The 80,969-nt window shown below is 70.6% G+C and carries 66 protein-coding genes, 1 tRNA gene, 2 pseudogenes and 1 riboswitch; of the genes and pseudogenes, 38 read left to right on the top strand and 31 right to left on the bottom strand.

From position 1 onward, the window contains the following. Positions 1-591, top strand: a pseudogene (locus AB0I49_RS17020) (RNA helicase); the annotation flags it as partial. Positions 592-777: 186 nt separating this feature from the next. Beyond that, a tRNA-Lys gene (locus tag AB0I49_RS17015) sits at positions 778-850 on the top strand. Positions 851-996: 146 nt separating this feature from the next. On the opposite strand, the pseudogene AB0I49_RS17010 reads toward AB0I49_RS17015, so the two are convergent. Together AB0I49_RS17010 and AB0I49_RS17005 are read right to left on the bottom strand one after the other, a co-directional pair. Continuing rightward, positions 997-2,496, bottom strand: a pseudogene (locus AB0I49_RS17010) (tyrosine-type recombinase/integrase); the annotation flags it as partial. After that, a complete protein-coding gene (locus tag AB0I49_RS17005; protein WP_363227745.1) occupies positions 2,493-3,173 on the bottom strand; it encodes a helix-turn-helix transcriptional regulator in 681 nt (226 codons plus the stop codon). The pseudogene AB0I49_RS17010 and the gene AB0I49_RS17005, both read right to left, overlap by 4 nt. A 132-nt stretch (positions 3,174-3,305) precedes the next feature. On the opposite strand from AB0I49_RS17005, the gene AB0I49_RS17000 reads away from it, so the two are divergent. From AB0I49_RS17000 to AB0I49_RS16980, 5 genes are all read left to right on the top strand, one after another. Then, the gene (locus AB0I49_RS17000) at positions 3,306-3,500 is read left to right on the top strand and encodes a hypothetical protein (RefSeq protein WP_363227744.1); all 195 of its coding nucleotides are present in this window, start codon (positions 3,306-3,308) and stop codon (positions 3,498-3,500) included. A gap of 235 nt (positions 3,501-3,735) precedes the next feature. Continuing rightward, a complete protein-coding gene (locus AB0I49_RS16995; RefSeq protein ID WP_363227743.1) occupies positions 3,736-4,998 on the top strand; it encodes a DUF3631 domain-containing protein in 1,263 nt (420 codons plus the stop codon). Between the two features lie 183 nt (positions 4,999-5,181). Further along, positions 5,182-6,006 carry a DUF2637 domain-containing protein gene (locus AB0I49_RS16990; protein WP_363227742.1) on the top strand — a complete coding sequence of 275 codons (825 nt, stop codon included), beginning with the start codon at positions 5,182-5,184 and terminating at the stop codon, positions 6,004-6,006. A gap of 522 nt (positions 6,007-6,528) precedes the next feature. Continuing rightward, entirely contained in the window at positions 6,529-6,726 is a 198-nt protein-coding gene (locus AB0I49_RS16985; RefSeq protein ID WP_363227741.1) for a hypothetical protein, read from the top strand. Continuing rightward, positions 6,723-8,438, top strand: coding sequence for a mobilization protein (locus AB0I49_RS16980; RefSeq protein WP_363227740.1), 1,716 nt, complete (start codon positions 6,723-6,725; stop codon positions 8,436-8,438). The genes AB0I49_RS16985 and AB0I49_RS16980 overlap by 4 nt, the downstream gene beginning before the upstream one ends. 162 nt (positions 8,439-8,600) lie before the next feature. On the opposite strand, the gene AB0I49_RS16975 is transcribed toward AB0I49_RS16980, so the two are convergent. Both AB0I49_RS16975 and AB0I49_RS16970 read right to left on the bottom strand, forming a co-directional pair. Continuing rightward, on the bottom strand, positions 8,601-8,792 hold the full coding sequence (locus AB0I49_RS16975; RefSeq protein ID WP_363227891.1) for a DUF397 domain-containing protein: 192 nt from the start codon (positions 8,790-8,792) through the stop codon (positions 8,601-8,603). 45 nt (positions 8,793-8,837) lie between these two features. Continuing rightward, complete coding sequence (locus AB0I49_RS16970; RefSeq protein ID WP_363227739.1) at positions 8,838-9,686, bottom strand: helix-turn-helix transcriptional regulator; 849 nt, start codon at positions 9,684-9,686, stop codon at positions 8,838-8,840. A 205-nt stretch (positions 9,687-9,891) separates the two neighbouring features. Here AB0I49_RS16970 and AB0I49_RS16965 point away from each other — a divergent pair, with 205 nt between their 5' ends. The 11 genes from AB0I49_RS16965 to AB0I49_RS16915 all read left to right on the top strand — a co-directional run bounded on the left by AB0I49_RS16965 (position 9,892) and on the right by AB0I49_RS16915 (position 18,323). Next, positions 9,892-10,335 (top strand): ATP-binding protein, encoded by a 444-nt coding sequence (locus tag AB0I49_RS16965; protein ID WP_363227738.1) that lies wholly within the window; start codon positions 9,892-9,894, stop codon positions 10,333-10,335. After that, entirely contained in the window at positions 10,335-10,718 is a 384-nt protein-coding gene (locus AB0I49_RS16960) for a hypothetical protein (protein ID WP_363227737.1), read from the top strand. The genes AB0I49_RS16965 and AB0I49_RS16960 overlap by 1 nt, the downstream gene beginning before the upstream one ends. Positions 10,719-11,345: 627 nt before the next feature. Further along, a complete protein-coding gene (locus AB0I49_RS16955) occupies positions 11,346-12,035 on the top strand; it encodes a hypothetical protein (protein ID WP_363227736.1) in 690 nt (229 codons plus the stop codon). Then, positions 12,032-12,640: a hypothetical protein gene (locus tag AB0I49_RS16950; RefSeq protein ID WP_363227735.1), complete on the top strand. Its 609-nt coding sequence runs from the start codon at positions 12,032-12,034 to the stop codon at positions 12,638-12,640. The genes AB0I49_RS16955 and AB0I49_RS16950 overlap by 4 nt, the downstream gene beginning before the upstream one ends. A 353-nt stretch (positions 12,641-12,993) precedes the next feature. Next, on the top strand, positions 12,994-13,146 hold the full coding sequence (locus tag AB0I49_RS16945) for a hypothetical protein (RefSeq protein ID WP_363227734.1): 153 nt from the start codon (positions 12,994-12,996) through the stop codon (positions 13,144-13,146). Positions 13,147-13,499: 353 nt separating this feature from the next. Beyond that, positions 13,500-14,138, top strand: a complete 639-nt coding sequence (locus AB0I49_RS16940; RefSeq protein ID WP_363227733.1) for a hypothetical protein — start codon at positions 13,500-13,502, stop codon at positions 14,136-14,138. A gap of 12 nt (positions 14,139-14,150) precedes the next feature. Next, entirely contained in the window at positions 14,151-15,107 is a 957-nt protein-coding gene (locus AB0I49_RS16935) for a hypothetical protein (protein WP_363227732.1), read from the top strand. Between the two features lie 17 nt (positions 15,108-15,124). After that, positions 15,125-15,379, top strand: a complete 255-nt coding sequence (locus AB0I49_RS16930; protein WP_363227731.1) for a helix-turn-helix domain-containing protein — start codon at positions 15,125-15,127, stop codon at positions 15,377-15,379. Continuing rightward, complete coding sequence (locus AB0I49_RS16925; RefSeq protein WP_363227730.1) at positions 15,376-16,317, top strand: endonuclease/exonuclease/phosphatase family protein; 942 nt, start codon at positions 15,376-15,378, stop codon at positions 16,315-16,317. The genes AB0I49_RS16930 and AB0I49_RS16925 overlap by 4 nt, the downstream gene beginning before the upstream one ends. Positions 16,318-16,597: 280 nt before the next feature. After that, complete coding sequence (locus AB0I49_RS16920; protein WP_363227729.1) at positions 16,598-17,077, top strand: helix-turn-helix transcriptional regulator; 480 nt, start codon at positions 16,598-16,600, stop codon at positions 17,075-17,077. Between the two features lie 331 nt (positions 17,078-17,408). Beyond that, positions 17,409-18,323 (top strand): rRNA adenine N-6-methyltransferase family protein, encoded by a 915-nt coding sequence (locus AB0I49_RS16915; RefSeq protein WP_363227728.1) that lies wholly within the window; start codon positions 17,409-17,411, stop codon positions 18,321-18,323. Positions 18,324-18,385: 62 nt separating this feature from the next. Here AB0I49_RS16915 and AB0I49_RS16910 read toward each other — a convergent pair whose 3' ends face one another. From AB0I49_RS16910 to AB0I49_RS16890, 5 genes are all read right to left on the bottom strand, one after another. Beyond that, entirely contained in the window at positions 18,386-18,544 is a 159-nt protein-coding gene (locus tag AB0I49_RS16910) for a hypothetical protein (protein WP_363227727.1), read from the bottom strand. Between the two features lie 69 nt (positions 18,545-18,613). Next, positions 18,614-18,823: an NUDIX domain-containing protein gene (locus tag AB0I49_RS16905; protein ID WP_363227726.1), complete on the bottom strand. Its 210-nt coding sequence runs from the start codon at positions 18,821-18,823 to the stop codon at positions 18,614-18,616. 88 nt (positions 18,824-18,911) lie between these two features. Continuing rightward, positions 18,912-19,268, bottom strand: coding sequence for a hypothetical protein (locus tag AB0I49_RS16900; RefSeq protein WP_363227725.1), 357 nt, complete (start codon positions 19,266-19,268; stop codon positions 18,912-18,914). Positions 19,269-19,318: 50 nt separating this feature from the next. Beyond that, the gene (locus AB0I49_RS16895; RefSeq protein WP_363227724.1) at positions 19,319-20,641 is read right to left on the bottom strand and encodes a UDP-glucose/GDP-mannose dehydrogenase family protein; all 1,323 of its coding nucleotides are present in this window, start codon (positions 20,639-20,641) and stop codon (positions 19,319-19,321) included. Positions 20,642-20,767: 126 nt separating this feature from the next. Next, positions 20,768-22,006 (bottom strand): hypothetical protein, encoded by a 1,239-nt coding sequence (locus AB0I49_RS16890; RefSeq protein ID WP_363227723.1) that lies wholly within the window; start codon positions 22,004-22,006, stop codon positions 20,768-20,770. A gap of 240 nt (positions 22,007-22,246) precedes the next feature. On the opposite strand from AB0I49_RS16890, the gene AB0I49_RS16885 reads away from it, so the two are divergent. After that, complete coding sequence (locus AB0I49_RS16885; RefSeq protein WP_363227722.1) at positions 22,247-23,668, top strand: transcriptional regulator; 1,422 nt, start codon at positions 22,247-22,249, stop codon at positions 23,666-23,668. 138 nt (positions 23,669-23,806) lie between these two features. Here AB0I49_RS16885 and AB0I49_RS16880 read toward each other — a convergent pair whose 3' ends face one another. From AB0I49_RS16880 to AB0I49_RS16845, 8 genes are all read right to left on the bottom strand, one after another. After that, entirely contained in the window at positions 23,807-24,955 is a 1,149-nt protein-coding gene (locus AB0I49_RS16880; protein ID WP_363227721.1) for a cytochrome P450, read from the bottom strand. A 164-nt stretch (positions 24,956-25,119) separates the two neighbouring features. Next, positions 25,120-25,911: an SDR family NAD(P)-dependent oxidoreductase gene (locus AB0I49_RS16875; protein WP_363227720.1), complete on the bottom strand. Its 792-nt coding sequence runs from the start codon at positions 25,909-25,911 to the stop codon at positions 25,120-25,122. 63 nt (positions 25,912-25,974) lie between these two features. Further along, on the bottom strand, positions 25,975-26,409 hold the full coding sequence (locus AB0I49_RS16870; RefSeq protein ID WP_363227719.1) for an ester cyclase: 435 nt from the start codon (positions 26,407-26,409) through the stop codon (positions 25,975-25,977). A gap of 16 nt (positions 26,410-26,425) precedes the next feature. Further along, positions 26,426-27,247, bottom strand: coding sequence for an alpha/beta hydrolase (locus tag AB0I49_RS16865; RefSeq protein WP_363227718.1), 822 nt, complete (start codon positions 27,245-27,247; stop codon positions 26,426-26,428). A gap of 46 nt (positions 27,248-27,293) precedes the next feature. Beyond that, positions 27,294-27,497, bottom strand: coding sequence for a DUF5988 family protein (locus AB0I49_RS16860; RefSeq protein WP_363227717.1), 204 nt, complete (start codon positions 27,495-27,497; stop codon positions 27,294-27,296). Positions 27,498-27,500: 3 nt separating this feature from the next. After that, positions 27,501-33,878, bottom strand: coding sequence for a type I polyketide synthase (locus AB0I49_RS16855; RefSeq protein WP_363227716.1), 6,378 nt, complete (start codon positions 33,876-33,878; stop codon positions 27,501-27,503). 464 nt (positions 33,879-34,342) lie between these two features. Further along, positions 34,343-36,199, bottom strand: coding sequence for an FG-GAP-like repeat-containing protein (locus AB0I49_RS16850; protein WP_363227715.1), 1,857 nt, complete (start codon positions 36,197-36,199; stop codon positions 34,343-34,345). 67 nt (positions 36,200-36,266) lie between these two features. Next, positions 36,267-36,992 (bottom strand): hypothetical protein, encoded by a 726-nt coding sequence (locus tag AB0I49_RS16845; RefSeq protein WP_363227714.1) that lies wholly within the window; start codon positions 36,990-36,992, stop codon positions 36,267-36,269. Positions 36,993-37,365: 373 nt separating this feature from the next. On the opposite strand from AB0I49_RS16845, the gene AB0I49_RS16840 reads away from it, so the two are divergent. Both AB0I49_RS16840 and AB0I49_RS16835 read left to right on the top strand, forming a co-directional pair. Further along, on the top strand, positions 37,366-38,466 hold the full coding sequence (locus AB0I49_RS16840; RefSeq protein ID WP_363227713.1) for a hypothetical protein: 1,101 nt from the start codon (positions 37,366-37,368) through the stop codon (positions 38,464-38,466). 43 nt (positions 38,467-38,509) lie between these two features. Beyond that, a complete protein-coding gene (locus tag AB0I49_RS16835; protein ID WP_363227712.1) occupies positions 38,510-39,007 on the top strand; it encodes a hypothetical protein in 498 nt (165 codons plus the stop codon). A gap of 55 nt (positions 39,008-39,062) precedes the next feature. Here the strand turns inward: AB0I49_RS16835 and AB0I49_RS16830 are convergent, their stop codons facing one another. Then, positions 39,063-40,595 carry an RICIN domain-containing protein gene (locus tag AB0I49_RS16830; RefSeq protein WP_363227711.1) on the bottom strand — a complete coding sequence of 511 codons (1,533 nt, stop codon included), beginning with the start codon at positions 40,593-40,595 and terminating at the stop codon, positions 39,063-39,065. Positions 40,596-40,842: 247 nt separating this feature from the next. On the opposite strand from AB0I49_RS16830, the gene AB0I49_RS16825 reads away from it, so the two are divergent. Further along, positions 40,843-41,874, top strand: a complete 1,032-nt coding sequence (locus tag AB0I49_RS16825; RefSeq protein WP_363227710.1) for a saccharopine dehydrogenase — start codon at positions 40,843-40,845, stop codon at positions 41,872-41,874. On the opposite strand, the gene asnB is transcribed toward AB0I49_RS16825, so the two are convergent. Beyond that, positions 41,806-43,374, bottom strand: a complete 1,569-nt coding sequence (gene asnB, locus AB0I49_RS16820; RefSeq protein WP_363227709.1) for an asparagine synthase (glutamine-hydrolyzing) — start codon at positions 43,372-43,374, stop codon at positions 41,806-41,808. The genes AB0I49_RS16825 and asnB overlap by 69 nt on opposite strands. Before the next feature lie 366 nt (positions 43,375-43,740). Here asnB and AB0I49_RS16815 point away from each other — a divergent pair, with 366 nt between their 5' ends. The 7 genes from AB0I49_RS16815 (at position 43,741) to AB0I49_RS16785 (ending at position 52,297) form a co-directional block, all read left to right on the top strand. Further along, positions 43,741-44,085, top strand: coding sequence for a hypothetical protein (locus AB0I49_RS16815; RefSeq protein ID WP_363227708.1), 345 nt, complete (start codon positions 43,741-43,743; stop codon positions 44,083-44,085). 432 nt (positions 44,086-44,517) lie between these two features. Beyond that, entirely contained in the window at positions 44,518-45,306 is a 789-nt protein-coding gene (locus AB0I49_RS16810; RefSeq protein WP_363227707.1) for a DUF6227 family protein, read from the top strand. A 181-nt stretch (positions 45,307-45,487) separates the two neighbouring features. Next, on the top strand, positions 45,488-45,691 hold the full coding sequence (locus tag AB0I49_RS16805; RefSeq protein WP_030888878.1) for a cold-shock protein: 204 nt from the start codon (positions 45,488-45,490) through the stop codon (positions 45,689-45,691). Positions 45,692-45,972: 281 nt separating this feature from the next. Beyond that, on the top strand, positions 45,973-47,655 hold the full coding sequence (locus tag AB0I49_RS16800) for a DEAD/DEAH box helicase (protein WP_363227706.1): 1,683 nt from the start codon (positions 45,973-45,975) through the stop codon (positions 47,653-47,655). Positions 47,656-48,104: 449 nt separating this feature from the next. Beyond that, on the top strand, positions 48,105-49,463 hold the full coding sequence (locus AB0I49_RS16795) for a PP2C family protein-serine/threonine phosphatase (RefSeq protein WP_363227705.1): 1,359 nt from the start codon (positions 48,105-48,107) through the stop codon (positions 49,461-49,463). A 275-nt stretch (positions 49,464-49,738) separates the two neighbouring features. Next, positions 49,739-49,888, top strand: a riboswitch (cyclic di-AMP (ydaO/yuaA leader). Between the two features lie 11 nt (positions 49,889-49,899). Further along, the gene (locus AB0I49_RS16790; protein WP_363227704.1) at positions 49,900-51,252 is read left to right on the top strand and encodes a peptidoglycan DD-metalloendopeptidase family protein; all 1,353 of its coding nucleotides are present in this window, start codon (positions 49,900-49,902) and stop codon (positions 51,250-51,252) included. Positions 51,253-51,352: 100 nt separating this feature from the next. Beyond that, positions 51,353-52,297: an aldo/keto reductase gene (locus AB0I49_RS16785; protein ID WP_363227703.1), complete on the top strand. Its 945-nt coding sequence runs from the start codon at positions 51,353-51,355 to the stop codon at positions 52,295-52,297. A 65-nt stretch (positions 52,298-52,362) separates the two neighbouring features. Here AB0I49_RS16785 and AB0I49_RS16780 read toward each other — a convergent pair whose 3' ends face one another. Further along, positions 52,363-52,662 carry a hypothetical protein gene (locus tag AB0I49_RS16780; protein ID WP_030888862.1) on the bottom strand — a complete coding sequence of 100 codons (300 nt, stop codon included), beginning with the start codon at positions 52,660-52,662 and terminating at the stop codon, positions 52,363-52,365. 187 nt (positions 52,663-52,849) lie between these two features. Between AB0I49_RS16780 and AB0I49_RS16775 the strand changes: the two genes are divergently transcribed. After that, a complete protein-coding gene (locus AB0I49_RS16775; protein ID WP_363227702.1) occupies positions 52,850-53,857 on the top strand; it encodes a hypothetical protein in 1,008 nt (335 codons plus the stop codon). A 102-nt stretch (positions 53,858-53,959) separates the two neighbouring features. Here AB0I49_RS16775 and AB0I49_RS16770 read toward each other — a convergent pair whose 3' ends face one another. Continuing rightward, on the bottom strand, positions 53,960-54,133 hold the full coding sequence (locus AB0I49_RS16770; protein ID WP_363227701.1) for a hypothetical protein: 174 nt from the start codon (positions 54,131-54,133) through the stop codon (positions 53,960-53,962). 127 nt (positions 54,134-54,260) lie between these two features. Next, positions 54,261-54,986 carry a hypothetical protein gene (locus AB0I49_RS16765; RefSeq protein ID WP_363227700.1) on the bottom strand — a complete coding sequence of 242 codons (726 nt, stop codon included), beginning with the start codon at positions 54,984-54,986 and terminating at the stop codon, positions 54,261-54,263. 283 nt (positions 54,987-55,269) lie between these two features. On the opposite strand from AB0I49_RS16765, the gene AB0I49_RS16760 reads away from it, so the two are divergent. From AB0I49_RS16760 to dcm, 4 genes are all read left to right on the top strand, one after another. Beyond that, complete coding sequence (locus AB0I49_RS16760) at positions 55,270-55,962, top strand: hypothetical protein (RefSeq protein WP_363227699.1); 693 nt, start codon at positions 55,270-55,272, stop codon at positions 55,960-55,962. A gap of 37 nt (positions 55,963-55,999) precedes the next feature. Next, positions 56,000-57,418, top strand: coding sequence for a transcriptional regulator (locus AB0I49_RS16755; RefSeq protein ID WP_363227698.1), 1,419 nt, complete (start codon positions 56,000-56,002; stop codon positions 57,416-57,418). After that, entirely contained in the window at positions 57,415-59,247 is a 1,833-nt protein-coding gene (locus tag AB0I49_RS16750; protein ID WP_363227697.1) for a DEAD/DEAH box helicase, read from the top strand. Before AB0I49_RS16755 ends, AB0I49_RS16750 begins: the two co-directional genes overlap by 4 nt. Before the next feature lie 336 nt (positions 59,248-59,583). Further along, positions 59,584-60,771 (top strand): DNA (cytosine-5-)-methyltransferase, encoded by a 1,188-nt coding sequence (gene dcm / locus AB0I49_RS16745; RefSeq protein WP_363227696.1) that lies wholly within the window; start codon positions 59,584-59,586, stop codon positions 60,769-60,771. Here dcm and AB0I49_RS16740 read toward each other — a convergent pair. The 6 genes from AB0I49_RS16740 to AB0I49_RS16715 all read right to left on the bottom strand — a co-directional run bounded on the left by AB0I49_RS16740 (position 60,688) and on the right by AB0I49_RS16715 (position 67,714). After that, positions 60,688-61,164 (bottom strand): very short patch repair endonuclease, encoded by a 477-nt coding sequence (locus tag AB0I49_RS16740; protein ID WP_363227695.1) that lies wholly within the window; start codon positions 61,162-61,164, stop codon positions 60,688-60,690. The genes dcm and AB0I49_RS16740 overlap by 84 nt on opposite strands. A 60-nt stretch (positions 61,165-61,224) precedes the next feature. After that, positions 61,225-62,196, bottom strand: a complete 972-nt coding sequence (locus tag AB0I49_RS16735; protein ID WP_363227694.1) for a NaeI family type II restriction endonuclease — start codon at positions 62,194-62,196, stop codon at positions 61,225-61,227. A 60-nt stretch (positions 62,197-62,256) separates the two neighbouring features. Then, complete coding sequence (locus tag AB0I49_RS16730; RefSeq protein WP_363227890.1) at positions 62,257-63,567, bottom strand: PrsW family intramembrane metalloprotease; 1,311 nt, start codon at positions 63,565-63,567, stop codon at positions 62,257-62,259. 319 nt (positions 63,568-63,886) lie between these two features. Next, positions 63,887-64,705, bottom strand: a complete 819-nt coding sequence (gene trmB, locus AB0I49_RS16725; protein ID WP_363227693.1) for a tRNA (guanosine(46)-N7)-methyltransferase TrmB — start codon at positions 64,703-64,705, stop codon at positions 63,887-63,889. Between the two features lie 86 nt (positions 64,706-64,791). Next, positions 64,792-66,006, bottom strand: coding sequence for an L-2-hydroxyglutarate oxidase (gene lhgO, locus AB0I49_RS16720; RefSeq protein ID WP_363227889.1), 1,215 nt, complete (start codon positions 66,004-66,006; stop codon positions 64,792-64,794). Between the two features lie 262 nt (positions 66,007-66,268). Continuing rightward, the gene (locus tag AB0I49_RS16715; RefSeq protein WP_363227692.1) at positions 66,269-67,714 is read right to left on the bottom strand and encodes an MFS transporter; all 1,446 of its coding nucleotides are present in this window, start codon (positions 67,712-67,714) and stop codon (positions 66,269-66,271) included. Between the two features lie 994 nt (positions 67,715-68,708). On the opposite strand from AB0I49_RS16715, the gene AB0I49_RS16710 reads away from it, so the two are divergent. After that, positions 68,709-70,823 (top strand): asparagine synthase-related protein, encoded by a 2,115-nt coding sequence (locus AB0I49_RS16710; RefSeq protein ID WP_363227691.1) that lies wholly within the window; start codon positions 68,709-68,711, stop codon positions 70,821-70,823. Between the two features lie 192 nt (positions 70,824-71,015). Here AB0I49_RS16710 and AB0I49_RS16705 read toward each other — a convergent pair whose 3' ends face one another. Together AB0I49_RS16705 and AB0I49_RS16700 are read right to left on the bottom strand one after the other, a co-directional pair. Then, positions 71,016-73,415: a sigma-70 family RNA polymerase sigma factor gene (locus AB0I49_RS16705; RefSeq protein ID WP_363227690.1), complete on the bottom strand. Its 2,400-nt coding sequence runs from the start codon at positions 73,413-73,415 to the stop codon at positions 71,016-71,018. Positions 73,416-73,654: 239 nt separating this feature from the next. Beyond that, positions 73,655-74,422 (bottom strand): helix-turn-helix domain-containing protein, encoded by a 768-nt coding sequence (locus tag AB0I49_RS16700; protein WP_363227689.1) that lies wholly within the window; start codon positions 74,420-74,422, stop codon positions 73,655-73,657. 427 nt (positions 74,423-74,849) lie between these two features. On the opposite strand from AB0I49_RS16700, the gene AB0I49_RS16695 reads away from it, so the two are divergent. Both AB0I49_RS16695 and AB0I49_RS16690 read left to right on the top strand, forming a co-directional pair. Beyond that, positions 74,850-76,193: an NAD(P)/FAD-dependent oxidoreductase gene (locus AB0I49_RS16695; RefSeq protein ID WP_363227688.1), complete on the top strand. Its 1,344-nt coding sequence runs from the start codon at positions 74,850-74,852 to the stop codon at positions 76,191-76,193. A 247-nt stretch (positions 76,194-76,440) separates the two neighbouring features. Then, positions 76,441-78,390: a SpoIIE family protein phosphatase gene (locus AB0I49_RS16690; protein WP_363227687.1), complete on the top strand. Its 1,950-nt coding sequence runs from the start codon at positions 76,441-76,443 to the stop codon at positions 78,388-78,390. 93 nt (positions 78,391-78,483) lie between these two features. Here AB0I49_RS16690 and AB0I49_RS16685 read toward each other — a convergent pair whose 3' ends face one another. Continuing rightward, positions 78,484-79,782, bottom strand: coding sequence for an MFS transporter (locus tag AB0I49_RS16685; protein ID WP_363227685.1), 1,299 nt, complete (start codon positions 79,780-79,782; stop codon positions 78,484-78,486). A gap of 140 nt (positions 79,783-79,922) precedes the next feature. Between AB0I49_RS16685 and AB0I49_RS16680 the strand changes: the two genes are divergently transcribed. Further along, a complete protein-coding gene (locus AB0I49_RS16680; RefSeq protein WP_363227684.1) occupies positions 79,923-80,471 on the top strand; it encodes a MarR family transcriptional regulator in 549 nt (182 codons plus the stop codon). Positions 80,472-80,969 lie beyond the last annotated feature (498 nt).

Genomic DNA, 80,969 nt, shown 5'->3' with positions numbered 1-80,969 from the left:
AACCGTGACGACCGTCCGTCCTCGGGTGGTTTCCGTCGGGATGACCGGCGTGACGACCGGCGTGATGACCGTGGCGGCCGTTCGTACGAGCGTCGCGACGACCGCTCGGGCGGCGGTTTCAATCGTGGTGGGGACCGGGACCGTCCGGCTCGTTCGTTCAACCGTGACGACCGTCCGTCCTCGGGTGGTTTCCGTCGGGATGACCGGCGTGACGACCGGCGTGATGACCGTGGCGGCCGTTCGTACGAGCGTCGTGACGACCGTTCCGGCGGCGGTTTCAACCGTGGCGGCGACCGGGACCGTCCGGGCCGTTCGTTCAACCGCGACGACCGTCCGGCCTCCGGTGGCTACCGCCGTGACGACCGCCCGTCCGGCGGCTTCCGGCGCGACGACCGTCCGTCCGGCGGCTTCCGCTCCGGCGGCGACCGTCCGTACAACCGCGACCGCCGCGACGAGCGCCCCTCCTCGGGCGGCGGCTTCCGCTCCGGCGGCGACCGCCCCCAGGGCCGCACCTCCGGCCACCGCGGCGCCACCAGCACCGGCTCCTTCGGCCGCCGCGACGACAAGCCGCGCTGGAAGCGCAACGGCTGACACAACTGCCGCAGCTGACTGACCGCAGGGCCCGTACCGCACGCAAGTGCCGTACGGGCCCTGCGCGTTGACCGACCACGAGCCGCCCCGGGCACGCTCCCGAACGGCACGCCGCCGGACTTCGGCGACGGATCGCGGGGACACGGCTCGGGACTCCGCGCACCGCCGGGCTATGCTGCGGGGTGCGGGCCATTAGCTCAATTGGCAGAGCAGTGGACTTTTAATCCATTGGTTCAGGGTTCGAGCCCCTGATGGCCCACTCTCATCGGTCGAGGAGACCTCCTCCGACCTGCGAGGCAGCGCCTCCATCGGCTCAGGCCGGTCGGGGCGCTGTTTCGTTTTCGGCTCGTGCGTGAGCGATGCGTGAGCGGGAGCGCCGGAGTCCTGGCCATTGGGCGTTTTCCGGCGGCTCCTCGGAATGAGCCGCGCCGCCTTCTCGGCTATCTCGCGATCGAGTTCGGGCAGCAGGCTCGTGTACGTATCCGAGGTCAGGGCGATGGTGGAATGGCGCAGGACCTCCTTCACCGTGTGGATGTCCCCGCCGCCTCCGTGGGTCAGGGTGGCCGCGATGTGGCGTAGATCACGGAGTGTGATCGGTGGCAGGTCCGTGACCGCCAGGATGCGGCGGAACGTCTCGGAGACGGTCGCCGGGTGCAGGGGCGAGCCGTCCTCCTGGGTGAAGACCTTGCCCGAGTCCTGCCACGCGGAGCCCCACGCCAGGCGCTCCGCGTCCTGCCGGGCCTTGTGGGCCCGCAGGACGGCCAGGTTCAGGCTGTCGAGCGCGATCGTGCCGGCGCTGCCGTCGGTCTTGGGCTCGGACTCGTACGGGGCCCAGCCGTCCACCACGATCTCCTTGGCGGGAGTGATCAGCCCCGCCTCCAGGTCGATGTCCGTCCACTCCTGCCCGACGCCCTCACCGCGCCTGAGGCCGCGTGTCCCCACGAGGTGGAAGAACGGGTAGAGGCGGTCGCCCTCGGCGGCGTCCAGGAAGACGCCGAACTGGGCCGGTGTCCACACCATGACGGGGCTCGGCAGCTTGCCCGTCTCGCGCCACCGGCGGACGCGCTCCTCCGTCCACAGGAGGGGCTTCGGTCGCTTGCCGGATTCGAGTTCGACGTGGGCCGCCGGGTTGAACGTGATGAGTTGCTGGGCGATGGCGGAGTTGAGCGCGGCGCGCAGGGTCCGGCGGATGGCCTGCCGGGTGGCAGGGCCGTTCACCCTCCGGAACGGCTTCATCTCGGCAAGCTTCTGCTGCTCCTCGGCCAGACGCGCTCGCTCGGCGCCTACGGGCCGCCCCGGCTTGCCCGGCTTGCAGCGCGCGATCTGCTCACTGCGGGCCTGGTTGTCGGCCTCGATCACCTCGTTCTGGAGGGCGATGGCGTCGAACATCTGCACCAGGTGGCCGACGTGGAGACGGTCGAGACGGATGTGCCCGATGTGCGGCTTGAGGTGGACACGGATGTGCGAGGCGTAGCCGTTGAGCGTCGTCTTGCGCCGCTTCTTGGAGGCGAACCACGAGTCGAGCCACTCCCCGACGGTGACGGTGCCGCGCAGCGCCAGCCCCGCCCTCAGCCGGCGGCGGGTCTCCTCCGGCTCGGGCAGCGGGGCCTTCTCGTCGGCGACCTCCTCCAGCATGGCGGTCAGGCGCTCGGCGCTGTCCGGGTCGTCCTGGTCGACGAGGCTGAGGAGCGCGCGTATGCGGTCGAGGTCGGCCTGGGCGGCCTTGAGGCTTTCGTAGCCGGCACGGCTGAAGGAGCGGCGGGTGCCGTCCTCGCGGGGTGGCAGCTCCTGGCGTACGGAGTAGGTGCCGTGCTTGCGTCCGGCGAGCTTGGGGCACTTCTTGCCGAGCGGTTTGCCGGTGTGGGGGTCGCGGCAGTAGCAGCGGCGGTGGGTGGAGCCCTTCAAAGGCGGTCCTCCGGTGTGGTGGTGGTGTCGTCCTCGGGTGGGTCGACGTCGGCCAGTGCGGGTGGGAGGTCGGGCGGGGTGGCTCCGTCGTCGCGGAGGTCCCGGCGGAGGTAGCGGAGGTGGTACTTGGCGGAGATGGCCTGGTCTGCGCACTTGGTGCGCCTGCGCTCGGCTTCTTCCCGCTGGGCGGGGCCTGTCGCCGCTTCGGCCGTGAACCGGGCCCGGTCAGCTTCTTCGAGTGCGGCCAGGGCGGTGCTTACGAGGCCGGCGTGGGTCTCGAAGTCGGGCACCAGGCCCGCGTCGTACCCGGCCACTTCCTGCTCGCCGGTGAAGCGCCGCAGGGCGTCCCAGGTGGGCACGAGGTCCTGGAACGGCAGCTCCTGGGTCGTCTCGACGTAGCCGACCGGGAAGATGAGGCTGGCCGGGTACGTCTCCAGGGCGGCGGCCAGGACCATGACGTCCACCAGCGGGAGGCTGGCGCGGCGTCCGGACTCCATGTTGGCGATCACGTTGCGCGGGATGGGATGCCCGAGCCGCTCGCACCGGTCGGCCAGATCTTGCGCGCTCCACCCCTTCTCCTTCCTCCTGCGCCGGACTTCGCCGGCCACGTTGGCCTTGACCCGGTCCACCCACTCGGGGAAGCCGTCCTCTTCATCATCGAGATCGCGTTGTGTCACATGGACACATTAGCTTGAGGATCCTGGTTGGTACCGCCTGGAGCCGGACTTGATCGCCACGTTCGCCGAGGGCTGTACCGAAAGGGATGCCGCATGCACGAAGACGACGCCACAGCCGGACGTGCGAAGGGGATGAGCCGGGAAGACTTGCTCGCGCTTCCAGTGGCCATTGACCTGGACACGAGTAATCGTGCGTTGGGGCTCGGGCGGAGCAAGGGGTACGAGCTGGCGAAGCGGGGCGCGTACCCGTGCAAGGTCCTGCGGCTCGGCAACGCCTACCGGGTCGTCACCGCAGATCTGCTGGACCTGCTCGGGCTGGCGGCGTGAGGCGGCGGCAACATAGCAGATGGTTCTGCGCTGAGCTGACACAGAATCGCTGGACTGTGGGCGGGTGTGGACGTACGGTCCGTGTTCCCTCGCGATGGCTCGAAGCCCGCGAGAGGGGGGCGGGCCCCGGCGGCGCAACGCCGGAGGCCCCAGCAACCCCGAACGGCCCGTCAAAAACCGACCCGGCGACGGCATGGGCGCGCAAGCCCGCCACCGCCAGACGAGGAGCCGCCGCATGGAACATGCCGGAGCCCAGCCCTATTCCGCCCCCGACGAGCCGCCGTCCTGGCCGCCGGTCGCCGTGCCTGGCCAGCCCTCCGGTCAGCCGGCCGAGACCGGGCCCGCAGAGTCCGCGCCGCTCGCAGAAGATCCCGATCCGGCTGCCTCGGTGTCCGAGGGCGAGCAGGCGCTGGCGGAGCTGCGGGAGCAGATTCGCCGGTACGTCGTGCTGCCCGGCGAGGAAGCCTTCACGGCCGTCACCCTGTGGGTCGCGGCGACCCATCTGCAGACCGCGTGGCAGCACGCTCCGCGGCTGGCCGTGGTGGGTCCGGCCAAGCGGTGCGGCAAGTCGCGGCTGCTGGACGTGATCACCGAGAGTGTCCACGAGCCGCTGATCACGGTCAACGCCTCGGCCGCCGCGGTGTTCCGGTCGATCACCGACACCCCGCCCACCCTGCTGGTCGATGAGGCCGACACTCTCTTCGGCTCCGTGAAGGTCGCGGAGAAGAACGAGGAGATGCGCGGCCTCCTCAACGCGGGGCACCAGCGCAATCGCCCCACCCTGCGGGTGTCCGGCCCCAACCACGAGGTCGCGAAGTTCCCCACCTTCGCCATGGCGGCCCTCGCCGGCATCGGCGACCTGCCGGACACGATCATGGACCGGTCCATCGTCATCCGGATGCGCCGCCGCAGGCCAGGCGAGAAGGTGGCGGAGTTCCGCACCTTCCGCGACACCCCGGCCCTCCACGCCCTGCGCGACCGCCTCGCCGCCTGGCTGGCCCCGCTCCACGCCGACGCGATGGAGCTGACCCCGGCCATGCCGGTCCAGGACCGCGCGGCCGACACCTGGCAGCCGCTGGTGGCCGTCGCCGACCTCGCCGGCGGCCGGTGGCCCGACCTCGCCCGTACCGCCTGCCGGGTCATGGCCACGTACGAGGCCGAGCAGGACCAGGACAGCAGCAGCCTGGGCATCCGCCTCCTGGCCGACATCCGCCGCGCCTTCACCACCGAAGGCAACCCGTCGGCGCTCCGCACCAGCCGCCTCCTCGACATCCTCAACCAGGACGACGAGACGCCCTGGCCGGAGCACACCGCCAACGGCCTCACCCCTCGCGGCCTGCAGATCCTGCTCAAGGAGTACGGAATCAGCTCGGCCACCCGCCGCTTCCACGGCAACGTCCAGGCCAAGGGCTTCACCCGCCAGCAGTTCGCCGACTCCTGGGCGCGCTACTGCCCCGAGCCCGAGCATCCCGAGCCGGATTCCGCAACCGGAACCTGACCCGGCACGACCCGTCGCGACTCGTCCCCGCGCAGGTCAGCGCAGGGACGAGTCGAGGACCGGTGACGAGTCGACCCGACATCACCGCCCCACACGTACCTGGTCTGACCAGGCATGCGACGAGTCGCGACGGGTCTCCCCGGACCACGGCCACAACAGCCCCTGCATTCTGGAGCACCACGCTTGCCTTCGCCGCACACCGCCCCCGCCACACCCTCCGCTTCCCCGGCGATGCTGGCTGCCGCGATCCGCACGGGTGTGGCGCTGCTGGCCGTGGCGGCCTTCGCGCTCTCCTACGACGCCCTGCGTCAGATGGCCGCCGCCAGCCACATCCACCCGGTGCTCACCTACGCCTTCCCGCTCGTCATCGACGGGTTCATCGCCATCGGGATCGGCGCCCTGCTCGTCCTGCGGACCGCGCCCCTGTCCGCCCGCCTCTACGTCTCGGCGCTGGTCGGCATCGCCACCGCCACCAGCATCTGGGCCAACGTCCTGCACGCCATCCGCCTCAACGAGCAGGCCCGCCACACCGGACTCGCCCTCGACGACATCACCGTCGGCGTCATCTCCGCCATCGCCCCGCTCGCCCTGGCAGGAGCCGTCCACTTCTACCTGCTCGTCGCCCGGCGCCCGATCAACCCCGACCGCCACAACGACGAGGGCCACGGCAGCAGCAACGGCCACACACCAGCTCGGGGGAGCGAGGCCGACGCCACAACACCGCCGCCTTCTACGAACGCCAGCGTCGTGGCCGAACCGGCCGCCAAGCACGTGGCGGACACCGCGAACCGGCACGGAAGGCCCGGAGGCAGTCAGCCGAGCCTTTCCCTGGAGCAGGCCATCGACATCGGCCGCACGGCCCCTCTCGGCCGGGCCGGGCGCGTATCGCGCCGCAACATTGAGAAGGCGATCCGGGACAAGGGCTTCGGCATCTCCCGCAGCCGCCTGGACGAAGCCAAGAACCTTCTGCAGGCCGAACTCGACGAAGCCTCCGCAAGTACCGGCTGAACCCGCAGCCCCTGCCGCCCTGCCCGCCTCTCATCACGAGAGAGGCGGGCCCTCACCCCACCAGCGCTCACAGGAGTACACATGCACGACCCCGAGGACCGACCCGAACTCACCTCGTCGCAGGAGTCGACCGCCACCCCAGCCCCAGGCGGAGCAAGTTGGGGCGGAAGCATAGCTTCCGCCGACCCCGCCCCAGGGGTGGCGGGAGAGGACCGGAGCCAGGGGGCACCGGTCCGGAAGGCATCGGCCGAGGGCGGACCGAAGCCTGACGGGGAAGCCAGCCGTACGCGTAAGACGAGTCGCCCGAAAGCCGCCCGCCGCGCTCGTCAGCGTCCTCGTCAAACCCGCGCGAAGAAGCGCCTGCACCAGCTCAGCGCGCGTTTCAACGACGACGAGTTTCCCCTCGTCCAAGCCGGCGCCGCACAGTGCGGTCTGTCCATCGCCGGGTTCCTCGCGCGGTCCGCGCTGAACGCCGCCCGCGACCTTGAGCGCACCGCAGCCCAGGTCGCCGATGAGCGTGAGGTGATCACCGAACTCTTCGCCGCCCGCCGACAGCTCGGCTGGGCCGGCAGCAATCTCAACCAGGCGGTCAAGGTCCTCAACTCCGGCGGCGACGTACCCCAGATCACCGACGCCATCACGGCCGTACGACGTGCCGCCGACCGTGTCCAGCAGGCCGCCGCCCACCTCCTCGGCCAGCGGACGACACCTCGCCCGTGATCCCCAAGATCAACACGCCGGGCACCCGCACCATCGGCCTGCTCGCCTACCTCTACGGCCCCGGCAAACACGAAGAGCACACCGACCCCCACCTCGTCGCCTCATTCGACACCCTCTCCCCCGACCCCGGACGCGACACCGCCGCCACCCTCAAAGACCTCCAACTCCTCCTCGACCAGCCCGTCCAGGCCCTCGCCCGGCACCAGCGGCCCCGGCGGTACGTCTGGCACTGCTCCGTACGCGCCGCCCCCGGCGACCGCACCCTCACCGACGACGAATGGGCCAACGTCGCCCGCCGCCTGGTCGCCGCCACCGGCATCGACCCCGGCAGCGGCGAGGCGGGCTGCCGCTGGGCCGCCGTCCGCCACGCCGACGACCACATCCACATCATCGCCACCCTGGTCCGCGAAGACGGCGGGCGCCCGGACGACTACCGCTCCGGCAAACGCGCCCAGGCCGAATGCCGCCTCATCGAGTCCGACCTGGGCCTGACCCGCCTCAACGCCGGCGACGGCACCGCCGCCCGACGCCCCACCACAGCCGAACGGCACAAAGCAGGCCGTACGAACCGCGAACGCACCGCGCGCGAGGAACTGCGGGAAACCGTCCGCCGCGCGGTGGCCGGAGCCGAGACCGAGACGGAGTTCTTCGACCGCCTCACCAGATCCGGCCTGCTCATCCGCCGACGCGCCGCCCCCTCGGGCGACCTCCTCGGATACACCGTCGCGCTGCCGGAGGACCGCAACAAGTACGGTGACCCCGTCTTCTACTCCGGGTCGAAGCTCGCTCCGGACCTCTCCCTGCCCCGCATTCGCAAACGCTTCACCCCCAACCCCGAGCAGAAGCAGCAACCGGGTGCCGACCGCGAGGGCCAAACGCGTCTGCGGCCGGCGCACAGCCCGTCCTCGGCGCGGCGAGCCGCGACCGACGCGGCCTGGGCAGCGGTGCTCGTCATCGACCAGGGTGAGGACGGGCTCGTAGCCGGGCAGCTCGCCGCGGCGAGCGAGGTCCTCGACGCGCTGGCCACCACCTCCGCCGCCCACACCCGCCAGGAACTGCGCGAGGCCGCCGCCACCTTCGAGCGAGCCTCCCGCTCCCACCTCCGCGCCGAGCACCACCACACCCGCGCCCTGCGCCGGGCCGCCCGCGACCTCGTCCACGGCGGTCCCGCACTCGGGCGCGGAGAGGACGGCGCGACGACGGCGATGGCGATCGACATGCTGTTCTTTCTGGCTCTCGCCGCCGCCAACTGGCATGCCCGACGCCACCACGCCCAGCAGTCCGCCGCCGCCCGCCAAGCCGCCGACCACCTCTGCGCCGCCTACCAGAACGCGGCCGGCCCCGCGCTGGGTGCTCTCTACCAACGGGGCCGCCGACTCGCACGCCCTCTGCGCGAGCGGCAGGCCGCCGCCGTGAGGGGAGCGGTGCCGCACCTGGCGGAGCGGGTGCTGGCCGAACCCGGCTGGTACGCACTCGCCGCCACCCTCACCGACGCTCAACAAGCCGGACACCAACCCACCGCACTACTCACCGAGGCCACCCGGCGACGGGAGTTGGACAGCGCGGAGTCGGTCAGCGACGTACTGGTCTGGCGAATACGCCGCCTCGCCGACCTCCCCGCCACCACGAGCCCGGCCACCGGCACCCCGCTGTCCTCCACGGCACGGAGGGCAGCCAAGGCCCCGAATCAGCAGGAAGGCCGCACCCGCTGACTGCCAGAAATCACAGCAGAAGCGGCTGGCGTACTGGGGGAGAACAGAGGCACTTGCCGCTGCCGAGAGCTTCTGCCCGAAGACGTGTGGAGTCCCGGCCCAGAGGGCCGGGACTCCACACGTTGTTCGCAGCAGTACATCGCGCAGGTCGGGTACTGGTGACTAACAGGCCCTGGAGGTCGGGAACTCGTCGGCTATCACTGCGTCCAGGAAGTGGGCCCAGGCACCGCGCTGGCAGAACAGAAGCCCGCCGTTCGGTGTCTTGCTGTCGCGCACGACGCGGCCCCCGTCAGCAGTGCGCGCTACCTCCACGCAATTTCCCTGCTGAGTCGAGTAGGACGACTTCCGAAACACGCTGACTATCTCAGGGTTCACGATTCCTCTTCCATGCGTTGCGGTCTACCTCTCAAGGTAATGGCGAATCCGGTCGGCGCTCTCGTTGGGGGACAGCGCCACCGAACGCAATCGATCAAAGACGTTGACGTAGATGGCCAGGTCTGCGGGTGCCTCCACAACACTCGTGTTCGCCGGCGTGCCTACCGTGACGGCTTCCACGTTGGCTTCGATTCCGAACGAGAAGGCCGCGAAGGAACCCGACATGCCTGCCACCACGCTGGCGTCATGAGGCAAGATCTGGAGCGTCACGTTCTGCCGTTGACCTGCGTTGAGCAGGTGCCTCAACTGAGCGTCGTGCGCCCTGGGAGTACAGGTCAGTGCTGTCAGAGCAGGCTCCCAGATGATCGCCGTGAAGTGTGTACCGCCTTCGTCGATTGTTCGCTGGCGTTCTTGTCGGACCTTCACCAACTCAGATACCCGCTCGGGGAGAATGGCAGTGGGGCCAGAAACGGTCACCGCTTCCGCGTACTCCCGGGTTTGAAGTAGGCCCGGAACCAGGCACGGCTCCCACGAGCGGATGTAGGTCGCATCGTTCTCCAGCGCGATGTGGTCGGCATAGTCAGCAGGCACCGACTCTTGATCGATCCACCATCCACGCTCGTTGCTCCGACGAGCCCACTCCTCCAACCTGGCCCGCTCAACGGGATCTGTTACCCCATAGCGGTCCAGCAGTGTGCGAACTTCGAGCGCCGATGCCGAGACCTGACCGCTCTCCACGCGGCTGACCTTGGTGACCGATTTCAAGATCGCCTCGGCAGCAGCGCTTTGGTCCAGGCCAGCTGCTTCCCGATGACGCTTCAAGGCGCCTCCGAGTCTCCGACTGCGAACCGTCGGCTTCCCGCCTGCGGGCATGAGCCCCTCCTCTCAAGGAATTTCTCTAGTTTGCCGCCCTGGAGCGAACCAGAGCCAGTGGAATCGCCAACGGTCGCAAACTTGCGCGCGAGGGACTTGCGGCAGTGAGTGTGCTCACTCTACCGTGATTTGCGTAGCGCACCGCAGGCGAATCCTGGCGGTGGGTGATCGTGATGCATCGTCATGCGCTCCAAGGGGATGAAACATGTCCGCACGCGCCAGACCAGCAGCAGAACCGCCAACACTCGTGCCGTCGCTCGATGTTGCGTACAGGTTTGTCCGGCATCGAAGTAGCGCTGGTCGGGCCCGTGAAGTTCTTCGCCAACAGCTCCAGGAGTGGGGCGTCGTAGGCGAAGTAGTCGAGTCCGCCCAGTTGTTGTTGTCCGAACTGGTCGCGAACGCCGTCGAAGCGGAGCCGGTCGAAGTCCGCGAGGTCGGTATTCGGCTCGCCCTGTCGTCGGGGTGCTTGCGGGTGGAGGCGGTGGACACCAACGAGGAGCAACCGGTGTCGCGCCAGGCGGAGGAGGACGACGAATGTGGGCGTGGCTTGGCGGTCGTGGCTGCGTTGGCCGACGCGTGGGGCGTCACGCCGCGCGAGGTCGGAAAGGCCGTCTGGGCGGAACTTGCGATCCCGGAGGTGGCAGCGTGATGACCGCGCGCGTCCAGCCGTTCCGTCGGCCCTGGGGCGGTCGCGTCATTCGCGTGCAGGCGGTGGCCTACCTCCCCAACGGCCGTGCCGTGCCGCTAGGCAGTGCTGTGGTGGACTCGCCCCGGCTGGCGATGCGGTGCGTTCTCAACCGGGTGACGGACGTGGCGGAGCAGGTTCACGACGCCTGGGTGCGGCGGAGCTGGTCGCAGCTGGGTGAAGCACCGGAGTACGAGCGCGCGCTCGCCCAGCTGGCGGCCGGGTGCATGTACGTCTTTGAGGCGCCGGACGACGACGGCGCGCAGTACGTCGTCAGTGCCGCGCCGGCCTTCCGCTCTTGGTCTTCGCAGCAGGTCGAGCGCCCGTGTTCGGGAGCCTCGTGGTGAGCGGGGGGTGCGTCGCGCGGTCGCTGACGAGCAGGGGGTTGTGGTGTGAGCGGATCACGTACGGGGCGAAGGACCCGAACGGCATCGCCTCGATAGCGACATGCGTGCCCACCAGCGCAACCCAGGCTGTCCGTTGTATTCGTGCTGATGTGCGGGCATTGAGTGCCAGCTTCTCGCCGCGTGAGCGTCGTCGCGCGTTGCGATGGGCGGATGACGGCGGGTGCCTGGCCGCCATTGCCTCGCTCCAGAGGGGGGAGCCGTGCGGCTTCGCGCTCCGCGAGGCCGGGAGACGGGTGGAGTGGGCGGCCGTGCCCGTCGTCTTCCTCCGGCTCGTCAGCGCTGACGGCTCCTCTCGCTGCCTCAGCAGGAGAGACCGGCTGCCGGGGTTCGGGCCGTCGCTGCCGCTGGTGGCCAGGGCGTATTAGACGGGCGGGGCCGCCGTGGCGTCTCCGGCCGCTCCGCCCTCCAGCTCCCCGGCCGCGGCGATCCCGCAGGCCGGGGGCGCGGCCCGGTCCTGCCCGTCATGCGGTCAGGGCAGGACCGGGCCGTCGAGCGAGATCAGCCAGCACAGCGCCGCGCCGCGCGGTGTCCGACCGATGCACGTAGGGGAAAAGGGAGAGGGTTCGGGTGTCTTATCCGTTGGCGGTGCTCTACACCTGCCGTGACGGGCAGCAGGAGCGGTCCGCCCTCGCGCAGTTCGAGCGCGCTACGCGCAGTTGTCTGCAACTCGCGCCGTACAAGACCTACGCGGACAAACGCGTTCCCGACCAGCCGCTGGAGCGGCGTCGGTGGTGGTTCGCCGTCGAGGAGCTGCTGCGTGCAGGCATCGTGGGTCACCTGGTCGTTCCGGCGATGGAGGAGATCTCGTACTCCTGCACCGAGCAGCGCAGTGTCTACCGGTGGGTGGTCGCGGCCGGGGCCACGATCCACCGCCTGGGACCGGCGAAGCCCGTCTTCAGCGACGAGGACCTCAGCAGCTCCAGCACCGCCCTGGACATCCTGGTCGATCTGGAGACGGCGTGGGAAGTGACTGCCGGCCGCTACACGGATGACCAGGAGCTCGATGAACTGAGCGGCGCGCTTCGCTGTCACCTCCAGCGGCTCCTTCCGGGCGCCGACCGGCGTTGGAGGGCGATGAACAAGGCCGGCCCCGGATCGACCTATCACCGGGTGCGTCAGACGGTGCGCGCCGGTCAGCGGGCCCTGACGGTAAAGGATGCAACGGATCGGCGGGCCGGTGTCCTGCGGCTGGCGCTGGCCACCCACGACCTGTTGCCGCCGGAGCGGACCAGGGGGTGGCAGGACCCGTGGACATGACCTGGTTACCTTTCCCTCTCGCCGTCGCCATGCCCGCCATCGCGCTCCTGGCCACCGGCCGGCAGGGGGCTGCGGGCCCGGGGCGGGCCGGAGCGGCGAAACGCTTCCGCTCCAAGGGCCCGGCCCCGGAACCGAGCGCGCCGGTGCAGACGTCTTCGACGGCCCCGATCGGCGGGCCGGGTTCCGGCATCACGGTGACGTGGACGAAGCGCCCGCAGGGGCCGTCGACCGCAGTGGATGTGGTGTGGCTGTGCCGGGAAAGCGTGCCGAGGAGCGGGCCGTCCGTCAGGGTCCGGGCAGGTTCGCACGGGGTGACTCCGCAGGTCGGTACGGCGGTGCGGTGGCTGGCCGCCGCCGTGCAAGTCCACGCGAGCACGCTGCCGCCGCGGCGGGTCGCGGCCTTGGTCGAGTGGGTCAGTGACCCCCTCGTCCAGAAGGTGATGGTCGAGGCCCTGGCCGCCTTCGGCCTATCGGTGTGCGTTGCCATGGAATCCGAGGACAGCGACGGCCAGCAGGGCGTCGCGTGGCTGATCGAGCCCGTCGCCCGGCCGTTCACATTCGTGGCCGACGTGGAGTTCAAGTGGCCGACGGCCGCGGCTTCATGAGCGCGGTCCTGGCGCTCAGCGTCGCCGCCCGATGGTGGCTGCCGACGGGCATGCCACCGCAGCCCGGCCTGACCCGCCCGGTCGCCCGGACCAGCGCAACGACCGGCTCCTCGCAGGATTCCATGCGTCCTTCCGCTCTCGGATCGCAGCCCGCGTTACGGGCCCGCAGTCGCGCACAGCCCCCGCACTGCCCGCCGCATCCCGCACCGCCGGTGCGCAGCAAGAAGCCTCAGGCGCGCATCGCCTCCCGCCCATGGCGGCTCGGAGACGGTCGGTCGCGTGGCCCGCCTGCGGCACTCCCTGAGCTGGACCCGAACACGTAACCGCGCCACTGATGAAGAGGGAAAACGCACGTGGGCAAGAAGAAGGACACCATGGCCGCCGCCAAGAACAAGATCAAGCAGGACCTCAAGAGCAACAAGGAAGCCCGGCGCACGCAAGGGTCTCTGGCCGACCGGGAGGTGCGCCTGCACACCCCCAAGGGCCCCAACGGCAGGGCCAGCTGACTTCCGCACCCCGCACCACCGGACCCACGGCCCCGCCAGGTGCCGACGGCATCGCTCGCAAGAGCAGTGCGGTCGGCCGGTGTGGCGGGATGCCGTGATGGTGACCGGCAGCAGCAGCGCCACCCCGTCGGCTCGATAGCCGGACGCTGCTCTGCCCGCATCGGGCGTGCTGCCCCTCCGGCCGCCCGATGCACCCCGGGCCGGCACTGGTCCCGCCGGCCCGGGCCCCACCCGCCCCGGGAATGCCAGCCCCCGACTCCCTCTATTTGGAGTGCTCCGTGTCCCTTCAATCCATCCCAGGCATACCGGGCCGGGCCCGGCCCCCTTGCGGCGGTCAGCGCGCGGCGCGGAACATGCCGGGTTACCAGATGCGCCCGGCGGGCCGTACGGACCACCAGGACATCGCCGATCTCGTCCACAGCCGCGCGCGGTGGCTGAACACTCGCAGCCTGTCCTCCACCGCGGCCGCGGATCCGGCCGTCCTCGACCTGCTCGGTGGCATCGACACCGGCACCCCCATGACCTGGGTTCTGTGCCGGTCTGGCCAGGTGGTGGGTTGCGCCGCACTGATCAAGGCGACCTCCGGCTGGGGCTGGCCCGCCCGCTGCCGCCGTCAGCCGGCCCTCACCCTCACCGGCCTGATCACCGCCCCGCAACACCGTGCTGACCGGCCCGGGCGGCTGATGACCTCCTGGTTCACCGACTACGCCGCCCGCCAGGACGGGGTGCAGTGGCTACGCGGCTGCGTGACCGGCCCACGGTTGATGCGGGAATTCCGCGACGGGCACGGCTGGGACGTGGTCGAGAACGGCTACCCGAGCGGCCCGTACTCCTACCTCATGCAACGCCGCGCCACCTTGATCGACAGCCTGACCAGGCAGATCAACGGCGCGCCCGACAGCGCCGACGGGACCCGGCCCGGCTGCGCCGAGCCGGGCGAGGAGAAACGTCTCCGCGCCCGGAGGCAAGCGCCCCACCCCTTCGATGAGTAAGAGGTCTTCCGCATGACGCGCTACATCACGATGACGCGCTCCATCACGCTGCTGGACTGGAATGTGGAAGGAGGAATCCACTGGGAGGAAGCGGCCAGCTGGATGGCCGCGCAGAGGCCCGACGTCGTCTTCCGCCAGGAACTTCGGATCCGCTACGCCCAGGCCGAGGCGCGGCGCCTGGGCATGATGTGCCATCTCGGCATCTCCCGGGCGAACATGGACCGCGACAACCCCAAGGAGAACGCCGTCTTCCTCCGGGGCGACGGCCCGCTGGACTTCTTCGCGGAACACCCGCAGTCGTGGGCGCCCTGGTACGCGCCCGCGCACGTCACCGTTAAGACGCGTGACCGGGACGGCACGCTCAGCCCCCGCAAGATGGCCCTGGTCTCCGGACACGCCTGTCACTGGTCCCCTCTCCACCGGCTCGTCGAGGCCCAGTGGTGCTCGACCCTGGCCCAGTACGGCCAACTGGCCATCCAGTGGTGGGACTGGAACAGCTACCGCGAAGGCGAGCGGGACAGCGCGAGCTGGGAGGGCTACGAGGACCACGCCTATGTCGCCAACCGCACCTATCTCCAAGGCGGCCAGCGCATCACCGACGACCGACCCGACCGCGAGCTGCGCGCCGCCGGCTACGTCGAGATCGCCCGCTTCGCCGCCGAACACCGTGGCCAGCCGGAGGCTTTGCGGCCCGCTTCCGGCTACCGCGAACGCCCCGGCCGGCCCGCCGGGCGCCGGTACTGCGTCGACCGCGGCTACCTCACCGCCGAACTCGCCCCCGCGATCGTCAGCGCGGAGGTCTGCGACACCCCGCGGTTGCGGCAGATCTCCGACCACCTCCCGCATCTGGCCCGGCTCGACTACGACACCGTCCGCGACATCCTGCACCGCTCCTCCCCGGCCTACCAGCCACCCACCGAGGAAGCCCCCCTCACTCCGGTGCTGGACCAGCCGCCCGCCTCCGCCTGACCGCAGGAGCACACTCCGTGCCAGAAGAAACGGGCCCCTTGGGGCTGCCGCGCATCCCGCCCCGCAAATGGCTCGTCGGCGAGCGGGCGGAGGAGTTCGCCACCGCGGTAGCCCGTGCCTACAAGCACCGGGGCGCCAGCATCCGCGACATCGCCGAAGAATCCGGCCGCTCGTACGGCGCGATCCACCGGCTCCTGTCGCAGCAGAAGGTCACCCTCCGACCGAGTGGAGGCGGGAACCACTCCTCCACCCAGAAGAAAGGACACAAATGAAGCGCCCCCTCACAGTGCTGTGCTGGAACTTCGAAAGGAACGGCGGCAGCGACCCGGACAAGCGGCTGAAGGCACACGAGCTGCTGGTCTCCTTGAACCCGCACATGGTGCTGCGCCAGGAAATGCCCGGCGCGGACACCAAGGGCAACGAGATCATGTACGAGCTGGAGGACGTGCTGCGCCTGCGCGGCTGGCTCGGCCCGCGTTCGTGCACCGCAGTCTTCGCCGACCCGGCCGTCTTCCAACCGGTCCGCGAGTGGCCGGACACCGGCCCCATGTGGGTCCTGCCGCCCACCGCCCTCACCTTCCGGTTCCTGCCCGCCGGGTACGAGGCGCTGCCCCTCAACGCCCTCTCCTACCACCTCAACTACGCTTCACCGACGCTCCGACGCATCGAGGCCGAGTGGCTGACCACCTGGGCCGACAAATGGTGGGCCCTCCCCGACGGCCGGATGGTTCAACTGCCGGTCATCGCCGGAGGCGACAACAACAGCTATCCGGCCGCACGCCTCGAAGAAGACCTCACGCTCCCCGTCCCCAAGGAGATCAAGGACAAGCCGCACCGCGCCCACCGCTCATACGTCGCTCAGTACGGCACCCGACTCATGCACACCCGCCCCGACGAAGTACTGCGCACAGCCGGCATGGAAGACGTCGCCCGCCACTGGGCCACCACGCGACTTGGCGATGCCTCCGCACTGGCCCGCACCGTCGATGGCTGCGACACGCACGGACCGGACGCCCGCATCGACCGGATCTACACCGCCGAAACCCTGTTGCCCGCAGTACGCGGCGTGGATGTCATCGAAGTGCCGCACGACAAGTCGGACCACCACATCGTCCGCCTCACCCTGGACCCCGACACGCTCTCGGACATCCTCAACAGCCAGATCCGTACGACGATGCCCCACACCGCCCAGGACACGACAGCGGCATGACCAGCACCATTCCGGATGCGTCGCCGCCCAAGTACCTCGGGGAGCAGGCGCCCGGTCGACTGATCCAGGAACCGCATTGCGGGGCACCCAAGCCTGGTTGACGTACGGCAGCGGGGGCGGCCCGCGCGCTCTCGACGGCGCGCGGGCGTCCGACCGGCGAAGGGACCAGGCCCGTCCGAAGTGGCGGGCCGGTCACTCGGCCGGAACTCCGCTGCAGGACCACAGCCTCCAGGAGCAGCACGATCGGCCCTGCAAACCGGACCCCACGAAGGAGCGCCCCTTGACGAGCAGCCGCCCCACGCCCCCCGGGACATCCCTGACGCCCCATGAGAAGAAGGTCCTTGAGCTTGTCGCCGAGGGCCTCGAAAACCGCCAGATAGCCCAGGAGACCAAGGTAGGGCCATCGACCGTCAAGGGGCACCTGCGCGCCATCCGGACGAAGCTCGGCGTCCGCAGCCGGGCGGCGATGGTGGCCCGCGGATACCGAACCGGTCAGCTTCCTCTCCCCAAGGAGGAAGAACTCCCCTCGGCCATGACCGAACTGGATCTTCGGCTGCTGCGACTGCTGTGCGAGGGCAGAAGCATCATGAACATCGCCGACCTCCAGACGATTTCCCAGCGCACAGCCCAGAGCAACATCACCCAGTTACTGTTCAAGGTTGGCGCGCCGAACATGGCTAAGGCTGTGACCCTCGGATACCAGTGGAGAGTCCTGGCGACCCGCCGCCAGGACAGGTGTCGGTCAGAGGAAGCCATCTAGCAGGCCGGTTGTCTGGGCCCTTGGCTCGGAGGAATTGGGCGAGGGCGAATACGCCACTAGCCGACGCATATCCCAGATGTAGCGCAGGTCCCCTCTCAGCCGAGAGGGGACCTGCGATGTCGAGCGGGGACGTGGCGATCAAGCCGGGCAGGCCAGCACACTGGCACGGTCACCAGCCGGAGCGGCAAGGAGGCACAAGGTGGACCGTGGGGAGCAGAACGGGCAGGTCGGCGGCCCCTCGTCGAGTCCGGGAGACCCCGGTAACCCCGACGCCGAACCGAATCCTGAAGAGCCCGATGACGACGAGGAGTAGCTGACGGGAGCCGCGGCGATGGACGCGGGCGACCTGCGAGCCCGGTGCGCGGACGAGATCGAGGCCCGGAACGGTGCCGCGTTCGGGCAGCCGTGGCTGCGTACCGCTTTCCTCACCGTCCCCCGCGAAGAGTTCGTGCCGGACCGGGTGTGGTGGGCACACCCCCGTACGGACGGGCTGTATCACGTCATCGACCGCGCGGAACGTCCCCGGGCCTGGCTCAAGGCCGCGTACGTGCCGCTCGCCGCGCTGATCACGCAGATAGCCGACGGCCGGGTACGGGCCGAGGACGGCCCCACCGACTGCTGCGCGTTCACCAGTTCCCTCTCCTGCCCGGCCGTGGTGGTCGACATGCTGCACCACTTCGCTCCCCAGCCCGGCGACCGCGTCTTGGAGATCGGTACGGGCAGCGGCTACAACACCGCCCTCCTCACCCACCGGGCCGGCGAGGTCGTCAGCGTGGAGATCGACCGCGGCCTCGCGGAGCGGGCCGCGGCCACGCTGCGCCGGCTCGGCCACGCTCCGCTGGTGGTGTGCGCCGACGGGGAGCAGGGGTATGCGGCGGGGGCCCCGTACGACCGCGTCCTGTCCACCGTCGCGGTCCGCGCGATCCCCCCGGCGTGGCCGCGGCAGGTCCGGGCGGGCGGCGTCATCGTGACCCCGCTGGCTACCCCGTTCGCCTGCGACGTGCTGTGCCGGCTGGTGTGCGACGGCCAGGGCGGAGCGACCGGCATCCTCATCAAGTCCATCGTGTTCATGAAGACCCGCGGACAGCGGACGGAGATCCCGTTCGCGGAACTCGGCTGGTCTCCGGCTGCGGCGTCCGTCGACCTGCGGCGGACGTGGGCCGACTACACAGTCACCATCAGCGCTTTGGGAGAACAACGTGTACGCGTACGCCCCGAGGGGGCAGAGGCGAGTACGGGGAGGTGAGCGTACGCACCATCAGGGTGCCGATGGCCCGCGGGCAACGGCCGGGCTGGTTGCTTTCGGCTTCACCCTGTCGGTGATCCTGCGACGCCCCCAGCAGCGTCGTCTTCGGCGTCGGCCTGCTGGGCGGCGTCGAGGTGGATCGCTTCGACGCACCACGGTGGGACGTGCAGGCGCGGCAGTATCCGGGGGTGGAAGTGGGCGAGCATGATGCCTTCGGTCACCGGGGTGCGGGCGGCGTCGCCGTTCCAGGTGGCGGTGAAGACTTCGATGTCGGCGCGGCCGTTGCCTTGTTACAGCGTGGCTAGGGGGTGCAGGTCGGGGAGGGTGAGGCCGGCTTCTTCGTGGAGTTCGCGGGTGATGGCTTCGTACGGGGTCTCTCCGGGCTCCAGTTGGCCGCCGAGGAAGCTCCAGTGGCCGGGCCAGCAGATGCCGTCGATGTCGTCGCGCAGGTGCAACAGGTACGCGCCGTCGCTGTTGCGGATCGCTGCCGCCACACCCATGGGCCCTCCTTGGCTCGCCGATGTGCACGGTACGCGCCGTGGGCGGGGCGGCCAGGGAATCGGCTGCCCCGCCCCAGGTGTCGCGGGGTTACGCGGTGGCGGTGGCGTGTTCGCGTCCGCGTCGGGTGCGGCGGTGCAGGACTTCTTCCAGGGTGGTGCGCCAGCCGTCGGGGTCGATGTAGACCATGGCGAGGAGCGCGGCGAGGACGGCGCCGCCGAGGTCGTTCATCACGCCCGCCCAGGAGTGCTCCGGGCAGTCACAGGTGGTGAGTCCTTTGAGGCCGTGGAGCTGGTGCATGGCCTCGCCGCCTTCTTCGCCGACCTTGCCGACCTGGAGGGCTTTCAGTTCCTCGGCGGGCAGGTGGCTGCCTGCCGTCCGGCACACGGCCGCCAGGTGTTCGACGGTGTCGAGGTCGAGGGCGTCCAGGAGCTTGTACGTGGTCATGGTGCTCTCCTCCTGCGGGAAGGCGGACGGCTCCAGTGCCCGGCCGCCGGTCAGTGGGGGGTGTGCGCCGCGGGGCGGCCGAGCTGGTGCACGCGCCATCCGGCGGCGGTCCAGCGGTGGGGGTCGAGGGTGGTGCGCAGGTCGATGATCAGGGGCTGGGTGGGCAGGTCGTGCAGGGCGGTGGGGTCGGCGTCGCGGTAGTGGGGCCATTCGGTGGCCAGGACGACGGCGTCGGCTCCTTTGAGGGAGGCGGGGAGGTCGTCGGTGTACTCCAGCTCGGGGTGGCGGGCCAGGGCGGTGGGGACGGCGTGCGGGTCGTGGACGGTGATGCGGGCGCCGTGGTCCTGGAGGAGGCGGGCGACGGCGAGGGCGGGGGATTCGCGGACGTCGTTGGTGCCGGGCTTGAAGGCGGCGCCCCAGACGGTGATGGGGCGTCCGGCCAGGGGGCCGTCGAGGGCGCGGGTGATCAGGTCGAGGGCGGCGGCGGGCCGGTGTTCGTTGATGATCTCGGCGGCGCGCAGGAGGGCGGCGGCGTCGTCGGCGCCGAGCTGGCGGGCGGCGGCGGTGAAGGCGCGGATGTCCTTGGGCAGGCAGCCGCCGCCGTAGCCGATGCCGGGGCTCATGCCGCCGGTGCCGATGCGCGGGTCCATGCCGATGGTGGCGGCGACGGTAGCCACGTCCGCGCCGGAGGCGGCGCACATGTCGGCGACGGCGTTGATGAAGGAGATCTTCAGGCCGAGGAAGGTGTTGGCGGCCCCTTTGATCATTTCGGCGGTGGGCGGGTCGCACACCACCAGCGGGGCGTCGAGGGGCGCGTACAGGTCGCGGACGATGGTCTCGGCGCGGCGGGAGGGGACGCCGGCGACGATCCGGTCCGGGCGCAAGGTGTCGGCGACCGCGTGGCCCTCGCGCAGGAACTCCGGGTTCCATACGACCTCGACGTCGCGGCCGGCGGGGGCGTGCCGGGCCAGCAGGTCGGCGAGTTTGGCGGTGGTGCCGGGGGTGACGGTGGACTTGCCGATGATGAAGGTCGGCCGGGTCAGGTGCGGGGCGAGGGCGCGGGCGGCGCCGAAGACCTGGCCCATGTCGTAGCCGCGGCCGTCCGCGTCGAGGGGCGTGCCGACGGCGAGGAAGTGCACATCGGCGTTCTCAGCGGCCTCGGCGAGGTTGGTGGTGAAGCGCAGTCGCCCGGAGGCGGTGTGCCGGGCGAGCAGGTCGGGCAGCTCCGCCTCGTAGATGGGGCTCTCGCCGCGGTTGAGGGTGTCGATCTTCGCCTGGTCGGTGTCCACGCCGATCACCTCGTGGCCGATCTCTGCCATGCCCGCGGCGTGCGGGATGCCCAGGTGGCCGCAGCCGATGACGGATACGCGCATGGTTCGGTGTGCTCCTTCGGTCCGCCCGCTCGTCTTGGTGAAGGGCGGGCCGGTCAACGGGCTCGCACGCTAGCGCCGTTGACCGGCCTGGCGGACATTGGGCAGGTCGCGCCGTTGACGCTGGGGTCAGGCCGCGGCCTTCTCCAGCAGGTGCCGGGCGAGGGCGGGCAGCGCCTCATCGGCCGGGGCGTTGCAGACCAGGTCGCCGTCCTGCGGCCCCTCCAGCGGGTAGGGGTGGAAGACGTTGCCGGTGCGGAAGCCTTCGGGGTCGCAGTGGATGACCTGCATGCCGCGTGCCCGGGCGCGGGCGGCGACCTGGCGACGGTCGGCGTGCAGTCCGACCACCAGCAGCGCGCGGGCCCCCGGGGCCCATTCCACGTCGGGGATGGTCTGGTCGTAGCGGCGTACGAAGCACTCGCGCAGCCCGGCGCGGGCCGCCAGCACATCGAAGTTGTTGGTGATGACGGGCCCGGTCAGATACCCGGTGTCGTGCAGTTCCCTGAGCGCGAGCAGTGCGGGAGTGGGCTGGGCCTGGAAGCAGGCGCGGTACATCTCCACACACTCCTCGGCCTTCTCCTCCGGCGCGGCGAGGAACTCCGTCAGCAGCGGGTCGTCCTGGGGGCGCAGCACGAAGCCGTGGGCGCCGGGGGCGTCGTCCTCGCGGGTGGTGACCCGGTAGATCTCGTGCAGCCGGTGCAGCGCGGGAATGCCGGCCTCCCAGCTCGTGCCGCAGCCGATCTCGACCTGGAACGGCAGGAAATCGGCGAGCGTCGCGAGGTCCGGGATGCGCCGGAAGGCGCCCGGCGATGCCTTGCGGCGGATGCCGCCGGCCAGCACCTGCCAGGGGCGGCGGCGGCTCGCTGGGGGCGGGACGTAGTTGGACGAGGCGATCTGCACGTCCAGGCAGGCGTATCCGCGCGGCAGCGTGCGGCGGGCGCGGATGTCCTCGGGGTGCGGGGCGGAGCGCAGGGCCGGAGTGACGCGCAGGTCGCCGCGTGCCCACCCGCCGCCGTTCTCGGGCTTCCAGCCGCCCGCGCGCAGGGCGGCGCGGACCGTCTCCCAGTGCGCGCCGATCTCCTCGGCCGGGGCGGCGGCGTGGTGGTACAGGTAGAACTGGCGCAACGCCAGGGCCGGGGCGCCGGTGGTGGCGGCGAGCCCGTACCGGTAGCGGTAGTGCACCATGCGGCGCCGCGCGTCGCCGGGCCGCCAGCCGGACTGCGCGGCCGTGGCCTGCTCCTGGGTCCGCCGCCAGATGCCCTCCTCGATGTCCCGGGGCCGGTCGGCGCTGCGCGTGCCGAAGAAGGTATTCCAATCGCGTTCCTGCTGCGGGGTGAGCTGGTCGACCACGATGAAGGGAAGTTCCATGGGGACCTCTCGCTGTGAGCCGTACTCCAGTCCCCGGGCCGCGGCTCGGGGTACCACCACGGCACCACGACCACCTGGGCACGCGAAGCCGGTGGAGCGTGGCGGAGGTCGGCGGACACCGCGGCGTCGTCCCGGCGCGCGGTCCGGCGAAAGACCGGCGAATGCCCCGGTGTTGTTCCTGCCGGATGCCGCACGCCGTACGCTCGGAAGGTTCGTCGGCACTTTGGCGGAAGGGCCCCGATGGGACAGACCGGCGGCCGGTTGCCCAACACCCTCTTGAGCCACTTCATGGACCGCGCCCAGCTCTCCAACGCCCAGCTCGCGCAGGCGGTCACCGCGGGGGCGCGGGCCGCAGGGCACCGGCACATCAACCCGGACGAGAGCCGGGTACGGCGCTGGCGCGCAGGAGAATGCCCGCGACCGCCCGTGCCGCAGCTCATCGCCCAGGCCCTCGGGGCCCGGCTGGCACTGCCGCTCACCCCGGCGGACGTGGGCCTGCCCGGGCCGCAACAGATGCCCGGCCACGGCGTTGATCTGCCGTGGCAGCACGCCGCCACCATCGCCGCCATCGCTGCCCTGACCCGGAGTGACCTGATGCTGCCGCACACCCGCACCAGCCACGACGCCGCACAGATCCACAGCGCCGACGCCCTCCTGGAACCGCTGCGCCGCTGGCCCTCCGCGAAACCCGCCACCCTGCCCCACACCGCGGCACGTCCCGGCATGCTGGGCACCGCTCAGGTCGAATCGATCGAGGCGCTGACCGCCGCCTTCCGCGACGCCGACAACCGCCATGGCGGCGTCCTCTCCCGCCGCGCCGTCGTGGCACAGATGAGCGAGATCAACGACCTGCTCGCCACCGCCTCCTACACCGAAGCCACCGGCCGCCGCCTCTTTCGCGCCGTCGCCGACCTGGGCAGCGTCGCCGGATGGATGTCCTTCGACGCCGGAGCCCACGTCAGCGCCCAGCGCCTCTTCGTCACCGCCGTACACGCCGCCAGCGAAGGCGGTGACCGCCAGCTCGGCGCGCACATCCTCCAGTGCATGGCCCGCCAGATGTCCCACCTCGGACACGTCGAAGACGCCCTCGAACTCGTCGCCCTCGCCCAGTACGGAGCCCGCCGCCACGCCGGCCCCGGCACCCGCGCCATCCTCGCCGCCCTCCACTCCCGCTTCAGCGCCATGCGCGGCGACCTGGAGGAAAGCCAACGGGCCGCCGGGGAAGCCGAAGACGCCTTCACCCGCATCCGCCCCGACGACGAACCCCCGCACACCGCCTTCTTCGACGAAGCGGAACTCTGCGCCACCCTCGGCGTCGCCCACCAGATCGCCGCCAAACACGCCTCCGGCCCCCACCGCACCCAACGTGCCGACCAGTCCCTCACCCTGCTGAACAACGCCCTGCGCCTGCGCCCCGCAGGCCGCGTCCGCTCCCGCGCCTTCGACCACATCGGCCTCGCCCGCACCCACCTGGCCGTCGGCGAACTGGCCGGAGCCTGCCAGGAGGCCACCACCGCACTCACCATCGCCGAGGGCCTGCACAGCACCCGCATCGCCGACCGCCTCAGCGAACTCCACGAAGAAACCGAACCCCACGCCGCCAGCGGCGACATCTGCGCCCTGCGCGAGCGCCTGGAAGACGCGGTCCCCACCACACGCTGAACGGAGACGCTCCCGTCTGCTCGCCCACCTCGGCTGCGTGGAGGCCGAACAGGCAGCCACCGACCTTCGATCCCCGGCACCCCCTGCTGCCCCTGCACCGTGGCCCCACCGGTGACGGGGCGGGGGTATGGCGGCGGGCTAGCGTGCGCTGCCCCAGGCGCACGGCAGATAGGTGATGTCCTGGATGATTCCGCGTGATTCGCGGATGGGTGGTGCGGTGGCGCGTATGTCGGGTATGCGGGTGAGCATTTCCGTGAGGAGGACGGTGAGTTCAAGGCGGGCGAGGTGGGCGCCGATGCAGTAGTGGGGGCCGGGGGCGCCGAAGCCGATGTGGGGGTTGGGGTCTCGCCGGATGTCGAATGCCTCGGGGTTGTCGAAGACGGTTCCGTCCATGTTGGCGGAGGCGAGGAAGAGGATGACTTTGTCGCCCGGCTGGAAGGCGTGGCGGCGCAGCCGTACGGGGCGGATGACATTGCGCCGGACCCAGGCGCCGGGGGAGGTGTGGCGGACGCATTCTTCGATGGCGGAGGGCAAATGGGTCTGGAGGCTGTCGAGGAGGATCCGGCGTTGTTCGGGGTGTTCGGTGAGCAGGATGAGGGCTTGGGAGAAGGTGTTGCGCACTGTTTCGTTGCCGCCGCCCACCAAGGTGAGGAAGAAGGAGGCCACTTCGTTCTCGTTGAGGGTTTTCTCTCCGGGAAGTCCTGCGACGAGTGCGGAGATGAGGTCTTCTGCGGGGTGGGTGCGGCGGGCGTGTACCAGCTCGGCGATGAGGCTGCGGAAGGTGGAGAGGGCCTCGACCAGTTCGCGGGGGTCGAGCCGGCTGTCGATGTCGTTTGAGCGTTGGAGCGTATCGACGGCTTGGAGGGCGTCCGCGCGGGCCGACTCGGGGATGCCGGTCATGGAGCAGATGATCTCCAGCGGAAGGGGCGCGGCCGCGTGCTGGACGAAATCGCAGGGGCCGCGGTCCAACAGATCGTCCATGACGCGCCCGGCGATCGTCCTCATTTCGGCTTCGAGCCTGTCGATGGATTTCCGGGTGAAGGCCCGCGCCACGATCTTGCGGAGGCGGGCGTGCCGCGGGTTGTCCATGTTCATGAGGGACGCGTCGTCCTGGTGCCGCATGTGAGGGGGCGCGGAGTCCAGGGTGAGGACGGTGGGTTCGGAACTGAAGGCTTCGGTGTTCTGGCCGGCCGCTACGACGTCGTCGTAGCGGGTGAGGGCGTAGAAGCCGTCGTCTAACTGCCAGGTGCCCGATGCGGGGCGGCGCAGGAGGGCCGGGGCGTCCATGGTGCGCAACCGTGCGAAGACCGGGTTGCGGTCGCATGGCTGGCGTTCCCAGAAGCTGGGAGACAGCGGGTTGTCCGCTTCGCGGGCAGGTCGGTATTCCTCCGGGGCGGGGGGAGAGGCCGTGGGCTGATGGCCGTGGGGTGCTGTTGTGTGCTGGTGGTGTGTCACCGGTGCACCTTCCCTCCCGCGTGCATTTCGCGGGTGACGCGGTCGTAGTCGATCCGGCGGAACAGGGCGTGTGCGAGGTCGGGGGCCTGCGCGGCGAGCGTCGCGCTGAGCCGTACCGGGAAGGGGGAGACGATGGTTTCTCCGCGGTTGTGCTCGATGGCGCGGGCGGTTGCACGGGCGATTTCTTCGGGACTGTTCGACCCTCCGGTCCAGCGCGGCAGTTTCACCTCCGGCTTGACGGAGTGGGGTTCGCGGATGTAGCCGGGAAGGATGGAGGAGACGCCGATTCCGTGGGGCCGGAGTTCCTGGCGCAGGGCTCGGCTGTAGCCGCGGAGGCCGAATTTGGCGCAGTTGTACATGGAGACGCGCTGGGTCGCGTATTTCCCCGCCACGGAGAGGATGAATGCCAGGTGTCCGTGTTTTCGGGCCGTCATCCCTTCAGCAGCCAGGCGGGCCAGGTGTACGGGGGAGCGGAGGTTGATGTCGAGGAGGTAGTCGATTTCTTCCGGGGTGAACTCGGATATCAGGCCGAAGGCCAGCATGGCGGCGTTGGCGATGACGATGTCGACCTCGCCTGCCGCTTTCATGAGGCGGCGTACTTCTTTGGGGCTGGACAGGTCGGCGGCGACGGCGCGGGCGTCGAGTTTTCCGGCGAGCGGGTCGAGGATGTCCTGGCGGCGCCCGGTGAGCACCAGGTCGGCGCCCTGGTCGGCCAGCTCCTGGGCCAGGGCCTGGCCCAGGAGTCCGGTGGCGCCGGTCAGGAGAACGGTGGAGCCGTGGATGCGCATGCTTACTCCGTGGATCGCTGGGGCCGCGTGCCGGGATCCCTCCGCGACACGCGGCCGGTCCGGTCAGGGAAGCTCTACTCCGACCTGCCGAAGCAGCGACAGCATGTCGTAGTACTCGGAGAACTTCACGACTTTGCCGTCGTCGCCGTACTCGTAGGTGCTCGCACCGTGCAGGATGACGCCGCTTCCTCGCTGCCCCTTGTCGACCAGCGGGAAGGGAGCGAAATGATCCGTCAGTGTCCCTGTCATCCACCAGTGGTGCACGCACGCACGGTCCGTCGCGACGATGCTGTCGTTTCCGAACGTCAGGTCGGAGAATGCCGCGAACCAGACCTTGGCGTACTCGTAGAATTCATCGGCGCTGTCTGCTTCCATTCCGGTGGCCCAGTCCTTGTACTCCAGCTGGTCATCCATGAGCGAGGCCGGGAAGTCATTTCCGGCGTTGAGTGCTTTGACGATCTGGTTGACTTGCTCGATGTGGTCTTGCGCTGTTGTCATGTGTCCTTTCCTTTCTTCACGGGAGGGTGTGCAGAAATTTCCGCAGCGCGCGGAGGTAGTCGGCGGAGCGGCTGTGATGGATGGAGTGGTCGGCTCCGGAGACCTGCGTGAGGCGACCGTGTTCGGGCAGATACCGACGGGTGCGCACCCAGGCGAGTGGATCGATGCCGGTACGGACGGCGGGGTCGGCACGCAGGATGAGAAGGGGCACGGTCACTCGAGCGAGCAGGGGGAGCAGGTCGCCGGCGGTGGCGCTGTCGGTCATGACGCTGTGCAGGATGTCGGGAGTGGTGTGGCGTAGACCGTCCAGGGTCGTGCGAGTGGTGGCGGACGTGCGATGCGGGGACATGCCGTGCACGATGGCGGCCCGGCGGCTGTCGGGGAGGCGCATCAACTCTTCTCCCGCGGCGGTGAGCTCACGGAGGATCGGCGAGGCGAACGAGGCCGGCAGCTCTTCGAGGACCAGACCGGACAGGGCGCTCGCGTCCGGGTTGTGGCTCCCTCCCGTGGCCAGGGCAAGCGCGACTGCGGCGCCCCAGGAGTGCCCGATGAGGACCGGACGGGTCAGGTGCAGCTCCCGGAGGAGTGCCGCGAGGTCGTCGGCCGCCCGGTGGAGGCCGTAGTGGCCGCGGGGCGGGTGGGGGCTGGTCCCGTGCCCCCGCTGGTCCAAGGCGAAGACCTCTGCGTGCCGGGCCAGTTCAGGGCCGACGCGGTGCCAGGTGGCGGCAGAGTCGAGGACTCCGTGCAGCAGGACCAGCGGGGGGCGGCCTGTGCCCGGCCCGGACCAGTGCCGGCAGTGGAATCGTCCGGCGGGCAGGTCGACGTACAGGCTCCTCACGGGGCGCTCCCTGGGAAGGACGGTGCGGGCGGTACGGGGCGGCGGCCTATTCGGCGATCATCGTGCGATAGCTCCACCTGTAGACCGGCTGCTCGGAGGCGTGGGTGGCGGCCTCGTCGAGTTCGTAGTGCTCGTAGCCGTTGCGCCAGCGGATGGTCAGCCGTTCCAGGTCCTGCCGGTCGGGCGGTCGCGGGTGCCGGACCAGTTCGGGAGGACCGTCGACGAGTCGGTAGCGGGCCGTGCGGGTCATGGTTCACCTGCTCAGATGGTCGTTGAGGTTGGTCAGGATGTTCTCCACGAGGGCCTCCACGGTGGGCGAGGTCCAGATGACGATGCGCGGGATGGCGGCCTGCAGCGTCCGCTCCAGCCGTACGCGCAGTTCCAGGGCCATCAGCGAGTCCAGACCGAGCGCGGAGAGTGTTGTGGCGGGGCCGATGGCGGCGGGGTCGCGGCGCAGGAGGGTGCCCAGCTCCTCGGTGATGTGAGCGCCCAGAACCTCGTGCCGATCGGTGCTCTCGTCAGCGGTCCGCAGAGCCCGTAGCACGGAAGCGTCCCCGCTCGCGCCTGCGCCGCTGTCGCCCGTCAGTTCGGCGAAGAAGGAGTTCCCCGACAGGGCGCTGAAGGAGGCCAGCCAGTCGGTGAAGGAAGTCGGCGCGTAGCCGGTACGACGCCGGGCGTGCGCCAGGAGGTATTCGAAGGCGGCGATGCCCTCGGTGGGAGGAATAGAGGCGTAGCCGCGCCCTTCCAGCGCTGCCCCGCGACCGTATTCGCTCCAGATGCCCCAGTTGATGCCCTTGGTTTCGACGTGTCCCTGTGCGGTGCGCCAGGTGAGGAATTCATCCAGCCAGGAGCTGGCGGCCGCGTAGGAGCCTTGTCCGGGCACGCCGAAGAGGGAGGCGATGGAGGAGAAGCCCACCCACCAGTCGGGGGTGTGCTGCCGTGTCGCCTGGTGCAGGTGCCAGGCTCCCAGGGCCTTGGGTCGCCATACTCGGTGCAGCAGTCGGGGGTCGAACCGGTCGACGGTGATGTCCTCGACGACGGCGGCTCCGTGCAGCACTCCTCGCAGCACGTACCCGCTGTCGGTGGCCGCGGCCACCAGGCGCTCGGCCACTCCTTCCTCGGCGATGTCACCGGTGACCACGGTGACGCGGGTGCCCGCCGCGCGGAGCGGATCGAGGACCTGGCGGGCGTAGGGACTGGGTTCGCGGCGGGAGTTGAGGACGATGTGGCCCGCGCCGCGTTCCGCGAGGCGCTCGGAGATCAGCAGCCCGAGTCCGCCCAGCCCGCCGGTGATGATGTAGCTGCCGTCCGGGCGGGCGAGGGGCGTCTCCTCGGGCGGCAGCACGGCCGTGGCCGTACCGTCCTCCGGCCAGGTGAGCACGGCCTTGCCGATGTGCTCGGCGTTCGCCAGCGTGCGGAAGGCGGTCTCCGCGTCGTCGACGGGGAAGGCGGTGCACGGCAGTACGGGCAGACGTCCGGCGGTGATCTCGTCGAGGACCTCGGTGGCCAGGCGGTGGACCAGGTCGAGGTTGACATGGCAGAGCAGGGCCAGGTCCACGCTGTGGAAGGTGATGTTGCGGCGGAAGGGGTACAGGCCCAGGCGGGTGTCGTTGTAGATGTCCTTCTTTCCCACCTCCACGAAGCGGCCCTGCGGGGCCAGCAGATCCACGCTCGCCTGCTGGGCCGGTCCGGCCAGGGAGTTGAGCACCACGTCCACCCCGTGCCGGCCGGTGGTCTGGCGTACCTGGTCGGCGAAGTCCAGCGAACGGGAGTCGAAGACCGTCTCGACGCCCAGCGAGCGCAGGTGGTCACGCTTGGCAGGGGTGCCGGCGGTGGCCAGGACGCGGGCTCCGCGTGCGCGGGCGATGTGCACGGCGGCCAGGCCCACCCCGCCGGTCGCCGCGTGGATGAGGACGCTCTCGCCCTCGCGCAGGCCGGCCAGGTGCACCAGCCCGTACCAGGCCGTGATGTACACGGTCGGCAGCGCCGCCGCGGTGGCGGTGTCCATGTCGTCGGGCAGGGCGAAGGCCCAGTCCTGCGGAACGGTGACGAACGAGGCGTGCGCGCCCCCGAAGCCCAGCATGGGCGCCACCACCCGCTCGCCCACCCGGTGCCGGTGCACGTCGCTGCCGACCGCGGTGATCACACCGGCGCACTCCATGCCGGTCAGCTTCATGGTGGGCTCCCGGCCCGGCATCACGGGTTCGCCCAGGGCCGGGTCCTCGGTCGGGTAGATGCCCATCGCGATGAGGGTGTCGATGAAGTTCAGGCTGCTGGCCAGGACCTGGATCTGTATCTCGTCCTCACCCGGCTCCCGCCGGGGGCGCGAGACCATCTCGAAACTCGCCAGATCGCCGGGGCGGCGGATGTCGAGCGCGAAGCCGTCGCGGCCGAAGCGCACGGAGCGCGTCTGCCGCTCGTCTTCCGTCAGGGGCGCTTTGCACAACCGGGCTCCATAGCGGCGGCCGTCGCGCCAGGCCACCTCGTCCTCGCTGCGCGGGCCGGTCAGCACCTCCGCGGCCAGTTGGCCGGGGGTGGTGTGTGCGTCGATGTCTACGCTGGTCGGCGCGAATTCGGGGTGCTCGTATCCCAGGACCCGTACCAGCCCTTGCAGCCCCGAGTGATGCAGGTCCACCACATCCGCGTCGAGGACCTGCTGGGCACCGGCGGAGAGGGACCACAGCCGCGGCGGATCGTCCACCTCCGCGTCGGCCAGGGCCTTGCACAGCATCGCCAGGCGGCGCACGCGCGCTTCGGACTGCTCAAGGGTGAGCGTGTCGACCTCGGTGCGGGCCGCGCCCGGCAGGACTACCACGCCCCGCCACTGCGGTTGTTGGGCCAGTGTCCGGGTGAACAGCGCGGTCTGGTCTTCGGCGGTCAGGTCCAGGCCGCAGGCCACGGTGTCGCACTCCGCGCCGTGCTGGCGCAGGTGGTCGGCCAGCCCGGCGGCCCGCGGGTCGTGTCCGTCCTCGGCGACCAGCAGCCAGCGACCGGACGCCTCCAGCGGCTCCTGGGGAAGGGGGGTGTCCGGCCACCGTGCTTTCAGCAGGCGGCTGTTGAACATCTCCTGGTTGCCACGTGCGTCGGATCGCGCGAAGCGCACGCCGGCGGCGTCGGCCAGCACCGTGCCGTCCGCGGCGAGCCACTGGACGGAGCCGGCACACCCGTCGGCGTCGGCTTCTTCCAGCCGCGCCAGGCAGTACCGGCCCGACCCCGTGGCGTCATGGACGCGGACCTCGCCGATGGCAGTGGGCAGGGCCAGCCCCCCACCTTGCTCTCCGGAGGCTGCCCAGGCGGCGGCCAGGGTCTGCAGGCACGCGTCGAAGACCACCGGGTGCCAGTGCATCCGGGACGACGCGGGACGCGCCTCGTCCGGCAGCGTGATCTCGGAGAGGGCCGAGGTGCTCCCGGCGTCCAGGTGGAGGGAGCGCAACGCGGCGAACGCCGGGCCGTGCTCGACGCCGTGCCCGCGCAGGGTGGCGTAGAACTCCTCCACCTCCAGCGGCGTGAGGTGGCTCTCCCGGAGCCCGGGAAGGTCCACCGGCGCGGGGCGTGCGACCGTCTCCGTGTCCTGCCCGGTGCGGCGCAGAGCGGCCGTCGCGTGCGTGGTCCGCATACCGCTGCTGTCTCGTGTCACGAGGTTCCAGCGGGCGTGGTCGGGCGAGCGGGGCGAGGCCGTGGCGGTCACCGGCGCGTCGTCGGCGACCGGCAGCACCGCGCGGAGCCGCACATCGGTGACGCGGACCTGTGCGGGCTCGGCCTCGTACAGGGCGCAGGCGGCGGCCAGGGCGCTCTCGCAGTAGCCGGTGGCCGGGAACACCGGTACGTCCTCCACCCGGTGGTCGGTCAGCCAGGGCAGTCGCTCGGTGCTCAGTTGGGTCTGCCACCACCGCAGCCCTTCTCCGTCCGGATCGGCCAGGTGGGCTCCCAGCAGCGGATGCTCCCCCGCGGAGTCATGGGCGCCCGCGACGCGGGTGGGCGCCAGCAGGTAGTGCTCGCGCTCCCAGGTGGTGGGGGGCGCCTCGACGAGCTGCCCCTTCCCGTAGCAGCGGCTCCAGTCCACCGGGTGGCCGGCGCAGTGCACGCGGCCCAGCTGAGCGGCGAAGACGCGGCGTTCGTCCTCGTCACGCCGCAGAGTCGGCAGGACCACCGCCTCCGCCGCGGCGGAGGACAGGTTCTGCTGCACCGTGGTGAGGACCACCGGGTGCGGCGATACTTCGATGAACAGCCGGTGACCGTCCTCGACGGCGGCCGTGACGGCGGCGGAGAACCGCACCGGGTGGCGCAGATTGTCCACCCAGTAGGCGGCGTCGAAGGCGGGTACGGCCCGCGGGTCCTCGCGCACGGTGCTGTAGAAACCCACCGCCGGAGCGGCGGGCGACAGTTCGGACAGTTCCGTGCGGATGGGCTCCAGTACCGGATCCATCTGCGGTGAGTGCGAGGCCACGTCCACCGCTACCCGGGCGGCGGCCACCCCCGACTTCTCCCAGCCCCGCACCAGTTCCTCGACCTGGTCCCGGTCTCCCGCGATCACGGTGGAGTCGGGGGAGGCGTGCACCGCGATGTTCACGCCGTCGGCGCCGGCCGCCGCGAGCGCCGCGGCCGTCTCGTCCTGGCCGAGCTGGACCGAGGCCATCGCCCCTCCGCCGGCTGTCCGCGCCATCAGCCGCGAACGGCGGCACACGATCGCCACACCGTCCTGGAGGGGGAGGGCCCCGGCCACCACCGCTGCGGCGATCTCCCCCATGGAGTGCCCGATCACCGCCGCCGGCTCCACTCCGTGCGCCCGCCACATCGCCGCGAGCGACACCTGCATGGCGAACAGCACCGGCTGTACCCGGGCGAGGCCCTCGACCACCTGCCGGTCGGCGAGCGCCTCGCGCAGCGACAGCCCGGTCTCCGCCGCGATCAGCGGCTCCAACTCCTCGACGGAGGCGGTGAACGCCGCGTCCGACCCCAGCAGGGAATGACCCATCCGGGCCCACTGCGACCCCTGCCCGGAGAAGACCCACACCGGCCCCGGCCCGGCTTCCGCGGCCGCCTGCCCGGCCACGACGTTCTCCGCCTCCTCGCCCTCCGCGTGCGCCCGCAGAGCGGTCGCGAGCTCCTGGGGCTTCGCGGCGACCGCGGCCAGCCGGAGCCTGCCGGGCGTACGCCGAAGCGCCAGGGTGTGGGCCACGTCCAGCGGCGGCGCCGAGCGGCCGCCGTCCTCCAGCCAGTCCGCGACCCGCCCGGCCGAGGCCGCCAGCGCCGTATCCGACGCAGCCGAGAGTACGAACACCTCCGGCCGGTCCGCCCGGTCCTCTCCCGACAGCGACTCATCCGTGCTTCCCGCAGCAGGCGGGACCGGGGCGGGCGGCCCTTCCACGATCACCTGGGCGTTCGTGCCGCCCACCCCGTAGCTGGACACCGCCGCCAGGCGCGGCCCGGAGGTCACCGGCCAGTCGGTCACCTCCTGCGGCACGAACAACCGCGTCCCCTCGGGCGACATCTGCGGATTCCACGAGCCGAAGTGCAGCGAGGGCGGCACCTGGTCGTGCCGGACCGCCAGGATCGCCTTGAGCAGGCCGGCGACTCCCGCCGCGGGCTCGGTATGCCCGATGTTGCTCTTGATCGACCCCAGGGCACACCGGTCGCGCCCCTGCCCGTACACCGCGGCGGTCGACCCGAACTCGACAGGGTCCCCCACCGGCGTGCCGGGCCCGTGCGCCTCGACCATTCCCACCTCGGCCGCGTCCACCCCCGCCACCTCAAGCGCCTGCCGGAACACCTGCTCCTGCGCCGGCTGGGACGGCGCCGTCAGCCGGGTCGAGCGACCGTCCTGGTTGACCGCCGAGCCGCGCAGCACCGCCAGCACCCGGTCACCGTCACGCTGGGCGTCCGCCAGCCGCTTCAGGATCACCACCCCGCACCCCTCGCCCCGCACGAAACCGTCCGCGTCGGCGTCGAAGGACCGGCACCGGCCGCGCGGCGACAGCATCTCGATACGGGCTTCCGCCACCGTGGACTCCGGGGAGAGCAGCAGGTGGACGCCGCCGACCACCGCGAGGTCCGACTCCCCCCGGTGCAGGCTCTGGCAGGCCAGGTGCGCCGCCACGAGGCTCGACGAGCACGAGGTGTCCACCGCGAGGCTCGGGCCTTGCAGATTCCACAGATACGACACCCGGCCCACCAACGTGCCGTGCATGTTGGTCAGCCCGTAATACGCGTTCAGTTCCTGCGGCTGCGGATGGATGCGCAGCAGGTAGTCGTCGCCGTAGATACCGGCGAACACCCCCGTGCGTGAACCGCTCAAACTCGCCAGCGGAATGCCCGCGTGTTCGAACGCCTCCCAGGTCACCTCAAGGAACAGCCGGTGCTGCGGATCGACCCAGGCCGCCTCGTTCGGACTGATCCCGAACGAGGCCGGATCGAAGGCGCCGACGTCGGACTCCAGGAAGCAGCCCCGCCGCACGCGCTCGAACGTCTCCGGTTCGAGATCGGCGAGATCGCTCACCGACCAGCGGTCCTCCGGCACCTCCCCGACGGTGTCCGTTCCCTCGCACAACATGTTCCACAGGGCCGCCGGCGAGTCGGCCCGCCCCGGGAAACGGCACCCCGCACCGATCACCGCGACCGGTTCCTGGGACATGCTGACGGGCGAGTGTGCAGTGGACGGTGGAACCATGGCGATGACTCCTCGCGCTCGGGGAACCACTCGCAAGCGGCTCCTTGGAAGGTCTCCTTCCAGAAAGCGCCACCGAGCCGAAGCGGGAAAGGGAGCCATCGTCACCGAAGCGTGAACGCGTTGAACGCTTGTGGGATTGTGAATCGCGATCTTTTGGTGATCTTCCGCGACCTATGGCCACGGGCCAACAGCCACAAGCGGCTACCCGGCTGGGGGGCGGCGCTCGCCGTCGGCGCGGGTGGAGCCGTCGGCACTCAGTACGCCGTCGCCCGGCTGGCCCCGGAGGTGACGACCGCCGCCACCGGCCGCGTGGAAGCCGCCATCGCCGCCACGGCACCGGGCTCCCCCCCCGGCCTCATCGAAGTACGAGACGCCAGCCACCGTTATCCAGGCCGCGACCGCCCCCACTCGACGGTGTCAGCCGAGGGTCAGCGGGTCCTGAAGCGGCGGAAGAGGTTTCGGGCCACGTGCACGCCTGGGCCGCCGAATCCGACGATGTCGACGCGTCCGTCGCCGGTGATGTCGGTGAGGAAGCGGGGGTGGTGGTCGACTCGCCAGGCGCCCGCTTCGTCGTTGTATCCGAAGCCCCGGCACACGAGCTGGGCCTGCTCGAACCGGCCGTCGCCGAGGCTGTGCGACACCCAGACGCCCTCGTCGCCGAAGCCGATGATGTCCGGGTTGCCGTCGCCGGTGACGTCGGCGAGGAGCCGGAGGTGCTTCGCGCCCGTCCATCCCTGGGCGAGCCCGAAGTCGTTCAGGATTAGCTTCGAGGGCTCGAAGGTGCCGTCGCCGAGCCCGCGGGAGACGACGACGCCCTGCGGTCCGAACCCGACGATGTCCAGGGCTCCGTCGGCGGTGGTGTTGAGCAGGAACCGGGGGTGTTCCCGGGCCGAGCTCCACCCCTGGTCGGTCCCGAATTCGTCGAGTACGTACAGCGGCTCGGCGAATGTCCCTTCCTCGTCCTGGAGCGATACCCACACGCCGTCGCCGTGGCAGCCGATCAGGTCGAGTCTGCCGTCGCCCGTGGTGTCGGCGAGGAAGCGGGGGTGTTTGTCGACGAGCCAGCCGCCCGCGCCCTCGCTGTGCCCGAACGCGCGGAGAACGGGTTCGTCGCCGATCGGCGCGAACTTTCCTTCCTCGTCCTGGAGCGACACCCACACGCCGTCGTCATGGCAGCCGATCAGGTCGAGTCTGCCGTCGCCCGTGGTGTCGGTGAGGAAGCGGGGGTGCTTGTCGACGAGCCAGCCGCCTGCCTGCGGGCCGTGGCCGAACGCCTTGAGGGTCGGCTCGCCGCCCGTGGGCGCGAACGTGCCGTCCGTGTCCTCGGGGGAGACGCGGACTCCGTCAGCGGCGAGCACGACGACGTGGGGGCTGCCGTCGCCCGCCGTGTCCGCGAGGGTCCACAGGTCCGCGGCGCTCGCGGAGGGTGCGGGTTGGTGCAGGAGGCGTTCGTCGTCGAACGTCCCGTCGCCTCTGCCGGACGACGTCACGGCCCCCTTACCGGGTTTGAGCCCTACGATGTCCTGTCGTCCTGTTCCCGTGGTGTCGGCGAGGAACCGCGCGCCGAGGCCGGCCCACCAGCCTGATTGCCCGCCGGGGGCGCGGTCGGGTCCGTCGGTTTTCCACCCGCCGGCCTCCTGGCCGCTTCCGAACCGGTCGAGGACCAGCAGTACGTCGCTGAAGGAGGGGGACGCGTCGGGTGCCGGCCGTAGCGCGGCCGACCGGGCCAGCCGCCAGGACTGGCGGCCGTTCCAGTGGCTCAGTGGCGCCCAGTTCAGTACCAGGTCGCTGGTGCGCTCGGGGTCGGCCGTCACGAACCGCCAGCGCTGGTTCTCCGCGCTGTCGTCGTATTCGCGCAGGACGATCCGGGTGCCGTCCTCGCCGTCCTCGCCGTCCTCGCCGGGTTCGTCGGGTTCGGCGAGGTCGAGAACGGTGCCGTCGGCCGCGTCCTCGATGAAGTAGAGGCCCGCTTCGCCCTCGACGGGGACGACGTGCCACTGCTGGCTCTTCTTACCGGCCGCGGCTGTGCTCTGGCGGACGCCGCTGTCCGCGGTGGCGGGGGTGTCGAGCACCTTGTCGCCGGCCGCGTTGCGGATCACGTACGCCTGGTCGTCCTGCGCGTCCTGTGCGGGGGTGATGTGCCACTGCTCCGGGGGCGGGCCGTCTTCGGGGAAGTCGCGGACGACGAGGGTCCCGTCCGCGCTCGGGGCGGCCTTGACGCCGAGGGTTTTCCCCGTGGCGGCGTGGACAATCTCCAGCTTCAGATCTTCCGTGGGCACGGGCATCGTGGTGCCTCTTCCAGGCGGTTGGGGCGTTGGCTCGGGACGGGTGTGGTGCGGTGCCGGCCGCGGTTCACGTGAAGATGTGGTGGTAGGGGACGTTCCACTCGCTGGGCAGCCGCGGGTAGAAGGTGTTGATGACCGTCCCGGTGAAGTCCCCGCCCCAGTTGTAGGTGAGACGCGCCTCGCTGGCGGCCGTCACCGTGTGGTCCTTGAACCCGAGGATGGTGTCGGGGTGAGTGATCGGTACGAAGGTGATTCCGCCCCACGGCGTCACCGTGACGACCCACAGCTGGGTGTCTTCGGCTGCGCCGTTCTTCCCGCGCCACTTGTCGCCGACCTCACCGGGAAGCCCGACCCGGAGGGTGTCGGCCGGGTCCTTGGGGGCGTCCTGGTGGACCGTGATACGCCTGCGCTGCGGCTTCGGCGCGCCGTCGTCACCGCGCCCGGCCGAGGCTTCGGCTTCGGCCGCCTCGGCGGAGGGGGGCGTCACCTGGCCCGCGGCGCTCTCGATGAAGTACAGCGGCCGCTGCCCGAAGAAGCCGCCGGGGGTGATGTACCAGAGGTGGCCCTGCGCCTCCTTGGTGTCCGGGGCGAGCGCGGTCGCCAGCCCGGCCCCCTTGTCGTGGATCTCCTCCTTCAGCTCGGCGGGCCGCAGATAGCCGCCGTTGAAGGCGTGGACGAGCATGACCGGCCGGTTTTCGAGCAGCGCCGCCACGATCGCGTTGTCGTAGCTGTTCACCGCCACCGGGCCGCCGACCACCAAATTCGCCATTGCCGTGCGCTCTTGGGTGTACATCGCGGAAACCTCACCTGTTCTTGATGTGGAGAACAACGCGTCGGGCGCTCAGTGCAGTGATTTATCACGTGATGTAAGTGCAAGGTCAATCGCCTCGATCGAATCGACCCAGAAAAGCGAATGCACGACCGAGGCAAATGTCCTCAAAACCGGTAAGGCTCAGTTGACACCACCCTTATGCATGAATCTCTGATAGCCGCCGAATGGGTGCCGTGGAACGGGAGACCAGTGTTCGTCACCCGATTGAGCGTGATATGCGGCGGAGCCTTCTCGGGAAATTGCTCCCCTGCTAGCTTCGCTTGGCGGGGCGTGTGCATATTCCTGTTTCCATTTCACCGAACGCGGCTTCGGCCAAATCAGTCGAGGATAGAAATTGCCTTCCAACGCGTACAACCTGGAACGGGCCAAACGTCGACCGCTGACCAAGAAGAACCTGCGGGAACTCAACATCCACGGGGCCGCGCAGTCCATCCTGAACCACCCCGGCCTGGTCTACGTCGACGACTACGGTGTGCGGCACAAGCCCGTCGGCTTCTCCCTCAACAAGGTGGGCTTCGGCAGTTACACGGGCAGCCTGGCGTTCGACCTGGGGTGGCTCGCCTACATGAACCTCGGGGAACCGCTGATCGAGGAGCGGCGCAACATCACCCAGCCCCCGCCTGACACGTTCTCCTCGCGTACCTACGTCAACCGCAGCAAGGAGTCCGTAATGGACTTCACCGACTCGGTCGATTTCACCGTGTCGAACGGGATCACGTGGTCGCTCCAGGGAGACACCAAGCTCACCTTCGGCGGCAGCGTCAGCGCGCAGCTCCAGCTCCAGCTTCAGCTCCAGCTCGGTCTGAACCTGCAGGCGCAGCTTCAGGCGCAGCTCAAGAACGAGATCACCGGCAAGAACACAAACACGATGACCAGCAAAAACAGCCCGGAAAGTACCGGGATGGACAACGCGAACGGCGTCGACATGGGGACGACCAACGGGGTGACGAACACCGCGTCGGGCTCAGTGACCGGCTCGACCGCGTTCACGACCACGGGCAGCGCCTCCGGCACCGCAGGGCTCAACGCCTCGCTGGCGCAGGGCGTCGCGGCTTCTGTCGGCGGTTCCCTGACCACCGGCTGGGCCTCGAAATCGCAGATCTCCGGCAAGGTCCCCGCGGGCTCCCGCGTGGAGACCCTCGTGACACAGCGCCGTACCCACAAGCAGTACACGTACGAGATCCCGGTGACCTTCTCCGGGTTGCTCGCGGTGCAGTACAAGGTGCCGGTGCCGGTCCTGTCTCCCCCGCAGCGCGGGGACTACCCGGGCCTCGACCGCATTGTCGCCCGCGACATCGGCGACATCGACCTGGCGGGCGGCGGCTTCCGCATGAAGGGGCTGGCCGAGGTCGTCTCCGCCCTGGAGGTCCACCACACGATGTTCGACGAAGAGAAGCTGACCGACAGCCAGCGGGCGCTGTTCAAGCAACCCTGACCGGGCAGGCGGCACCGCCACGACGACCACAGAGGTGACGACCATGGTGTTCCAGAACATCTTCAACTCCGCGAGCAACGGTGCGCGGCTCTTCTCGGTGACCACGGACCGCAAAAAGCGGCAGCCGGGGGAGGACATCGACTTCGAGGACGCCGACGACTACACCTACGACGACATGAGCACGAGCCTGTTCACCAGCGCGATCCACGGGGCCAACTCCCGGGCGAAGACCGTGCAGGAGCAGTCGCCCGAAGCGCGGGTCGTGCTGGGCTTTCTCGGCGCCTTCATCCAGACCAGCCGGGAAGGCGCCGACGCCCAGGCCACGTACGCCCAGGATCCCGGCTCGGTATCCACGGCGGCCGCCGCCGGCATGCAGAAGTCGAGTGAGACGGTGACGAAGCACGGCGACCTCAGGAAGCCCGAGGGCCTGAAGGACATGCCGACGAAGGACCAGTGCATGGAACCCAAGCCGAAACCTGCCACGGCCGACGAACCCAAGCCCCCCGAGGCGAAGGCCAAGAAGCCAGAACGTTCCGAGTAGCGTCCGGGTGACGAGGGGGCAGGGGCGTTCACGCCCCTGCCCCCTCGTTGGTGCGTCACACGGGGAGCAGTTGCCACTGCCGGTCGCGGTGGTCGCCCTCCACCACCGCGCGCTGCTTGATCACCGCGGGGGCGTTGGTGTCGACACGCAGCAGCAGTCCGCTGTGCCGGTTCGCGATCTCGTACACCTGCGGGGTGTCGGTCCCGGAGCTCATCGGAATCAGCCTCCACTGCTGGTGATGTGCGTCGGCACCCTCGTAGGCGCGCTGGGCGGCCACCGCCCCGTCCGCCGTTCCCGCTCCGACGATCTCCAGGACCCTGCCGCTGCGCACGTTTTCGACCGTGTACAGAACCTCGCCGCCGTCGTCCTGAGCTGCCACGACCAGCCGCCACTGCTGATGAGCCCTGGTGGAGGCGAGGGCCTGGGTGATCTCGGCGCCGTCCCGCGTGGACTCCCGCAGCACCCCCATCCGCAGCCTGCTCCGGACGTTGGCCCAAGAGGCGACCGTGCCCGAATCAGGCAACCCGGCCATCTTCGCCGAGGGGACCTTCCGAACCCGGTTGTTGCCGTAGTCGGCGATGTAGAGGGTGTCGACGCAGTCCACAGCCAGCCCGAATGGGCTGCTCAACTGGGCCGAAGCGGCTGGGCCGCCGTCGCCGTCGGAGCCCTTGGCGCCCGTGCCGGCGATTGTGGTGATCTTTCCATCCGTGGTGACTTTCCGGACCCGGTGATTGCGGTGGTCGGAGATGTAGAGGGTGCCGGTGCTGTCCACCACCACCGCCATGCCATCGCTCAGCTGGGCCTTCGTGGCTGGGCCGCCGTCGCCGTCGGAGCCCTTGGCGCCCGTGCCGGCGATTGTGGTGATCTTCCCGTCGGCCGTGACCTTCCGAACCCGGCAGTTGCCGGCATCGGCGATGTAGAGGTCGCCCGCGCCGTCCACCGCCACCCCCCACGGGTAACTCAGCTGGGCCTTCGTGGCTGGGCCGCCGTCGCCGCCGGGGCCCTTGGCGCCCGTGCCGGCGGCCGTGGTGATCTTCCCGTCGGTGGTGATCATCCGGACGCGGTGGTTGATCCGGTCGGCGACATAGACGGTGCCGGCGCTGTCCACCGCCACCCCATACGGTGTGTTCAGCTGGGCCTTCGTGGCTGGGCCGCCGTCGCCGCCGGGGCCCTTGGCGCCCGTGCCGGCGATTGTGGTGATCTTCCCGTCGGCCGTGACCTTCCGGATTCGGTGGTTCTCGGAATCGACGATGTAGACGGTGCCTGAGCTGTCCACTGCGATCCCGCGCGGCGTGTTCAACCGGGCCTTGACGGCTGGGCCGTCGTCACCGTCGGAGCCCTGGGCGCCCGTCCCGGCGACCGTGCTGATCTTTCCATCCGTGGTGACCTTCCGCACCCGGTGGCCGTTGCGGTCGGAGATGTAGAGAGCGCCGGTGTTGTCCACCGCGACACCCGCCGGATTTTTCAGCTGGGCTTCAACGGCCGGGCCGCCGTCACCGCCGGAGCCCGCTTCCCCGGTCCCCGCGACCGTGCTGATCGCAGGCGCGGAGTCCTCGTCGCCCGTGGCTGCCGTCTGGGCATCACTCATAGTCGTCCCTTCACCGCTCACCGACCGCCCACCACCGACGGTTATCGTTTGATTCCAGATAGTCAGAAGGGCCGTGGGTGCGGCAAGTCCACTTCCGGGTGGTTTGCGGAGCGCGGTGACGCGACATCTCACCGGACCGGCAGTCGACTTCCGCCCCCGCCCAGAGCTGCCGAACGGGCGCGGCGAACCGCATATTGGGATATATGTCCCAGACACTTATGCGGTGCCTGACATGCTGCGACTCTGGATGAGACACGAATCCCGGCAGAACGAGCGGCGTGCCGCTCTCGTACCCGAAGACGCCCGCAAGCTGACCGCGCAGGGGGTGCACGTGACGGTCGAGGAGTCGTCGCAGCGCGCCTTTCCCGCCTGCGAGTACGCCGATGCCGGCTGTGCGATCGCGCCGCAGGGCAGTTGGGAGAGCCACTGCCCCGCGACGGACTACGTCCTGGGCCTCAAGGAACTGCCCGACGAACCCACCAAGCTGGACCATCGGCACATCTTCTTCGGGCACGCCTACAAGGGGCAGGCGAGGGCCCCGCGGCTACTGCGGCGCTTCGAGGCCGGCGGCGGCACGCTGCTCGACCTCGAACACCTCCTCGACGCCGAGGGCCGTCGGATGGTCGCCTTCGGCTACTGGGCGGGCTACGCTGGGGCCTCGCTGGCTGTTCTCCGGCACCGGGGCGCGCTGACGGCGCCGCTCGTTTCCTCATCCCAGGAAGAACTGCGCGGACGGTTGTCACCCGGCGGACGCGTGGCCGGCATCACCGCCGTGGTGATCGGTGCGGAGGGGCGCTCGGGGCGCGGGGCCTGTGACGCCCTCAGGGCGGCCGGCATCGAGCCGACCCGTTGGGGATCCAAGGACACCCGGAACCTGGACCGTGACGCACTGCTCGCGCACGACATCCTCGTGAACGCCATCAGCAGCCGCCGGCCCGTACCGCCGTTCCTGACGACGGCAGACCTCGACCATGAGCAGCGGCGGCTCTCCGTGATCGCCGACGTGACGTGCGACGTGGGTTCCGAACTCAACGCCCTCCCGGTCTCCGACCACGTCACCGACTGGGACGCTCCTGCCAAGCGGCTGCGCGCGGCCCCTCGGCCTCTCGACGTCATCGCCGTCGACAATCTCCCCTCCCTCATCCCGGCCGAGGCCAGCCGGGCCTTCTCCGCCGACCTGTGGCCCCTTCTGCTGTCGTTGCGGGAGGGATCAGAAGTCTGGGACCGCTGTGTCGAGGCGTTCCGTCAGGCTGTCGCGTCGCTCGGCGGGCGGCGCTGAACGGCCCAGCGCCCGCACCGGATCGATACCGGGGAACTCGGCGAGCCACAGAGCGTAGAAGGCGGCCTCCTCCTCGGCGTCGCCCATGGCGGTCTCCGCGGGGCCCGCTGCCGCCAGGCCCGCTGCCAGGACGTCCTTGGCCCCGGAGCCATGGCCGAACTGGAGCTTTCCGCGCCGCAGGATCTTCTCCGGCAGCCAGCCGGCGAAGGCGTCCCGCAGCAGCTTCTTCTCCTCGACGCCCGGGCCGATCATCTTGTGTTCCGGCGGGATCGAGAGCGCCAGCTCGATGACGTCCCGGTCCAGGAACGGCACCCTGGCCTCCAGCCCGTACGCCATTGTCGTGCGGTCGCAGCGCTGCAGGTTCTCCCATTGCAGTCCCTCCACGAGCGCCACCAGCCTGGCCTGCAGGGCCTCCGGGGCAAGGAACGGCTCGCGGTGGCAGTCCGGGTAGCCGGCGAACAGCTCGTCCGCGCCTTCCCCGGTGAGCACGGCCCGTACGCGCCGGGAGGCGTACTCGGCGAGCAGCAGGTTCGGCACCGCGCTGCGTACCAGATGCACGTCGAAGTGCTCGATCGCCCGCACCGTTTCCGGCAGAGCCGCCATGGCGTCCTGTGGGCTCATCACCACCTCGTGGTGTTCGGTGCCGAGATGCTCCGCGACCACACGCGCGGCCATCAGGTCGGGGCTGCCGGGCGTACCGACCGCGAACGTGGGGAGCGGCCGGTGCCGCCCGTGCCGCTTCGCGTACTCCGCTGCCACGGCCGTGACGATCGCCGAGTCGAGGCCGCCGGAGAGGAAGACGCCGATGCCGACATCGCTCATCATGCGGTCCTCGACCGCGCTGACGACCGTCTCGCGCACCGCCTTGAGCAGCCTCTCGTCCCATTGACCCGACGCGCTGGTCCTCTGAGGGCGCCGGGCGGGCCGTACCCGGGGTGGGACGGCGTCGGTGAAGCGCACCAGCCCGCCCCGCGGGGTCCAGCAGCAGCCGGGCGGGAAACTCTCCGCCAGCGGACGGTCGGCGGGGGCGAAGGCACGCAGTTCGCTTGCGAACAGGACACAGCCGTCCTTACGAGCCCAGTACAGCGGCTTCACCCCCAGGGCGTCGCGGGCGACGAGGAGCGAACCGGCTTCGTCGACGAGTGCCAGCGCGAACATGCCGCGCAACCGAGTCAGACCGGCGGGACCGTCCACGAGCAGCACATGCAGGGCCGCCTCGCTGTCGGAGCCCGTCGTGAAGCGATCGGGGCCCAGCTCCTCCCTGAGACGGAGGTGGTTGTAGATCTCGCCGTTGGCCACGAGGCGGGAACGGCCGTCCGGCCCCACGAGCGGCTGACGACCGCCCTGCGGATCCATGATGGACAGCCGCTGGTGGCCCAACCAGACGTCCCCGCTGCGTGTCTCGCCCGTGTCGTCCGGGCCGCGGTGCGCGATCCGGGCCAGCATCTCCCGGCAGAGCGGGACGTCGACCTCGCCGAACGCCGCGACGATTCCGCACATAGTGGGTCACCCTCCTCGAAGCCCGCGGCAACGGGCGAAGACTCGTACCGAGACTCCTTCGCCCTGTCGCGGGCGGCGTTCCGCGGTGCCGGTTCGGTGCAGCAGGTGTACCCCGTCCTGACAACACCGCGCGGTAGACCCGCCATCGCAGCGGGAGCGGAACTGCCGGACACGGTGCTGTTGCCGGGCTGGTCGGCGCTCCCCGAGCCCCAGCTCGTCACCGCGGTGCGGGCCGCGTTCCGGCGGCCGTCGGCATGGCACGCGACCGTCGTGGCCGAGGGCAGATGTGACGATGGAGACCAACGGCTCCCGCCTCAGGGGAGTTTCATGCCGAACCGGATATCTGGCCAGGAAGGGACGAGAACCATGACCGCCCAGCGCTGCGATCACTGCGATCTCCTGATCGGGGCGGGGTGCGCCTGCCCGTCCGAGGGCGACCCTCACATCGCCGAAGGCCAAGCGCCGAGACGGACCGGTCTCCGCGGGCAGGCGCCCGACGCCATCATCGTGTCGCCCGCCGGGAACGCCCATCTGCCCGGCTGCTTTCACCTCTCCGACAGTGAAATCTCCGGGCCGAAGTTCGGCTGGGTGGTCGGCCCCGGTCCGGGCGCCTGGTCCCGGATATCGGAGTCCCACCCGCTGCGAGCCACCGAAGGGAACGCCGACCGAGTGGCCGTCCGCCGCTGCCTGACCTGCGACGCCCAGGCGTGAGCACCGACGCCGAATACCTGGTCAGCCGCCCGCCATGCGTGAGCGATGCGTGAGCGGACGGCGTGACGCAGGGCAATCCGGATAATCCATTGGTGCAGGGTTCGAGCCCCTGATGATGTCCCACTCTCATCGGTCGAGGAAATCTCCTCCGACCCGCGAGGCGAGGCAGCGTCCGTGCGGCGCGCTTCGCGGCGAGTGTGCGACCCGCGTGCTGGGCGGGCGGCAGCGCCCGGAATCCGGCCGACGCGCCCCCACGCGCCCCCCGTACCCCTTCTGACGTGCGAACGCGGTACGCACGCGATGCCGAAGTGACGTGGATACGGAGGCACTTCGGCCGAATCTGGCCCGTGGTGCGTGTTCGCGCCGCTACGGTAAGTGCGCGGGACCAACTTGTGCGGGGCGGGTTCGGCGAGAGCCGGGAGGTGCGGATTCATGGAGAGCTCGCGAGTGGGTGAAGGCGGCGGGTGCGGGGCGCCCGCGGGGCAGCTGTCGGAGTTGCTGGCCCGTGCCCAGAACGGGTTCGAGATCGACGAGTCGATACTGGAACGGCTCGGCACGGCGCTGATGCACCAGGCCGAGCTCCGCTCGTACCGGCAGCGCAACGAGCTGCCCCGGCCGCTGCGGTGCAACACGTACCGGCACATCTTCCTGCTCGCCGACGGCAGCAGCCTGCTGCTGTACGAGCTGGAGCACGACGCCGGCCCCGACGAGCGGTATCTGTACGAGGTGTACGCGGAGGAAGCGGCGCTGGACCGCGCCGAGCGGCGCGTGCACGAGTGGATCGGCGGCAGCGGCCCGGCCTCCGAGGCCGAGGAGCTGCCGCCCTGGCTGGCGGAGGAGCTGCTGCTGGCCATGGTGCCGACGCAGCCGCGCCGGGAGTACGCGGCCGAGGACTCGCCGGACCACGCGCGTCGGCTGCTGCGCCGCGCGGAGAACGAGGACGGGCCCGGCGAGGTCGTCCGCGAGCTGCTCCAGGACGCTCGCGGCCACCACATCTCGCTGATCACCAAGCCGCGGCGGCGCGGCTGCGGGCGGGACACGACCTGGTGCCGGTTCTACGAGCACGCCTTCCTGCTGGAGGGCGGCGGCGAGGTCAGCCTCTGGGAGCTGGAGCACAACATGACCGAGGGCGGCCGGCTGGTCTGCGAGGTCTATCTGGACGAGGCGGAGGCCGAGGTCGCCGCCGACCGGCACGCCCGCGCCAAGGGCGTCGAACTCTGATCCGAATCCCCCGGCCCCGGCTCCTGGTGTGAGCCGGGGCCGAGGCGTGCTACGATTGTTCGAGTTGCAGTTGTGGTACCCATGAACTCGTGTGCGCCTGACGGTTATGTAGCCGAAGGCGCATTTTTGTTTTTCGCCGGTCTATTCCGGTGTGGGGCCCACCCCATTGAAGGAGATAGACATGGCATCCGGCACCGTGAAGTGGTTCAACTCGGAAAAGGGCTTCGGCTTCATCGAGCAGGACGGCGGCGGCCCCGACGTCTTCGCCCACTACTCGAACATCGCCTCCACCGGCTTCCGCGAGCTGCTTGAGGGCCAGAAGGTGACCTTCGACGTCACGCAGGGCCAGAAGGGCCTGCAGGCGGAGAACATCGTCGCCGCCTGATCACTCGATCGGACGTTGCACCACCACGATGGGGCCCGCACCGCTGGGTGCGGGCCCCATCGCTGCTCCACCGTCGCGGCACCGCTTTTCGCCTCATCGCCGCTCATCACGCTCACGTCGCCGCACCGTCGCCCCATCGCCGCCCACCATTGCTCCACCGCCGTTCCACCGCCCAGTTCACCGCGCGCCCCGGCTTTTCCGCGCCCGTCCGTCCCGGTACGGGCTCGCGACGCGAAGTCGTTCCTGAGGCGTGCCACCCCATTGAGGGAAGGTCCTCTCGAATGACCCGCTCCGAACGCCCCGCCCGCACGCCCCGCTCCCGCCCCTCCGGCGGCCGTCCCGCCGCCGGCCGGCCGTCCGGCGGCCGTCCCTCCGGCAGCCGGCAGCCGAACCGGCGGCCGGCCGCGTCCGAGGGTGGCGAGTTCGCGATGCCCGTCAGCACCACCCCGGCGCTCCCGCCCGTGGAGACCTTCGCCGCGATGGACATGCCCGCCGGCCTGCTCGCCACGCTGGACCGGGAGGGCGTCACCGAGCCGTTCCCGATCCAGGCCGCCACGCTGCCCAACGCGCTGCACGGCCGGGACGTCCTGGGCCGCGGCCGTACGGGCTCCGGCAAGACCCTCGCCTTCGGGCTGGCGCTGCTGGCCCGCACCGCCGGCCGGCGCGCCGAGTCCAGGCGCCCGCTGGCGCTCGTACTCGTCCCCACCCGCGAGCTCGCGCAGCAGGTCACGGACGCGCTCACGCCGTACGCCGGGGCCGTCAACCTGCGGCTGGCCACGGTGGTCGGCGGCATGTCGATCGGCCGCCAGGCGAACAGCCTCGCGCGCGGCGCCGAGGTGCTGATCGCCACGCCCGGCCGCCTCGCGGACCTCATCCAGCGCGGCGACTGCGCGCTCGGCGACGTGGCCATCACGGTCCTCGACGAGGCCGACCAGATGGCCGACATGGGCTTCCTGCCGCAGGTCACCCGGCTCCTCGACCAGGTGCGGCCGGACGGCCAGCGGATGCTGTTCTCCGCGACGCTGGACCGCAACGTCGACCGGCTCGTACGCCGCTTCCTGAACGACCCGGTGACGCACTCCGTCGACGCGTCCGTCGGCGCGGTCTCCACCATGGAGCACCACCTGCTGCACGTCTCGGACGACGGCAAGCGCGACGCCGTGACCCGGATCGCCGCCCGCGAGGGCCGCGTGATCATGTTCGTGGACACCAAGCGCGGCGCGGACCGACTGGTCAAGCGGCTGCTGGCGAGCGGCGTACGGGCCGCGGCGCTGCACGGCGGCAAGAGCCAGCCGCAGCGCAACCGCACGCTGGACCAGTTCCGCACCGAGCAGGTCACGGCGCTCATCGCGACCAACGTCGCCGCCCGCGGCATCCACATCGACGGCCTCGACCTCGTCGTGAACGTGGACCCGCCCGTCGACCACAAGGACTATCTGCACCGCGGCGGCCGCACGGCGCGCGCCGGCGAGTCCGGCACCGTCGTCACGCTCGTTCTGCCGGAGCAGCGGCGCGAGATGAGCCGGATGATGGTCACGGCGAAGATCACTCCGCAGGTCGCGAAGGTGGGGCCGGAGGACGCCGAACTGGCGCGCATCACGGGCGCGCGCGTGCCCAGCGGCGTCCCGGTCGTCATCACGCCGCCGGCGCCGACGCAGCCCCAGGGCGGCAAGCCGAAGTCGCGGTCCTCGCGCTCCTCGGGCGCGTCGCGGCCCTCGCGGCCGGGCGCGGGCTCCGGGGGCGGTTCCGGCTCGGGCGCGGCGTCGGGCTCCGGCGGTCGTGGCCGGGGCAGCCGCGGCGGTCGCGGCCGTACGTTCCAGGGCTCGGGATCGGGTACGGGAACGGGCGCGGGTACGGCCTCCGGCGGCGGCGGGCGCGGCGGTAACGGGCGCGGCTCCAGCGGCAGCGGCAGCGGCGGCAATGGCGGGTCGGGACGCGGGCGGGGGCGGACTTCGGCGGCCTGACGGCTGCTGTTCTTTCTCGTCTCTTCTCTTTCTCCTTTCTCTTCTCTTCTTTCTCTTCTTTCTCGTCTTTTTCTCGCTGAGGTGGGGTGGAGTGGGGGTGGCGGGGCGCGCGGTGTCGTGGCGCGCTCGGCTCTCCTGACGTGCGCGCCTGTACGGGCCGCTCGCACGCTCCCCGACGCACGCCCTGACCAGCGCGTACGCCCGTAGCCCGCTTCGATCCGCCGTCGACGGCCCCGTTTGGCGGGGGCGGTCGGCGGCCACCCGATTGGACGAGCAGCGGTCGCCGGGACCGGCGGCGCCCGGAAGCCTGGGAGAGGCGCCGCGCGGGACGGACCGGTCAGGAGAGAACGGTGGGGAAGCGAGGCACCGGAGGCCGGGGACGCAGCCGGGGACGCGAGGGCGCGCCCGCGGGGGTGTCCTCGCGACCGTCCATGGGGATGTCCGCGGGGATGTCCGCCCGACCGTCCGCGAACGGGCTCTCCCGCCGCGCCGTGATCGCCAACCGCCTGGCGCTCTGGCTCCCCGCCGTGCTCATCGTCGGCGGCGTCCTCTTCGACGTCCTGACCCCGCCGAAGTACACCGGGGCCCCCTTCCTGTCGGCCGCTCCGCTGGTCGCGGCACCGCTCTTCGGGCGGCGCGGCACGGCGGCCGTCGCCGTCGCGGCCGTGGCCGCCGCGGCCGGGACCAACGCGTACCACCGGGCGGTGAACTCCTTCGAGACCGCGACCAAGACCGCGACCGTCCTGACCGTCGCCATCCTCGCGCTCGGCATCAACCGCATCGTGCGCCGCAGCGACCAGCAGCTGGAGTCCGCGCGCGGCATCGCGGAGGCGGCCCAGCGCGCCGTGCTGCCGACGCCCCCGGCCAGTATCGGCGTGGGGCTGTGCGTCGCGGCGCGCTATGTGGCGGCGCAGGCGGACGCCCGTATCGGCGGCGATCTGTACGCGGTGCAGGACACTCCGCACGGCGTACGCGTCATCGTCGGCGACGTCCGGGGCAAGGGACTGGAGGCGGTCGAGGCGGTCGCCGTCGTGATCGGCGCGTTCCGGGAGGCGGCGGAGCAGGAGGCGACCCTGGAAGCGCTCGCGGCGCGGCTGGAGCGGGCGTTGCAGCGGGAGGGGGCGAGACGGGAGGGGCTGGACCAGTTCGAGGGGTTCACCACGGCCGTACTCGCGGAGGTGGCGGTGACGGGGGCGGAGCCGGGGGCGGGATCGGAGTCGGAGTCGGCGTCGGAGTCGGGGGCGGTGACGGGGGTGGAATCGGCGTCGGAGCCGGTATCGGGGCCGGAGTCGGATGGCGCGGTGCTGCGCGTCGTGAACCGCGGCCACCCGCCGCCGCTGCTGCTGTACGCGGACGGCAAGGCGGTGGAGGCATCGCCGGAGGTGCCGGCGCTGCCGCTGGGCATGGGCGACCTGGGCGTATGGCCGGACCGGGTGGACGTATGGGACTTTCCGGCGGGAACGACGCTGCTGCTGTTCACGGACGGGGTGACGGAGGCCAGGGACGAGCGGGGCGTCTTCTACGATCCGCAGGCCCGGCTGAACGGGCGGCTGTTCGACGGGCCGGACCTGCTGCTGGAGGAACTCGCGGCGGATGTCGCGCGGCATACGGGCGGGGGGACGTCGGACGATATGGCCCTGCTGGCGATCCGGCGGGGCGGGAGCGGGGGCGGAGGCGCGGGCCCGAGCGGGGGCGCGGGCCGGAGTGGGAGCGCGGGCCCAAGCGGGGGCGGGAGCGCGGGTCCAGGCGGGAGCGGGGGCGGAGCGGGGCGGCTGCCGGGGGCCGGGGATCGGGAACACGGTGCGTAGTGGATCTTGATCACTGCGCATAACGACTGGTGCACGATCGCCGCCGAGGGGTTTCGGCTGCTGCGACGACTCGACCGCTTTCGCCGACGCGTGTCCATAAAGTCCTCACCAAAGCCTGCGCGGATTACGGGCAACAGCTTGGTATCCGGGTCTCGCTTCTATTAACGTTCGATAACGCAGCGCGGTCGTCACAACCGCCGCAAGAGGCGGCACCGTGCGCCTTCGCCGAATCCCGCAGGCACCAGCAACACCGGCAACACCGTACGTACCCAGCACCATCGGCAGCACCGGCAACACGAGGCACCAGGGAACCGGGGAACCACCAACCTTGGGGTGAGTCGGACGCCTTCGCGAGAAGGGGCCCGTAGGAGACCTTCCTGCTCCGAACCCGTCAGCTAACCCGGTAGGCGAGAAGGAAGGAAAGGAGTGCGCCCCCGTGGCGTCCAACAAGCCTGCCCTCGACGAGCCGATGTACGAGCCGGCGTACGAGTCGATGTACGAGCCGACGCACGCTCGGTCGTTTGAGCCCCCGTACGAACCCGCCGTACTTGCCGAGCCTGCCGCATCCGCCTCCGGTTTCGAGACCGTTGAGGCCGGCCCGGTCCCCGACGCCCACGCCGCCGCCGCGCACTTCGCAGCGGATGGTGGAGCGGACGCTGAAGTGGACGCTGAAGCGGACCCCAATGAGGGCTGGTCGGGGGAGCGGGGCGCGGAGCTGTGGGAGGAGTGGAACCCCGCCGAGGACCCCGCGGGCCCGGCCCGCGGCAAGCACCGGGTCGGCAAGCAGCGCGGCGGCACGATGGCCCGTAGCGGAGCGGTGCTCGGCGTCGGTGTCATCGCGGCGGTCGGGGCGGGCGGCATGGCGAGCGCCAAGGACCGCCCGGCGCCGCCGATATCCGTGCCCGACCTGGCGCATCTGGCCGATCAGGTGGGCGAGTTGCCGGGGAAGCTGCCGGCCGTCGAGGACCTGCCGGGCATCGGCTCGCTCGTAGCGGACGACTCCGCTCCGGAGACGGCGGGGGCTTCTGAGGCTTCCGTTGCGGATCAGCAGCCGCTGTCCCGGATGGGCCTGTCCGCGGAGGACGCGGCGAACGGCGTCGCCGACGCGGGTGAGGCGCTCCGCGCCCGCATCCTTCAGCAGGCCGAGCACCAGCAGTCCGCCGCGGCCGACGAGTCGCGTGATGCCGCCGCCCGAGCCGCGGAGGCCGAGGCCGCCGACGCGGCGGCGAAGCGGAAGGCGGATGCCGAGGCAGAAGCGGAAGCGGCGGCCAAGCGGAAGGCCGAGAAGGCGGCGGAGGCTGCGGAGGCGGCTGAGGCCGCGAAGGCCGCCCACCAGAAGGCGGAGGGGAAGCCGGGGGCGACGGCGCAGGGCACGGCGCAGGCTCAGCCGACGGGCTCGTACACGCTGCCCGTCGGCTCGTACACGCTTACCGCCGGATTCGGCCAGTCGGGCGACATGTGGTCCGCCAACCACACCGGGCAGGACTTCGCGGCGCCGACGGGTACGCCGATCAAGGCGGTGCACGGCGGCACGATCACGCAGGCCGGGTGGGCGGGTTCGTACGGCTACCGCACGGTGCTCACCCTGGACGACGGCACTGAGCTGTGGTTCTGCCACCAGTCGTCGATCTCCGTGACCTCCGGAAAGGTGAAGACGGGCGACGTCATCGGCCGGGTCGGCGCGACCGGCAATGTCACCGGCCCCCATCTGCACCTGGAGGTGCGGCCGGGCGGGGGCGCCCCGGTGGACCCGATGACGTGGCTGCGGGGGCACGGCTTGAAGCTGTAACGGGCGGGGCCGGCGGGTTTCTTGGGGCCATGTGGCTTAAACGGAACGGACGGGTCCGTCCGCACCGTAAAGGCGTCCGGGCGAGGCGTTAAATGGGCTTATGGCTGAGAAGCGCAAGAAGATCGGAAACCTGTCCGTCCACCCGCTCTGCCTCGGAGGCAACGTCTTCGGCTGGACGGCCGACGAGGCGGAGTCCTTCGCCGTCCTGGACGCCTATACGGCGGCGGGCGGCAACTTCATCGACACCGCCGACGTCTACTCCGCCTGGGTCCCCGGCAACTCGGGCGGCGAGTCCGAGACCGTCCTGGGCGACTGGTTCGCGACCCGCGGCAACCGCGAGGACATCGTCCTGGCCACCAAGGTCGGCGCGGGCGTCCCGGAGAAGCGCGGTCTGGCCGCCAACGGCATCAAGGCGGGTGTGGAGGAGTCCCTGCGCCGGCTGCGCACCGACTACATCGATCTCTACTACACGCACTACGACGACGAGTCCGTACCGGTGTCGGAGTTCCTCACGGCCCTGGACGAGCTGGTGCGGGAGGGCAAGGTCCGCGAGATCGCGGCCTCCAACATCACGGCGGACCGGCTGGAGGAGGCGCTGACCTTCTCCGACGCGGAGGGCCTGGCCAAGTACGCAGCGCTCCAGCCGCGGTACAACCTGGTCTCGCGCGACACGTACGAGGGCGACCTGGCCACCGCCGCCGCGCGCCACGGGCTGGCGGCGGTCCCGTACTACGCCCTGGCGTCGGGCTTCCTGACCGGCAAGTACCGTCCGGGCGTGACCGTGGACAGCGCGCGGTCGGGCACCGCCGCCGAGTACGTACGGACCGAGCGCGGCCGGCGCGTTCTGGAGGCGCTGGACAAGGTTGCGGAGGCCCACGGCGCCGAACTGGCGACGGTCTCCCTGGCCTGGCTCGCCGCCCAGCCGACGGTGGCCTCCCCGATCGCGAGCGCGCGCAACACGGGGCAGCTGCCGGCGCTGCTGGCGATGGCGGATCTGCGGCTGACGGCTGACGAGGTGGACCTGCTGACGGAGGCGTCGAAGTAGGAGCGGAAGCAGGGGGGAGGGGCGGGGAGAGGCGGGGCGGCCGGGCCCCGCTCCCCCCTCGCCTGCTACCCCCGCCGCTCGACGGCCCAGGAGGCGAGGGCGACGCCGCCGGCGACGGCGAAGACGGAGGGCCAGGCGCCGACCTTCTTGGCGAGCGGGTGGGAGCCGGCGAAGGCGGCCACGTACAGCCCGGTCAGCGCGGCGGCGGCGCCGGTCCCGGACCGCTGCTGCCACTGCCGCGCCGCGACGGCGCCGGCCGCGGCGAGCGCGGCCCCGCCCAGCGGCCGCTTCTTGGTCCACCGGGCCACCCCGTAACCGCCGACCAGCCCGCCGGCGGCCACTACAGACGTCGGAACCCCAGCCATTGCGCAACCTCCACGATCCGTGACAAGACAATGCGACAAAACAACTCGAACGTTTCCTCGACCCTACGCCTGGGGGGTGCGGAGGCGGACACCCGATGATGAGGTGCGACTTTCCGCGGGGGAGGAAGTAGGAGGAGAGTCGGAGAAGCAGGACAGGGGGACCGTTCCTGCTGGGCAGCAACTGCCCATGCCTACGCCGATCTCGTACGACCGGGTGCTCCTGGCCCGACTGGTCCGCCGCCAACGCGGCCTCGCCACGCACGCACAGTTGCGCGCCCTAGGGGTCTCCCAGGGCGCGATCTGGAACAGGGCACGCGAGAACGGTCCGTGGCAACGGGTGCTGCCGCGCGTCTACCTGCTCCATTCCGGGGTGCCGGACGCGTTCCAGCGCCTGCTGGCGGCGGTGCTGTACGCGGCGGGGCAGCGCGCGGCGGGGGCACCGCTGTCGGGCAGGTCGGCACTGCTGACAGGCAGGGCGGCGCTGCACATGGCACCGGGTTCCACGACGCGGCACGAGGCGGCGCGACTGGCACCGGTGGAGGTGCTCATTCCGGACGACCGCCGGGTCGTGGACGCGGGTTACGTCCGTGTCATCAGGACCCGTCGCTGGCCGGCCCGCCACCTGCTGGTCGAGAGCATGCCCATCACCGGGGCGGCCCGCGCCGCCGCCGACATCGCGGCCCGCTGGACTGGCCGCCCGAACGGCCTGCGGGCCCTCCTCACCGCGACGGTCCAGCGCGACTTCTGCACGGCGGGCGACCTGGTCGACGAACTCACCGCGGCCGGCCTGGACCGCAGCCCGACGGTCGCGAGGGCGGCGGAGGAACTGACGGCGGGCGTGGCCTCGTCGGCGGAGGGCAAGGCAAGAGCGGCCATCGCGAAGTCCCCCCTCCCGGCTCCCCTATGGAACCCGGACCTCTACACCGCCGCCGGCGAATTCATCGCAAGCCCGGACGCGTACTGGCCGGCGGCGGGCGTAGCCCTGGAAGTCGACTCCGCAGCCCACCACTTCCTCCACCCTGACCGCCACCCCTCCCGCCGCCAACGCCTCGAATCCCACGCCATCCACGTCATCACCACCACCCCCACCACCCTGAACACCACCCCAGCCGCCTTGATCACATCCCTGACCAGGGCCTTGACGACGGGATACCGGACGGGGCCGCCGCGGGGGGTGCGGGTGGAGACGGAGTAATCAGAAGCGGCGCGCTGACCGGGCCAGCGGTCTGGACGTACTCCTTCTCGGCAAAGCCCAGTTGAGCGGTGAAGCCAGCGATGGCTTGAGGCGGGCGACCGCCTACTCACCGTCCTGAGGGAGCGGTTCGGAGGGGCCTCCGCAGGACTCCACGAGGACATGGAACTCCTCCTGGCTCGTCCAGTGCCCGTCGTCGTACCTCTTTTCCTTCCGGGCACCGATCCGCTTGATGCTGATGGTGTCCTCGCGCCAGCTGTCGGTGGGCTTTTCGCTCATAGAAATGTTCTCCTCGCGGATACCAATGGGAATGGGCGTAGAGACAGGCAGGACGAAATGGCCCGGCGCCTCCGGGCGGTGCAGATATTCGACTGTGGCGCGGGTGGGCAGGAGATTCTTCCGAGGGTTATGCCGTATCGGTCATGAGGGACGCGCGCATCGCGGTCTCCGCGTAGTCGGTGAGCCCGGCAGCCATAAGAGCCAGTGCCAAGCGCATGACATCGGCATGGCTCCGCTTCCGGCCGTTGGCCAGCAGGGCTTCGGCGAGGCCGGGCTGCTGCCTTCGGCAGAGTTCGCGGATGGTCTCTGCAACCTGTCTGGGCGCCGCCGTGCTGACCGTCGCCGAGATGAGGTTCAGAACGTCCTGGCGGCGGCCAGCGGCTTGGTGCGCGACCATGACGTCGGCCGTCTTGCCAGCAGGAGTGCTTTCCCCGCTGTGCCGGTCACTGCGCCGGTCCCCATCTTTGCGCTTGCCGGGCAGCACGGCAGTCGAGGGGTCCTCAGCCGCGGGCTCGTCGGGAACGGCGCTGACCGGCGCGAGAGTGGCCACACGTGTGGCCGCGGCGATGTCGCGGAGCTCCAGCAGATCCTCCAGCTTGACGGGGACAACGCCGGTGGGCGTGTGCCGTATGACGTCCGAGTAGAGCTTCCTGATCTGGTGCGGAAGCGGCATCCGGCGCGCGTGCCGGTAGCAGGACAACGTGGACGGATGCACTTCCAGCCGGGCGGCCTTCCGCTCCTCCCCTTCTACCGGCATCGAGTCGATCAACTTACTGAGCATGGACGCGAAGCGTTGCCTGGAGGGGCTGCTCCCTTCCCAGAACCCCTCTTTGAGCTGCCCTGTCAGCGGCACGAGTGTCTCCCCTTCTGTGTTGGATGCGAGGCGTCACTTCATTCTGGACTATCCCACTGACAACGCCTCGATAGCGCAAGGGGTTTGACGGTCCGTCGTGTTTGCGTTCCCCACGCTCACCTCTTTGTGGTTCATCGCTGGCCGGCTTTGTCTTTGCGCTTGGCCGCAAAGATCCGTTCAGGCTTGTTTCGTCCTGTGAGTTCAAGTCGAATAGAGGCGGGAGGTCCGGCGACAGAGGCCGGACCGGCTGGGGCCCGTCGGATGGGCCGGAAGGCGGGAAAACGTGAACATCGAGGAATTGCCGTCCTGGGAGGACGGGAGCCGGGGCACCATGGTCCGGTGTGCCCTGTGGCTGGTGCAGGTGGTGCGCGTCGGGGAGGTCTTCACCAAGACCGAGCTCCGTGAGGCGTTCCCGGAGACGTCCCAGATCGACCGCCGGATGCGGGACTTGCGGGACCGCGGCTGGCGGATCGACACAAACCGTGAGGACAAGACGCTGGACCCCAGCGAACAGCGCTTCGTCGAGATGGGGGCACCGGTCTGGAAGAAGGGACAGGCGAAGCCGAAGACGGCGGCTATGACGGTGTCGGCGAACAGGCGCCGCGAGATCATCGCTGCCGACGGCCACATGTGCCGGGTCTGCGGCATCGCCGGCGGTGAGCCGTACGAGGGGAGCCTGGAGACCGCCCAGCTCGATATCGCCCGGCGGGAGGTGCGGAAGCCCGGCGGCACGACGGCTACCGAACTGGTCACGGAGTGCCGGAAGTGCCGGGTAGGAGGCCGTGGCAGTCACGCGGATCTGGAGAAGCTGCTCAGCGAGATTGAGCAGATGAGCGACATCGAGCAGGATCACTTCGCGCAGTGGGTCGGAGAAGACCAACGGGACTTCAGCACGATGGAGCGTCTCTGGGGCCTGTACCGGACGATGCCGGCGGAGTCACGGGAAGCGGTCCGCGGAGCGCTGAGGAACAGGTAGAGCGTAGCCCTGAAAGTCCATTGAGGAGAGTAATCACGTGCCGAAGTTTTCCCGCCCCCCGAAGGCAGACGAAAATTATGACCTGGTCAGCAAACGGCTGAAGGAGGCCCAGGAGCCCGGTAAAACGCCGGAAACTGTCACTGTTGAGTGGAATGAAAATCCGCTGCATGTCGGGGTGATTGAGGTTCCGCTCCGCAACCTCTACTACAACCCGGATACGCACCGCATCCGGGCGCAGAGCAGCCAGAAGCCAGACCGGGAAAAGCTTCTGAGGAGTTCTCCTTGGATCCCTGAGAGCCAGGAATATCTCTACTATCTTCTGCGGGGGAAGCCCGCGAACCCCGATGAGGATGACCCTGATTTCGTGGCGCTCAGGGACAGCCTGAAAGAGGTCGGGCAGCGGGAGCCAGGGCTTATCACTCACGAAGGTATTCTGGTAAACGGGAATACCCGAGCCGCTGCGATGAGGCAGCTCAAGCGCACATCCATTCGCGTGGGCGTACTCCCGCCGTCCTTTACCTGGGAAGACATCAATCAGGTAGAGCTGGCTCTGCAGCTTCGGCCGGATAAGCGGCGCGAGTACTCGTACATCAACCGGCTGCTCGCGATGGAAGAGCAAGAGCTGGCCGGCCGCGCCGGTGAAGACATCGCCCGCGATTTCCACGTGCAGTTTAAGACGTTTAAGCAGGAACGATGGATCCTCGAAGTGATCCGGGATCTCATCGAGCGGAGTCAGACGGAAGCCGGCTCGCGCCTTCGGATGGTGGACTTCGAGGGACATCAGGAAAATCTGAAAGAGCTGCACCGGGCATATGTGAAGGCGGAGAAGTCGCGGAGCCGGGACCACGCGGAACTGATCAAGGAGTCGAGGATGGCTGCGATCATCCTCGACTTCGCTAAGACCCGGACGAGGCTCATCGACGACGCGTTCCACGAGAGGTACCTGGCGAAAACGCTGCCAGCCGACTTGAAACCGGTAGCGGAACCTGAGGCAGCGCCGAGCGTGATCCCCGGCCTGAGCGTTTCGGTTTCTGGCCCCTCGGTGAAGGTGGCTGAGGTGCGGGCGTTCACTGACAGCCTGCTCAGGGCCAAGGCGACCGAGGGGGCTGACGGTCTGCCCTCAGAGAAGGTCCAAGATGCCCGAGACCGGGTCGTAGCCGCTCGGAAAAGCATGCGGAGGTCACTGGATCTCGCATACCGGGACGAGTCGCTGCGCAAGACTCAGCAGACGGCAGCGGAGCGGCTGGATGACGCCCGTGCGGCCATTGAACAGAGCATTTCGGATCTGGCGCAGGCGCGCTCCAGCCAGGATCTGGATGAGGAAGGTTTCGATGACGCGGTCCTCCGGCTCAAAGCGAGCCTCGCGAAGCTCGCCCGCCAGGCGGTAAGGGGCCTTGCTGAGCCGGGCGACGGCGTCAACTGGCTGACGGAAGCCGTCATGAAGGGACAGGGGTGAACATAGTTCCCGGGGCGAGCCTGCGGATTGGCTTCGACGAGACGCGTACCAAGGTGGTGCTGCGGACCGTGGAGGAGTGCCATCAGCATCTGGTGAGGCTCGTAGCCCGCTTTTCCAGCGGAGCCCAGCGCGGACAGCTCACCGCGGTGGTCGACCTAGAAGATTTTCTCGCGAACCTCGGGGAACTCCATGGGTGGCACGAGCCCGCCAAAGTGCGCTTCGACGCGGACCTGCAGGCACTGGCGGAGGGATCTGTCACTGACGCGAAGGCGGTGGAGGATCGCCTCAGCGCAGGGGCGGCCGGCCGCGCGGCCGACGACGCTGTACCGGCTGATGAGGTACGGAAAAGCCTGGGAGAGGACTGGCGCGCCCCGCTCACTGAGTTTCAGCTCCGGGACGTGGGCAGGCTGCTGTCCCTGACCCATGGTGCCAATTTCAGTGTTCCCGGTGCAGGCAAGACGCGGACCGCGATGGCTGTCTACGCGGCGCTTCGCGAAGCCGGCAAGGTCAGTCGGCTGCTGGTGGTGTGCCCCAAATCGGCCTACGAGGCGTGGTGGGAAGAAAGCTCACTATGTTTTTCTGAGCCGCTTGTCGTGAAGACGGCGGACAAGACGATGGACTTCGGCACCGAAGTGCTGCTGGTGAACTACGAGCGGCTGCACCGCTCGCTCACGTCGTTGGCGAACTGGCTGAGCGCGGCTCCGAGCATGATCGTGCTGGATGAGGCGCACAGGATGAAGCTGGGGTCGCGCGGCACGTATGGCGCCGCCTGCATGGCTCTGGGCCCGCTGGCGCGGCACCGGCTGATTCTGACTGGCACGCCGGCTCCCAACGGAGCCAAGGATCTGGAGAGTCTCCTTTCCTTCGTCTGGCCTGGCCACGGGCGGCGTGCTGTCGACCGGGCTGTGGCGGGAGGGGATCTGGCTCATGCGAGCAGAGTGCTGCGACCGCTCTTCACCCGTACGACGAAGAGTGAACTTGGCCTGCCGCCGGTGGATGTCCGTATCCAGCCCGTAGACCTCGGGCCGGAACACCGGAAGCTGTACAACGCGCTCACGGCCAGGCTCGGAGAACATGGATCTCCTGAGCAGGAGCAGTTTGCCAAACTGGGTAAGGTCCTCGTCTATTTGATGATGGCCAGTACTAGCCCGACGCTGCTGACCGAAGGCGGTACTCGCTATGAGCCGCTTCCGTTTTATATCCCTCCTCTGGAATTTCCCCAAGGTGGGTCACTGAGCGAGCTGATGCGCAATCTTCCGCGCTACGAGCTCTCTCCGAAGTATGAGGCGGTCTTGAAGACCGTCATGAAGAATGCGGAGCAGGGACGGAAAACCCTCGTATGGTCTACCTTCGTCCGCAATCTGACTTCGCTGGAAGTCATGCTGAAGAATTTTCAGCCAGCTATTGTTCACGGTGGAAGCCCAGACAGGGACGAGCAGATACTACGGTTCAGGGAGGACCCGGACTGCATGGTACTCCTGTCCAATCCGGCTACTCTGGGGGAGGGGATAAGTCTCCATCATGTATGCCACGACGCTATTTACGTGGACCGTGATTTTGCTGCCGGCCGCTTCCTGCAGAGCCTTGACCGTATCCACCGGCTCGGGCTTATGCCGGACACAAGGACTCAGATTACCGTTCTTGTCGCGAACGGAACCATTGATGAGGTTGTGGCAGACCGTCTTGCCGCAAAACTAGATTTTATGGGAACGATCCTTGACGACCCGTCGGTACGTCAGCTCGCTGACCCGGAAGAAGAAGACGACACCTGGGGGATGAGCATGGCTGACTGGGAGGCTGTAGCCAGGCATCTTGAAACCGCTGTCTGACGTCGGCTGCAGTCAGGGAGGCCGCAACAGGGGCGCGAGGTGGTCTACTTCCCCGAGCGCGTACCTCTGCCAGTCGGCAGCTGCCCGCTGCGGGTGGTTCTCCAGGCCGGGCCGAGTACCCCGGCTCCGGCCCGGACTTCGACCGGTACCAGAGGAAGCGGCCCGGAAGCCGTAGGCGCGATGCCGGCCTGTGGCCTGCTTCGCTGACTGATGTCAGAGGGAGCTGCAACACTTCCTGGTTCAGGCAAGAGGTCGTGCAAAGCTGTGTCCCGGCAGTGGTGCCCGCGGCCTCTGCGACACTTGTACGTCTGCTTTGTGCCAAACCAGGAGGAGCCGATGGGTTTCAGCGGCCGACCGCTGACCTCGATCGAGATCTGCGCCGGAGCCGGAGGGCAAGCCGTCGGCTTGCACCGGGCCGGGTTCCGCCATCTCGCTCTCCTTGAGATCGACAAGCATGCCTGCGAGACGTTGCGTCTCAACGTCGCCAAGCATCCCGAGTGGAAGGGGTGCGAGGTTGTCGAAGGTGATGTCAAAGAGGTCGATCCGTTCAAGCACAAGCAGCTGGAGAAGTTCGGGCTTCAGCCCGGCGATCTTGACCTGCTCGCGGGCGGGGTGCCGTGCCCGCCGTTCTCCCTGGCTGGGAAGCAGCTCGGAGAGGACGACGACCGCGATCTCTTCCCGCGGATGCTGCAGCTCGTAGATCTTTTGCGCCCCAAGGCCGTCATGATCGAGAACGTTCGCGGCATCCTTGAACCAGAACATAAGTTCAGGCCCTACCGGCTCCGGATCATCGAGCGGCTTGAGCGGGCCGGCTACGAAGTCTGTGGTTGGAAGGTGCTCGAAGCCCGTGAGTTTGGCGTGCCGCAGCTCCGCCCCCGGGCGATCCTGGTGGCGATCGACAAGAAGCTGCTCAAGGACGCCAAGTTCGAGTGGCCGACAGCGACGTCGGACCAGGACTACACAGTGGCCGCAGCGCTCAAGAAGACCATGGAGGCTCGGTTCAAGGCCCATGGCGAAGTCGGGACCAAGGCATATAAGCGGTGGCTGAAGAAGGCCAAAGATCAGGGCGGCGTCGCACCCACGCTGGTGGGCGGGTCCAAGAAGCACGGTGGCGCTGATCTCGGCCCCACCCGGGCGAAGGCGGCCTGGGCGGCGCTCGGTGTCAACGGGCTTGGCGTGGCCAACGATCCCGACAAGTGTGTGCCCAGCCGGGACCTGTTCACTGAGTCGGGCCCCATGCTCACTGTCAGCCAGGCAGCCATCATCCAGGGCTTCCCTGCGGACTGGCAGTTCTTCGGTGGCAAGACAGCCCGGTACCGCCAGGTCGGCAACGCTTTCCCGCCGCCGGTTGCCGAGGCGGTCGGCAAGGCGATCGTTTCGGTGCTACGCCCCGAGGAACAGGAGAGCGCTGCCCGAGATGGCAGGGAAGAGCAGTCGGCGCTATTCCACGTCCCCGAGCCTGTTGGCCAGGAGAAGGCGCCGCTCTCTGACCGTATCGGCGATCTGGAGCGCACAGGCGTCTGATGGCTCGTGCTCCCAGAACCGGAGTACGAGCCAGCCAGTCTCAGCAAGACGCTGGTCCGTGTCCCGGTCACGTGCCACGTTCCTGGCGACCTTGTCCGACCAGTAACCGGAATTAGTCTTCGGTGGAACGTAGTGGTCGGGGCAGCCGTGCCAGTAGCAGCCGTCGATGAATACCGCGACCTTCGCCGGACGGAAGACCATGTCAGCCGTTCGGCGAAGGTCCGGCAGAGGTCTCGCACACACGCGGTACCGCAGCCCCTGCGCGTGTACCAGCCGACGAATGAGCTGCTCGGGCTTGGTGTCGCGGCTCTGGATGGCCTGCATATTCCGGCGCCGGGCGGCTGATGACGCCCAAGAGCCGGGAGGGGCCGTCCACTGTGGATCGTCAGGCATGAGACCCATTCTGCACCCATGGCTTCTTGCGCAGTCGGTTGCGATGGCGAGGGCCGGGGTTCAGATCGCTGGCGCGGGGACGGCAGACTCGTACGGTTCTGCGACGGCATAGTGCGTTCCGCTGATGCTGCTGGAGGGGCGGTCCGACCCCGGAGCTATGGGCGTCAGGCGCGCGGCAACCCAATAGCTCCTGCCTGGGACGGGCAGGCCGAGTTCCCGGGCGATCGACCGATGCGTGGACTGATGCCCCAGGATGACGATGCCTTCATTGCGAAGGTGCAGTCGTGCGTCTCGTACCCGCTTGGGACTGTCCTCTTGCTTTGCTACTGTCACGACCGTGTTGCGGTTCACCAGTCTTTTCTGTACGCGGCGGAAAAGTTCATTGGTTCGCGCTTGCCCGCTTCCGGAGTCAAAGATCGCATTCCGGTCTGTTTCCGTGATGCTCATAAGAATATTTTCCGGAAGTTTCCCGTTGGGTACTAGCCAGTAGACGGCCGCGCGCCCCGCCTTGGAAATTGACCGTTTCCCGTCCCGGTTACCCCCAGGGTTGAGGTACTCGTCTTTAATGCGGAGCAAACCGATACGGAAGCTGGACGTATGGTCGCTGGCCATCATGAGCAGGCAGATGTGCCCTTGCGCCTCACCAGGGATCGTCCAGTTGGTTCCCACTGTAAATTTCGAATCAACCTCATGTTTCGCGACGGAGTAGTCCATTTTTTCGCCGCGTGAAAGATCAAAAGCGGCGCGTACGACGATTTCGACCTTGGTCCCCAGATAGGTCTTCTCTGTCTTCTCGAGATCATTTATGTCGAAACGCCCGGTGCGCTGCCCGTCAAGAACCTCATCAAAGGACTGACGTAGGGCTTCTCCAAATTTTTCCGAAAAACCTGGGACGTTCTGAAACCAGTCAGCGACTGCTACTACACCGGGATCAGGCGCTGGGTTCGGAGTGTGTGCGATGTTGGTGGCGGCGGAAACATCGATAGGGAGCATGTACTGCCTCGCGTCAGAGTCCTGAAGGATGACGGTCACTGCTGGTCATGCGGGTGTGGCGAGAGCTCACCGTGCTGTACTCCCGTTCCGGTGCCGGGATCAGCGCTGATGCCCCGGCGGAGGGTAGGCCGGCGGCGCGTACTGGGGTGGGAACTGGCCGGGGGCGTACGGCGTCGGCCAGTGCGGCTGCGGCATCGCATGGGTCAGAGCCGGTTGGGCTATCGGTTTGCGTTGCCAGAGGTGGTGGAGGAGTTCCTGTTCCCTGGCTGTGAAGTCCGGGCCCGCCGTGCCGCGGTAGGCGCGTTGGCGGAGGAAGGCCAGGGAGGTCGCGAAGGAGATGTACTCCGTCACGGCTCGGGCCGCCTGCGGGCCGCCGGTGCGGCGGGCCAGGTGGCGGGCTATGCCGCGGGCGCGCATCGAGGAGAGGGCGATGGGCTCAGGCGGGGTGAGCCAGCCGGCGGCCTGGTAGGCGGGGAGGTGGGTGCGTATGGTCCGCAGCTCGTTCTGGCGGGACCAGACGGTCAGCCAGGTCAGCACGCCGAAGACGGGGACCATGAAGAGGCCGTAGACCACGAGGAAGCCGAAGCCCGGCAGGGCCGACGCGCCGTTCCAGACGCCGTGCAGGGTCATCGCGATCAGCAGGGCGGCCGGCGGTACCAGGACGCGCAGGACGCGGCGCCGCGGAGCGAACGTCGCCGCCAGGCCGAAGCCGATGCCCGTCATCGACGTGAAGAGCGGATGCGCGAACGGCGACATCAGCACGCGGATGAAGAACGTCGCGATCGTGGTCGACTGCATGCCCGAGTAGCCGAAGTTCTGGTCCGAGGCGAAGGCGTTGCCCAGGTAGAGGATGTTCTCGGTGAACGCGAAGCCCGTGGCCGTGATGCCCGCTATGACGACGCCGTCGACGATCCCGTTGAAGTCCCGGCGACGGAAGAGGAACAGCAGCAGCACGCCCGCCGCCTTCGCCGACTCCTCCACCACCGGCGCGACGAACGTCGCACCCCACGTATTCGCGTCGGCGTGCTGCGACACATCTACGGTGCTCAGCAGCCACTTCGTGGCGAAACCATTGGCCAGCAGCGCGACAAGGGTCGCCGCGCACGCGCCCCAGGTGAACGCGAAGACCAGGTCACGCCACGGTTTCGGCTCCACCCGGTCCATCCAGCGGAAGGCCGCCACCAGCAGCGGCACCGGCAGTACGGCCAGGCCGAGGCCCACCAGGAAGCCCTCCGTGCCCGTCTGCTCGCGTACGAGCGCCAGGATCACCAGGCCCGACAGCGCGAGCAGCAGGATCAGCGCCGTCGCCCGCAGCGCCTTGTTCTCCCACAGCGCCCGGCGCGGCTTGTAGCGCCAACCGGACGGCGCCGGCACCGCCGTGAACCGCGGGCTCTGCTCGTACGCCGGAATCGGGAGGGGAATCGGGAGCGGAGCCGGGTGGTATGCGGGCGGCTGTCCGGCCACCGGCTCTCCAACTGTCGGCGGCTGCCCATCTGCCGTCCCGGTATGCGGGCCGGCGGCCCAGGGCGCGGTCGGTCCCCACGGCTGAGCCGCGGCGGAGCGGTCGGTCGGCTGGTGGGGAGGCGGGGACTCAGGCACTCGAAGACCCTAACCAGGGGAGAGTGGGAGATAGTCGGATTATGGCCGACAAGACAATCGGGCGGTCAGCCGCCAGCGGCAGCGGGCCAGCGGCAGCGGGCCAGCGGCAGCGGGCCAGCGGCAGTGGAACTCAGCGGCGGCGGAACAGCAGGTCATGCACCACATGGCCCTTGTCCAGGCCCTGGCCCTCGAACCTGGTCAGCGGCCGGTACTCGGGGCGCGGCGCGTAACCGCCCCCAGGCTCTACGTTCTCGAAGTGCGGATCCGCGTCGAGCACCTCAAGCATCTGCTCCGCGTACGGCTCCCAGTCCGTCGCGCAGTGCAGCACCGCGCCGGGGGCCAGCCGCGTCGCCGCCAGCGCCAGGAACTCCGGCTGGATCAGCCGCCGCTTGTGGTGCCGCTTCTTCGGCCACGGGTCCGGGAAGTACACCCGCATGCCCGCGAGCGCGTCCGGCACGAGCATCTCGCGCAGCAGGATGATCGCGTCGCCGTTGGCCACCCGCACATTGGACAGGCCGCCCCGCTCCGCCAGGCTCAGCAGGTTGCCCTGGCCGGGCGTGTGCACATCGCAGGCCAGGATGCCGGTGCCGGGGTCGGCCGCCGCCATCCGCGCCGTCGCCTCGCCCATGCCGAACCCGATCTCCAGGACCACCGGCAGCTCCGGGTCGCCGAAGAGCTCCCCGAGGTCCAGCTCGCGCAGCCCGTCGATGTCCAGCCCCCACTTCGGCCACAGGCGGCGCAGCGCGTCGCCCTGGCCCGCCGTGACGCGGCTGCGGCGCGGCTGGAACGAGCGGATGCGGCGCTCATGGTGCGAGCCCGCCGGGTCCGGCGCCGGGCCGTCGGGGAACATCGGCTCGCGGCGGTCGCGGACGCGCCCCTCGTCGGCCTCACGGGCGTCGGGGGCGGCACCGGGGTTCGCAGCGGGATTCGCAGTGGGGTTCTCGGACACAATTACTCGATTCTACGGAACCCGGGCCGGGCCCGGTCGCAGCCCGCCTGTCACCCCGCTCCCACCCCCTGCTCTCCGCCCACCCCCTACTCTCCGCCCATCGCCGTCAGCGCCCGCCGCGCCACCTCTCTCCCGATCGGCAGCGACGCCGTAGCCGCCGGGGACGGCGCGTTCAGCACGTGCACCACCCGCGACGACTCGGCAAAGAGGAAATCGTCCACGAGCGTCCCGTCCCGCAGTACCGCCTGCGCCCGCACGCCGGCCGTCGCCGGTATCAGATCGCCCTCGGCCACCTCCGGCAGCAGGCGGCGCACCGCCTCCGTGAAGGCCCGCTTGGACAGCGAGCGGCGCAGCTCGCCCGCTCCGTAGCGCCAGTGGCGGCGCGCTATCCGCCACGCGCCCGGGTACCCCAGCGTCCCGGCGATCTCCGCCGGCCGTACGGTCCGCCAGTCGTACCCCTCGCGGGCCAGGGCGGGGACGGCGTTGGGCCCCACATGGACGCCCCCGCCGACGCCTCGGGTGAGATGCACGCCGAGGAAGGGGAAGGCCGGGTCGGGGACCGGGTACACCAGGCCGCGCACCAGGTCCGTACGGGCCGGGGACAGGTCGAAGTACTCCCCGCGGAACGGCACGATCCGCATGCCCGGATCGTCGCCCGCCAGCCGGGCGACGCGGTCGCAGCGCAACCCCGCGCAGTTGACCAGGGCCCGTGCCCGTACCACCTCGCCCGCCGCCGTACGGACCGCGACCGCCGGTCCGCGCCGGCCGATCACGGTCGCCTCCGCCCCGTACCGCACCGACGCCCCGGCGTCCGCCGCCAGATCCGCCAGCCGCCGCGCCACCGCGCCGAAGTCGCACACGCCGGTCGTCGCGACGTGGATCGCCGCGAGGCCGCGGACGTGCGGCTCGAACTCCGCTATCTGCGCGGGGCCCAGCTCCCGCACCGGGATGCCGTTCTCCCTGCCGCGCTGGACCAGGGCGTGCAGCCGCGGCAGCTCCGCCCGCTCCGTCGCGACGATCAGCTTGCCCGTGACCTCGTGCGCGATGCCGTGCTCGACGCAGAACTTGACCATCTCCGCCGCGCCCTGCATCGCGAACCGCGCCTTCAGCGACCCCGGCCGGTAGTAGATGCCGCTGTGGATCACGCCGCTGTTCCGGCCGGTCTGATGGCGGGCCGGGCCGGACTCCTTTTCCAACACGGTGACGCGGGTGCCGGGCGCGGCACGGGTGATCGCATACGCCGTCGACAAGCCGACGATCCCGCCCCCGATCACCAGCACATCGCACTCGTACGCCGCCACCACGTCACCTCCCGCCCCGAAGCCCCCGAGGCGCCGCACCGGCCCCTCTCTCCCAGCGTTCCCCATCATGGCGCGTGCCACTGACAACGCCGCCGACAACGCTGACAACGGGGCGAAATCGCAGGGGCGGCCTGGTCCGGACCGTCCGCGTCCCGGCCGTCCACAGCCGGGCGACGACGACCACAGACGACTCTTCACCCAGCCTGTCCACTCCGACAGAGCCCTGCCGCGCCCGCTCCCTCCACCCCGGCGTGAAATCCCCTCACGCCGGCGTGACCAGCAGCGGCCGCGCCCGCTCCCGCAGCTCGACGACGCGCGGCTCGTCCCCGTACGGCTCCAGGCGGTGCAGCAGGTCGCGCACGTACTCCGTCGTACGGGCCGACGAGATCCGCCCCGCCACCTCCACCGCCCGCGTCCCGGCCGCGCACGCCGCGTCCAGATTGCCCGATTCCAGCTCGGCGACGGCCGAGACCACCAGCCGCAGCCCGTGCGAGCGGACGAATTCCTCCGTCGGCCGGGACAGCGCCTGCTCGGTGAAGCGCTGCACCTGCCGCGGCATCTTCAGGTCGCGGTAGCACTCGGCGGCGTCGGCGGCGAACCGCTCGTGGGAGTAGAAGTCGAGCCAGGACGGGTCCCCGTCGCCCTGCCGCGCCCGCTCCAGCCACCCCTCGGCGGCCTTCAGCGCCGTGCCGCAGGCGGGCCCGTCGTTCGCCTTCGCGTGGGCGCGCGCCTCGACCAGCCGGAAGAAGCTCATGGTGCGCGCCGTGGCGAGGCCGCGGTTGCGCTCCAGGGCGGCCTGGGCGAGGTCCACGCCCTCGTCCGCGAACCCCCGGTACGTCGCCTGGAGGCTCATCGACGCCAGTACGTACCCCCCGAGCGGCACGTCCGCCGCCGCCCGCGCGAGCCGCAGCGCCTGGATGTAGTAGCGCTGCGCGGCCTCCTGCTGGCCGGTGTCGAAGGCCATCCAGCCGGCGAGGCGGGTCAGCTCGGAGGTGGCGCCGAAGAGCGAACGCCCCACGTCGTCGCTGTACGAGCCGAGGAGCAACGGTGCGGCGTCCACCCGCAGGCACTCGGGCACCATGGAGGAACGCCAGTCGCCGCCGCCGTACTTGGAATCCCAGCGGCGCGCGTCGTCCGCCGCCTCGCGGAGTTTGGTCACGTCGGAGTGGCCGACGCGCTGCGGTAAGCCCTCCGGGCCGCCGCCCGCGTCCGCCTCCTTGGCGGCCTGGTGCGCCTCGCGCGCCACCGAGCCGTCGGCCGGGGTTATCAGCCAGCGGGACGCCGGGGTGGCGTACGCGCTGACGGAGAAGGAACCGGCCAGGCTCTGCCAGATCCCGCCGCCTCCGCGCCGTCCGGCCAGGTCCAGCCGGTAGAGGTCGGTGGCGGCCCGTACGGCCTGGCCGACGTCGCGCGGGAAGGCGAGGCCGACCTCGGGCGCGGGGTCCGCGTCCGCCAGCCCGATCTCGTGCAGCGGCACCGGCCGGCCGAGTTTGCTGCCGATGGCGGCGGCGATCAGATGGGGCGCGGCCCCCTGGGGCACCATCCCCTTGGAGACCCACCGCGCGACCGACGTCTTGTCGTACCGAAGCGTCAATCCGCGCTGTGCGCCCAGGTCGTTGACCCTGCGCGCGAGGCCGGCGTTACTGATCCCCGCGAGGGCGAGTACGGTCCCGAGCTTCTCATTCGGCCCGCGTAGCTCCCTGGACATGCGCACCCCTCGCCAGCACCGACGGCCGCCCCGGCATAGGCGCGGGGCATTCGTAAACCCAGCGTAGTTCCCTGGATCCCGACCGTTAAGGGGTGCGGACCCGGATGGCGGGATTCTGGTCCGTGTGCACGTGCATCGAGGGGCATGTGCTCCGCCTGTGTGTGGCCGTGCGCCTACCGTGCGCTCTGCACGGGCCATCGCGGGAGCGCTTCCATGGGTGATGCGTGGGTCGGCCCGCTGTACTGGATCGAGTGGGCTGGGGGACACCGCCGCCTCATTCCCCGCGGGCGGCGGAACGGTCCGGGGGGCGGAGTCCGCCTCCCGGACTGTGACATCGCGGTCCGGGCATCGGGGACGCGCGCGCCCAAGTAGGGCGCGGCCGAGTTTGGCTGAATATGGCGCATGCCGTTGTGGCCGGCATGCGCGTACGAGCCGAGCTCCCGTCCGGGCCGGGGAGGGGGCGGCCCGGCGGGCAACGGCCTGGTGCGCATCGGTTCCATGGGTCGGACCGGGTGCGTGGCGGACCGGCGCACGGCAGCACGGTGCGCGACGGCCGGGCCACCCCCTCCTTTTGCGCGCCCGCAACTTCCGCGCTTATGCGCCTTTTTCGGCCTACGGGCCGGGCTGCCCGCCCCCGCGACTGCCGAGCCCCCGCGACCGCCGAGCCCCCGCCGCCAGGCCACCGTCGCCACGCCGCGTCGCCACCACCCGTCGCTCCCCGCGCCCCCTCGTCGCCACCCGCCGCGCGCCCGCGCGCCCCGCGCGTCGCCGTCCGGCGCACGCCTCCTACGCACCTCCGGTGCGCCGCTCGCGCGCCCCACTCATGGCAGCATGGACCCAGCACGGTCCATGACAGTGCGGCATTTCGCCCCAGTTGAGGCCGAGTTGGTTGATAAGGCGTGATCAACACGCTGACCGGGCGATGCCGAAACTGTCAGCCTCTTGTGCATGATGACTGCTACCTGTTGATTGTCCACACCCTGTGGAGGCCGCGATGCGGTGGTTGGTGGGGTGGAGCAGTGCCGCCTCCGGGACCGGTCCCCGTGCTACCCGGCGAGGCGCCGGGGCCGACGGCTCCACGGTGCATCCGGTCGGCGCGCAGCTCCTGTGGGGCGACCCCGACCCGCTGTGGGCCGTCGGCGACTGGCGGCCCGACGAGGTCCGCGTCGTGCAGGCCGACCCCTTCACCCGCCTCGCCGTCCTCGGCTGCTGCGGCGCGAGCGACGAGGAACTGCGCGTCGGACTGCTGGCGGCGCGCGGGGGCGCACTGCGGCATCTGACGGCCTGGAGCGGCAGTTACACGGCGGTCGCACAGGTCGGCCGCCGGGTCACGGTCGCGGGGGACCTGGCGGGCGCGCGCCCCGTCTTCCACACCGAATGGGCCCGCGGCACCGCCTACGCCACCGCCGCCCTGCCGCTGGCCGACCTGGTCGAAGCCCAGCTGAACATCGGCCACCTCGCGGCGCTGCTCGCCTGCCCCGACTCCCCGGAGGCGCTCGGCGACGGCACGCCCTACATCGGGGTGCGGCGCGTGCCGCCCGGCCATGCGCTCGTACTGCGGGACGGCGCGCGCGACATCATCGGTTACGAGCCAACGGCCTCGCTCGCCGTCGCCGCGCCTCAACTTGCCGCCGACGACGCGGTGGCAGGCGTCCGGGACGCCCTCGTGGAGGCCGTACGGGCGCGGCTGGACGCGCCGCGCCACGCACCGGAGACCGAGTTCGGGGACCTCGACCCCGGGCCCGTACCGGGCATGGGACCGGCCTACCGGCGCGCCTCGCGCGGCGGGCCCGCGCCCGGCATCGGCGCCGACCTGTCCGGCGGCAGCGCCTCCGCGACCCTCGCGCTGCTGGCCGCCGGGCTGCCCGGCGTCCCCGGCACGCTCTTCGGTCACGGCACCGGCGCGGGCGAGCGGCTGCTCGCCGTCACCTTCAACGACCTCGCCACGGGCAACGGCCGCTCCCGCCAGGCCGAGCTGGAGCGCGCCCGCGCCATCGCCGACAACCCGCGGCTGCACCACGTCGTGGTCACCGCGGGCGAAGAGGCCCTGCCCTACGCCGACCTGGAGGGGCCCCTCACCGACGAACCCGGCCCCTCCCTCGTCACCGCCGAGCGCCACCGCCGGCGCCTCACCGCGGGCAGCGCCGACCACCTCGTGGGCCACGGCGCCCGCCAGGTCCTCGACGCCCACCCGGCGCGCCTCGCCGACCTGCTGATGGACCGCCGCCGCCGGCATCTGCTGCGCCCCGTGTCGGCCCTCGCGCGCGCCGACGGGCCCGCCGCGCACTCCTTCTTCGTCCCCTTCACCGTCTACCGCGCGGCGCGCAAGCTGGCCCGTACGTCCTACAGGGACGGCCTTGAGGCCGCCGCCGGGCGGCTGCTGGAGGCCGGCCGTCCGGGCTCGGAGCTGGAACCCGCCGTCCCGGGGGCGGTGGGCGCCTCCCTGGCGGCCCTCACCTGGTTCCGGCCGGGCCCCGCCGCGCGCTGGCTCACGGGCGAGGCGCTCGCTGAAGTATCGGTTCGCCTGGGGACCGCGGCGACCCGCCCCGGCGGCCTGCGGCGCCCCGGCGAGCGCCGCGCCTCCGCCGCGCTGGCCCGGCACGCCGCCGACCACCGCATCTTCGAGCAGGCCGCGGAGGTGCGCAGCCAGCGACTGCACGCGCCGTTCCTGGACAACCAGGTCGTACGGGCCTGCCGCGCGCTCCCCGAGTCGCTCCGCGTGCAACCGGGGGCGCGCGCCTCCGTCCTGCGTGCTGTCCTGGCCGGTGCGGGCATCCGCGAACTGCCGCCGGGCTGGGGCGCCACCTCCCACGCCTCGCACGCGGCAGCGGTACGGGCGGGGCTGCGGATGTCCGTGGGACGCCTGGTGGAGATATTCGAGACCCCGCTGCTGGCCGACGCCGGGCTGGTCGAGGCCCGGGTGGTCCGCAAGGCGCTCCGCGCCGCGGCCGAGGGCGAACTCCTGCCGCTCGACGGGCTCGCGGAACTGGTCTCCACGGAACTGTGGCTGCGCCGCCTCCTCTCCCGCCGCGGCAGCTGCTGGACGGGCTCGGAGGCGCCGCGGCAGCGGGCGGTCGCGGGCGGGGTCATGCCGCGGACCAGCTTGTGAGCGTCCGCTCCGGCGGGCGGCGAGGCGGACCGGCCGGATCGCTCACGGGCGTACGTACGGCCGGATCGCTCACGCGCGTGCCTACGTCCGTACCGCTCGCACGCGTGCGTACGTCCGTACCGCTCACGCGCGTACGTACGCCCGTACTGCTCGCACGCGTGCGTACGTCCGTACCGTCTCCCCGACCGGCGCCTACCGGCAGCTGAGCCGCGACTGCGCCCAGTCCGCGAGCGCCACCGTGCTCATCGGGGACGTCGACTCCACGACCAGCCGGACCGTCTTGCGGCCCGTCAGCGGCACATGCACCGACACCGCCGGGTCCCCGCCGTGCACCACGCCCGAGCGCCACAGCCGCGCCGCGTCCCCGAACACCGAGAACCGGACCTCGCCCAGCCCCATCGTCATGTCGTCCACCCCGGCCACCGCGTCGTACGACGAGCAGGGGCGGTTGAGGTCGATGGTCACCGACGACGGGGCGTGCACCGTCACCCCGTGCCCGTACTTCGTGTCGTTGATGTGCAGTCCCCAGCGCTGCCACAGCCAGCTGCTTGCGCCCGGCCGCACCTCCGGCTCCGTGCCGTCGCCCAGCCCTCCGTACCGCAACGTGTTGAGCTGGAAGACGGCCGGCGCGGGCGCCGGGGGAGTGGGCTTCGGCGTCGGCTTCGGGGGCGGCGGAGTGGGCTTCGGCGTCGGTTTCGGGGGAGTCGGCTTCGGCGCGGGCGGCTTCGGCTTGGGTTTCGGCTTCGGCGGCGGCGCGGGGGGCGGCTTCGGTTTCGACGACGGCTTCGGAGGTGGGGGTTTCGGGGCCGGCGGCTTGGCCGGAGGCGGCGGTTCAGGGGCTGGCGCGACCGGTGCCGCGGTGGGCTTGGCCTGCGGCTTCTTCGGCGGCTCGGGGTTGCTGCCGGCCAGGGCGTAGGCGAGGACAGCGCCCGCGACGACCACCGCGGCCGCGCCGATGCCGACCTTCGCGGGCGCGCCGAGCCCCTTGCCGGCGGCGGCGCCGCTCGCCGCACTGCCCGACGCCCCGCCCGCTGCGCCCCCCGCGGACCCACCCGCGGCGCCGCCCGACGCTCCCCCCGCGGTCCCGCCTGCCGCACCGCCCGCCGCGCTGCCCGTCGCGCCGCTTCCGGTGGCGGCGGCCGCCACCCCCGCGCCCGCGGCGGCCCCGGCGCCCGCCAGTCCCACGGCGGCCCCGGCGGCAGCCTTGGCCGTGTACGCGGCGGCGAACCACCCGATGACCGCGATCGGCAGCAGCGAGCGGATCCGCTCGTTGACGTCCGCGACCTCCAGGGCCGCGGTGCGGCACTTCGCGCAGTTCTCCAGATGCTTGCGCAGCCCCCGCTCGGCCCGCATCCGCAGCCCGCCGCGCGCGTACGCGCCGAGCCGGTCCGCGTACCGGGCGCAGTCGCCGCCCGACGTCAGGGACGTGTTCACATGGGCCTGGAGATACGCCTGCTTGAGGCCCTCGCGCGCCCGGTGCGCCAGCACCGCCGTCGCGTTGGCCGTCAGCCCGAGCAGCGGCGCGACCTCGCTGGGCGACTCCTCCTCGACCGTGGTGTGCCACAGCACGGTCTGCCAGCGCGGCGGCAGGCTGCGAAACGCCTGCACGGCCAGGGACGCCTCGGCCTCCTGCATGGCCCGTACGTCCGCGCCCAGGTCGAGCGTCTCCTCGTCCGAGGCCGAGGTACGGGCCGACGACGACGCGAACACCGCGAAGTCCTCGACCAATTGCTCCCGCTTGGCCGTCTTGCCCCACGCCGCGGCGACCCGCCGCACCGTGGTCAGCAGGTACGCGCGCACGGCGGAGTCCGGGCCCGCGCCGCGCTGCACGGCCTGCAGCGTCCGCGCGAAGACCTCGTTGGTCAGGTCCTCGGCGGTGTGGTCGTCCCGGCAGCAGCTACGGGCGTACCGGCGGACCGAGTCGGCGTGCCGCCGGTACAGCTCCTCGTACGCCGCGTTGGCGTGCGCGGCGTCCGCGTCCAGCGCGCCGCCGCGCATACGGGCCACCAACTCGGTGTCCGAAGGCGGCACTTCCACGTCCTCGCCGACACCACCGCTGCCGGTGCTGCCGCCGGTCGCGCCACTGCCGCGCGCGCTGCTGCCGCGCGCGTCGTCGCCGTCCGCAGCGCCACGGCCTGTACCGCTGCCGGCCGCAGCACCGAGGCCCGAAGCGCGACGGCCCGAAGTGCTACGGGCCGAAGTGCTACGAGCCGAGGTGCTACGGGCCGAAGCGCCGTGGCCCGAAGCGCCGCCGGCCGTCTCGCCGCCGCCTGTGGCACCGCCGTTGGCGGCGTCCCCGAAGGAGCCGCCGCCGTTGCGCTGCTGCGGCACGCTCGGTTCGGCGTCGCCGAAGCTCTCCGGGCCCTCGGAGCCCTCGGAGCCCTCGGACGCGCCCGATGCGCCGGACGCGCCCGAACTGCCGCTCGCCCCCGGGCCGTTCGGACCGTTCGCGCCATCCGAACTGCCAGGAGCACGGGAGCCGTCACGCCTGTTCGAACTGCCGGGCGCGCCCGGACCGCGCGGCGCGCCCGAACCGCCGGGAGCGTCCGAGCCACTCGGGCCCGCTTCGAACGGGCCTCCCTGGCTCGGCACTTGGTGAGCCGGGCGTGCGCCCGGTTCCCCGCTCCCGCGCGGCTCTTCCCGCCCGTCAACACCCATCGCGGAGGCCCCCGTACACGCCGTCGCTCCCGAACACCGGGCAAGCGTGCCATACGGTCGGTCACCACAACCCCGCCTGGGAAAGCAACCACTCATCCGGGGTGTTTTCGCACACCGGAGCAGTAACCATCACCCGTTCGGGGAAGGATCGTCGGACGGTCAGGTCACGAGCGCTACCCCACGGGGCGCGACCGCAGACCCTCCAACAGGATGTCCAGCAGCCGTGCCGACGCCGCCGCCTGCTGTGCCGCGTCGGGCAGCGAAGGCGCCGCCGTGGCGATCACCAGCAGCACGTCCGCGACCGTCACGTCCGCGCGCAGCTCGCCCGCGGCCCGTGCCCGGTCCACGAGCTGGCCCACGACCTCCAGCAGCGCCGCCGCTCCCGCGTCGTCCTGTTCCTCGACGACGACGGGCCGCTGCTCGACGAGCCGCAGTTCGTGCAGCTGGTTGATCGAGGAGCCCGGCTGCCGCTGCTGCGGCACCCGCGCCTCGACCGAGTGCGCCGCCCTGGCCTCCTCGGCCGCGGCCTCGGAGTCCACGTCGACGCCGACCCGCAGCACCTGCGGCGGCAGCAGCCGCCCGGCGCCCGACGCCACCGACGTGCGCAGGAACCGGGACAGCGCCGACCACGGCTCGTCCTCCTGCCCCAGCGCGGCCCGTGCCTGCTCGGTCAGGCGCGCCGTCTCCTCCTCGGCTATCCGCCGGACCAGCACGTCCTTGCTCGGGAACCTGCGGTACACGGTCCCGACGCCCACCCGGGCCCGGCGCGCCACGTCCTCCATCGGCGCGCCGTACCCGAGCTCGCCGAAGACCTCGCGAGCGGCCCGTAGTACGTGCTCGAGATTGCGCTGTGCGTCCACACGCAAAGGCGTGTGGCGGCTGCCATTGGCGTCGGACGACGCGACAGCAGCAGCCGACCAATGAGATCCCTGAATGTGCATAAGCATTCCCCCGGTAATGACGTCTCCCCCCGGAGACTCCCCGCCCTGACTGCCGAGGCGTGTCTCACCACCCCGACCAGGTACGAACATAGTTGAGCCCGCGTCAAGAAAGAAGGGGGAGTTCCGCACGGACCGCCCCACGATCGGAGCACCGAACCGAACCGTTCGGATCGGCCGCTCCCCAACCGTCCCATGGCCTGCGGCTGACCTGCGGGCTTTCGTCACCGCGCCGCGACCGGACCCCGGAGTGCTCCCCTCCGCCACCGGTCACACATTTCGCCGGGCCTGTGGACAAATTCTTGTTGCCGGTGCGTCATGGGAGGGTGCTGTGCTTTCCCGGGGTCACAGCATCCGTCAGCGGCCGAGCCGCGCCGGGCCCCCGGCCGGGCACCCCCTCGGGCTGGGCGACATCGCGAGGAGATCCTCTGTGAAGGAACCGGCGCGCATTCTGATTGTCGGCGGCGGCTACGTAGGCATGTACACGGCGCTGCGCCTCCAGCGGAAGCTGAAGGCGGACGAAGCGCAGGTCACCGTGGTGGACCCGGATCCGTATATGACCTACCAGCCGTTCCTCCCCGAGGCCGCGGCCGGCTCCATCTCCCCGCGCCACGTCGTCGTCCCGCTGCGCCGCACTCTGCCCAAATGCCAGGTCCTCGTCGGCGAGGCCACCGCCATCGACCACGCGAAGCGCACCGCGACCGTCAAGACCCTCGCCGCCGACGAGGAGGGCGCCGGCGGCGTCGAGCTCCGCTACGACGAGCTGGTCCTCGCCCCCGGCTCCGTGTCGCGCACCCTCCCGATCCCGGGCCTGGCCGAATTCGGCATCGGCTTCAAGACCGTCGAAGAGGCCATCGGCCTCCGCAACCACGTGCTCGAACAGCTCGACATCGCGTCCTCCACCCGTGACCCCGAAGTCCGCGACGCGGCCCTGACCTTCGTCTTCGTCGGCGGCGGCTACGCGGGCGTCGAGGCGCTCGCCGAGCTGGAGGACATGGCGCGCTACGCCGCCCGCTACTACCACAACATCGACCCCGACGACGTGCGGTTCATCCTCGTCGAGGCCACCGGCCGCATCCTCCCCGAGGTCGGCCCCGAGATGGGCCAGTACGCCGTACGGGAGCTGCGCGGCCGCAACGTCGACGTGCGGCTCGACACCCGCCTCGACTCCTGCGAGGGCCGCGTCGCGGTGCTCAGCGACGGCTCGCGGTTCCCCACCCGTACGGTCGTATGGACCGCCGGCGTCAAACCGCACCCGGTCCTCGCCGCCACCGACCTGCCGCTCGACGGCCGCGGCCGGCTCGCCTGCACCGCGGCGCTCCAGGTGGCCGGGGCCGAACATGCCTGGGCCGCCGGGGACGCCGCCGCCGTACCGGACCTGAGCGCCGACGAGCCCGGCAAGGAGTGCGCGCCCAACGCCCAACACGCCGTACGCCAGGCGCGAGTCCTCGCCGACAACCTCATCTCGTCCCTACGGGACGAGCCTGTCCGCGACTACGCGCACAAATACGTCGGCTCCGTGGCCTCCCTGGGCCTCCACAAGGGCGTGGCGCACCTCTACGGGCGCAAGCTCAAGGGCTACCCCGCCTGGCTCATGCACCGCCTCTACCACCTCAGCCGGGTCCCCACTTTCAACCGCAAGGCGCGCGTGCTCGCCGAGTGGTCCCTCGCCGGGCTCTTCAAACGTGAGATCGTCTCGCTCGGCTCCCTGGAGAACCCGCGCGCCGAGTTCGAACTCGCCGCGGGGACGGGGCGCCACCCGGAAGGCACGTGACCCCACCCGTCCGGAGCCGGGAACTCCACCCGGACGACCGGCGTCTGACGGATGTCAGTCCGGTCGGTCACACTGGACGTGTGACCATGGGTGGGCTCGTACCTGCGAAGAGTGACAACCACGAGGACAGTGACAAGCACGAGGATCCGGACGTTTGCCGCCTTCCCTTGGAGAACTCCCCCCACAATCCCAGCCGGGCCACCGAGCAGGTGTGCAGCCCAGTAACGACACCACGAGGTAATCCTCTGTGAACTTCACCCGCTGGAGCGCCCGGCTCCCCGGAACCCAGCGCCGCGCGGCGGCGCGCACCGACCGCGGCGCGGGGCCTTCGCAGCCCCCGAGCACGGCGAGCGGCGGGGCCAACGGCTCCGTGCCCGCCGCCCGCGCCGAGACCGTGCCGCGGACCCGACTCCATGCCGCCGACAAACCCGCCGACAAAACCCCGGACAAATCCGCCGACAAGGCCGCCGACAAAGCCTGCGGCGCGACACGCCGGACCGCCACCGCGACCGCGGACGCGCCGGAGGCCCAAGGCCCCGTCCCCACCCTTGACGGGCTCTCCGTCCACGAGGTCCTCGGCCAGCTCCCCGCCCTCGTCGCCGTCGTCTACGGCCCCGAGCACCGCGTCGCGTACGTCAACGACGCCTACGCCGCGCTCTTCGGCCGCCGCGCCCCCGGCGCCCCGGCCCGTACGGCCCTCCCGGAGCTCGAAGCGCTCGGGCTGCTGCCCCTCATGGACCAGGTCCTGCGCAGCGGCAAGCCGCGCACGGTCAAGTCCCGCCGGGTCACCGCCGAAGGCGGCGACACGCCGCGCCACGGCTACTACACCTTCACCTGCACCCCGATCGAGGTCGGCGCGGCCGACACCGCCCCGGCGACAGCGCGCCCGCCCGACCCCGAGCGCGACGACGGCGCCCTGCCCCATGAGCGCACCGCGACGGGCGGCGCCCACGAGGCCGACGGGGCGCACGGAACGCACGAGTCGCCCGGCCCTCGCGAGCCGTATCAAGGGGTGCTCGTCTTCGCCGCCGACGTCACCGACCAGATCGAGTCCGCCGAGCGGCTGCGCGCCAGCGAGCGCCGCCAGCGCGAGGCCGCCGTCACGCTCCAGCGCAGCCTGCTGCCCCAGGAGCTGGAACAACCCGACGACCTGCGCGTCGCCGCCACCTACCAGCCCGGCGGCACCGACGCCGCCGTAGGCGGCGACTGGTACGACGTCATCACCCTCGGCGCCGGCCGCACCGCCCTGGTCATCGGCGACGTCATGGGCCGCGGAGTGCGCGCCGCCGCCGTCATGGGCCAGCTCCGCACGGCCGTACGGGCCTACGCCCGGCTCGACCTCCCGCCGCACGAGGTCCTCCAGCTGCTCGACGGCCTCGCCGCCGAGATCGACGCCAGCCAGATCGCCACCTGCGTCTACGCGGTCCACGACCCCAACGAGGGCCGTCTCGTCTACGCCTCCGCGGGCCATCTGCCCATCCTCGTCCGCGACCCCGACGGCACCGTCCGCCGCGCGGCCGAACCCACCGGCCCGCCGCTCGGCACCGGCGGCTGGCTGCACTCCTCCGGCTCCATGCCGCTCGGCCCCGGCGCCAGCGCCGTCCTCTATACGGACGGCCTCGTGGAGCGCCGCGACGAGGACATCGACACCGGCGTCGCCTCCCTGGAGCGCGCCTTCGCCGGCGCCACGGGCTCCCCGCAGGTCATGTGCGACCGGCTGCTGCGGGCCCTCGGCATCACCGCGGAGCACGACGACGACGTCGCCGTGCTCGTGCTCCAGCACCCCGCCCGTACCGGCCACGACGCCGAGCTGTTCCACAACGCCGCGCTGGAGCTCCTCGGCGGCATCGAGGCGGCCCCGCGCGCCCGCGCCTTCGCCTCGGGCGTCCTGGCCAGCTGGCGCTTCCCCACCGAGCTGCGCGACCTCGGCGTGCTGGCCGCCAGCGAGCTCGTCGCCAACTCCCTCCAGCACGGCACCCCGCCCATGCGGCTGAGACTGCGCCGCACGGACCGCCGCCTGATAATCGAAGTCACCGACGGAGACGACCACCTGCCGCGCCGCCGCAAGCCCGAACCGGCCGACGAGGCCGGCCGCGGCATCTCGATCATCGCCACCATCGCCTCCTCCTGGGGCTCACGCCGCACCCCTGGCGGCGGAAAAGCCGTCTGGTGCGAATTCGCCCTCCCCATGGGGTGAGCGGTACGGACGCGAGCCCCGTACGCGCACACGACCGTGGCCCGGAAGCGTCGGCTTCCGGGCCACGGCGGCGGTACGAGCGGCGGGGCCGGGTCAGGCGGCCACGGCAACCGAGTCCGCCGAGTCTGCCGTCTCCGCCGCCTGGGCCTGCGCCGCCTGCGCCCGCAGCGGGTTGTCCTGCCGTACGGACAGCCGGCGCCCCAGCCGCAGCGCGAGCGCGCTGATCCCGAGCGAGCACACGACCAGCATCGCTATGTAGGCGACGTACATGCCGCCCCCGGCCATCAGCCCGCCGACGGCCGGACCGATCGCCAGCGCGAGCTGCTTCACGAGGGCGAAGGCCGAGTTGTACTGGCCGACCAGCCGCGCCGGAGCCAGGTCGGCCACCAGCGGCGCCATCGTCGGCGACAGCATCGACTCGCCCAGCCCGAAGAGCGCGTACGTCGAGATGAGCAGCGTGGTGGCGACGGCCTGCGCCCCGTGCACCAGGCCCGAGACCCCGGCCGCGATCCACGCCACGGTCCAGACCACCCCGACGAGCGCGATGACCCGGCTGCGCCGCCGCCGCTCGACGAGCTTCAGCACGACGAACTGCGCCAGCACGATGGCGGCCGTGTTGGCGGCCAGCGCCACGCCCAGCGTCGCGGGGGAGATCCGGGTGACCTCGACGGCGTACGCGGACAGGCCCGACTCGAACTGACCGTAGCAGGCGAAGAACATCACGAAGCCCAGCACGCACAGCTGCACCATCGCCCGGTCCGAGAGCAGCGTCCGCCAGCCGCCCTTGGCGGCCTCCTGCGGCACCGAGTCCTCGACCTTGGTGGTGTTCGGCAGCCGTACGGTCGCCAGGATCGCGCCCAGCACCAGGAACATCACCGACTCGATCGCGAACAGCCGCACGAAGCTCGACGGGTCCGCGGTGTCCACCAGCTGCCCGCCGAGCAGCCCGCCGACGCCGAGCCCCAGGTTGTTCAGGAAGAACTGCGTCGCGAAGGACCGCGACCGGGTGGCCGGGGTGGAGCACCACACGATCATCGTGGCCAGGGCCGGCTGTATGACCGCGATGCCCGCTCCCAGGAGCGCGGCGGCGGCGATGGCCAGCGGCTCGGTCTGGGCGAGCCCGAGGCCCAGGGACCCGATGGCGGCGGAGACCGTGCCGACGACGGCCACCGGCAGCGGCCCGCGCCGGTCGATGGCGGACCCGGTGAAGGGCAGCACGGCGAGCGCGGCCACGGCGAAGGTCGCGAGGACGATGCCTGCCGTACTCGCGCCGAGGTCCCGTACCTGAGACACGTAGATGAACAGGAAGGGGACGGTGAAGCCGTTGCCGAACGCACTCAGTGCGTTGCCCAGCTGAATCCGGCGCAGTGCTGCGCCCATCGCGGTGGTCACGCTCACCTCCTAGGTAGTGAGGAGTGGGGTGGGAAGAAGGGGGTAGAGTCCAAGCCTGAAGACTTCAACTCTAAAGTTCGAAGCTAAAGAGTACATATCAAAGGGCTTTAACGCCAATCACTCGTGCCATACTGCGGCGCATGGCTGACACCCCCGGCCCACCAGAGCCGAGCCTCGACGAACAGATCGCTGCCTACCAGCGGGAGTTCCATGACCTTGATCCGCAGGTGGAGAAGGTCGTCTCGGCCCTGAGCCGCCTCAACCGCCGCATGAACGTCGCGTACGGGCGACAGACCGCCGACCTCGGCATCAGCAACACCGAGTGGGAAGTGCTCAAGGCCCTCGTACTGGCCGGCGAGCCCTACCGGCTGGGCCCCGGCGAACTGGCGAAGCGCCTCGGGCTGACCCCGGCGGCCATGACGCACCGCATCGACCGCATGGTCGGCGAGGGGCTCGTCACGCGGGAGCGCGACGAGAACAACCGGGTCCGCGTCATCATCGGCATCACGAGCGAAGGCCGCGCCAAGTGGCTGGAGGCGATGCGGATGGCGACGATCTTCGAGGGCGACCTCCTCCAGGACCTCTCGGGCGAGGAGCGCGTGGTGCTCGGCGAGATGCTGACCCGGCTGCTGCGCCGCGTCGAGGACGCCCAGCCGGACGCCGGCGGGCGCCTGAACGACCTCGACTGACGTCGGCGAGACGGCCGACCGAGACCGCCGACCGAGACCGATCGGGCCGGGTTGACACGGACGGGCCCGGTCCGTAGTGTTCTCCGAGTTGCCACGGAGCCGTAACGGTTCTTCGGCAGCCACCCCTTGAGCCGCACCGGCGGCAAATCACTACAGCAGCACGACCCCTGAACGGGACAGATTTCGGCATGCCGGAATTCGGACCGCAGACTCGATTATGAGTCGCCGGGGAAATCCGCTAACGTAGTGACCACGCCGGAAGGCGCGAGAAACCCCCTCCGACGGGGACCGGAAAAGAATTCCGACCGGAAACGGAACGGAAAACGGATCTGGTAGAGTCGGAAACGCGAAGAAGCCGAAAGGCCGAAACGCACCGGCGGAAATCAGGACCGCGAGGATCTGGTAGAGTCGGAAACGCAAGAACGAAGGGAAGCGCCCGGAGAGACCGGTGAAACGGTCACGAAGGAAGCGTCCGTTCCTTGAGAACTCAACAGCGTG

The organism is Streptomyces sp. NPDC050617 (assembly GCF_040654795.1).
Classification (GTDB): domain Bacteria; phylum Actinomycetota; class Actinomycetes; order Streptomycetales; family Streptomycetaceae; genus Streptomyces.
This window is presented reverse-complemented; position numbering and strand designations above follow the sequence as displayed.

What these genes read in the sequence shown, in the direction of transcription:
- AB0I49_RS16925 (WP_363227730.1), top strand. Translation starts at nt 15,376, where the DNA reads ATGAAGCGCCCCCTCACAGTGCTGTGCTGGAACTTCGAAAGGAACGGC.
- AB0I49_RS16700 (WP_363227689.1), bottom strand. Translation starts at nt 74,422, where the DNA reads ATGCACATTCAGGGATCTCATTGGTCGGCTGCTGCTGTCGCGTCGTCC.
- AB0I49_RS16995 (WP_363227743.1), top strand. Translation starts at nt 3,736, where the DNA reads ATGGAACATGCCGGAGCCCAGCCCTATTCCGCCCCCGACGAGCCGCCG.
- AB0I49_RS16845 (WP_363227714.1), bottom strand. Translation starts at nt 36,992, where the DNA reads ATGTACACCCAAGAGCGCACGGCAATGGCGAATTTGGTGGTCGGCGGC.
- AB0I49_RS16885 (WP_363227722.1), top strand. Translation starts at nt 22,247, where the DNA reads ATGGGACAGACCGGCGGCCGGTTGCCCAACACCCTCTTGAGCCACTTC.
- AB0I49_RS16905 (WP_363227726.1), bottom strand. Translation starts at nt 18,823, where the DNA reads ATGGGTGTGGCGGCAGCGATCCGCAACAGCGACGGCGCGTACCTGTTG.
- AB0I49_RS16825 (WP_363227710.1), top strand. Translation starts at nt 40,843, where the DNA reads ATGAGACACGAATCCCGGCAGAACGAGCGGCGTGCCGCTCTCGTACCC.
- AB0I49_RS16815 (WP_363227708.1), top strand. Translation starts at nt 43,741, where the DNA reads ATGACCGCCCAGCGCTGCGATCACTGCGATCTCCTGATCGGGGCGGGG.
- AB0I49_RS16880 (WP_363227721.1), bottom strand. Translation starts at nt 24,955, where the DNA reads ATGGACGCCCCGGCCCTCCTGCGCCGCCCCGCATCGGGCACCTGGCAG.
- AB0I49_RS16965 (WP_363227738.1), top strand. Translation starts at nt 9,892, where the DNA reads ATGTCCGCACGCGCCAGACCAGCAGCAGAACCGCCAACACTCGTGCCG.
- AB0I49_RS17000 (WP_363227744.1), top strand. Translation starts at nt 3,306, where the DNA reads ATGAGCCGGGAAGACTTGCTCGCGCTTCCAGTGGCCATTGACCTGGAC.
- AB0I49_RS16810 (WP_363227707.1), top strand. Translation starts at nt 44,518, where the DNA reads ATGGAGAGCTCGCGAGTGGGTGAAGGCGGCGGGTGCGGGGCGCCCGCG.
- asnB (WP_363227709.1), bottom strand. Translation starts at nt 43,374, where the DNA reads ATGTGCGGAATCGTCGCGGCGTTCGGCGAGGTCGACGTCCCGCTCTGC.
- AB0I49_RS16680 (WP_363227684.1), top strand. Translation starts at nt 79,923, where the DNA reads ATGGCTGACACCCCCGGCCCACCAGAGCCGAGCCTCGACGAACAGATC.
- AB0I49_RS16935 (WP_363227732.1), top strand. Translation starts at nt 14,151, where the DNA reads ATGACGCGCTACATCACGATGACGCGCTCCATCACGCTGCTGGACTGG.
- AB0I49_RS16860 (WP_363227717.1), bottom strand. Translation starts at nt 27,497, where the DNA reads ATGACCCGCACGGCCCGCTACCGACTCGTCGACGGTCCTCCCGAACTG.
- AB0I49_RS16900 (WP_363227725.1), bottom strand. Translation starts at nt 19,268, where the DNA reads ATGACCACGTACAAGCTCCTGGACGCCCTCGACCTCGACACCGTCGAA.
- AB0I49_RS16950 (WP_363227735.1), top strand. Translation starts at nt 12,032, where the DNA reads ATGACCTGGTTACCTTTCCCTCTCGCCGTCGCCATGCCCGCCATCGCG.
- AB0I49_RS16895 (WP_363227724.1), bottom strand. Translation starts at nt 20,641, where the DNA reads ATGCGCGTATCCGTCATCGGCTGCGGCCACCTGGGCATCCCGCACGCC.
- AB0I49_RS16870 (WP_363227719.1), bottom strand. Translation starts at nt 26,409, where the DNA reads ATGACAACAGCGCAAGACCACATCGAGCAAGTCAACCAGATCGTCAAA.
- AB0I49_RS16830 (WP_363227711.1), bottom strand. Translation starts at nt 40,595, where the DNA reads ATGAGTGATGCCCAGACGGCAGCCACGGGCGACGAGGACTCCGCGCCT.
- AB0I49_RS16715 (WP_363227692.1), bottom strand. Translation starts at nt 67,714, where the DNA reads ATGTCCAGGGAGCTACGCGGGCCGAATGAGAAGCTCGGGACCGTACTC.
- AB0I49_RS16780 (WP_030888862.1), bottom strand. Translation starts at nt 52,662, where the DNA reads ATGGCTGGGGTTCCGACGTCTGTAGTGGCCGCCGGCGGGCTGGTCGGC.
- AB0I49_RS16875 (WP_363227720.1), bottom strand. Translation starts at nt 25,911, where the DNA reads ATGCGCATCCACGGCTCCACCGTTCTCCTGACCGGCGCCACCGGACTC.
- AB0I49_RS16740 (WP_363227695.1), bottom strand. Translation starts at nt 61,164, where the DNA reads ATGCCTGACGATCCACAGTGGACGGCCCCTCCCGGCTCTTGGGCGTCA.
- AB0I49_RS16835 (WP_363227712.1), top strand. Translation starts at nt 38,510, where the DNA reads ATGGTGTTCCAGAACATCTTCAACTCCGCGAGCAACGGTGCGCGGCTC.
- AB0I49_RS16915 (WP_363227728.1), top strand. Translation starts at nt 17,409, where the DNA reads ATGGACGCGGGCGACCTGCGAGCCCGGTGCGCGGACGAGATCGAGGCC.
- AB0I49_RS16960 (WP_363227737.1), top strand. Translation starts at nt 10,335, where the DNA reads ATGACCGCGCGCGTCCAGCCGTTCCGTCGGCCCTGGGGCGGTCGCGTC.
- AB0I49_RS16940 (WP_363227733.1), top strand. Translation starts at nt 13,500, where the DNA reads ATGCCGGGTTACCAGATGCGCCCGGCGGGCCGTACGGACCACCAGGAC.
- AB0I49_RS16805 (WP_030888878.1), top strand. Translation starts at nt 45,488, where the DNA reads ATGGCATCCGGCACCGTGAAGTGGTTCAACTCGGAAAAGGGCTTCGGC.
- AB0I49_RS16710 (WP_363227691.1), top strand. Translation starts at nt 68,709, where the DNA reads ATGCGGTGGTTGGTGGGGTGGAGCAGTGCCGCCTCCGGGACCGGTCCC.
- AB0I49_RS16785 (WP_363227703.1), top strand. Translation starts at nt 51,353, where the DNA reads ATGGCTGAGAAGCGCAAGAAGATCGGAAACCTGTCCGTCCACCCGCTC.
- AB0I49_RS16855 (WP_363227716.1), bottom strand. Translation starts at nt 33,878, where the DNA reads ATGTCCCAGGAACCGGTCGCGGTGATCGGTGCGGGGTGCCGTTTCCCG.
- AB0I49_RS16800 (WP_363227706.1), top strand. Translation starts at nt 45,973, where the DNA reads ATGACCCGCTCCGAACGCCCCGCCCGCACGCCCCGCTCCCGCCCCTCC.
- AB0I49_RS16890 (WP_363227723.1), bottom strand. Translation starts at nt 22,006, where the DNA reads ATGGAACTTCCCTTCATCGTGGTCGACCAGCTCACCCCGCAGCAGGAA.
- AB0I49_RS16850 (WP_363227715.1), bottom strand. Translation starts at nt 36,199, where the DNA reads ATGCCCGTGCCCACGGAAGATCTGAAGCTGGAGATTGTCCACGCCGCC.
- AB0I49_RS16970 (WP_363227739.1), bottom strand. Translation starts at nt 9,686, where the DNA reads ATGCCCGCAGGCGGGAAGCCGACGGTTCGCAGTCGGAGACTCGGAGGC.
- AB0I49_RS16775 (WP_363227702.1), top strand. Translation starts at nt 52,850, where the DNA reads ATGCCTACGCCGATCTCGTACGACCGGGTGCTCCTGGCCCGACTGGTC.
- dcm (WP_363227696.1), top strand. Translation starts at nt 59,584, where the DNA reads ATGGGTTTCAGCGGCCGACCGCTGACCTCGATCGAGATCTGCGCCGGA.
- AB0I49_RS16795 (WP_363227705.1), top strand. Translation starts at nt 48,105, where the DNA reads ATGTCCGCCCGACCGTCCGCGAACGGGCTCTCCCGCCGCGCCGTGATC.
- AB0I49_RS16770 (WP_363227701.1), bottom strand. Translation starts at nt 54,133, where the DNA reads ATGAGCGAAAAGCCCACCGACAGCTGGCGCGAGGACACCATCAGCATC.